The organism is Streptomyces sp. JH002, from assembly GCF_050916115.1.
GTDB lineage: Bacteria > Actinomycetota > Actinomycetes > Streptomycetales > Streptomycetaceae > Streptomyces > Streptomyces xiamenensis.
The window spans coordinates 2666037-2775226 of the sequence record NZ_CP087989.1; the positions used below are offsets into that span (position 1 = coordinate 2666037).

General features: G+C 72.7%; 113 protein-coding genes, 1 tRNA gene and 1 riboswitch (2 of these 115 cut by a window edge). Of the genes, 44 read left to right on the top strand and 70 right to left on the bottom strand.

The features are described 5' to 3' along the window. Positions 1–59: the 5' end (the start) of a MarR family transcriptional regulator gene (locus H7827_RS11930; RefSeq protein WP_200365358.1), read on the bottom strand. Its footprint begins 388 nt before the window's first position; 59 of the gene's 447 nt are visible here — the first part of the coding sequence; its start codon is at positions 57–59; the stop codon falls past the left edge of the window. Positions 60–209: 150 nt separating this feature from the next. Between H7827_RS11930 and H7827_RS11935 the strand changes: the two genes are divergently transcribed. The 4 genes from H7827_RS11935 (at position 210) to H7827_RS11950 (ending at position 4406) form a co-directional block, all read left to right on the top strand. Beyond that, on the top strand, positions 210–536 hold the full coding sequence (locus tag H7827_RS11935; RefSeq protein WP_386540147.1) for a hypothetical protein: 327 nt from the start codon (positions 210–212) through the stop codon (positions 534–536). Positions 537–552: 16 nt separating this feature from the next. Next, the gene (locus H7827_RS11940) at positions 553–867 is read left to right on the top strand and encodes a DUF2530 domain-containing protein (protein ID WP_030729401.1); all 315 of its coding nucleotides are present in this window, start codon (positions 553–555) and stop codon (positions 865–867) included. A 13-nt stretch (positions 868–880) separates the two neighbouring features. After that, positions 881–3382: an HAD-IC family P-type ATPase gene (locus H7827_RS11945; protein WP_432744825.1), complete on the top strand. Its 2502-nt coding sequence runs from the start codon at positions 881–883 to the stop codon at positions 3380–3382. A 187-nt stretch (positions 3383–3569) separates the two neighbouring features. Then, entirely contained in the window at positions 3570–4406 is an 837-nt protein-coding gene (locus H7827_RS11950) for an alpha/beta fold hydrolase (protein WP_432744827.1), read from the top strand. 23 nt (positions 4407–4429) lie between these two features. Here the strand turns inward: H7827_RS11950 and H7827_RS11955 are convergent, their stop codons facing one another. After that, the gene (locus H7827_RS11955; protein ID WP_432747979.1) at positions 4430–5251 is read right to left on the bottom strand and encodes a TSUP family transporter; all 822 of its coding nucleotides are present in this window, start codon (positions 5249–5251) and stop codon (positions 4430–4432) included. A 100-nt stretch (positions 5252–5351) separates the two neighbouring features. Here H7827_RS11955 and H7827_RS11960 point away from each other — a divergent pair, with 100 nt between their 5' ends. After that, complete coding sequence (locus tag H7827_RS11960) at positions 5352–6158, top strand: AraC family transcriptional regulator (protein ID WP_432744829.1); 807 nt, start codon at positions 5352–5354, stop codon at positions 6156–6158. A 43-nt stretch (positions 6159–6201) separates the two neighbouring features. Here H7827_RS11960 and H7827_RS11965 read toward each other — a convergent pair whose 3' ends face one another. The 3 genes from H7827_RS11965 to H7827_RS11975 form a co-directional block, all read right to left on the bottom strand. After that, on the bottom strand, positions 6202–7047 hold the full coding sequence (locus H7827_RS11965) for an endo alpha-1,4 polygalactosaminidase (RefSeq protein ID WP_432744833.1): 846 nt from the start codon (positions 7045–7047) through the stop codon (positions 6202–6204). A gap of 11 nt (positions 7048–7058) precedes the next feature. Beyond that, positions 7059–10223, bottom strand: coding sequence for a sacsin N-terminal ATP-binding-like domain-containing protein (locus H7827_RS11970; RefSeq protein ID WP_432744835.1), 3165 nt, complete (start codon positions 10221–10223; stop codon positions 7059–7061). 92 nt (positions 10224–10315) lie between these two features. Continuing rightward, positions 10316–11107, bottom strand: coding sequence for a DUF3027 domain-containing protein (locus H7827_RS11975; RefSeq protein WP_386540160.1), 792 nt, complete (start codon positions 11105–11107; stop codon positions 10316–10318). A gap of 225 nt (positions 11108–11332) precedes the next feature. Here H7827_RS11975 and H7827_RS11980 point away from each other — a divergent pair, with 225 nt between their 5' ends. From H7827_RS11980 to H7827_RS11995, 4 genes are read left to right on the top strand one after another with little or no spacing between them, the layout of a single operon-like run. Next, entirely contained in the window at positions 11333–12757 is a 1425-nt protein-coding gene (locus H7827_RS11980) for an MFS transporter (protein WP_386540162.1), read from the top strand. Between the two features lie 26 nt (positions 12758–12783). Beyond that, the gene (locus H7827_RS11985) at positions 12784–13368 is read left to right on the top strand and encodes a DUF2771 domain-containing protein (RefSeq protein WP_386540164.1); all 585 of its coding nucleotides are present in this window, start codon (positions 12784–12786) and stop codon (positions 13366–13368) included. Between the two features lie 7 nt (positions 13369–13375). Then, entirely contained in the window at positions 13376–14101 is a 726-nt protein-coding gene (locus H7827_RS11990) for a futalosine hydrolase (RefSeq protein WP_432744838.1), read from the top strand. Further along, complete coding sequence (locus H7827_RS11995; protein ID WP_432744840.1) at positions 14098–15018, top strand: 1,4-dihydroxy-6-naphthoate synthase; 921 nt, start codon at positions 14098–14100, stop codon at positions 15016–15018. The genes H7827_RS11990 and H7827_RS11995 overlap by 4 nt, the downstream gene beginning before the upstream one ends. Here the strand turns inward: H7827_RS11995 and H7827_RS12000 are convergent. Next, entirely contained in the window at positions 15003–15386 is a 384-nt protein-coding gene (locus H7827_RS12000) for a cold-shock protein (protein ID WP_030729435.1), read from the bottom strand. The two genes, H7827_RS11995 and H7827_RS12000, sit on opposite strands and share 16 nt — an antisense overlap. Before the next feature lie 214 nt (positions 15387–15600). Here H7827_RS12000 and H7827_RS12005 point away from each other — a divergent pair, with 214 nt between their 5' ends. After that, positions 15601–15888: a hypothetical protein gene (locus H7827_RS12005; protein ID WP_390125333.1), complete on the top strand. Its 288-nt coding sequence runs from the start codon at positions 15601–15603 to the stop codon at positions 15886–15888. Here H7827_RS12005 and H7827_RS12010 read toward each other — a convergent pair. Continuing rightward, positions 15870–16481 carry an HAD family hydrolase gene (locus H7827_RS12010; RefSeq protein WP_432744844.1) on the bottom strand — a complete coding sequence of 204 codons (612 nt, stop codon included), beginning with the start codon at positions 16479–16481 and terminating at the stop codon, positions 15870–15872. The two genes, H7827_RS12005 and H7827_RS12010, sit on opposite strands and share 19 nt — an antisense overlap. 61 nt (positions 16482–16542) lie before the next feature. On the opposite strand from H7827_RS12010, the gene H7827_RS12015 reads away from it, so the two are divergent. Continuing rightward, complete coding sequence (locus H7827_RS12015) at positions 16543–17871, top strand: Cmx/CmrA family chloramphenicol efflux MFS transporter (protein ID WP_432744847.1); 1329 nt, start codon at positions 16543–16545, stop codon at positions 17869–17871. Here the strand turns inward: H7827_RS12015 and H7827_RS12020 are convergent. Next, entirely contained in the window at positions 17832–18443 is a 612-nt protein-coding gene (locus H7827_RS12020; protein WP_432744850.1) for an HD domain-containing protein, read from the bottom strand. The genes H7827_RS12015 and H7827_RS12020 overlap by 40 nt on opposite strands. Before the next feature lie 99 nt (positions 18444–18542). Here H7827_RS12020 and H7827_RS12025 point away from each other — a divergent pair, with 99 nt between their 5' ends. From H7827_RS12025 to H7827_RS12040, 4 genes are all read left to right on the top strand, one after another. Then, entirely contained in the window at positions 18543–19334 is a 792-nt protein-coding gene (locus tag H7827_RS12025; RefSeq protein ID WP_432744853.1) for a copper homeostasis protein CutC, read from the top strand. A gap of 22 nt (positions 19335–19356) precedes the next feature. Beyond that, positions 19357–19524 (top strand): hypothetical protein, encoded by a 168-nt coding sequence (locus H7827_RS12030; RefSeq protein ID WP_158708002.1) that lies wholly within the window; start codon positions 19357–19359, stop codon positions 19522–19524. 77 nt (positions 19525–19601) lie between these two features. After that, entirely contained in the window at positions 19602–19874 is a 273-nt protein-coding gene (locus H7827_RS12035; protein ID WP_432744855.1) for a type II toxin-antitoxin system Phd/YefM family antitoxin, read from the top strand. Continuing rightward, entirely contained in the window at positions 19871–20140 is a 270-nt protein-coding gene (locus tag H7827_RS12040; protein WP_432744857.1) for a type II toxin-antitoxin system RelE family toxin, read from the top strand. The genes H7827_RS12035 and H7827_RS12040 overlap by 4 nt, the downstream gene beginning before the upstream one ends. Before the next feature lie 26 nt (positions 20141–20166). Here the strand turns inward: H7827_RS12040 and H7827_RS12045 are convergent, their stop codons facing one another. Then, positions 20167–20703 carry a helix-turn-helix domain-containing protein gene (locus H7827_RS12045; protein WP_199811781.1) on the bottom strand — a complete coding sequence of 179 codons (537 nt, stop codon included), beginning with the start codon at positions 20701–20703 and terminating at the stop codon, positions 20167–20169. An 89-nt stretch (positions 20704–20792) separates the two neighbouring features. Here H7827_RS12045 and H7827_RS12050 point away from each other — a divergent pair, with 89 nt between their 5' ends. Further along, positions 20793–21560: an AzlC family ABC transporter permease gene (locus H7827_RS12050; RefSeq protein WP_432744860.1), complete on the top strand. Its 768-nt coding sequence runs from the start codon at positions 20793–20795 to the stop codon at positions 21558–21560. Next, entirely contained in the window at positions 21557–21871 is a 315-nt protein-coding gene (locus H7827_RS12055) for an AzlD domain-containing protein (RefSeq protein ID WP_432744862.1), read from the top strand. The genes H7827_RS12050 and H7827_RS12055 overlap by 4 nt, the downstream gene beginning before the upstream one ends. A gap of 49 nt (positions 21872–21920) precedes the next feature. On the opposite strand, the gene H7827_RS12060 is transcribed toward H7827_RS12055, so the two are convergent. From H7827_RS12060 to H7827_RS12090, 7 genes are all read right to left on the bottom strand, one after another. Further along, positions 21921–22262 carry a hypothetical protein gene (locus tag H7827_RS12060; RefSeq protein WP_432744864.1) on the bottom strand — a complete coding sequence of 114 codons (342 nt, stop codon included), beginning with the start codon at positions 22260–22262 and terminating at the stop codon, positions 21921–21923. A 95-nt stretch (positions 22263–22357) separates the two neighbouring features. Next, positions 22358–24424, bottom strand: a complete 2067-nt coding sequence (locus H7827_RS12065; protein ID WP_200365402.1) for a HelD family protein — start codon at positions 24422–24424, stop codon at positions 22358–22360. Positions 24425–24833: 409 nt separating this feature from the next. Further along, the gene (locus H7827_RS12070; RefSeq protein ID WP_432744867.1) at positions 24834–26492 is read right to left on the bottom strand and encodes a DNA repair helicase XPB; all 1659 of its coding nucleotides are present in this window, start codon (positions 26490–26492) and stop codon (positions 24834–24836) included. A gap of 33 nt (positions 26493–26525) precedes the next feature. Continuing rightward, positions 26526–27455, bottom strand: a complete 930-nt coding sequence (locus tag H7827_RS12075) for an aminoglycoside phosphotransferase family protein (RefSeq protein ID WP_432744869.1) — start codon at positions 27453–27455, stop codon at positions 26526–26528. Between the two features lie 26 nt (positions 27456–27481). After that, positions 27482–28312 (bottom strand): M23 family metallopeptidase, encoded by an 831-nt coding sequence (locus tag H7827_RS12080; RefSeq protein WP_432744871.1) that lies wholly within the window; start codon positions 28310–28312, stop codon positions 27482–27484. Positions 28313–28457: 145 nt separating this feature from the next. Further along, the gene (locus H7827_RS12085) at positions 28458–28913 is read right to left on the bottom strand and encodes a nuclear transport factor 2 family protein (RefSeq protein ID WP_386539000.1); all 456 of its coding nucleotides are present in this window, start codon (positions 28911–28913) and stop codon (positions 28458–28460) included. A gap of 57 nt (positions 28914–28970) precedes the next feature. Next, positions 28971–31670: a helicase-associated domain-containing protein gene (locus tag H7827_RS12090; RefSeq protein ID WP_432744876.1), complete on the bottom strand. Its 2700-nt coding sequence runs from the start codon at positions 31668–31670 to the stop codon at positions 28971–28973. Between the two features lie 165 nt (positions 31671–31835). On the opposite strand from H7827_RS12090, the gene H7827_RS12095 reads away from it, so the two are divergent. Continuing rightward, entirely contained in the window at positions 31836–32678 is an 843-nt protein-coding gene (locus H7827_RS12095; protein WP_432744878.1) for a helix-turn-helix domain-containing protein, read from the top strand. Further along, a complete protein-coding gene (locus H7827_RS12100) occupies positions 32675–32917 on the top strand; it encodes a DUF397 domain-containing protein (RefSeq protein ID WP_432744881.1) in 243 nt (80 codons plus the stop codon). Before H7827_RS12095 ends, H7827_RS12100 begins: the two co-directional genes overlap by 4 nt. Here H7827_RS12100 and pstB (H7827_RS12105) read toward each other — a convergent pair. From pstB (H7827_RS12105) to pstB (H7827_RS12130), 6 genes are all read right to left on the bottom strand, one after another. Next, complete coding sequence (gene pstB, locus H7827_RS12105; RefSeq protein WP_200365417.1) at positions 32898–33671, bottom strand: phosphate ABC transporter ATP-binding protein PstB; 774 nt, start codon at positions 33669–33671, stop codon at positions 32898–32900. The two genes, H7827_RS12100 and pstB (H7827_RS12105), sit on opposite strands and share 20 nt — an antisense overlap. A gap of 29 nt (positions 33672–33700) precedes the next feature. Continuing rightward, a complete protein-coding gene (pstA, locus tag H7827_RS12110; protein WP_030729495.1) occupies positions 33701–34636 on the bottom strand; it encodes a phosphate ABC transporter permease PstA in 936 nt (311 codons plus the stop codon). Then, a complete protein-coding gene (gene pstC / locus H7827_RS12115; RefSeq protein WP_386538993.1) occupies positions 34633–35616 on the bottom strand; it encodes a phosphate ABC transporter permease subunit PstC in 984 nt (327 codons plus the stop codon). The genes pstA and pstC overlap by 4 nt, the downstream gene beginning before the upstream one ends. Positions 35617–35790: 174 nt before the next feature. Continuing rightward, positions 35791–36891, bottom strand: a complete 1101-nt coding sequence (pstS, locus tag H7827_RS12120; RefSeq protein WP_386538991.1) for a phosphate ABC transporter substrate-binding protein PstS — start codon at positions 36889–36891, stop codon at positions 35791–35793. A 168-nt stretch (positions 36892–37059) separates the two neighbouring features. Beyond that, positions 37060–37737 carry a response regulator transcription factor gene (locus H7827_RS12125; RefSeq protein WP_030729504.1) on the bottom strand — a complete coding sequence of 226 codons (678 nt, stop codon included), beginning with the start codon at positions 37735–37737 and terminating at the stop codon, positions 37060–37062. 58 nt (positions 37738–37795) lie between these two features. Then, a complete protein-coding gene (gene pstB / locus H7827_RS12130) occupies positions 37796–38572 on the bottom strand; it encodes a phosphate ABC transporter ATP-binding protein PstB (protein ID WP_107046973.1) in 777 nt (258 codons plus the stop codon). A 170-nt stretch (positions 38573–38742) separates the two neighbouring features. Here pstB (H7827_RS12130) and H7827_RS12135 point away from each other — a divergent pair, with 170 nt between their 5' ends. Further along, positions 38743–39786: a hypothetical protein gene (locus H7827_RS12135; protein ID WP_432744885.1), complete on the top strand. Its 1044-nt coding sequence runs from the start codon at positions 38743–38745 to the stop codon at positions 39784–39786. Positions 39787–39868: 82 nt separating this feature from the next. On the opposite strand, the gene H7827_RS12140 is transcribed toward H7827_RS12135, so the two are convergent. The 4 genes from H7827_RS12140 to H7827_RS12155 all read right to left on the bottom strand — a co-directional run bounded on the left by H7827_RS12140 (position 39869) and on the right by H7827_RS12155 (position 41186). Beyond that, positions 39869–40123: a type II toxin-antitoxin system RelE family toxin gene (locus H7827_RS12140; RefSeq protein ID WP_386538985.1), complete on the bottom strand. Its 255-nt coding sequence runs from the start codon at positions 40121–40123 to the stop codon at positions 39869–39871. Next, complete coding sequence (locus H7827_RS12145) at positions 40120–40434, bottom strand: hypothetical protein (RefSeq protein WP_148236119.1); 315 nt, start codon at positions 40432–40434, stop codon at positions 40120–40122. The genes H7827_RS12140 and H7827_RS12145 overlap by 4 nt, the downstream gene beginning before the upstream one ends. A 105-nt stretch (positions 40435–40539) precedes the next feature. Next, positions 40540–40809 (bottom strand): DUF4031 domain-containing protein, encoded by a 270-nt coding sequence (locus tag H7827_RS12150; protein ID WP_432744888.1) that lies wholly within the window; start codon positions 40807–40809, stop codon positions 40540–40542. Continuing rightward, positions 40806–41186 carry a hypothetical protein gene (locus tag H7827_RS12155; protein ID WP_200365432.1) on the bottom strand — a complete coding sequence of 127 codons (381 nt, stop codon included), beginning with the start codon at positions 41184–41186 and terminating at the stop codon, positions 40806–40808. Before H7827_RS12155 ends, H7827_RS12150 begins: the two co-directional genes overlap by 4 nt. 75 nt (positions 41187–41261) lie before the next feature. On the opposite strand from H7827_RS12155, the gene H7827_RS12160 reads away from it, so the two are divergent. Together H7827_RS12160 and murQ are read left to right on the top strand one after the other, a co-directional pair. After that, on the top strand, positions 41262–42212 hold the full coding sequence (locus H7827_RS12160; RefSeq protein ID WP_078635300.1) for a MurR/RpiR family transcriptional regulator: 951 nt from the start codon (positions 41262–41264) through the stop codon (positions 42210–42212). Positions 42213–42262: 50 nt separating this feature from the next. Further along, the gene (murQ, locus tag H7827_RS12165) at positions 42263–43201 is read left to right on the top strand and encodes an N-acetylmuramic acid 6-phosphate etherase (protein ID WP_432744891.1); all 939 of its coding nucleotides are present in this window, start codon (positions 42263–42265) and stop codon (positions 43199–43201) included. A gap of 86 nt (positions 43202–43287) precedes the next feature. On the opposite strand, the gene groL is transcribed toward murQ, so the two are convergent. The 4 genes from groL to thrC form a co-directional block, all read right to left on the bottom strand. Next, positions 43288–44913, bottom strand: a complete 1626-nt coding sequence (gene groL, locus H7827_RS12170; RefSeq protein WP_386538977.1) for a chaperonin GroEL — start codon at positions 44911–44913, stop codon at positions 43288–43290. Positions 44914–45267: 354 nt separating this feature from the next. Next, on the bottom strand, positions 45268–45471 hold the full coding sequence (locus H7827_RS12175; RefSeq protein WP_004986573.1) for a cold-shock protein: 204 nt from the start codon (positions 45469–45471) through the stop codon (positions 45268–45270). A gap of 422 nt (positions 45472–45893) precedes the next feature. Continuing rightward, a complete protein-coding gene (locus tag H7827_RS12180) occupies positions 45894–46172 on the bottom strand; it encodes a MoaD/ThiS family protein (protein WP_030729523.1) in 279 nt (92 codons plus the stop codon). Further along, entirely contained in the window at positions 46169–47467 is a 1299-nt protein-coding gene (gene thrC / locus H7827_RS12185) for a threonine synthase (protein ID WP_030729525.1), read from the bottom strand. The genes H7827_RS12180 and thrC overlap by 4 nt, the downstream gene beginning before the upstream one ends. Positions 47468–47483: 16 nt before the next feature. Next, positions 47484–47622: riboswitch (SAM riboswitch) on the bottom strand. Between the two features lie 246 nt (positions 47623–47868). On the opposite strand from thrC, the gene H7827_RS12190 reads away from it, so the two are divergent. After that, positions 47869–48837 (top strand): glucosyl-3-phosphoglycerate synthase, encoded by a 969-nt coding sequence (locus tag H7827_RS12190; RefSeq protein WP_386538973.1) that lies wholly within the window; start codon positions 47869–47871, stop codon positions 48835–48837. Positions 48838–48971: 134 nt separating this feature from the next. Next, complete coding sequence (locus H7827_RS12195) at positions 48972–50450, top strand: alpha,alpha-trehalose-phosphate synthase (UDP-forming) (RefSeq protein WP_432744901.1); 1479 nt, start codon at positions 48972–48974, stop codon at positions 50448–50450. A gap of 67 nt (positions 50451–50517) precedes the next feature. Here H7827_RS12195 and H7827_RS12200 read toward each other — a convergent pair whose 3' ends face one another. The 5 genes from H7827_RS12200 to H7827_RS12220 form a co-directional block, all read right to left on the bottom strand. Further along, on the bottom strand, positions 50518–51831 hold the full coding sequence (locus tag H7827_RS12200) for a serine hydrolase domain-containing protein (protein WP_432744903.1): 1314 nt from the start codon (positions 51829–51831) through the stop codon (positions 50518–50520). A 121-nt stretch (positions 51832–51952) separates the two neighbouring features. Continuing rightward, positions 51953–52816, bottom strand: coding sequence for a trehalose-phosphatase (gene otsB / locus H7827_RS12205; protein ID WP_386538968.1), 864 nt, complete (start codon positions 52814–52816; stop codon positions 51953–51955). A gap of 27 nt (positions 52817–52843) precedes the next feature. Beyond that, positions 52844–53062: a DUF3263 domain-containing protein gene (locus H7827_RS12210; protein WP_390125374.1), complete on the bottom strand. Its 219-nt coding sequence runs from the start codon at positions 53060–53062 to the stop codon at positions 52844–52846. A gap of 94 nt (positions 53063–53156) precedes the next feature. Continuing rightward, positions 53157–54437 carry an ABC transporter substrate-binding protein gene (locus tag H7827_RS12215; RefSeq protein WP_432744907.1) on the bottom strand — a complete coding sequence of 427 codons (1281 nt, stop codon included), beginning with the start codon at positions 54435–54437 and terminating at the stop codon, positions 53157–53159. 233 nt (positions 54438–54670) lie between these two features. Beyond that, positions 54671–55135, bottom strand: coding sequence for a hypothetical protein (locus H7827_RS12220; RefSeq protein ID WP_432744910.1), 465 nt, complete (start codon positions 55133–55135; stop codon positions 54671–54673). A 134-nt stretch (positions 55136–55269) separates the two neighbouring features. Between H7827_RS12220 and H7827_RS12225 the strand changes: the two genes are divergently transcribed. After that, positions 55270–56286, top strand: a complete 1017-nt coding sequence (locus H7827_RS12225; protein WP_432744912.1) for an ROK family protein — start codon at positions 55270–55272, stop codon at positions 56284–56286. Continuing rightward, a complete protein-coding gene (gene nagA, locus H7827_RS12230) occupies positions 56273–57442 on the top strand; it encodes an N-acetylglucosamine-6-phosphate deacetylase (protein WP_432744915.1) in 1170 nt (389 codons plus the stop codon). Before H7827_RS12225 ends, nagA begins: the two co-directional genes overlap by 14 nt. Before the next feature lie 81 nt (positions 57443–57523). On the opposite strand, the gene H7827_RS12235 is transcribed toward nagA, so the two are convergent. Beyond that, a complete protein-coding gene (locus H7827_RS12235; protein WP_386538959.1) occupies positions 57524–58489 on the bottom strand; it encodes a carbohydrate-binding protein in 966 nt (321 codons plus the stop codon). Positions 58490–58588: 99 nt separating this feature from the next. Next, positions 58589–60205 carry a diguanylate cyclase CdgB gene (gene cdgB, locus H7827_RS12240; RefSeq protein ID WP_432744918.1) on the bottom strand — a complete coding sequence of 539 codons (1617 nt, stop codon included), beginning with the start codon at positions 60203–60205 and terminating at the stop codon, positions 58589–58591. 286 nt (positions 60206–60491) lie between these two features. On the opposite strand from cdgB, the gene H7827_RS12245 reads away from it, so the two are divergent. Then, positions 60492–60992 carry a flavin reductase family protein gene (locus tag H7827_RS12245; protein ID WP_432744921.1) on the top strand — a complete coding sequence of 167 codons (501 nt, stop codon included), beginning with the start codon at positions 60492–60494 and terminating at the stop codon, positions 60990–60992. A 113-nt stretch (positions 60993–61105) separates the two neighbouring features. On the opposite strand, the gene arfB is transcribed toward H7827_RS12245, so the two are convergent. Then, on the bottom strand, positions 61106–61546 hold the full coding sequence (arfB, locus tag H7827_RS12250) for an alternative ribosome rescue aminoacyl-tRNA hydrolase ArfB (protein ID WP_432744924.1): 441 nt from the start codon (positions 61544–61546) through the stop codon (positions 61106–61108). Positions 61547–61708: 162 nt separating this feature from the next. Here arfB and H7827_RS12255 point away from each other — a divergent pair, with 162 nt between their 5' ends. After that, positions 61709–62284 (top strand): TerD family protein, encoded by a 576-nt coding sequence (locus tag H7827_RS12255; RefSeq protein WP_386538952.1) that lies wholly within the window; start codon positions 61709–61711, stop codon positions 62282–62284. A gap of 84 nt (positions 62285–62368) precedes the next feature. Here the strand turns inward: H7827_RS12255 and H7827_RS12260 are convergent, their stop codons facing one another. Together H7827_RS12260 and H7827_RS12265 are read right to left on the bottom strand one after the other, a co-directional pair. After that, complete coding sequence (locus H7827_RS12260) at positions 62369–63013, bottom strand: Uma2 family endonuclease (RefSeq protein ID WP_432744927.1); 645 nt, start codon at positions 63011–63013, stop codon at positions 62369–62371. Between the two features lie 88 nt (positions 63014–63101). Then, positions 63102–63674 (bottom strand): Uma2 family endonuclease, encoded by a 573-nt coding sequence (locus H7827_RS12265; protein WP_432744930.1) that lies wholly within the window; start codon positions 63672–63674, stop codon positions 63102–63104. A gap of 167 nt (positions 63675–63841) precedes the next feature. Here H7827_RS12265 and H7827_RS12270 point away from each other — a divergent pair, with 167 nt between their 5' ends. Further along, a complete protein-coding gene (locus H7827_RS12270; RefSeq protein WP_432744933.1) occupies positions 63842–64834 on the top strand; it encodes a zinc-binding dehydrogenase in 993 nt (330 codons plus the stop codon). Positions 64835–64891: 57 nt separating this feature from the next. On the opposite strand, the gene H7827_RS12275 is transcribed toward H7827_RS12270, so the two are convergent. Next, the gene (locus H7827_RS12275) at positions 64892–67054 is read right to left on the bottom strand and encodes an alpha-galactosidase (RefSeq protein ID WP_432744936.1); all 2163 of its coding nucleotides are present in this window, start codon (positions 67052–67054) and stop codon (positions 64892–64894) included. A gap of 70 nt (positions 67055–67124) precedes the next feature. Between H7827_RS12275 and H7827_RS12280 the strand changes: the two genes are divergently transcribed. Both H7827_RS12280 and H7827_RS12285 read left to right on the top strand, forming a co-directional pair. Next, positions 67125–67388, top strand: coding sequence for a hypothetical protein (locus H7827_RS12280; RefSeq protein ID WP_432744939.1), 264 nt, complete (start codon positions 67125–67127; stop codon positions 67386–67388). A 65-nt stretch (positions 67389–67453) separates the two neighbouring features. Then, positions 67454–68068, top strand: a complete 615-nt coding sequence (locus H7827_RS12285) for a flavin reductase family protein (protein WP_432744942.1) — start codon at positions 67454–67456, stop codon at positions 68066–68068. Between the two features lie 119 nt (positions 68069–68187). On the opposite strand, the gene H7827_RS12290 is transcribed toward H7827_RS12285, so the two are convergent. Together H7827_RS12290 and H7827_RS12295 are read right to left on the bottom strand one after the other, a co-directional pair. After that, positions 68188–68260 (bottom strand) — tRNA-Thr (locus H7827_RS12290). Positions 68261–68420: 160 nt separating this feature from the next. Beyond that, positions 68421–68927: an NlpC/P60 family protein gene (locus H7827_RS12295; RefSeq protein WP_432744945.1), complete on the bottom strand. Its 507-nt coding sequence runs from the start codon at positions 68925–68927 to the stop codon at positions 68421–68423. A gap of 154 nt (positions 68928–69081) precedes the next feature. Between H7827_RS12295 and H7827_RS12300 the strand changes: the two genes are divergently transcribed. The 6 genes from H7827_RS12300 to H7827_RS12325 all read left to right on the top strand — a co-directional run bounded on the left by H7827_RS12300 (position 69082) and on the right by H7827_RS12325 (position 74897). Beyond that, entirely contained in the window at positions 69082–69744 is a 663-nt protein-coding gene (locus tag H7827_RS12300; RefSeq protein ID WP_386540107.1) for a hypothetical protein, read from the top strand. A 16-nt stretch (positions 69745–69760) separates the two neighbouring features. Then, complete coding sequence (locus H7827_RS12305; RefSeq protein ID WP_432744948.1) at positions 69761–70813, top strand: hypothetical protein; 1053 nt, start codon at positions 69761–69763, stop codon at positions 70811–70813. Positions 70814–70970: 157 nt separating this feature from the next. Further along, positions 70971–72095 (top strand): ABC transporter ATP-binding protein, encoded by a 1125-nt coding sequence (locus H7827_RS12310; protein ID WP_030729590.1) that lies wholly within the window; start codon positions 70971–70973, stop codon positions 72093–72095. A gap of 201 nt (positions 72096–72296) precedes the next feature. Beyond that, entirely contained in the window at positions 72297–72731 is a 435-nt protein-coding gene (locus H7827_RS12315) for a hypothetical protein (protein WP_386540102.1), read from the top strand. Positions 72732–72793: 62 nt separating this feature from the next. Next, entirely contained in the window at positions 72794–73522 is a 729-nt protein-coding gene (locus H7827_RS12320; protein WP_030729595.1) for a nucleotidyltransferase family protein, read from the top strand. 103 nt (positions 73523–73625) lie between these two features. Beyond that, complete coding sequence (locus H7827_RS12325; protein WP_432744952.1) at positions 73626–74897, top strand: HEAT repeat domain-containing protein; 1272 nt, start codon at positions 73626–73628, stop codon at positions 74895–74897. A 165-nt stretch (positions 74898–75062) separates the two neighbouring features. Here the strand turns inward: H7827_RS12325 and H7827_RS12330 are convergent, their stop codons facing one another. Next, positions 75063–75698 (bottom strand): TetR/AcrR family transcriptional regulator, encoded by a 636-nt coding sequence (locus H7827_RS12330; protein WP_432744954.1) that lies wholly within the window; start codon positions 75696–75698, stop codon positions 75063–75065. A 65-nt stretch (positions 75699–75763) separates the two neighbouring features. Here H7827_RS12330 and H7827_RS12335 point away from each other — a divergent pair, with 65 nt between their 5' ends. Next, a complete protein-coding gene (locus tag H7827_RS12335; protein ID WP_432744956.1) occupies positions 75764–76636 on the top strand; it encodes a ketopantoate reductase family protein in 873 nt (290 codons plus the stop codon). 71 nt (positions 76637–76707) lie between these two features. Here the strand turns inward: H7827_RS12335 and H7827_RS12340 are convergent, their stop codons facing one another. The 10 genes from H7827_RS12340 to H7827_RS12385 form a co-directional block, all read right to left on the bottom strand. After that, on the bottom strand, positions 76708–78267 hold the full coding sequence (locus H7827_RS12340; RefSeq protein ID WP_432744958.1) for a VWA domain-containing protein: 1560 nt from the start codon (positions 78265–78267) through the stop codon (positions 76708–76710). Positions 78268–78336: 69 nt separating this feature from the next. Then, positions 78337–79560: an AAA family ATPase gene (locus tag H7827_RS12345; RefSeq protein WP_432744961.1), complete on the bottom strand. Its 1224-nt coding sequence runs from the start codon at positions 79558–79560 to the stop codon at positions 78337–78339. Between the two features lie 99 nt (positions 79561–79659). Continuing rightward, on the bottom strand, positions 79660–80655 hold the full coding sequence (locus H7827_RS12350) for an alpha/beta fold hydrolase (protein ID WP_432744963.1): 996 nt from the start codon (positions 80653–80655) through the stop codon (positions 79660–79662). A gap of 242 nt (positions 80656–80897) precedes the next feature. Further along, complete coding sequence (locus H7827_RS12355) at positions 80898–82433, bottom strand: DoxX family protein (RefSeq protein ID WP_432744969.1); 1536 nt, start codon at positions 82431–82433, stop codon at positions 80898–80900. A 148-nt stretch (positions 82434–82581) separates the two neighbouring features. Continuing rightward, the gene (rlmB, locus tag H7827_RS12360; protein WP_030729613.1) at positions 82582–83520 is read right to left on the bottom strand and encodes a 23S rRNA (guanosine(2251)-2'-O)-methyltransferase RlmB; all 939 of its coding nucleotides are present in this window, start codon (positions 83518–83520) and stop codon (positions 82582–82584) included. Positions 83521–83603: 83 nt separating this feature from the next. Next, a complete protein-coding gene (gene cysS / locus H7827_RS12365; protein WP_432744972.1) occupies positions 83604–84995 on the bottom strand; it encodes a cysteine--tRNA ligase in 1392 nt (463 codons plus the stop codon). Between the two features lie 100 nt (positions 84996–85095). Then, positions 85096–85500 (bottom strand): PPOX class F420-dependent oxidoreductase, encoded by a 405-nt coding sequence (locus H7827_RS12370; protein WP_030729619.1) that lies wholly within the window; start codon positions 85498–85500, stop codon positions 85096–85098. Between the two features lie 91 nt (positions 85501–85591). Next, a complete protein-coding gene (ispF, locus tag H7827_RS12375; protein WP_386540085.1) occupies positions 85592–86098 on the bottom strand; it encodes a 2-C-methyl-D-erythritol 2,4-cyclodiphosphate synthase in 507 nt (168 codons plus the stop codon). Beyond that, positions 86088–86855, bottom strand: a complete 768-nt coding sequence (gene ispD / locus H7827_RS12380) for a 2-C-methyl-D-erythritol 4-phosphate cytidylyltransferase (RefSeq protein WP_432744975.1) — start codon at positions 86853–86855, stop codon at positions 86088–86090. Before ispD ends, ispF begins: the two co-directional genes overlap by 11 nt. Before the next feature lie 273 nt (positions 86856–87128). Next, entirely contained in the window at positions 87129–87611 is a 483-nt protein-coding gene (locus H7827_RS12385; protein WP_030729628.1) for a CarD family transcriptional regulator, read from the bottom strand. Positions 87612–88105: 494 nt separating this feature from the next. On the opposite strand from H7827_RS12385, the gene H7827_RS12390 reads away from it, so the two are divergent. Beyond that, on the top strand, positions 88106–88828 hold the full coding sequence (locus H7827_RS12390) for a DUF461 domain-containing protein (protein ID WP_432744979.1): 723 nt from the start codon (positions 88106–88108) through the stop codon (positions 88826–88828). 86 nt (positions 88829–88914) lie between these two features. Here the strand turns inward: H7827_RS12390 and H7827_RS12395 are convergent, their stop codons facing one another. Both H7827_RS12395 and H7827_RS12400 read right to left on the bottom strand, forming a co-directional pair. Next, a complete protein-coding gene (locus H7827_RS12395) occupies positions 88915–89595 on the bottom strand; it encodes a response regulator transcription factor (protein ID WP_026047089.1) in 681 nt (226 codons plus the stop codon). Beyond that, the gene (locus H7827_RS12400) at positions 89592–90911 is read right to left on the bottom strand and encodes a sensor histidine kinase (RefSeq protein ID WP_030729633.1); all 1320 of its coding nucleotides are present in this window, start codon (positions 90909–90911) and stop codon (positions 89592–89594) included. Before H7827_RS12400 ends, H7827_RS12395 begins: the two co-directional genes overlap by 4 nt. 224 nt (positions 90912–91135) lie before the next feature. Here H7827_RS12400 and phoU point away from each other — a divergent pair, with 224 nt between their 5' ends. Continuing rightward, complete coding sequence (gene phoU, locus H7827_RS12405) at positions 91136–91813, top strand: phosphate signaling complex protein PhoU (RefSeq protein ID WP_030729634.1); 678 nt, start codon at positions 91136–91138, stop codon at positions 91811–91813. A gap of 585 nt (positions 91814–92398) precedes the next feature. Here the strand turns inward: phoU and H7827_RS12410 are convergent. Both H7827_RS12410 and H7827_RS12415 read right to left on the bottom strand, forming a co-directional pair. Then, the gene (locus H7827_RS12410; protein ID WP_432744982.1) at positions 92399–93751 is read right to left on the bottom strand and encodes a sensor histidine kinase; all 1353 of its coding nucleotides are present in this window, start codon (positions 93749–93751) and stop codon (positions 92399–92401) included. 55 nt (positions 93752–93806) lie between these two features. Beyond that, positions 93807–94565, bottom strand: coding sequence for a phosphoglyceromutase (locus tag H7827_RS12415; protein WP_432744984.1), 759 nt, complete (start codon positions 94563–94565; stop codon positions 93807–93809). A gap of 81 nt (positions 94566–94646) precedes the next feature. Between H7827_RS12415 and H7827_RS12420 the strand changes: the two genes are divergently transcribed. After that, the gene (locus tag H7827_RS12420) at positions 94647–97328 is read left to right on the top strand and encodes a SpoIIE family protein phosphatase (protein WP_432744987.1); all 2682 of its coding nucleotides are present in this window, start codon (positions 94647–94649) and stop codon (positions 97326–97328) included. A gap of 33 nt (positions 97329–97361) precedes the next feature. Beyond that, on the top strand, positions 97362–97751 hold the full coding sequence (locus H7827_RS12425; protein ID WP_432744989.1) for an RNA-binding S4 domain-containing protein: 390 nt from the start codon (positions 97362–97364) through the stop codon (positions 97749–97751). A 50-nt stretch (positions 97752–97801) separates the two neighbouring features. Here the strand turns inward: H7827_RS12425 and H7827_RS12430 are convergent, their stop codons facing one another. The 4 genes from H7827_RS12430 to H7827_RS12445 all read right to left on the bottom strand — a co-directional run bounded on the left by H7827_RS12430 (position 97802) and on the right by H7827_RS12445 (position 99706). Continuing rightward, the gene (locus H7827_RS12430; RefSeq protein WP_432744991.1) at positions 97802–98197 is read right to left on the bottom strand and encodes a nuclear transport factor 2 family protein; all 396 of its coding nucleotides are present in this window, start codon (positions 98195–98197) and stop codon (positions 97802–97804) included. Next, the gene (locus H7827_RS12435) at positions 98194–98523 is read right to left on the bottom strand and encodes a (4Fe-4S)-binding protein (RefSeq protein ID WP_432744994.1); all 330 of its coding nucleotides are present in this window, start codon (positions 98521–98523) and stop codon (positions 98194–98196) included. Before H7827_RS12435 ends, H7827_RS12430 begins: the two co-directional genes overlap by 4 nt. 32 nt (positions 98524–98555) lie before the next feature. Next, complete coding sequence (locus tag H7827_RS12440; RefSeq protein WP_200365508.1) at positions 98556–98864, bottom strand: GNAT family N-acetyltransferase; 309 nt, start codon at positions 98862–98864, stop codon at positions 98556–98558. 185 nt (positions 98865–99049) lie between these two features. Continuing rightward, entirely contained in the window at positions 99050–99706 is a 657-nt protein-coding gene (locus H7827_RS12445; protein ID WP_432744997.1) for a hydrolase, read from the bottom strand. A 318-nt stretch (positions 99707–100024) separates the two neighbouring features. Between H7827_RS12445 and H7827_RS12450 the strand changes: the two genes are divergently transcribed. After that, a complete protein-coding gene (locus tag H7827_RS12450; protein WP_386535764.1) occupies positions 100025–100489 on the top strand; it encodes a MarR family winged helix-turn-helix transcriptional regulator in 465 nt (154 codons plus the stop codon). Between the two features lie 73 nt (positions 100490–100562). On the opposite strand, the gene H7827_RS12455 is transcribed toward H7827_RS12450, so the two are convergent. From H7827_RS12455 to mshA, 6 genes are all read right to left on the bottom strand, one after another. Beyond that, the gene (locus H7827_RS12455; RefSeq protein ID WP_432745001.1) at positions 100563–101699 is read right to left on the bottom strand and encodes a methyltransferase domain-containing protein; all 1137 of its coding nucleotides are present in this window, start codon (positions 101697–101699) and stop codon (positions 100563–100565) included. After that, the gene (locus H7827_RS12460) at positions 101696–101830 is read right to left on the bottom strand and encodes a hypothetical protein (protein WP_432745003.1); all 135 of its coding nucleotides are present in this window, start codon (positions 101828–101830) and stop codon (positions 101696–101698) included. Before H7827_RS12460 ends, H7827_RS12455 begins: the two co-directional genes overlap by 4 nt. A gap of 108 nt (positions 101831–101938) precedes the next feature. Then, positions 101939–102787 carry a helix-turn-helix domain-containing protein gene (locus tag H7827_RS12465; protein WP_432745005.1) on the bottom strand — a complete coding sequence of 283 codons (849 nt, stop codon included), beginning with the start codon at positions 102785–102787 and terminating at the stop codon, positions 101939–101941. Then, positions 102784–103482 carry a DUF6879 family protein gene (locus H7827_RS12470; protein ID WP_432745007.1) on the bottom strand — a complete coding sequence of 233 codons (699 nt, stop codon included), beginning with the start codon at positions 103480–103482 and terminating at the stop codon, positions 102784–102786. The genes H7827_RS12465 and H7827_RS12470 overlap by 4 nt, the downstream gene beginning before the upstream one ends. 216 nt (positions 103483–103698) lie before the next feature. Next, entirely contained in the window at positions 103699–104190 is a 492-nt protein-coding gene (locus H7827_RS12475; RefSeq protein ID WP_432745009.1) for a YbjN domain-containing protein, read from the bottom strand. Then, a complete protein-coding gene (gene mshA / locus H7827_RS12480) occupies positions 104183–105439 on the bottom strand; it encodes a D-inositol-3-phosphate glycosyltransferase (protein WP_386535870.1) in 1257 nt (418 codons plus the stop codon). Before mshA ends, H7827_RS12475 begins: the two co-directional genes overlap by 8 nt. 139 nt (positions 105440–105578) lie before the next feature. Between mshA and H7827_RS12485 the strand changes: the two genes are divergently transcribed. Continuing rightward, entirely contained in the window at positions 105579–106376 is a 798-nt protein-coding gene (locus tag H7827_RS12485; RefSeq protein WP_432745011.1) for a class I SAM-dependent methyltransferase, read from the top strand. Positions 106377–106437: 61 nt separating this feature from the next. Here H7827_RS12485 and H7827_RS12490 read toward each other — a convergent pair whose 3' ends face one another. Then, the gene (locus tag H7827_RS12490; RefSeq protein WP_390123936.1) at positions 106438–106896 is read right to left on the bottom strand and encodes an NUDIX hydrolase; all 459 of its coding nucleotides are present in this window, start codon (positions 106894–106896) and stop codon (positions 106438–106440) included. Further along, positions 106841–109190 carry the 3' portion of an RNA degradosome polyphosphate kinase gene (locus H7827_RS12495; RefSeq protein WP_432745013.1) on the bottom strand. 50 nt of this gene lie beyond the right edge of the window, so only the last 2350 of its 2400 coding nucleotides appear in the window; its start codon lies beyond the right edge, outside the window; it ends in the stop codon at positions 106841–106843. The genes H7827_RS12490 and H7827_RS12495 overlap by 56 nt, the downstream gene beginning before the upstream one ends.

Genomic DNA, 109190 nt, shown 5'->3' on the forward strand with positions numbered 1-109190 from the left:
CGCAGGGTGTTGACCGCTTCGGCATCGTCGGCGCGGGCGGCCGGCGTCACGTTGGGCATGTACACCACCATAGCTCATTAGCTTGCCTAACGAAATATACGCGCATGCCACGCCGCCGCGCACCAGGAACACCCCCCAAGACCACCCTTTCGAGTGACCCTGTGCGGAAAGCACTTGCGCGCCGCCGGGCGGCCGGGACCGTATTTCCCATGACATCCCCCACACCTGTCCCGGGAACCTCGTCCTCCGTCCTCAGCATCCGGATAGCGGACCCCCTGCTGGCCCAGCTCACCGCACACGCCGCCCGGCGCGGACTCCCCCTCCAGGACTACGTGCTGCGGATACTCGCCCGCGAGGACTTCGACGAACGGTTCCACTCCTCCGTCCAGCGCAGCGCCCTGCTCGCCCGGGGAGTGCCGACCGGACCGAGTCCGGGAGAGGGTCCACCGCACAGTCCCGGGGGGACCACCTCATCCCGCCGCGTCACCGCCCCCGGTTACGCTGAGCACCGCTACCTCGGGGACGGCACGGGATAGGACGGGAAGGCACGGAATGCGGCTGGGCGATTGGACCGACGGCAAACGGGTGGCACCGGAGCCGTTGGAGGGCAATGTAGTGGCGACCATCACGGTCGGCACCCTCATCTGGGGCGCCCTCTTCGTGGTCCAGGTCCCCTTCTACAGCTGGTTCAGCGACCACGATCACACGTGGTGGGTGTGGACCTGCCTGGCCGGAACCGGTCTGGGACTGCTGGGTCTGTGGATCGTACGGAGGCGCGAAGCCGCCCTGTACGCTGCCCGGAACAGCGGCCGGGACGCGCACGGACCGTCCGCCGATGGCGGGCCCAGTGAGCAGCCCGCCCCTTAGAGGGACGGAAGCCATGAGTCAAGGGGCAGGCGGGGGCCGTACTCCCGTCACGCGTATCGCGGACGACCAGCCGGGTGGGGGGCCAGGAGGCACGGACCGGCACACCGGTCTGAGCAGCGCCGAGGTCGCCGAGCGGGTCGCGCGCGGCGAGGTCAACGACGTACCGGTCAGGGCGTCACGATCCGTCGGCGAGATCATCCGCGGCAATGTATTCACACTCTTCAACGCCATCATGGGCGTGCTGTTCGCCGTCATCCTGGTGGTCGGACCGCTCAAGGACGGCCTGTTCGGCGGCGTCGTCCTCTTCAACGCGCTGATCGGCATCATCCAGGAGCTGCGCGCCAAGAAGACGCTCGACAGCCTGGCGGTCATCGGAGAGTCCCGGCCCACCGTCCGGCGCGACGGCGCGGCCAAGGAGGTCGCCAACGCCGAGATCGTGCTGGGCGACCTCATCGAGCTCGGCCCCGGCGACAAGGTCGTGGTCGACGGTGTGGTCACCGAGTCGGACGGTCTGGAGATCGACGAGTCGCTGCTGACCGGCGAGGCCGACCCGGTGGTCAAGCAGCCGGGCGACGCCGTGATGTCCGGCAGCTTCGTGGTGGCCGGCGGCGGCGCGTTCACCGCCACCAAGGTGGGACGGGAGGCGTACGCGGCCCAGCTCGCCGAGGAGGCGTCCCGCTTCACGCTGGTCAACTCCGAGCTGCGCAACGGCATCGCCAAGATCCTCAAGTTCTGCATCATGCTGATGATCCCGGCCTCCATCGGCCTGATGATCAGCCAGCTGCTGGTGGAGCGGGCCGACACCTTCGAGGCGATCCGCCGCACCGTGGCCGGCATCGTGGTGATGGTGCCCGAGGGCCTGGTGCTGATCACCTCCGTCGCCTTCGCGATCGGCGTGATCCGGCTGGGCCGCAAACAGTGCTTGGTGCAGGAACTGCCCGCCATCGAGGGCCTGGCCCGCGTCGATGTGGTGTGCCTGGACAAGACCGGCACCCTCACCGAGGGCGGCATGGACGTCACCGACCTGCGGGTGCTGGACGGCGGCCGGGACGAGACCTACGTACGCGGCGTGCTGGCCACGCTCGGCGGCAGCGACCCGCGCCCGAACGCCTCGCTCGCCGCGATCATCGACGCCTACCCGGCGGACAGCGCCGGGGACGGCTGGCGGCACGGCGAGACGCTGCCCTTCTCCTCCGCCCGCAAGTACAGCGGCGCGGAGCTGACCGAGCCGGACGGCGCGCGCCACACCTGGCTGCTGGGCGCCCCCGACGTCCTGCTGCCCCCCGGCGACCCGCAGCTGGCCGCCGTCGACGAGCTGAACACCCAGGGTCTGCGGGTGCTGCTGCTGGCCCGCGCCGAGGGCCGGCTGGAGGACGTGCGGGCCTCGGCGGCACCGGAGTCGCTGACCCCGGCCGCGCTGGTGATCCTGGAGCAGCGGCTGCGCCGCGAGGCCCCCGACACCCTGCGGTACTTCGCCGAACAGGGCGTGGACGCCAAGGTCATCTCCGGGGACAACGCCGTGTCGGTGGGCGCGGTCGCCGGAAAGCTGGGGCTGCCCGGCGCGGACGCCCCGGTGGACGCCCGGCAGCTGCCGCAGGGGCGGGAGCAGATGGCGGAGGCCGTCGAGAGCGGCGCCGTCTTCGGCCGGGTCTCCCCGCAGCAGAAGCGGGAGATGGTCGGCGCGCTCCAGTCCAAGGGCCACAACGTGGCGATGACGGGCGACGGCGTGAACGACGTGCTCGCCCTGAAGGACGCCGACATCGGTGTCTCGATGGGCTCGGGCTCGGAGGCCACCCGCGCGGTCGCGCAGATCGTGCTGCTGAACAACAGCTTCGCGACGCTGCCGGACGTGGTGGCCGAGGGCCGGAGGGTCATCGGCAACATCGAGCGGGTCGCGAACCTCTTCCTGACGAAGACGGTCTACTCGGTGTTCATGGCGTTCGCGGTGATCGCGGCGCAGGTGCCGTACCCGTTCCTGCCGCGTCACTCCACGCTGCTGTCGGCGCTGACCATCGGCATCCCGGCGTTCTTCCTGGCGCTGGCGCCGAACAAGGAGCGGGCCCGCCCGTACTTCGTGCGCAGGGTGCTCAGACTGGCCGTCCCCTTCGGTCTGCTGGCCGGTGCCGCCACCTTCGGTTCGTATCTGCTGGCCAGGGCCCACTACGGGGCCACGGAGGCGACCCGTGAGGCGGAGACCACGGCGGCGACGCTGACGCTGTTCCTGATCGCGCTGTGGGTGCTGACGATCATCGCCCGGCCGCTCACCTGGTGGCGGGCCGGCCTGATCGTCACGATGGGCACCGGCTTCCTGCTGGCGATCAGCATCCCGTTCGCCCAGGACTTCTTCGAGCTGCAACTGGTCGGCGCGCGGATGCCACTGACGGCCGTGGGCATGGCGGTGGCGGCCGGTGTGCTGCTGGAGGTGGCGGCGCGGATCGCCCCGAAGACGGTCCCGGACCTGCCGAAGTCGATGATGGAGGAGGAGAAGGAGCGGGAGACCCAGCCGGCCGGCTGAGCCTACGTATCCCTTCCCTCTCCGCACTCCCCCAGGCCCCCGCCGGCAGCACGCCGGCGGGGGCCTCCTCGTGGGCGGGGCGGGCCCGCCCCGCCCACGAGGGAGCGTGCGGACCGATGAGTTCCGCGCCCCGTCACGGTCCACCCTCCGGCGGCACGTGCCGTCACGACCAGGGGAGTTGAGGAACGTGTCCGAGACGAGTGAGAACACGGCCGGTACGGAATCGGCCGTTGTCTCGGCCGACGGCACCACGATCGCGTTCCGGCGCTCCGGCAGCGGACCGGCGGTGATCCTGGTGGCCTCGGCGCTGGCCGACCGGTCCGACGGCGCCAAGCTCGCCGGGCTGCTGGCCCGGCACTTCACCGTCATCAACTACGACCGCAGGGGCCGCGGGGCGAGCGGTGACGGCGCGCGGTACGCGGTCGAGCGCGAGATCGAGGACATCGCGGCGCTGCTGGAGCACTGCGGCGGGTCGGCCTCGGTGTTCGGCAGTTCCTCCGGCGCGGTGCTCGCCCTGCGCGCCGCGGCGGCCGGTCTCGACATCCCCCGGCTGGCTCTCTACGAGCCGCCGTTCGCGGTCGACGGCGACGCCTTCGGCCCGCCGGCGGACTTCGCCGGGCGGATCGACGCGCTGCTCGCCGAGGACCGGCGCGGGGACGCGGTGAAGCTCTTCATGACCAAGGCCCAGGGGATGCCGGGGCTCCTCGTCGCCTCGATGCGGCTGATGCCCGGCGTGTGGTCCGGCCTGAAGGCGCTCGCTCCCACCCTGCCGTACGACATCGCCGTGATGGGCGACACCCAGCGGGGCGAGCCGCTGAAGGCCGATGAGTGGTCGTCGGTGGCCTCCCGGACCCTGGTGCTCACGGGCGGCAAGAGCCCCGAGGGTTTCCACCAAGCCGCGCGGGCGCTCACCGAGGTGCTGCCCCACGCCGAGCACCGCACGCTCGACGGCCTCAACCACGGGGCGGTGGTCATGGCGCCCAAGAAGCTCGCGCCGAGCCTCGTCCCGTTCCTGGCCGGCTGACCCCGCCGGGGCGGGCCCAGCGGCTACCCGGCGAACGCCATCGCGGCCGTCATCACGCACAGCAGGGCCAGGTACGCCCAGGCGTGGACGCGGTCGTGGATACGGGGCGGGCGGCGGCGCAGCAGGGCGATGACCGGGAGCGCGCCGAGCAGCAGGGCCCCGGCGGCGCGCAGGTCGACGAGGCCCACCAGCTGGGCGTGCGCCTGCGCGGCGGCGCTGTCCACGGTGCCGCCCAGCGAGACGGCGGTGGCCGGCAGCGTCACCACGAGGGTGAGCGGGTTGGCCAGCACGGTGGCCAGCCGCATCGGGTGTCCGGCCCGCCGCATCGCGGGGACGGTCAGCACGCTGCCGCCCACGCCGAGGAAGGCCGCCACGGCGCCGATCGGCAGGCCGAGGGCGGCGGGCAGCGGGCCACGGGCGGGCGTGGCGGTGTTCGCCAGAGGTCGGGGGCGGGGATGGGGGTTCGGGCGCAGGAAGCCGGGGCGCAGCGCCAGGTCGGCGATGGTGAGGGCGAGGTAGCCGAGGAAGGCCCAGCGCACCGGCCCGGCCGGGGCGTACCGCACGGCGAACGCGCCGGCCGCCGCCCCGGCCGCCAGCAGTGCCAGCAGCGGTCCGCCGCCGCGCAGCGCGGCCAGGGTGCGGCGCGGGGTGACGGCGGTCGCGAACCCGGCGTTCACCAGCATCACCAGGGCGGAGGTGGCCACCGCCACCCGCATCGCGTCCGGTCCGAGGGCGGCGTTGGCCCACACCACCACCGGGACGGCGACGAAGCCGCCGCCGAAGCCGAACAGTGCCGTCGTCACGCCGGTGAGCAGCCCGATGCCGAGCAGAGCCATGAAGTCCACGCGGAACAGCCCATCAAGAGGGCGGTGCGTCTCGCATGCGATGGTCGGCACTATTCCTTCGCGTCCCGGCCAGCTGCGTCCACGTCCTAGGGTGGCCCGGGTGAGGAACATCGCGCTGGCCGACGTCGACCACCTGGACCGGGACGTCCTGCCGATCGGCACCGACTATCCGCCCGGGCACGTCCTGGACTGGCACGAGCACCGGCGGGCGCAGTTCCTGTACGGCGCCACCGGGGTCATGATCGTGGACACCGCCGAGGGCACCTGGACCGTGCCGCCGCAGCGCGCCGTCCTGATCCCGGCTGCCACCCGGCACCGGGTGCGGATGCTCGGGGTGAGCACCGGGAGCCTGTACGTCGAACCGCGCGCCGTCCCCTGGTGGCCCGCGGCCTGCCGGGTGGTGGACGTGCCGCCGCTGCTGCGCGAACTGCTGCTGACCGCCACCGGGTTTCCCGCCGACTACGACCGCTCGGGGCGGGCGGGGTGCGTGATCGCACTGCTGCTGCACGAGATCGCGGCGCTGCGCCCGCTCCCGTTCCAGGTGCGGATCCCGTCCTGCGCCGCGCTGGCGGCGCTGTGCCGGGCGTATCTGGCCGCTCCTGACACCGGCGTCAGCAACGCGGAGTGGGCGGCACGGGCGGCGATGAGCGAACGGGCCCTCACCCGCCGGTTCCGGGCCGAGACCGGCGACAGCCCGGCCGTGTGGCGGACCCGCGCGCGGATGCTGACAGCGGTGCCGCTGCTGGCCACCGCCTCGGTCACCGAGGTCGCGGGGCGGCTCGGCTACGCCACCCCCGCCGCGTTCACGGCGGCCTTCACCCGTACCTTCGGCGTCCCGCCGTCCCGCTTCGCGGCGGAACGGGCGCCGTACGGCGGACCGAACGGCGCTGCCCCGCCGTACGGGTGACCGTTACGGCGGGGCAGCGGTGGAGCGGCCGGGCGGGCCCGGCTCAGCAGGTGGCGCGCCAGGCGTCCAGGTCCCAGTTCTTCTGGAGGGAGCTGAAGCCCAGCGGCTGGGTGACCGGGCAGAACTCCTCGGTCGTCATCTCGTACTCGACGTGGAAGACCGCCTTGCCCGCCTCGATGAACGGGCTGACCTTGCCGCACTCCCTGTAGTACGCGCACTCCTCGTTGACGGCGAAGTCGAACGCGTCCACCAGCTCGGGGACCATGTCCACGCCGTTCTTCAGGCCGACCGACAGGCCCCGCTCATGGGCCAGCTCGGAGATCATCAGGTTGTACGCGATCTGGTCCTCCTTCGTGAGCGGGAAGCCGGGGTTGTTGATGTAGCCGTCCATGTTGTCCGGCTCGATCGCGTCGAAGCCCTTGTCCGCGCACATGTCGAAGCGGGCGGCCATCAGCGGGCGCAGCGTGTCCAGCTGACGGATGTCCAGCCACTGCTCGCCCTCCCACTCGTCCAGCGGGTTGCCGATCACGCTGTCGGGGAAGTCGCCGGCGTCGGGGCGCCAGTCCTCCCAGGAGCCCACGCTGATGTAACAGATGACCTTGCGGCCCTCGCTGTGCAGCGTGTCGACGACGGCGGCCGCGTTGTCGAAACCGTCGATGTCGTAGACGGGCACATCCACCGAGGTGTCCACGGTGCCGATCAGCTGCCACTGCCAGTCGGTGCCCGGCTCCGGGGTCCAGAACTCCCGCTCCGCCGCCGTGTCCTGCGAGGCCGTGGGCTCGCCCGCCCGGTTCTCCCGGTCCTCGTTGGCGTTCGCCGCCGAGCAGGCGCTCAGGGTCAGCAGCGTGGCGGCCGAGGCGGCCAGCACGGTCAGGGGCTTGCGGGACATCCATCGGCGCATCAGTCGAACCACCTCGCGGTCGCCAGTTCCTCGGAACGTGTGGGGTCTTCGAGCAGTGCCGCCAGCTCGAAGCGTCGTTGCCACTGGCCGGTGGCCCAGGAGAGACCGGCCGCCAGACCCTCGACGGTGGAGGCGTGGACCCGCGGGTCCGCCCCGTCCGCCGGGTGGCGCCAGGTCACTTCCGTGCCATCGATCATCAGTTCATTGTGTTCGACGTAGGTGCGGGGTGTCCCGGCCCCCAGAAGAGTTCGCGCCACCTCGGGCACCTCCCGCTCCACCCCGCCCTCCGGAGGCTCCGCGGGCAGCACCGCGCTCAACGCGGGCACATCGAGCACCGCCGCCAGCGCCGCCGCCCCGGCCGGCGGGACCGGAAGCAGGGCCCGTCCGGTCGCCAGCGGCAGCAGATCGGGCGCGTCCGCCACCACCGCGTCGGCGGCGTGCACCACTTGTGGTACGTCGTCCACCACCGCCCGCAGTTCCTCGGGCAGCGTCACCTCGTCCGGATCCAGCTCCGCCAGCAGCGCGTACAGCCGCACCAGCCGGGCGGCGGTGACCGTACGCTCCGGGTCGGCGAGCCGGGCCAGCAGCTCGGCCGCGCCACCCGGCTCGGCCAGCAGGGCGCGCGCCGTCGTCCGCACCCCGAGCGCGCGCAGGATCTCCTCGTCCACATCCGCCACCCGGGCCTCCTCGTAGAGGCCGGCCAGCAGCGGATCGGCGTCGGCGGCCCGCAGACCCGCCGGGCGGCGGCCCTCCAGCACCGGGGCGCCGCGCAGCCACCAGGCGGTGTACGGGCGGGCGGTGGTCACCGTGCCGTCCGGCAGCCGGATCTGCACCGGCGCCGTCAGCGCCTCCCGCCACGGGTGCCGCGCCAGCAGCGACAGCGCCTGCGGCCAGCACGCCTCGTCGATCAGCTCCAGGTCGCGGATCGCCACCAGCTCCAGCGCCACCGGCGGCAGATCCGTGTGCGGCAGCGCGTCCAGCAGGTCCTCGCACCACACGTCGACCGCGTCGAGCACTCCCGCGTCGTCCGGCTCGGGGAAGTCGGTGTCGCGCGGCTCCAGCTCATCCGGGTCCAGGACCACATCGGTGGCCCGTACCAGCGCGAACGTCGCCTGCACGCCCACCGCGGTCAGCGGCTGCTCACCCCAGCGGGCCGCCAGCTCGGCGTCGCAGGCGGCCAGCTCACCGGGGCGGATCAGCCGCTGGAACGGGCTGTCCGGGTAGACCAGCTCCCCGGCCGGGGCCAGCTCGCCGTCCTCGTCGCGCAGCGCCAGCGCGGCCAGCCACGGCTCGTCACCCGGCGCGAGATCGGCGTCGCGCACCAGCGACAGCACCAGCTCCGCCAGTTCGGTGGCGGGCAGCGCGTCCTCGTGCCACAGGTCGAAGTCGGCGGAGGCCGCCACCGCGCCGCGCACCTGCGGGGTGCTCAGCACGGCGCGCGGGGTCGCCGGGTTGGCGCCGAGCTTCTCCAGCAGCGGATGCGCGGCGTCCGGATGCGTGATCTTCAGCCCGAGCCGGCCCAGACCGGCAGCCTCGGTGCCGGGCACCGGCAGCAGGACCCGGCGCGGCCCGATCGTCGTCCGCCCGTCGGCCAGCGGCACCGGCAGCCCGGACAGCAGCTCCGGATCCACCCCGGAGAGCGAGTCGTACAGCCGCCACCACCAGGCGGCGGGCCGCTCGACACCGGCCAGCCGGTCGATCATCTCCCCCAGCGGGACCCGGCTCACCTCCAGGATGCGCAGCTCGGCGCGGCGCTCGTGCCCGGCCGGCAGCAGGGTCGGGAACAGCTCGGCGAGCACGGCGACGGTCTCCGCGCCGGCCCGCTCCAGCAGTTCGGCCTGGTCCGGACGGAGCGCCTGGGGCGTCTCGGTGCCGTCCTCGCCCGTCTCCGGCGGCGCGGCCAGCGGCAGGAACGCGGTCCCCGGCAGCCGCTCCAGCAGCAGCGCGCGCAGCGCCCCGTCGATCTCGCCGCGGGCCAGCGGCCCGGGGACGAGGTCCAGGATGCCGGCGGTCACCGGACGCCAGTCGGCCAGCAGCGACGCGTACAGGTCGGCCGCCTCGTGCAGCAGATGCTCCGTCAGCGGCCCCGGCGCCACATGACGGCGGGTCGGCTCCAGCGGGAAGGTGGCGATGAGCAGCGCCGGCAGTCCCAGCGCCTCATCGGTGGGGGTCGGCGCGTGCAGCACCGGCGGGCTGGTGGGCGGCACCGGCGCGCCCTCGGCGTCCACCGGGACGGCCCAGGTCACCGCCCAGCGCGGCCGGCGGCGCTCCTCGACGGGCCGGTCGGCCAGCAGTTCGGGGGCGGCCTCGCCCTCGGCGGTGGCCACCCGCCAGCGGGTGGAGCGCACGGCGCTGCCCGCCGGGCCCGGCTCCTCGGTGATCTGGGTGTACGGGCCGAACGTGCGGTGGGTGAGGCTGCGGGTGCCGCCGGGCGTCTCCACGATGACCTCGGTCAGCCCCGGCAGCGCCAGCAGCAGCGTGTCGTCCACGGCGTCCAGCAGCCGGGTGACCAGGTCCTCGGCGGCGGCGTCGCGCAGTGGCAGCACCACGGCGGTGTCGTACCCCTCGGGCACCACGGCCGGCGGATCGTCGGGGGCCTGCGGGAACGGCAGCCGCAGCAGCGGTACGGCGTGCCGCCCGCCCGCCCGGTGCTCAAGCTCCGCGATCAGCTCCGGGTTGTCGCCGGCGGTCTCCCGGGCGAGCGCGGTGGAGTCGGCGAGCGACCAGCGCACCCCGCCCGTGGAACTGACGATCGCGGGATCGTCGCTGACCGCCAGCACGGCGGCGAAGCCGACCCCGAACCGGCCCACGGTCGCGGCGGCGCCCCCGCCCTCGCCCGGTCCTTCGCCGTCCCGTTTGGCGGAGGCGCGCAGCGTGGACAGGGAGGCGACCCCGGCCGCGTCCAGCGGGTCACCGGTGTTGGCCGCGACCAGCACCCCGTCGCGCAGGCCCAGCCGCAGCCGCCCCGGCGCGCCGGAACGGGCGGCGGCGTCGGCGGCGTTCTGCGCCAGCTCGACCACCACCCGGTCGCGGTAGCCGCCGCGGGCGAGGTCCTCCTCGGCGTTGGCGTCCTCCCGGAACCGCGCCGGGGACGCGCTCCAGGCGTTCAGGACGGTCTGCCGCAGCCGTCCGGTGTCGAACGGGTCGTCGTGGGTCACGGTCACGGGAGCGACAGTACCCGTGCGCACCGACACGCCGGGCCGGGAGGCCGTGACCCGGCCCCGTAACGGCCCCCGGCACCGGCCCCGTTACGGGTTCACAGCGGGTCGGCCGTCATGTGGTCGATGACCGGCTGGGGCGCGGGCGGCGGGGTGGGGACCACGGCCGCCTCCGAGTGGGCGCCGCAGCCGTAGGACAGCGCCACCACATGGCCGTCCGCCGGGGAGAACTCATTGCCGCACACACCGAAGGAGCGGCGCAGCGAGCCCGCCACCGGCACCAGGAAGCCACAGGTCACACAGGACGCGGGGGCCGCCTGCGCCATGGGGGTGCGCGGCCCGTAGTGCTCCTCCCAGCGCTCGGCCGCCTCGTCCAGGCCCAGCCGCGACATCACCCGGGGCCGGGCCATGCCCAGTTCGCGGGCGACGGCGGCGATGCTGGCACGTTCCGGCAGCGCCTCGCCCTCCGCGGGCGCCTCGGCCCGCTCCAGTTCCTCCAGTTCCTCGACCGGCTCCGGCGCGTACCCGGGCTCCAGGCGCGGGTCGTCCGCCTCGGACGGCAGCAGATCGCCGGGCCCCAGGTCGCCCGGGCGCAGCCGCTCGCTCCAGGGCACCCACTCGGGCGCCAGCAGCGAGGAGGGGCCCGGGGTCAGCACGACCTCGTCCACGGTGACGTTCTTCGCCCGCGAGGCGCGGGCCACCGTCACCGACCAGCGCCAGCCCCGGTACCCGGGGTCCTGGCTCTCGAAGAGATGGGTGACGAGGCGGTCGCCTTCCGCGACCGCCCCCAGATAGGGTCCGAGCGGCTGCGGACGAGCCGCCTCCGCCGCCGCGTCGCGGGCCAGTTCCACAGCCTCCGCGCACAGCCGGTCGGGGGTACGGCTTCGCATCCCGGCACTCACAAGAATCGACCCTCCTACGCCGTTGATCGGTGCGGGCGCCTGAAGGCGGACGGAGCTGACGGAGCGGGCCCGGAACGGAGGTCCGGCCGCTGCGACGTCGTACTGTTCGAGACTAGGCGCACCGTCTGACCACGCTACCGCACGGGTTACACCCGGGGCGCGTGGGCCGCGAGCCTGGGTGCGCGGGACGGCTCAGGACGTAGGCTGCTGCCCGTGGCTGCTGCCCGCACCTCGGACGCGTCGGATGCCAGGAACGAGACCGGATCCGGCCCGGGTCGTCTCACCCGAGCCGGCCGGGCCATCGGGCGTGCCCTGCGCAGACCACCGACGGCGCTGGGGCGCCGGGTCAGGAAGGCCACCCACGCGCAGGGCGCGGGCGAATCCGGTCTGGGCAAGCTGATCGAACTGCACGCCGTGCACTCGGCGGGCGACATGCTCATCACGATGTCGCTGGCCTCCACGATCTTCTTCTCCGTCCCCACCGGCGAGGCCCGGGGCCGGGTGGCGCTGTACCTGGCCGTCACCATGGCGCCGTTCGTCCTGCTGGCCCCCGTGATCGGCCCGCTGCTGGACCGGATCCCGCACGGCCGGCGGGCGGCGATGGCCGGGGCGCTTTTGGTGCGCGGGATGCTCGCGCTGGTGATCGCCAGCGCCGTGGCCTCGGGGGCGAGCCTGGAGCTGTACCCGGCGGCGCTGGGCGTGATGGTGGCGTCCAAGGCGTACAACATCGTGCGGGCCGCCGTCGTGCCACGGCTGCTGCCCGGCCAGATCTCGCTGGTGAAGGCGAACGCCCGGATCACGCTGACCGGGCTGATCTCGGCCGGGGTGGCGGCACCGGTGGGGCTGGGGCTCAACGCGCTGGGCGAGAAATGGCCGCTGTACGCGGCGTTCCTGATCACGGTGGCGGGCGCGGTGATGTCCTTCCGGCTGCCGCACAAGGTGGACCTGGCGCGCGGCGAGCGCGAGGTGCACCTGGCGGAGCTGACCCGCTCGCGCGCCGAACGGGCGGAGCGCACGAAGGAGACCGGGCGCGGGACGCGGCTGCTGGGCGCGGGGATGGACACCCCGGTGCTGAAGGCGCTGGTGGCGAACTCCTCGCTGCGCTGCCTGACCGGCTTCCTGCTGTTCTTCCTGGCGTTCCTGCTGCGCGAGCACGGCCTTTCCGGACTGTCGCCCGCCGTGTCGCTGAGCATCGTGGGGGTGGCGGCCGGTCTGGGCAACGGTCTGGGCAATGTGCTGGGCTCCTGGCTGCGGGACCGGGCGCCCGAGGCGATCCTGCTGATGATGATGGTGCTGGCGCTGGCCTCGACGGTGGCGGCGGTGGTGGCGTACGGGCTGGCGACGGTGACGGCGGTGAGCGCCGTGGCAGGAATCTGCCAGGCGATGGGCAAGTTGTCGCTGGACGCGATCATTCAGCGCGATGTCCCGGAAGTGGTGCGCACCTCCACATTCGCCCGTTCCGAGACGATGGTGCAGATGGCGTGGGTGATCGGCGGCGCCATCGCGATGGCCCTGCCGCTCAACGGCACCCTGGGGATGGCGGTCGCGGCGGTCCTGGTGGTGGCCGGGGCGGTGCCCACCATGGGCAGCCTGCTGGCGACCGCGCGGCGCGGCTCCCCGCACCCGCGCGTGAGGTGAGCGGGGCTGCCCGGTAATCTGCCCGCATGACTGCGATCTCCAGGAGCCGGGGCCGACGGGCCATTCGTACCGCTGCCGCCGTCGGCGCCGTGTCGCTGGGCCTCGTCGTCCTGTCGGCCTGTGAGAAGCCGACGCCCAACGCGCACTTCACGCTCAACACGAACACCACCTCCCCCGAGGCGGACGCCGACTGCTACGGCCACGGCGAGACGCTGGGCGCGGAGCAGGCGCAGAAGTGCCTGACGGCCGCCACGGACGTACCGGTCTTCGACTACAACACCGGCGACGCGTTCCGGATCGGCGTGGACCCGAAGGTCGCCGACTCGGGCTGGCTGCTGTTCGTCAACGACCAGCCGATCGAGTACCAGCGCTACACCAGCACCTACCGCACGCTCTCCGGCGACCTGCTGTGGTCGCTGTCGCAGAACGCGATGCAGCAGTCCGGCGACGGCACGCTGCGGGTGTCGGTCGCCGAGGTGACCGAGGACTTCAGCCTGGAGAAGCTGACCGCCATCGCCCAGGCCGAGGGCCAGGAAGCGGTGCAGGCCGCCCTGTACGACAGCGTCAAGGGCGTGTGGAACGCCCAGCTGAGCCCCGACAGCGAGGGCTGAGCCGGCCGTGGGCCGCGTCCTGGTGGTGACGGCCGTGGCCGCCGAGCGGGACGCGGTGCTGCGGGCGGTGGGCGCCGACGGTGCCGGTGATGCCGATGCCGGCGCGGGCGCCGGGCGGTACGCGGTGCTGGCCGCCGGCGCGGGTCCGGCCGCGGCCGCCGCCGCGACGGCCTTCGCGCTCGCCGGTTCCGGCCCCGCCCCGTTCGACCTGGTGATCTCGGCCGGCATCGGCGGCGGCATCGCGCCGCACGCCGGGATCGGCGACGCGGTGGTGGCCTCAACGCTCGTCGCCGCCGACCTGGGTGCGCAGACCCCGGGCGAGGGCCCGGAGGGCTTCACCGACCTGGGCGCCCTGGGATTCGGCATCGCCGCGTACCCGGCGGACCCCGGCCTCTCCCCGGCCGTGGCCGCGGCGCTGGGCGCCGTGCACGCCCCGGTGCTCACCGTCTCCACCGCGACCGGCACGGCGGCCCGCGCCGCCGAACTGGTCCGGCGCCATCCGGGGGCCGCCGCCGAGGCGATGGAGGGGTTCGGGGTGGCCGAGGCCGCCGCCCGGGCCGGCGTACCGGTGCTGGAGATCCGTACCGTCTCGAACGCCGTGGGCCCGCGCGACCGCGCCGCCTGGCGGATCGGGGAGGCGCTGACCGCGCTCACCGAGGCGTTTGCCAGGATGGTCCCCGTCCTGGAGGACGGCCTCGGGGCACCGACGGCAGAACGGAGCACCGCACCATGACGGACACCGGTACGCCCACCGGAACGCTGACGCTCCGCCACTCCCCCTGCCCCAACGACACCTTCGTCTTCCACGCCTGGTCGCACGGCCTGGTCGCGGGCGCGCCGCCGGTGAGCGTGGACTTCGCCGACATCGACATCACCAACGGCCTGGCCGAGCGCGGCGAGGGCGAGCTGCTGAAGGTCTCCTACGCCGTCCTGCCCTGGGTGCTGGAGGAGTACGCGCTGCTGTCCTGCGGTGGGGCGCTGGGCCGTGGCTGCGGTCCGCTGGTGCTCACCCGCGAGCCCGGCGCGTCGCTGGTCGGCAAGACCGTGGCCGTCCCGAGCGAGCGGTCCACCGCGTATCTGCTCTTCCGGCTGTGGGCGGCGGAGAGCGTGCCGGCGCCCGGCATCGGCGAGATCCGGGTGCTGCCCTTCCACGAGATCATGCCGGCGGTCCGCGACGGGGTGGTGGACGCGGGCCTGGTCATCCACGAGGCGCGGTTCACGTACCAGGGGTACGGGCTGCACAAGCTCGCCGACATGGGCGAGTTCTGGGAGTCCACCACCGGGCACCCGATCCCGCTGGGCGCGATCATCGGCAAGCGGTCCCTGGGCACCGAGCGGCTGACGGCGATCAGCGACGCCATCCGCGCCTCGGTGCGGCAGGCGTGGGCGGACCCGGCGGCGTCCCGGGAGTACGTCCTGGCGCACGCCCAGGAGATGGACCCGGCCGTGGCGGACCAGCACATCGGGCTGTACGTGAACGACTTCACGGCGGAGCTGGGCGACTCCGGCCACGCGGCGGTACGGGAGCTGCTGACCAGGGCCGCGGGCCAGGGCCTGGTGCCGCCGGTGGCCGGGGAACTGCTGCTGCCCCCGGAGGCCACCGCGGCGGCATCCGCCCAAGCGGCGGCGACGGGTCAGACGTCGAGCTGATCGGCGACCGCGCGCAGCATGCCCGCGATCTTCCGGCCGCTGTCCTTGTCCGGGTACCGGCCGCGCTCCAGTTGCTGGGTGACGTTCTCCAGGAGGGTGGTCAGGTCCTGCACGATCGAGGCCAGCTCATCGGGCTTGCGGCGCTGCTGCGCGGCGAGCGAGGGCACCGGGTCCAGGACGACCACCGACAGCGCCTGGTCACCGCGCTGGCCGGCGACGACGCCGAACTCGACGCGCTGGCCGGGCTTGAGGCTGTCGACGCCACTGGGCAGGGCGGAGGAATGGACGAAGACGTCAGCGCCGTCGTCGCGGGAGAGGAAGCCGAAGCCCTTCTCGCTGTTGAACCACTTGACCTTGCCGGTAGGCACGTGTCCTCGTCCTCGCACTCGTCCGCAGGAACCATCACAAGAGCAATACACAACGCGGCGGGCCCACAAGGACCCGCTGTTCCAAGGCTAATCGCCGAAGCGCCCCTGGCAAGAGGCCACCGACCCACGTCCCGGATCCCATGCTCCCACCCTTCACGATCAAGGTGAATGGCTTTTCTTGCCAGAAGGCGGGGTCACACTTCACTCTTGAGGGGTGAGCGGCTCCAATGACAACACCCTCGATCGTGGGGATCTGCTGGTACGGATCGGCGGCGTGATCTTCGCCGTGGGCGCGGTCGCGACCCTGATCACCTTCATTCCCCTCTTCGCCGGAACAGAACCCTTCCCCACGGCCGCGTACGCGGTGTCGATGCTGATGGGCCTAGGATTCGCCGTCGCCGCCTGCGGGCTGCTGCGCTCGGTGGCCCAGCAGCGCCGCAGGGACCGGGCGACGGCCGCCGCCGTGCAACCGGTGGCGGCCGCTCAGTCGGTCGCGCCGTAGCCCTCCAGCCAGCCGGGGAAGTGCGTCAGGTCCGGCAGCACGGTGCCGGCCCCGGCCTCGGTCAGCGCCGCCGCGTCGTAGGGGCCGGTGGCCACCGCGACCGAGTGCGCCCCGGCCGCCGCGGCGCCCCGTACGTCCCCGATGTGATCGCCGACGTACACCGTGGCGCCGTGCTCGCGCAGCGCGGTCGCCTTCTCCTCGGCCCACAGCGAGCCGATGAGCGCGTCCGCGCGCAGCCCGAGCCGGTCCAGGTGGAGCTCCGCGTTGGGCTGGTACTTGGCGGTGACCACGATCGCCCGGCCGCCGCGCGCGTGCACGGCGGCGATGGCCTCGGCCGCGCCGGGCATGGCGGGGGTGCCGGGGATCGCGTACTCGGGGTACATGGCGCGGTAGCGGTCGGCCATCTCCGGGATGTGCCCGGCGGGGAACCAGTACGCCAGTTCCTCCTCCAGCGGCGGCCCGAGCCGGGTGACGGCGAGCGCCGCGTCGATGGCGACGCCGGTCTCGGCCGACAGCTTCTCGTAGGTGGCGCGGATCCCGGGCCGCGAGTCGATGAGCGTCATGTCGAGGTCGAATCCAACGGTCAGTGCCATGCGCCCAGTGTGCGGGAACGGGCCGCCGCGCGGCGTGGCCCGGATCACTGCGGGCCCAGGAATGCGTACGGCGACGGCGACTGTTGGCCCTCCCGTGCCTGAATCCACTGACGCCGCCCCGGCCTCCGTCCCGGCGACCCCGCCGGCCTCCCGTACCCGGCTGCCCACCGCCGTCCTCATCCTGGGGGTGGCGGTCTTCGCCCTCGGCACCTCGGAGTTCATGCTCTCCGGGCTGCTGCCCGAGGTGGCCGACGACCTGGAGGTGTCCATCCCGACGGCCGGGCTGCTGATCTCGGCGTTCGCGATCGGGATGGTGGTCGGCGCGCCGGTGCTCGCGGTGGCGACGCAGCGGCTGCCGCGCCGGGTGACGCTGATCGGGCTGCTGGCGGCGTTCGGCGTCGGCCATGTGGTGGGGGCGCTCGCGGACGGGTACGCGCTGCTGTTCGCCTCCCGGGTGGTGAGCGCGCTGGCCTGCGCCGGTTTCTGGGCGGTGGGCGCGGCCGTGGCGATCTCGCTGGTGCCGGTGGACGCCAGGGCCCGGGCCATGGCGGTGATGATCGGCGGCCTGAGCATCGCCAACATCGCGGGGGTGCCCGGCGGGGCGTTCCTGGGCCAGCACCTGGGCTGGCGGTCCTCGTTCTGGGCGGTGACCCTCATGACGGCGGTCGCGCTGGTGGGTGTCGTGCTCTTCGTCCCCAGGGACCGCGAGACGGCGGACGGCGAGGCCCCGGCACGCCCCCGGCTCCGCGAGGAACTGCGCGTCTACCGGGACGGCGCGGTGCTGCTGGCGATGGCGACCACGGTGCTGTTCGCCGCCGGAACGTTCTGCCTCTTCTCCTACCTCGCGCCGCTGCTGACCGATGTGACCGGCCTCAGCGAGTCCTGGGTCCCGGGCGTCCTGGTGCTGTACGGCGCGGGCGCGCTGGGCGGCACGATCGTCGGCGGGCGGGTCGCGGACGCGCACATGTTCGGCACCCTGTACGCGGGCCTGGGCGGCGCCGCGACGGTACTGGCCGTGCTGGCGCTGACCGCCCAGTTCCCGGTGGCGGCGGTGCTGCTGGCCGGACTGCTGGGCTTCGCCTCGTTCCTGTGCGCCCCGGCCCTGAACGCCCGGATCTTCAACGTGACCGAGGGCGCCCCCACCCTGGCCGGCGCGACCGCCACCTCGTCGTTCAACCTGGGCAACACGCTGGGCCCGTGGGTGGGCGGCCTGGTCATCAACGCCGGGTTCGGCTACACGTGGACCGCGTGGGTGGGCGCGCTGATCGCCCTCGGCGGGCTCGGACTGGCCTTCGCGCAGTCCCGGCTGTCGGTGCGGCGCTCGCGGGTGGTGGCCGGCGGTACGGCGGGTCAGCCGGTGAGCAGCGCGAGCTCCGCCGCGACGTTGTAGCGGGCGGTGGCCTCCCAGTGGGCCGCGCCGTGCGGGGTGTGGAAGAGACGCGGCAGCGCGAGCAGCCGGCGCAGCACATCGGCGCGGCCGGTGCGGAAGGCGGCGTCCGGCACGAAGCCGTACTCCTGGCGGACCTCGGCGGCGTAGGCGGCGTACCGGGCCGGTGAGCCGGCCAGCACCCCGAGGTCGGCGTCGCACAGCGCCGCGCCGTTGGTGTCCCCGGGGCCGGCGTCGTGGGTGGCGGTGAGCCGTACCAGCCGGGCGACCTCGGCGCCGCACCCGCCCGGCGGCAGCCGGTCCTCGGCGAGTTCGGCGCTCTCCTCCTCGTTGGTCGCGGCCTCGCGCGGGTCGTAGACGGCGTCGTGGAACCAGGCGGCGAGCCGTACCGCGTCCGGGTCGGCCGCGTACCGCTGGACGTCCAGTTCCTCCAGGCGGTCCAGCACGTCCCGCAGATGGCCGACCGTGTGATACCTGCGGTGCGGCTCCCGCCAGCGCCCCAGCAACTCCTGGGCCAGGGCGGGCGGCCCCGGGAACCGTACGATCAGCGCGCTGTCGTCCTCATGACCACTCACCCCGGCATTGTGCACGCAAACCGGCCGCCGTTCACGGCCCCGCCGTCTTCGCCCGCGTCCGGCCGCATCACGGCGCCCCCGCCGGGGAAGGGCTCAGCCATGTCTGTCACCCGGCCGCTCCTCGAAGTCATCGCCCTCACCGCACAGGACGCCCGCGCCGCGTGGGAGGGCGGGGCGGATCGCATCGAGCTGGTGACCGGCATGGAGTACGACGGGCTGACCCCCGACGCGGCGACGGTCGCCGCCGTCCTGGCCGCGACGGCGCTGCCGGTACGGGTGATGCTGCGCTCCGGGGCCGGGTTCGGCGCGGCCGGGACGGAGCGGCTGGGCGAGGCGGCCCGGACGCTGCGGGCGGCCGGGGCGCGGGAGTTCGTCCTCGGCTTCCTGGACGGGGGCGGGGCGGTGGACCTGACCGCCGTACGCGCCCTGACGCGGGAGCTGGGAGGCGCGCCCTGGACGTTCCACCGGGCGCTGGACCACAGCGCCGACCGCCTCGCGGCGCGGGCCGCGCTGCGCGGGCTGCCGGGCCTGGACACGGTGCTGACGGCCGGCGCGGCAGGCGGGGTGACGGACGGTTTGCCGGTGCTGTGCGCGGAGGCCGCGGCAGCGGGCGGCGGGCCCCGGCTGATGGCGGGCGGCGGGCTGCGGCTCGGCCACCTCCCGGCGCTGCGGGCAGCCGGGGTGGACGCCTTCCACATCGGCGGCGCGGCGCGTGAGGGCGGCAGTTGGGCGGCCCCGGTGTCGGCGGCGGCGGTCCGGACCTGGCGGCGGGCCCTGGACGAGGCGGCGGACGGGGCGGGGACGGCGAACGCGGCGGACGGGGCGGACGGGGCGGACGGGGCGGACGGGGCGGGGACGAACGGAGCGAACGCGGCGATGTACGGCCGCTGATCACCCGCCTACACTCGGGCCCATGTCCGTACTCGAACACATCGGCGCCTGGGGCCTGCTCGCGGGCGGCACGATGCTGCTGGTGGCCACCGTCATGAACCGCACCGCCCGGCGCGGCCCCAAGATCAAGCAGGGCGGCATCGCGGTGGCCGCGATGGCCATCGGCGCGCTGGTGCTGCTCAACGGCTGACGGCGGCCTGCGCCCGCCGGTGGGCCGGGCGCATCGGGGTCCCTTGTGTACACACGTTGATGCGTACATTGGGTCGCGTGAATGATGCGGTCAGTGTCCCTGAGGCCAGGGCCCAACTCGCCACGCTCATCAACCGGGCCGAGGCCGGGGACGCCACCGTGATCACCAGGAACGGCGCTCCGGTGGCGGCACTGGTGCCGATCCACGAGTACGAGGCGCTGGAAGACGCCGCGGACGCATTGCTGGCCCGTGAGGCGGTGGCACATCTCGGGGACGAGACGGTCAGCATGGGCGAACTGCTGGCTGACCTCTTCGGCGAGGAAGGCGGCAAGGGAACCGCAACGGCATGACGTACGCGTTCCGCTTCACCACCGCGGCGCACAGACAGTTGCGCGGCATCGACCAGCCCACCGCGATGCGCATTCTGGCCGCCCTTACCGCGCTGGGGGACGACCCCTACAGCCAGGATGCCGACATCAAGAAGCTGAGCGGCCACGAAGGGCTCTACCGTCTTCGGGTCGGCGCCTATCGCGTTGCCTACAGCGTCGACAACGGAGAGCTGGTCATTCCCGTCGTCAAGGTCGGCAATCGTCGCGAGGTATGTCGCGGGCTGTAGCCGATTCGGCCGGGCGATTCAGTCGCTCAGATGTGTTCCATCACCATCACGGCCGAGGTGTCCGGGGCCAGGGCGCGGAAGGTGTGGGGGGCGTCGCCCGGGTAGGAGATGTAGTCCCCTGGGTGCAGTTCCTCGGGGGCGTCGGCGGGGCCGATCAGGGCGTGCCCGGTGGCCAGGACGGCGTGTTCGACCGTGCCCGGCATGTGCGGGTCCGAGATCCGGGGCTCGCCCGGCTCGATGAGGATCCGGTAGATGTCCCGGCGCGCGCCGGGCGGGCAGGTGGCCAGGACGACCGCCGTGTAGTCGGCGTGTTCGGAGCGGGTCGCCGGGCCCTCGCCGGCCCGGATGACCCGGGTGACGGGGCGGGGCGGGTCCACGAGGTGGCTGAACGGGACGCCGAGCGCCACCCCCAGCGCCCACAGCGTCTCCACGCTGGGATTTCCGGTGCCGTTCTCCAGCTGGGACAGGGTCGACTTGGCGATCCCGGCGCGCCGGGCGACCTCGGTCAGGGACAGGCCGGTCCGGTTCCGCTCGCGGCGGATCGAGGCCGCGATGGTGCCGATGAGGTCCACTGACGGCTCCTTGTCGTTCGGTGGGCGCTACCGGCTGTTCGCCTTGACGAACGGCCTCCTGTGCGTTCACTCTACTGGACATGCTTTCGATATGGCGAACGCTCGATCGCGACAGCCAACGGGCCATCGTGCTGATCTCCGTCGCCTACTCCCTCATCGGCGCCTCCTTCGGCGCCATCGCGGTCTCCGGCGGGCTCCCCCTGTGGGTGCCCGTCGTCATGTCCCTGTTCGTGTTCGCGGGCGCCTCCCAGTTCGTGACCGTGGGGGTGATCTTCGCGGGCGGCGGAGCGGTGGCCGCCGTCCTGGCGGGCCTGGTGCTCAACGCACGGCTGCTGCCGTTCGGCTTCGCCGTGGCCGGCTCGTTCGGCTCCCGCTGGTGGAGCCGGCTCATCGGCGCGCACACCCTCACCGACGCCTCGGTCGGCTTCGTCCTGCGGCACCAGGACCCGGCCCTGCGCCGGGCCGCCTTCTGGGCCGGCAACATCGCCACCTTCCTCGTGTGGAACGCCGCCACCGTCCTGGGCGCGCTGGCCGGCGACATCCTCGGCGACACCGACGCGCTGGGCCTGGACGCGGCCCTGCCCGCCATCCTGCTCTCGCTGGTGCTGCCCTCCCTCACCGGACGCGGCGACGGGCAGCGCGCCCGCCGCCGGGCCGCGCTGGTGGGCGCCGTACTCGCCGTCGCCACCACCCCGCTGCTGCCGACCGGAGTGCCGGTGCTACTCGCGCTCGCCGCGCTCCCCCTCACCCTGCTCCGCGCCACCCCGCCGCCGAAGGCACCACCCGGGCCACCTGCCCCGGCGGCACCGCCCGCACCGCCCGCACCGCCCGCATCGGAGACACCGTGACGCTGCCGCTGACCGCCATCGCCGTCCTGGCCGGCGGCACCCTCGCCTTCCGGCTCGCGGGCCCGCTGCTGCACGACCGCCTCGCTCTGGGCGACCGCACCCGCGCCCTGCTCACCGACGCCGCGACCCTGCTGCTCATCGCACTGGTGGCCACCGCCGCGCTCACCGAGGGCCAGGGCGCGGCCGGCTGGTCACGCCCCGCCGGGGTCCTGGTCGCCGCCGTGCTGGCCGTACGCCGCGCCCCGCTGCCCGTGGTCGTCCTCGCGGCGGTCACCACCACGGCCGTCCTGCGGCTGTGCGGGGTGCCCTGAGCCACGGGACCGTACGGAGAACCCCCGTCCGCGCCGGCCCGGCGCCCCCTCAGCCGGCCCCCGGCCCGGGGTGGCCGAGCCGCTTCCGGGCCCGCCACGCCGCACGGACCTCCCCGTACACCGCGCCGCCCACCAGCACATTCATCGCCTGGGCGGCCACCATGGCCGGGACCACGAACCCGTCCGGGCGGCCGTTCTCCCAGAACAGGTTCCCCACGACCGTGATCAGGGCGAACGAGGGCATGGCGGACACAAGGAGCGGCAACCCCGCGGCCGGCCCGCTGTCCCCGGCATCGCCCAGCACGGGCAGCCAGACCAGCACCATCACCACCGCCAGCCCGGCCGTCACCGGGTTGGCCACCCGCCCCACCCGCTCCCGTGCCTCCGGCATTCCGTCTCCCCCGTCGTCTCCGCGCGTTCGGGTATCGGACGCGCGTACCGAGCAGCTGGTTCACCCCGCCCCGGGGTCACCCGGGCCCCGGGGGGTCAGCCCGCGGCCAACTCCCCCGGCAGCGGCGTCGCGTGCACCACCGTCAGCCCCGACACCGCACGGGTCAGCGCCACGTACAGCCGCCGCAGCCCGGTCCGTTCGTCCGGCTCGCCGTCCACGACCGCCGCCGGCTCGTCCAGCACCACGTAGTCGTACTCCAGGCCCTTGGCCAGCGACGCGGGCACCAGCGTCAGCCGCGCCGACTCCGATGTCTCCTGCCCCGGCGTGAGATGGGCGAGCCCGGCCGCCGTCAGCGCGGCCGACAGCACCGGGACGCGCGCGTCCGCCGCGATCAGGCCCACCGAGCCCTCCCGCTCCAGCGCCTCCCGGCACGCCGCCACCGCCGCCCCGTCCAGTTCCTCCACCGGCACCTCGCGCAGGACCAGCGAGCCCTCCGAGTCCCGGATGGAGGTCGCCTCCGACAGCTCGGGCGCGATCGCCGGCAGCAGCCGCGACGCGTACGCGATCACCTTGCGCGGCACCCGGAACCCCTGCGTCAGCTCCTCCACCACCGCCTCCGGCTTGCCCAGATGCGCCAGCGCCTCCTCCCACCCCGAGGTCGCCCACGGCGTGGTGCCCTGCGCGATGTCGCCCAGTACCGTCACCGAACCCGTGCTGCACCGGCGCCCCACCGCCCGGTACTGCATCGGCGACAGGTCCTGCGCCTCGTCGAGCACCACATGCCCCAGCGACCCGGTCCGCTCGATCAGGTCGCGCGCCTCGTCGATCAGGACCGCGTCGGCCGGTGACCAGCGCGCCGACTTCACCCCGCGCGCCGGGCGTTCCCACAGCAGATGCTTCTGCTCCTCCTCGTCCAGAATCCCCTCGGCCGCCCGGGCCAGGAACTCCGCGTCCGACAGCAGCCGCAGCACCAGCTTCACGGGGTCGACCAGCGGCCACACCTCCTTGACCACGGCCTTCACGGCGGGGTTACGGGCCACCGCGTTCTGCACCCGGTCATCCGGCGCCTCCCCGGCCGCCTCCATTTGGACCAGCACGGCGTGCGCGATCCGCTGCGGCAGCGCGTCGCGGGCCGCCCCGTACCGGATGTCGCGGGCCAGCAGCTCCGTCACGATCGCGGCGATCTCGTCCACCGGCACCCGCCAGCGCCGCGAGCCGCGCACCACCACCACGCCCTCGGCCGGGGTGGTGCGCACCCCGGAACGCACGGCGCGGCGCAGCACCTCCGCCATCCGGGCGTCGCCCTTGAGGCGGGCCGTGCCGGAGGGGTCGGTGCCCCGGATCTCGATGCCGCCGCCGGCCACCAGGTCATCGACCGTCGCCTGCTTGACCTCCAGCTCGCCGAGCGCCGGCAGCACCTGCTCGATGTAGCGCAGGAAGGACCGGTTCGGTCCGATCACCAGGGTGCCGCTGCGGGCGAGCCGGTCGCGGTAGGCGTACAGCAGGTACGCGACCCGGTGCAGGCCGACCGCCGTCTTCCCGGTGCCCGGCGCCCCCTGCACACACACCGAGCCGCTCAGCCCGGCCCGGACGATCTCGTCCTGCTCGGGCTGGATGGTGGCCACGATGTCCCGCATCGGGCCCACGCGCGGCTTCTCGATCTCGCGCTGGAGCAGCGCCGAGGAGCGCTCGGCCTCCGCCGGGTCGGTGAGGTGCTCGTCCTCGTAGGCGGTCAGCTCGCCGCCGTCGTAGCCGAAGCGGCGGCGCAGCGCGACGTCCTGCGGGTCCTTCTTCGAGGCGCCGTAGTAGGGGCGGGAGGCGGGGGCCCGCCAGTCGATGACCATGGGGTCGCCGTGCGCGTCGTGCACGTGCCGGCGGCCGATGTAGAAGCGGCGGCCGGTCTCGTCGTCCGCCTCGCCCAGGTCGTGCTCGTAGTCGACGCGGCCGAAGAACAGCGGGGTGTGGGCCAGGTCTGCCAGGGACTTGATGCGCTGGGCGAGCTCGGAGGCGAGCACCTCGGCGTTGACCCAGTTCGCGGTGACATCGCTGATGTCCAGGCCCTCCGCCTCGGCGCGCATGGTGCGCAGCGCCGCGCGGGAGGCCGCGAGGTGGGCGCGCTCCGCGTCCAGGGGGGTGGAGGGGGACGGCTGGTCCGCGGGCATGGCGAAGCCTCCGGGGCGAAAGTGACGAGAAAGGGGGTGCCGGCCGGTTACCGTGCGGCCGGCTCCACTCCCGACCGGGAGGGAGGCAGACGCAGCACCTTAGGCGCGGCCCGCTGCGAACGCAAACCCTTTCTCCGGGGCCCGTGGCACCCCTGAGGCACCCCTTAAGGGGACACAGTCGGACATTAGGTCGAAAGACCGATGACGTACCCCTGTGACCGGGAGCACGCTGGAGGCATGAGTACCACGACGGTTCACGGAACCCACGGGGCCTCCGCCACCGGGCCCCTGCCACACCCCAGGCACCGGCTGGGGAACGCGCTGCGCGCCACCCGGGTGTGGCTGGGCTCGGCGTTCGAGGTGGTGCTGCTGGGCCGCGTCGACACGGACGCGGGCGTTGCCGGACCGCTCAGGCACCATCCGGCTCAGGGGATTCCCGCAGCTCGCCGGCGTCCATGATCCGGTAGGCGTAGCCCTGCTCGGCGAGGAAGCGCTGCCGGTGGGCGGCGAAGTCCTGGTCGATGGTGTCCCGGGCGACCACCGAGTAGAAGCGGGCCTCGTGCCCGTCCGCCTTGGGGCGCAGCACCCGGCCCAGCCGCTGGGCCTCCTCCTGGCGCGACCCGAAGGTCCCGGACACCTGGATGGCGACCGTGGCCTCCGGCAGGTCGATGGAGAAGTTCGCGACCTTGGAGACCACCAGCACGCTCAGCTCGCCCTCCCGGAACGCCTGGAAGAGCTTCTCGCGCTGCGCGTTGCTGGTCTCCCCCTTGATCACCGGGGCGCCGAGCGACTCGCCCAGCTCGTCCAGCTGATCGATGTACTGGCCGATGACGAGGGTCTGCTGCCCCGCGTGCTTGCGCACCAGGGCCTCGGTGACGCGGCGCTTGGAGTCGGTGGTGGCGCAGAAACGGTACTTCTCCTCGGCCTCCGCCATCGCGTACGCCAGCCGCTCCGACTCGGTCAGATCGACCCGTACCTCCACGCAGTCCGCCGGCGCGATGTACCCCTGCGCCTCGATCTCCTTCCACGGCGCGTCGAAGCGCTTCGGGCCGATCAGCGAGAACACGTCCGACTCGCGCCCGTCCTCGCGCACCAGCGTCGCCGTCAGCCCCAGCCGCCGGCGCGCCTGGAGGTCGGCGGTGAACTTGAAGACCGGCGCCGGCAGCAGATGCACCTCGTCGTAGACGACCAGGCCCCAGTCCCGGGAGTCGAACAGCTCCAGATGCGGGTACACGCCCTTCCGCTTCACCGTCAGCACCTGGTACGTGGCGATGGTGACCGGCCGGATCTCCTTGCGGGTGCCGCTGTACTCGCCGATCTCCTCCTCGGTCAGGCTGGTCCGGCGCATCAGCTCGGACTTCCACTGCCGCGCCGAGACGGTGTTCGTCACCAGGATCAGCGTGGTGGACTTGGCGGTCGCCATCGCGCCCGCCCCCACCAGCGTCTTCCCGGCGCCACAGGGCAGCACGACCACCCCGGAACCACCGTGCCAGAACCCGTCCACCGCCTGCCGCTGGTACGGGCGCAGACTCCAGCCGTCCTCCGCCAGCTCGATGGGGTGCGCCTCACCGTCCACGTACCCGGCCAGGTCCTCGGCCGGCCAGCCCAGCTTGAGCAGCGCCTGCTTGATCTGGCCGCGCTCGGAGGGGTGCACGGCCACCTGATCGGCGTCGATCCGCTCCCCGACCAGCGGCTTGATGCGCTTGGAACGGAGGATCTCCTCCAGCACCGGCCGGTCGGTGCTCTGCAGGACCAGACCGTGCGCCGGGTGCTTGACGAGGCTGAGCCGCCCGTAGCGCGCCATGGTCTCCGCCACGTCGACCAGCAGCGACTGCGGCACCGGGTAGCGCGAGTGCGTCACCAGGGCGTCGACGACCTGCTCGGCGTCGTGCCCCGCGGCCCGCGCGTTCCACAGCCCCAGCGGGGTCACCCGGTAGGTGTGGATGTGCTCCGGGGCCCGCTCCAGCTCGGCGAAGGGCGCGATGGCCCGCCGGCACTCCTCGGCCCGCTCGTGATCCACTTCGAGCAGGAGCGTCTTGTCGCTTTGCACAATGAGCGGCCCTGACACGCGCTGTACCTCCGTCTCCCCCGGGTATCTCCCCTAGGCCAAGCTTCCAGTGTGCCGCAGCGCCTCGTACATCAGGATGTGATCCGGGGGCGCGGCCCTCGTTCCGGCCTCCGCCGCCCACAGGCCGTTCTGCAGGATGCGGGCCAGGGTCCAGGCGCGGGCCCGGGGGCGCTCCTGGGAGGTGACCTCCGTCATCAGGTCGAACCGGCGGCGGACGGCGCGGGCCGGGTCGGGCGCGGCCTCGATCTCCGCGAAACGGTTGAACAGGGCGGGCAGGAGTTCGAAGCCCGGGTCGCCGATCAGCGGCTTGGGGTCGATCGCCAGCCAGGGCTCGCGCTCCCCCGCCAGCACGTTCGCGTAGTGCAGGTCCCAGTGCAGCAGCGCCCCGCCCGGCTCCGGCAGCACCTCGCGCAGGGCGGCGGCGCAGTCGGTGTACAGGGCGCGGTGGCCGGGGTCGGGGAACGCCGCGATCGCCGCCGGGGCGCGCTCCAGCATCCGGGCGCCGATGTCGGCCAGGGTGCGCAGGCCGGGCGGCGGCGGTGCGGTGACCAGGCGGGCCAGCAGCAGGGACAGCGTCTCCAGGGCGGCGGGGAGGTCCGGCACGTCGGCCAGGGAGCGCGGGGCGAGCCGCTCCAGCAGCAGGGAGCCGCTCGCCGCGTCGTGCGCCAGCAGCCGGACGGCGCCGTTCCCCTCCCAGGCGGCCAGGGCGAGGGACTCGCCCACCGTCTCCTCGTCCACCATCTGGAGCTTCAACGCCGCCGGCGTGCCGTCGGCGGCGCGGACCACCGGCAGCACCAGCGCGCACACGCCGTGCGCCGGCGGCCCGTCCGGGCGCAGGTCCCAGCGCTCCAGCAGGCCGGCGGCCAGGCGGGGCAGGGCGGCGATCCACTCCAGACCCCGCTCGCCGTGGTACTGCCGGTAGGAGTCCGTCAGGGGCCGCGGTACGTCGATCGGCGTGCGCATGCCGTCACCCTAGGGCCGCTCCGTCCTCAGCAGTCGGGGATCACGTTGCCGCTGTTGTCCCGGGCCTCGTCGTTGCCCCAGCGGGAGAGGTAGTAGGCCGGTACGTACGCGCCGCGCCCGTTGCCGCCCGGGTGGGTCCGGTCGAGGTCGGTGCGCAGCCACCAGTGGTTGTGGCCGTACACGCCGTCGTAGCGGGCGCCCCACACCTTGCAGTACACGTAGTGGGTGCCCTGGAGCAGCACGCCCTGCGGGGAGGCGGTGTTCGGCGCGGCGTAGCCCTGGGTCTGGGCGAAGGTGTCGACCCAGTAGCGGCCCCCGCCGCCGCAGCCGTTGTCGCTGGTCAGGTACCGCTGGTGGTAGGACCCGGGGTAGGGCAGGGCCGTCCCGTTGATGCGGATGTCCTGGCCGACGCCGTTCAGCAGCTGCTCGTAGTGGATGTGGGCGCCGGAGGAGTTGCCGGTGGAGCCGGTGGTGCCGATCTGCTGGCCCTGGGCAACGGCGGCGCCGTGGGGCACGGAGTACACGGCGAGGTGGAAGTAGTACGTGCGCCAGCCCCCGCCGTGGTCGATGACGATGTAGTTGCCGGCGCCGCCGGCCTGGCTGTGCCGGGTGGCGGTGCCGGCGGCGGAGGCGAGGACCGGCGCGCCCGCGGTGGCCCCGCCGTCGGTGCGCACGAAGTCCAGGGCGCGCCGTACCTCGGCGGAGTGGTGGCTGTACGTCCAGGTCTGGCCGCAGCCGAAGGGTGCCTTGAAGGTGGGCGCGGCGGCCGTGGCGGGGTCGGCGCCGGCCGTGCCGGGCAGCAGCATCGAGACGATGAGTGCCGCGAGCGCGAGCAGGGCGATGCGGAGGGAACGCACGGGTGGTCCTCCCGAGGTCGGTCCGTGGGTGCGGGGGTTCGGACCGGATGTCCCCGGTGGCCGCGCGCCGTACGCGCCGCCCGCTGGCAGCAAGCGGACAGGCGCCTGAGGGTTACGGGCGGCAGTGCTGACGGTGGGGCGGCTGTCAGGGCAGGACGGGGGGCTCGCCCGTGGTCCACACCGCCTCGATGGACATCCGCCGGAACCGCCAGCCCTCCGGTTCGGTGTGGACCAGCTCGGCGCGGCACCGGCCGCCGACGGTGAAGACGCCGCGCGCCGGGTCGTGGTGGATGTGGGTCATGAGGGCGTTCCAGGCGGCGGTGGCCCGTCCTGTCGCCGGGTCGGTGTCGGTGAGGACGTCGGCGCTCAGGTGGTGGGTGCGCGCGAAGCGGCGCAGCGCCTGTTCGGTCTGCCGGGTCACCGCCGGGTGCCCGCGCGTGCGGCCGACCGGGAAGAGGGCCTCGACGTCGTCGGTGTGGAAGGGCCTGGCCCACTCCCCGGCCTCGTCGAAGTCGCGCTCGTCCAGGGCCCGGAAGTAGCGGCTGATGAGGGTGGCGATGGCGGCGGTGTCGTCGGCCGTCCGGCCGCTCTGCGTGGTCATGGCACCACCCTCATACTTCAACGTCGCTTGAAGTCAACTGCCGCACGGCAGCCCCGGCTAACCCTCGGGCAGTTCCGCCGTCCCGGTGATGCGGTGCAGCGGATAGGTGCGGACCTCCTCGGCCGTGTGGTCGAACGCCGTCACGAAGCCGCCCTCCACCCGGACCGGGGCGAGGATCCGCTGCCCCGCGATGCCGTCCGCGCCGACGTAGCCGATCCGTACCAGCGCGCCGGTGAGCGCCGCCGCCTGCAGGACGGCCAGGGTGTCGGCGGGAGAGGTACGCGGCAGCGCACCGAACGGGGCCGGTACCGCCGTCCGCCCGCCGGCCGGGGCGCCGGACGCCGTCGCCCTCGGGCTCCCGCCGCTGTCGTCGCCCGCCCGGATGGCGCGGACGGCCGCCGTCAGCAGCCGCTCGTCGGCGGCCGGCGGGCCGTCCGGCACGGGCTCGGGCGCGGTGCGCGGCGGGGTGCGGTGGCTGGTCGCCGCCGCCGTCAGCACGGCGCCCTCCGCGGACTCGGCGGCGGGCGCGAAGCCCAGTTCGCGCAGGCGGGCCAGCAGGATCTCGGGCGACGTGCCGGAGATCAGCACGGTGGGGGCGATGCGGCGCAGCCGCAGCGTCTCGGTGCGGCGGTCGGCGAGCACCTGGGTGAGCAGCGCCTCGTCCTCGCAGCGCAGATACCCGGCCGCCACCCCGACGCGCAGCCGGCCGTGCCGCCGGGCCACGTCGTCGATGAGGTAGCTGAGGGGCTGCGGCACGGGGGTGCGGGAGTGTGCGGCGAGGAAGTCGTGGAGCGCGGCGGGCGACCAGCCGGAGTCCAGGGCGCGGCGTACGGAGTCGGGGGTGAACCGGTAGACGGTGGCCCCGCCCTTGGACTCGATGTCGGCGGCCAGCGCCATGGTCGCGGCGGGCTCGCGCAGCAGCGGGCCCGGGGCGACGGCGGTCAGATCGGCCTGGAGGAGGAAGTGGTCCAGCGGTTCGGGCAGCAGCGGGCCGAGCAGCCGGGCCGCCTCCAGGACGGTGGGCTCGGCGGCCCTGCCGAGCCAGCCGCCGGTGGACGGGGCGGGCGGGGCGAACGCCTCCGCCGGGCCGGGCACCGGGACGCCGGCGCTGTCCACCCCGGCACCGGGGCCGGTCGCGGAGGCCGGGAAGGTGTCGGTGCCCGGGGCTTCGCCGGTGGCGGCACCGGCGTCCGCTCTTCCCCCGCCCACCGCGTCATCGGTGTCGGCGGCGTCAGCGGCGTCCGGGGTGATGTCCGCGTCCGCCTCCGCCTCCGGCGCGCTCGCGGTTCCGTCCGCCGTTCCGGCCGGCCCGAGCAGGGCGCGGCCGAAGGAGGTCAGGGCGCCCCTGCCGGTGACGCCCAGCAGTTCGGCCTCCGCCAGCGCCGCCTCGCACAGCGCGTCGCGGACCTCGGCCGGCATCCGGCGCGGCAGCTCCCAGCCGATGTGGTCACGAATCGCCGACGGTTCGGGGGCGGTGCCCGGCTCCACCGCGGCCAGCAGTTCGACCACCCGGCGGCGCAGCTCCGCCGCCGGGCCGCGGTCCAGGCCGGGGCCGAGCGCGGACAGCGGGCGGCCCTTGCCGTCCCGGCCGCCGACCAGGCCGGGGACGCGGGTGCCGGCCAGCCAGACCGCCGCCAGCCGCGCCCAGCGCAGCTGCCCCGGCTCGCTCGACCACACGTCGTACGAGGGGGTCGGCGCGTACCGTTCGTCCGCCTCGCCGTCCCCGGCCACCAGACCCGCCCCGTAGGCCAGTTCGGCCCAGAACGCGGCCTGCGGCTCGGGGATGTCCAGCGCCACCGCCGTGCGCTTCAGGTCCCGTACGCCGACCCCGCCGGTGCGCAGCACGGCGGGCGGGTCGGCGGACCAGCCGTTCAGCAGTTCGTCGATCAGCGCCACCGCGCCCTGTGCCGCGCCCGCGCCCGCCGCGTCCACCGTGTCCGGTGTGTACTGTCCACGCGCCGTCACCCGGGGCGGCTGGGGACGCAGTTCGCGGTGGGCCCGGCCGCCGCGCAGCCGCAGCGCCACCTCGCGCGGCAGGACGACGGTGCCCGGCTGGTGCGGCAGCAGCAGCCCGCGGTCCAGCAGCCAGCGCAGCTGCGGCCCGGGCCGGGCCGAGACCTCGCCGTACGGCGGGCCCCACGCCAGCCGGTCCAGCGCCGTCAGCGCGCCGTCCGGGGCCTCTTCCAGCAGCCGGGCGAAGCGCTGCTCGTCCCCGAACAGCTCGGTGAGCGCGTTGACCGCGCTCACCGCGTCGCCGGTGCCCGGCAGCCCGGCCCCGGTCAGAAGTTCCTGCACCCGGCGCGGCGAGATCCCGGCGCACGCCTCGGCCACGGTCGGGCCCAGCCCGGTGGTGCCCGGCCGGGCGGCGGTCGGGGCCAGCACCTCCTGCGCGGTGCGCACCAGCCGGGGCTCCCGCTCCGCGCCCCACAGCAGGGCGCGCCCGCGCAGCGCCGCCAGCGCGCGCGGCAGCTCCCGCTCCCCGCCCGGCAGCAGCCCGGCGAGCGTGTCGTACGGGCAGGGCTGCGGGGCGATCGCGAGGGCCTCGGCGACCTGGAGGGTGAAGACGTCCAGCCGGTCCAGGGCGCGGACCACCGAGGCCCGGGTGCCCGCCCTCGTGGCCAGCTGCGAGATGTCCCCGGGCAGCGGGGAGAGCAGATCGGTGCGGGCCCGCAACAGCCCGCTCAGCTGCTCGTCGCTGCGCGCCCGCAGTTCCTCGGCCAGGGTGCGCGGACCGCGCGAACGCTGCTCAGTGGTCATCCAGCCCACGGTACCGGTCCCACCCCTCCACGGACAGGAAACAACCACCAATCACCTCATAGCCCACCGGGATACCTGTACCCCTGTGCATGCAAGTGGACTCGGGGAGTAATGGGACGGCAAACTCAGGCCAGCGCCAGCGATCAACAGGACCGGAGAACCACCATGCCGCCGAGGGAGCGTCCTACCGCCCGGCAAGCCCGCCTGGGAGCAGAACTGCGCAAGCTGCGCGAACGCGCCGGCCGCACCGCGCGCGAGACCGCCGCCATGCTCGGGACCGACCAGGGCAAGATCAGCCACATCGAGTCGGGCCGGATCGGCGTCAGCGAGCAGCGCATCCGCAGACTCGCCGACTACTACGGCTGCGCCGACACGCCGCTGCTCGACGCCCTGTCGGCGATCGCCGCGGAGCACCGCGGGCAGCACTGGTGGGACGAGTACCGCGGCGTGCTGCCACCCCGCTTCCTCGACCTCGCGGAGCTGGAGTTCCACAGCTCCCGGATGCGCATCCTGCACACCGTCAACGTCCCCGGGCTGCTCCAGACCGAGGAGTACATCCGCGCCGTCAACGGCAGCAACCCGGCCGACGACGTGGAGCCGTACGTCGAGTACCGGCTGCGCCGCCAGTCCGTCCTGCACGGCTCCGACCCGCCCCCGTTCGACGTCGTGCTGCACGAGGCGGCGCTGCGCATGCGGTTCGGCGGCCGGCAGGTGGTGCGCGCCCAGCTGGAGCATCTGATGAAGTCGTCCGAACTCCCGCACATCACCCTGCGGGTGATCCCGTTCACCAATGAACGCTTCTACGAGGCCACCCAGCCGCTGCTGTACGCGCACGGGGTGGTCCCGCAGCTGGACACGGTCCAGATGGACACCCCGATCGGCGGCATCCTGCTCACCGCTGACGACCAGCTGGAGGGGTACCGGGAGTTCTTCGACGGTGTCCACGACTTCACCCTCAGCCCGGGCGAGTCGCGTTCGCTGATCCATCACATCGCGCGGGAGCTATGACCACACGCTGGCAGAAGTCCTCGTTCTCGTCGGGGAACGGCGGTGAGAACTGCGTCGAACTCGCCCGCCTCCCCGGCGGGCGGGTCCTGCTGCGCGAGAGCACCCGGCCCGGGACCGTCCTGGACGGTTCCCGGGCCCGTGGCGCGGCGTTACTCGCCGCCGTGAAGCAGGAACGATTCACCCCGCTGCCGCGACCGCGTCCCCGGCGGTCGCCCCCGCTCAGCCGAACCGGCCACTGATGTAGTCCTCGGTCCGGGTGCTGCCCGGATTGTTGAAGATCTTCTCCGTGGTGTCGTACTCCACCAGCGCGCCCGTGCGCATCCCCTGCTCGTCGTCGATGTCGACGCTGAAGAACGCCGTCATCTCCGACACCCGCGCCGCCTGCTGCATGTTGTGCGTGACGATCACGATGCTGTACGAGCTCTCCAGCTCCCGGATCAGGTCCTCGATCTTGAGCGTGGCGATCGGGTCCAGCGCCGAGCACGGCTCGTCCATCAGCAGCACGTCCGGCTGCACGGCGATCGCCCGCGCGATGCACAGCCGCTGCTGCTGGCCGCCCGACAGCGCCGTCCCCGGGTCGCCGAGCTTGTCCTTCACCTCGTCCCACAGCGCCACCGAACGCAGCGACTCCTCGACCAGCTGGTCCAGATCGCCCTTGAAGCCGTTCAGCCGCGGCCCGAACGCCACGTTCTCGTAGATGGACTTGGGGAACGGGTTCGGCCGCTGGAACACCATGCCGATCCGGCGCCGCACCTCCGCCGCGTCCACCTCGGGCCCGTAGATGTCCTCGCCGTTGTAGATGATCTTCCCGCTGACGGTGGCGTCCATCAGGTCGTTCATCCGGTTCAGGCAGCGCAGCACCGTGGACTTGCCGCAGCCCGAGGGGCCGATCAGCGCGGTGACCTTGTTGCGCGGTATCTCCAGGCTGATGTCCTTGACGGCCGTGAAGGCCCCGTAGGAGACCCCCAGCCCCTGTATGTCGAACACCGACATGACTGCTCCCTTCCCCCTTCTGTCTCGCGTCACTTGAGCTTGTTGGCCTTCGAACCCAGCCAGCGGGCCAGCACCACCAGCAGCAGGACCAGCAGGAACAGCGACAGCGCGCCGCCCCACGCCCGCTCGATGCCGGCCTCGAACTGCTGCCGCGCGCCCCGGTAGATCTGCAGCGGCACCGCGCCCTGCGCGCCCTCGAAGTAGCTGCTCACCAGGTACTGGGAGCCGAGGATGGTCATGATCAGCGGCGCGGTCTCACCGGCGCCGCGGGCCACCGCCAGCATCGAGCCGGTGGCAAGACCCGGCGCGGCGGCCGGCAGCACGGTGGTGAGGACCGTACGGGACTTGCTGGCGCCCAGCGCGTACGAGGCGTTGCGCCACTCGTCCGGGACGAGCTTGAGCATCTCCTCCGAGGAACGCGCCACGATCGGCAGCATGATGATCGCGATGGCGACCGAACCGGCGAAGGCGTTGAAGCCCTGGCCGAGCCCGCCGGTGGAGGAGACCAGGAAGCCGTAGACGAACAGACCGACGAAGATCGAGGGGATACCGGTCATCACGTCGGTGAAGAACCGGATCAGGTCGGACAGCCGCCGCCCGGCGCGCGTCTCGCGGCCGTACTCGACGACGTAGATCGCGGTGGCCAGACCCAGCGGGACGGACATGAGGATCGCGCCGCCCATGACGTACGCGGTGCCCACGAAGCCGGCCCGGTAGCCGCCCTCCTGGCGGTAGCTGGGCTCGTCGGTGGTGAAGAAGTCCCAGTGGATGGCGCCGATGCCGCGCCGGGTCACCTCGATGATGATGAGAATCAGCGGGACGACGGCGATCGCCATGGCGGCCGTGAGGACCCCGGTGGCGAAACGGTTCTTCACGCCCCGGGCGTTCGCGTTGCCCTGCTTCACCAGCAGGCTGCGGTGGCCGGTGGACGTGGTCTTCGCGGTGGTGGTGTCGGTGGTGCTCATACGGCGGCGTCCCCCGAGACTCGGCCGATCCGCCACACCAGCAGTCGGGCCCCGATGTTGATGATCATGGTGAACAGGAACAGCACCACGCCGATCGCCATGAGCGCCTTGGTGGTCTCCGGCGTCGCCTCCCCGAACCGGGCGGCGATGTGCGCGGCCATCGAGTCACCGGCGGACAGCAGCGAGCCGTCCCAGTTCTTGGTGGAGCCGATCAGCATCATCACGGCCACCGTCTCGCCGACCGCGCGGCCCAGGCCCAGCATGCTGGCGGCCACGATCCCGGAGAAGCTGGAGGGCAGCACCACCTTGCGCATCACCTCGAAGCGGGTGGCCCCGAGCGCGTACGCGGCGTGCTGCTGGTCGACCGGGTTCACGGCGATGACCTCGCGGACGATCGCGGTGATGATCGGCAGGATCATGATGGCCAGCACGATGCCGGCGGCCAGATAGCTGGAGCCGAACACCGGCCCCTCGAAGGGCTTCCAGCCGGCGATGTTCAGCCAGCCGAGCGTGGACTCCAGCCACTCCAGGAACGGGCGCAGCACATTCGGCAGCAGCCAGAAGAAGCCCCACATGCCGAAGATGATGCTGGGCACGGCGGCCAGCATCTCCACGGAGTACGACAGCGGGTTGCGCAGCCGCTTGGGCGCCAGCTGGTTGATGTAGAAGGCGACGCACAGGGCCAGCGGCAGGGCGATCACGATGGCGATCAGCGCGGTGACCATGGTGCCGTAGATGAACGGCCAGGCCCCGTACGTACCGGTGAAGTCGCTGTCGGTGCGGCTGGATCCGGCCAGCCACTGGTCACCGGTCAGAAAGTCGAAGAAACCGGTGTACTGGAAGATGGGCCAGGCGTCGTTGGTCGTTCTGATGACCATCCCGGCGAGGATGACGAAGACGCTGGCGCCGGCGAGGGTCACGAACCAGCGGAACGCCGGGTCGGCTATCCGCTTTCGTTGACGGGACAGTGTGGCCGACATCGTTGCTGCTGCTCCTGTCTGCTGCCACGGGGCACAAGGGGGACGTGGACGGGTACCGGGCGGACGGATACCGGGCGGGGGTACACGCGCGGGTACGGGGAAGGCCCGGGGCGGATGGCTACCGCCCCGGGCGGCGGGGGGACTGGGGGGACGGACGACCCGAGGTCAGCGGGCTCAGCCCTGGCTGTTGATCAGGTCGATCTGCGCCTGCACCCGCTCCTTGAGGTCGGCACCCAGCGGGGCGTAGCCCAGCTCCAGGGCGAGCGCGTCCGCGTCCTCGGTCAGCGTCCAGGACCAGAAGTCCTTGATGATGTCGGCCGTGGCGTCGTCGTAGCCGCAGGTGTAGGCCAGGATGAAGTTGGTACCCGCGATCGGGTAACCCTCGCCGCCCACACCGTTGATGGTGAACTGGAAGGTGTCCGGGATCTCGGCCTCCTCGGAGGCGGCCGTGGTGGCCTCCAGGGTCGGCGCGATGGCCTCACCGTCGGCGTTGACCACCTTGGCGGTGGGCAGGCCCAGCTCCAGCGCGTAGGACTGGTTCACGTAGCCGATGCCGCCGGGGTTCTGCGAGATCTGCTGCGAGACACCCTCGTTGCCCTCGCCGCCGATGGTGTCACCGGACCACTCGATCTCCTTGCCCTCGCCGTAGGTGTCCGCCCAGGCGGGGACCTCGGTGTTGAGGTAGTGGGAGAAGACGAAGGTGGTGCCGGAGGAGTCGGAGCGGTGGACCGGCAGGATGTCCTGGTCCGGGAGGTCGAAGTCCGGGTTCAGGTCGGCGATCGCCGGGTCGTTGAAGTTGGTGATCTCGCGGTCGTAGATCGAGGCGATCACCTCGGGGCTGAGCACCAGACCGTCGAGGGCCGGGTCGTTGAAGGCGATGGCCACCGAGCCGAAGACCACGGGGAACTGCACGGCCGGGCAGCCGCGGGCGGCCTCGGCGTCGGCGAGCGCCTCGTCGCTCAGGTACTCCTCGGAGGAGCCGAAGTCGATGGACTGCCCGATGAACTGCTCGACACCGGTACCCGAGCCGACGCTCTGGTAGTTGACGGTGACACCGGACTTGTCGCCCTGGTAGGCGGCTATCCAGTCCTGGAAGACGGTGGCGGGGAACGACGCGCCGGCGCCGGTCACCGTGCCGGACAGCGACGAGCCGCCCTCGGTCCCCTTGCCGTCGCCACCCTTGTCACCGTTGTTGTCGTCGCCGCCGCCGCACGCGGTCAGGGCCAGGGCGGACACCGCGACGATCGCGGCGGTCTTGGCGCGCCAGTTGCGCATGCCATTGCTCCTTTGACTTTGAATGTCTCGAGGAGAACGTAGGAGCGTGCGGCGAAGGCGTGCGGTCCGGAAGGTGAACAGAAAGATAGGTTCGGCGGAACCGGCAGTTTCACAAACAGAGCCGAAATCGTTAAGAAAGGCGTCACCTGGGCGAGCGGTGCCCGCCCGTTACGCGAACTGCCCCGGCGGCACCAGGCGGTAGCCGACACCGCGCACCGTCTGGATTATCTCCGGGTGGTGCGGATCGTCGCCGAGCCGCTCCCGCAGCCGCCGAATGTGAACGGTGATCGTATTCGACCTGCTGGCTCCGTCGCCCCACAGTTCGGCGCGGATACGGTCCCGGGTGATGACCTTCTCGGCGTGCAGCATCAGCAGATGCAGCAGCTGGAACTCGCGCAGCGGCAGCCGCGCGGTGACCACCCCGTGCACGCGCACCTCGTACGTCCCCGGGTCCAGCGTGAGCGGCCCGCACACCAGCGGCTGGTCCCAGCCGCCGCGGTGACCGCGGTCGGACAGGCTCAGCAACTGGGCCACCTCGCGCGGCCGGTAGGGGCGCGCCACGCAGGCGCTGGCCCCCGCAGCCAGGGCGGGTCCGACCTGGTCGGTGTCCTCGGGGCTGACCCCGAGCACGACCGGGATGGACAGCCGGCGGCGCACCATCCTGGTGACGGTGGCGCCGTCGATCAGCGGCAGCCCGGCGGAGACGAGCAGCACGTCGGGGCGGCGCAGGCCGGCCTCCAGCAGTGCCGCCGCGCCGTCGGCGCAGTGCACGACGGAGACCTGATACTTCGCCAGCTGGGCGGTGAGACCCTGCCTGATCCGCTCGTCGGAATCCGCCAGCAGCACCAGCGGATTGACACCGAGCGAAATCCCCGGGGCGGAATCATCCTCGTCCGGCGGGAGATTATCCGAACCGGCCGGAGATGTAATCCTCGGTACGCTGGTCAGCGGGCCGGTTGAAGATTTTCTCGGTCGCGTCGTACTCAACCAGGCGCCCATGGCGTACCCCCTCGCTGTCGGTGTCGGCAGTGAAGAAAGCGGTGCGGTCGGAGACCCGGGCTGCCTGCTGCATGTTGTGCGTGACGATCACCAGCGTGAATTCGTCCGCGAGTTTCTGCATCAGGTCCTCGATCTTCGCCGTGGCGATGGGATCGAGCGCCGAGCAGGGCTCGTCCATCAGCACCACATCGGGCTGGACCGCGACCGCCCGGGCTATGCACAGTCGCTGCTGCTGGCCCCCGGAGAGCGCGTGCCCGCTGCTGGACAGCTTGTCCTTGACCTCGTCCCACAGGGCGGCGCTGGTGAGCGCGGCCTCGACCCGGTCGTCCATCTCCTTGCGCGTCACCCGGGCGGGGCCGAAGCGCAGGCCGTAGGCGACGTTGTCGTAGATCGACTTGGGGAAGGGGTTCGGCTTCTGGAACACCATCCCGATCCGCCGCCTGACCTCGATGGAGTCGACGTCGTCGGCGTAGAGATCGCTGCCGCGGTAGGCGACCTTGCCGGAGACGGCGGCGCCCGGCACCAGGTCGTTCATCCGGTTCAGGCAGCGCAGCACGGTGGACTTGCCGCAGCCCGAGGGGCCGATGAGCGCGGTGATCTCCCGTTCGTGGATGTCCATGGAGACATCGCGGACGGCGCGGTGCGCACCGTAGGAGACGTTCACCCCGCCCAACTCGAACACAACGGGGGCGCCCTCGGTGGGGCGGCGCCCGCCGTGGGGGGATAGGGGTGTCGCAAGACCTGTCGCCATGGTTCACATGTAACGAGGCGTGGGTAGCCGATTGCGGGGTGTCCGGTGAACCCTTGATGAACAGCGGCGAAGGCATAGGTGCTGCCGCTACCATCGGGCGCGTGGGGATCGAAGGCGAACAGCTGGTACTCGACTATCTGAGCAAGGTGGGCGACCTGGCCCACACCACCAGCATGTCGGCGGCCGAACGCGCCGCGCTGGTGGGGCGGTTGCGGAACGAGATCGGACAACAGCGGTCCCGGGTGGACGGCGAGGAGAGCCGCTCGGACATCAAGAAGATCCTGCGCGGCATGGGTCGCCCCGAGGACGTCGTGGCGAACGCGTCGGGCGGCGGGACGGTGACCGCCCCCGTACCGGCGCAGGCCGCGGCACCGGCTCCGGCGCCCTCGGCACCGGCCGCGCCCACGGAGCCGGCCCGGACGCAGCGGGCCCCGCTCTTCTCCTTCCGCAAGCCCAGGCCCGCCGCCCCGGCCGCCGATCCGGAACCGGCGCCCCAGGCCCCCGAGGCGGCGGCCGCGGTGCCGGAGGAGGACCTGCCCGACCTGACGGAGCAGCCCAAACCCCCGGAGCTGTACTGGCCGGACGGCCAGATCGGCGGGTTCGTCGGCGGCATCGAGGTGCCCGAGATGCTGCGGCCCCCGGTGGAGGAGCGCAAGGATCTGAAGCCCGCCGCTCCGGCCCCCCTCGCTCCGGCGGTGGAGGCCGCGCCGCCCGCGGCGGAGGCGGCCCCGGCCGCCGAGCCCGCAGCCCCGCCCCCGCCCACGGGCTGGCGCCGGGCGAACGCGGCGATCCGTGGCACCAACCGCCACATGGGCGGCCCGATCGAGCTGATCGGCGCCCTGCTGCTGGTGGCCGGCGCGGTCCTGACCGAGATCGCCCCGCTCGCGATCGGCTGGCTGCTGGCGTACTGGTCGCCCAGGCTCTCCCGGCGTGAGGCCCAGTGGGCGACGTTCGGCGGCCCGGGACTGGTCTTCGGCGGGTACCTGGTCTGGCTGTTCGGCCGTGTCAACGCGTACTGGGGCGAGCCTTTGGTCGACACCACGGCCGGCGATCAGCTCTCGGAGACCTGGCCGCTGCTCCTGCGCCTGTCGGCGGTGGCCTCGGCGGCCATCCTGGTGTGGCGCGCCCGCCGGCCCCGCCCGTAGGGGGTGGGGCCCGGGGACGGGTGCCGGGCGCGAGCGGAGCACACAGGTCTCCGCCACCAATCGGCGGAGTGGGCCGGTACCGCTACGGCCGGTTCGCGTGACCCACGTGCTCGACCAAGAGGACGACGGGCTTGTGCTGCTTGACCACGTAGATCACCCGGTAGAAGCCGATCCGGATGCGGAACCGGTCGGATCCCATGGCGAACGCCCCGTCCGGGCGGGGATTTCCGGGCAGCAGGTTGACACTGTCGAGGAGCTGCTGCACCCCTGCGGGGTCCGTTTTGAACCGGTCGGAGAGATAGCGGCGCGCGGCGGGCTCAAAATCGATCCGGCTCACGCCGCCCCCAGCTCCGCGATCAGCTGCTTCATCGACACCGCGTTGTCCACTCCGCGCACCCGGTCCAGCTCACTCTGGAGAAGGGACCGCTCCTCCCGGATGTCCTCGATCTTCTCGGGGTCGACCAGGACCGCGAGAATCCGGCCGTCCCGGGTGAGGGCCACACCGTCATCCCCGAAAGCACCGTCGGCCACTCGCTGCAGCAGTTCGGGCAACTGATCGCGCGCGTCCTCGACATCGATCGCCGCCCAGGGCCCCAGCTGTGTCACTCCCGCGATCGGGGGCACGCCTTCACCTCGCCGCACACTCATGCCAGGAAGCCTACCCATCCGGGGGTGTTCACCCGGATCAACCGATCCGCCGCTTTCACCTTCCACACGCCCGCCCGCTCGGCGCAGGCTCGCCGGGCCACGGAGTCAGGCGGACGGGCGGCGCTTCCGGCGCCGCAGGCCGGCGGTGCGCAGGTGGTGGACCAGGGTTTTGCTGCCGACCTCCACCGCGCCGAGGCGCACGGCCTCGGCGTAGCTGTCGGACGGGATGTCGTAGTGGTCGCCGTCGAACGCCCTGGGCGGCGCGCCCAGGCGCGCGGCGAAGGCGTGGAGTTCGTCGTACGAGACGTCGCTGATCAGGTGCGACCACATCCGGCCGTGGCCGGGCCAGTTGGGCGGATCGATGTAGAGCGTCACGCGGAGTCCGCTTCCCCCGCCGTGTCCAGGCCACCGAGCGGGGCGACCGTACGGCCGGTGGCGCCGCACACCCAGTGCGGGTCCTCGGACAGTTCCGGCTCCAGGTCGAGGGCGTGGTGGTCCTCGCAGAACGGGCACACCGGCCAGCGTCCCGCCGCCCCGTGCGCGTCCAGCAGGGCGTCCTGGACGTCCTGGGCGAGCAGCCCGGGGAGGTACATGGCGCCCTCGGGCCACTGTTCGCACCACCACCGGCGGTGCTCCATCGCCTTCTCCAGGGCGGACACCTCGGCGGGCCCGGCGGCGTCGCAGGCCGCCAGGTCGGCCAGGACCAGCGCGCGGCCCCGGTGAATGGCCCCTTCCGGCGTCTCGTGGTTCATACGCACTATTGGAGCACCCCGAAGGCTTGACGCGACAACTCCTACGAAAATATGTTTCACCCTGTGAGGAATGCGATGAAGGAAAATTTCGTCCGCCGTCCCGGTCGGCCGCGTCCCGTCGCCGTCGCCCCACCACGCCCCGCTCCCCCGGAGCCGGCCGCGCTGGCCGCCAAGGTCCGCACCATGACCCCCTCCATGACGCGCTCCATGCAGCGTGTCGCCGAAACCGTCGCCTCCGACCCGGCCGGCTGCGCCGCCCTCACCGTCACCGGCCTCGCCGAACGCACGGGTACCTCCGAGGCCACCGTGGTCCGTACCGCCCGGATGCTCGGCTACCCCGGCTACCGCGACCTGCGCCTGGCCCTGGCCGGCCTGGCCGCCCAGCAGGCGTCCGGCGCCGCGCCCGCCGTCACCGCCGACATCTCGGTGGACGACCCGCTCAGCGACGTGGTCGCCAAGCTCACCCAGGACGAGCGGCAGACCCTCACCGACACGGCCGGCGCCCTGGACCTCGCCCAGCTCGAAGCCGTCGTCACCGCGCTGGCCGCCGCCCGCCGCGTGGATGTGTACGGCATCGGCGCCTCCTCCCTCGTCGCCCAGGACCTGGCACAGAAACTCCTGCGCATCGGCCTGGTCGCCCACGCCCACGCCGACCCGCATCTGGCGGTCACGGGGGCCGTCCAGCTGCGCGCCGGCGATGTCGCGGTCGCCATCACCCACTCGGGGCGCACCGTGGACGTCATCGAACCGCTCCAGGCGGCCTTCGACCACGGCGCCACCACCGTCGCCATCACCGGCCGCCCGGACGGTGAGGTCACCCAGTACGCGGACCATGTGCTGACCACCTCCACCGGGCGGGAGAGCGAACTGCGCCCGGCGGCGATGTCCAGCCGCACCAGCCAGCTGCTGGTGGTCGACTGCCTGTTCGTCGGCGTGGCGCAGCGTACGTACGAGACCGCCGCGCCCGCGCTGCACGCGAGCTACGAGGCGCTGGCGCACCGCCACTCGCCGGCCCGCGACCGCTGACCCCGCACCCGGGACACCGCCGTCCCCCGTACCAAGAGAGCCGCACCTCCATGTCCCTCAGTCCTTTTGGTGAGCTGCGCACCGAACTCGACGGCCTGACCACCGAGGCCCACCGCACGGATCTCGCCGAGATCGACCGGCGCTCCACGCTCGACATCGCCCGCACCATGAACCGCGAGGACGCCGGGGTGCCCGGCGCCGTCGCCGCCGAACTGCCGAAGATCTCCGCCGCCATCGACGCCGCGGCCGAACGGCTGGCGCGCGGCGGGCGGCTGATGTACCTGGGCGCCGGAACCGCCGGCCGGCTCGGGGTACTGGACGCCAGTGAGTGTCCGCCGACGTTCAACACCGATCCCTCGCAGGTGGTCGGGATGATCGCCGGCGGCCCGAGCGCGATGGTGACGGCGGTGGAGGGCGCCGAGGACAGCAAGGCGCTGGCCGCCGAGGACCTGCGGCGGCGCGGTGTCACGGCCGACGACGTGGTGGTCGGCATCTCGGCGTCCGGCCGCACCCCGTACGCGGTGGGCGCCGTGGAGTACGCGCGGGCCCAGGGGGCGCTGACCATCGGCCTGTCGTGCAACGCCCGGTCGCCGCTGGCGGCGGCCGCCGAACACGGCATCGAGGTCGTGGTGGGCCCCGAGCTGATCTCGGGATCGACCCGGCTGAAGGCGGGCACGGCACAGAAGCTGGTGCTGAACATGATCTCGACCATCAGCATGATCCGGCTCGGCAAGACCTACGGCAATCTGATGGTGGACGTCCGCGCCTCCAACGAGAAGCTGCGGGCCCGCTCGCGCCGCATCGTGCACCTGGCCACCGGGGCCCCGGACCCGGTGATCGAGTCGGCGCTGCGGGCGACCGACGGCGAGGTGAAGAACGCCATCCTCACCATCCTCGGCAAGGTGGACGCGCCCACGGCCGGGCGGCTGCTGACGGAGTCCCACGGCCACCTGCGGGCGGCCCTGACGGCGGCGTCGGCCGGGAGCTGACGCCCGAGGGCGGCACCCGGGACCTGGTGGTCCCCGGTGCCGCCCTCGTCGCTACGGCAGGCTGGGCCGGTCGGCCCGGGCAGGACTCAGAAGTCCATGCCGCCCATGCCACCGGTCGGGTCGCCGGCCGGAGCCGCCGACTTCTCCGGCTTGTCCGCGATGACGGCCTCGGTGGTGAGGAACAGCGCCGCGATGGAGGCGGCGTTCTGCAGCGCGGAACGGGTGACCTTGGTGGGGTCGGGGATCCCGGCGGCCAGCAGGTCGACGTACTCGCCGGTCGCGGCGTTCAGGCCGTGACCCTGCGGCAGGTTGCGGACCTTCTCGACCACGACGCCGCCCTCAAGGCCGGCGTTGACCGCGATCTGCTTCAGCGGGGCCTCCAGGGCGAGCTTGACGGCGGCGGCACCGGTCGCCTCGTCACCCTCCAGGTCCAGCTTGTCCAGCGCGGAGGCGGCCTGGAGCAGGGCCACGCCACCGCCGGCGACGATGCCCTCCTCGACGGCGGCCTTCGCGTTGCGCACCGCGTCCTCGATGCGGTGCTTGCGCTCCTTCAGCTCCACCTCGGTGGCGGCACCGGCCTTGATGACGGCCACGCCGCCGGCCAGCTTCGCGAGGCGCTCCTGGAGCTTCTCGCGGTCGTAGTCCGAGTCGGAGTTCTCGATCTCGGCACGGATCTGGTTGACGCGGCCCTGGACCTGGTCGCTGTCACCGGCACCGTCGACGATGGTGGTCTCGTCCTTGGTGATGACGACCTTGCGCGCACGGCCCAGCAGGTCGAGGCCCGCGGTCTCCAGCTTGAGGCCGACCTCCTCGGAGATGACCTGGCCACCGGTGAGGATGGCGATGTCGGTCAGCATGGCCTTGCGGCGGTCACCGAAGCCGGGCGCCTTGACGGCGACGGACTTGAAGGTGCCACGGATCTTGTTGACGACCAGCGTGGACAGGGCCTCGCCCTCGACGTCCTCGGCGATGATCAGCAGCGGCTTGCCGGCCTGCATGACCTTCTCCAGCAGCGGAAGGAGGTCCTTCACGTTGCCGATCTTCGAGTTGACGATGAGGATGTAGGGGTCCTCGAGCTCGGCCTCCATCCGCTCCATGTCGGTGGCGAAGTAGGCGGAGATGTAGCCCTTGTCGAAGCGCATGCCCTCGGTGAGCTCAAGCTCGAGCCCGAAGGTCTGCGACTCCTCGACGGTGATGACGCCTTCCTTGCCGACCTTGTCCATGGCCTCGGCGATCAGCTCACCGATCTGGGTGTCGCCGGCGGAGATGGAGGCGGTGGAGGCGATCTGCTCCTTGGTCTCGACCTCCTTGGCCTGGCCGAGCAGCGCCTCGGAGACCTTCTCGACGGCGGCCTCGATGCCCCGCTTCAGGGCCATCGGGTTGGCGCCGGCGGCGACGTTGCGCAGCCCTTCGCGGACCAGGGCCTGAGCCAGCACGGTGGCGGTGGTCGTACCGTCACCCGCGACGTCGTCGGTCTTCTTGGCGACCTCCTTGACCAGCTCGGCGCCGATCTTCTCGTAGGAGTCCTCCAGCTCGATCTCCTTGGCGATCGAGACACCGTCGTTGGTGATGGTGGGGGCGCCCCACTTCTTCTCCAGAACGACGTTGCGGCCCTTGGGACCGAGCGTGACCTTGACGGCGTCGGCGAGCTGGTTCATCCCGCGCTCAAGGCCGCGCCGCGCCTCCTCGTTGAACGCGATGATCTTGGCCATGTGAAGGGGTCCTCCCATATACAGGGGTGGATGCTCCAGGACCGCGCCGGCGCCCGCGACGGACGGCCGTACGCCCTGCGGTTCCTTGCCCCGCCTGGCTCACGACCTCACCGAACCGGTCTCTGCTGTCACTCTCACCCTCAGAGTGCTAACGCCATGATTAGCACTCTCACCCCGAGAGTGCAAGCGGTTCGCCCGCAGGGCGTCGTCGAGGGGTGACGGGCAGACACCAGCCCCCCTCACGTTGTCGCAGGTGAGATGGGGGGCGCACGCGCCGGGGCCCGCATCCCCGCGCTGGTGTGCGCTGGATGCGGGCCCCGGTTCGCCGGCTGCGGTGGTAGTACGGTCGGCGGTTCAGGCGGTCACCCGGACCATGTCGGCCTGAGGACCCTTCTGTCCCTGCGAGATCTCGAACTCGACCCGCTGCCCCTCTTCCAGGGTGCGGTATCCGTCCATCTGAATCGCGCTGTAGTGGACGAACACGTCCGCACCACCGTCTACCGCGATGAAGCCGTATCCCTTCTCCGCGTTGAACCACTTGACGGTGCCCTGAGCCATTCCAAACTCCCCATGTTGCTGGCCCTTTCACGGAACCGCACTTCGCGGGCCCGGGTCAGACCGGAACGCGTCGACCGCCGCTGAATGTATCTGGACGGACGCCCTGTGCAACAGGCCATTGAGCGGAGAATTATTGGAGCGCCCAAACGGGCAAATTGCGCAAAACAGAGGAAAGATGAATGTTTCTCGCGCGCCTTATTGCGCAGATCCGGCAATTGGTGCAGTGAATTGCCGCGCGTTTCCGCCGAGAAGTGTCGTGAATTCATATGCGGTCGGCATCGGACGGGCCGGCCCCGCGCGGGACTCACTCTATCGCCCCGGAAACGCCCAACCGCCCCGAAGCGGACAGCTTCGGGGCGGCTGTTGAAGATGTGATCAAGTGTAGACCTGACCGTGCGGGGCCAGGCCGGGCCGACCGGTCGTCAGCAGCCCCCGGCCACCGCCGGGATGATGGAGACGCCCGCTCCGTCCGGGGTCGGGGTGTCCAGGCCCTCGGCGAAGCGCACGTCGTCGTCATTGACGTAGACATTCACGAAACGGCGCAGCTTGCCCTGGTCGTCGAGCACCCGGGCGGCGATTCCCTGGTGGTTCTTCTCCAGGTCGGCGAGGACGTCGCGCAGCGTTCCGCCGTCGGCGGTCACCTCGGAACGTCCGCCGGTGTAGGTGCGCAGGATGGTCGGGATTCGGACAGTCACACTCATGCGAGGCCGGCCTCTCGGAAAGCGTCCAGATTCGGACGGATGATGGCGGTGGGACCGGTGGTCGCCGCCACCGCGTCCAGGGTCTTCAGGCCGTCGCCGGTATTCAGTACGACCGTCGTCAGTTCCGGGTCCAGCTGCCCGGTCTCGATCAGCTTGCGGGTGACGCCCACCGTCACCCCGCCCGCCGTTTCGGCGAAAATGCCCTCGGTGCGGGCGAGCAGCTTGATGGCGTCCACGATCTGCGCGTCGTTCACGTCCTCGACCGCGCCACCGGTGCGGCGGGCGATGTCCAGGACGTAGGGGCCGTCGGCCGGATTGCCGATCGCCAGGGACTTGGCGATGGTGTCCGGCTTCACCGGCCGCACCACGTCGTGCCCAGCCTTGAACGCCTGGGAGACCGGCGAGCAGCCCTCGGCCTGGGCACCGAAGATCTTGTAGGGCCGGTCCTCGACCAGACCGGTCGCGATCAGCTCCTTGAGCCCCTTGTCGATCTTGGTGAGCTGGGATCCGGAGGCGATCGGGATCACCAGCTGGTCGGGGATGCGCCAGCCCAGCTGTTCGGCGATCTCGAAGGCCAGGGTCTTGGAGCCCTCGCCGTAGTAGGGGCGCAGATTGACGTTGACGAATCCCCAGCCCTCACCGGCGGGGTCGCCGATCAGCTCGCTGCAGAAACGGTTCACGTCGTCGTAGGTGCCCTCGATGCCCACCAGCTCGCCGCCGTAGACGGCGGCCATCACGATCTTGCCCTGCTCGAGGTCGTGCGGGATGAACACGCAGGAGCGGAATCCGGCCCTGGCCGCCGCGGCGCCGACCGCGCCCGCCAGGTTGCCGGTGGAGGAGCAGGACAGCGTGGTGAAGCCGAAGGCGCGGGCCGCCTCCACGGCGTTGGCGACCACCCGGTCCTTGAAGGAGTGGGTGGGATTGCCCGAGTCGTCCTTCACGTACAGCTCGCCGCCGTGACCCAGCGCGGCGGCCAGCCGGTCGGCCTTGACCAGGGGGGTGTCGCCGGGGTTCAGATTGGGCTTGGAGGCGACATCGGCCGGCACCGGCAGCAGCGGGGCGTAGCGCCAGATGCTGTGCGGTCCGGCCTCGATGGCGGCCCGTAGCGCTTCGGGGTCACCGGTGGGCAGATCGTACGCGATTTCGAGAGGACCGAAACATGCCTCGCAGGCGAAGATCGGGCTGAGAGGGAAACGCTCCCCGCACTCCCGACAGGAGAGCGCGACGGCGGGCCCGAGATCGACGGCGGAGCCGCCGGGGGGCGTGGTGGAGGTGTGCGAGGTGAGCACAGGCATGGGTACGAGGCCCTTCTCCTCATCTTCCCCGTGACGGATTTCGCCACAGGACGGAATTGGCACCTTCCCCACCGGGAGCCTCGCATCGTCACGAGACCGGCGGAAGGGTTGCCGGGGCTTCAACGGGCCGTTCCCTCTGCCCCTCTGGATGAGCTGTATTCAGTTGACCGCGCAGCGTCTCCGATATGCGGAGGACACCTGCACTGCCCGAGACTGTAACGGACGCCCCGGACAATGGCTCGTGCCGTCCGATCCGCGAGACGAACAGGAGACAGACATATTCCCGCCCGAACTGGGCACCACCGATGAGGGCCATAACCGCCCATTGCTGACAGATCCCACAGACAAGACTTACCTGACCTACCCGACTTATATGGTCGAAGCGAACAGGAGCGACATTCGTGCTGGAAGAGGCTGAGGAGTGGCTGAGCCGCCGGTCCTGGACTGCCGCTGACCGCTCGCTGCGACGGTTGCTGGACGCGAAAGCCGCGGCCGGCCCGGCGGGCAGCGTCAGTGTCGTGCTTCCCGCGCTGAACGAGGAAGCGACCGTCGGCACCATCGTGGAAGCGCTGCGCCGCGACCTGATGGAAACCGTGCCCCTGATCGACGAGCTGATGGTGGTGGACTCCGGATCCACCGACCGCACCGGAGAGGTCGCCGCCGCGGCGGGCGCCAAGGTCGTCCACCGCGACGAGATCCTGCCCAGAATGCCCACCGTCCCCGGCAAGGGGGAGGTGCTGTGGCGCTCCCTCATGGCCACCAGCGGCGAGATCATCTGTTATGTCGACGCCGACCTGCGGGAGTTCGACTCCTGCTTCGTCTCCGGCATCCTCGGGCCACTGCTCACCGAGCCCGATGTGCACCTGGTCAAGGCCATGTACGACCGCCCGCTGGGCGACGCCCCCTCCGGCGCCCACCAGGGCGGCCGGGTCACCGAGCTGGTGGCCCGCCCGCTGCTCAACCTGCACTGGCCGCAACTGGCCGGTGTCGTCCAGCCGCTGGGCGGCGAGTACGCGGCGCGGCGCTCCCTGCTGGAGCAACTGCCCTTCCCCGTCGGGTACGGCGTCGAACTCGGCCTGCTCGTCGACACCCTGCACCTGGCCGGACTGGACGCGGTCGGCCAGGTGGATGTCGGGGTGCGCAAGCACCGTCACCAGGACGGCCAGGCCCTGGGCCGGATGGCGGCCGCGATCATGCGCACCGCGCAGAGCCGGCTGCCGGGCAACGGACCCGTTCCCGTGCAGCAGGGCATGATGCAGTTCGAACGGCTGGCGGAGGGCGGCTTCTCACCGCTGACCCACACCATCCACACCGAGGAACGCCCCCCGATGTCCACCATCCCCGAGTACGCCGCCCGCCAGGCGGCGTAGCCCGAGCTTTCCGGCCGGCCCCGGCCCGTGCCGCACCCCCTCACCGGGGTGCGGCACCCGGGAGGCGGGGACGGGACACGCCAGGGTGACCGGACGCACGTTTGTACCCGGCCACGGGTGGCTAGGGTCGGGACATGGGCGTTGCAGAGGTCTCCGAGGCTCCTCCGGTCCTGGTCGCGTCCAATCGCGGCCCCGTCAGCTACACGCTCGCGGACGACGGCACGCTCACCGCCCGGCGCGGCGGCGGCGGGATGGTCTCCGGCCTTTCCGCCCTGGGCTCGGCGGCCGGCACCTGGGTGTGCGCGGCGCTGGGCCCCGGCGACCGCGAGGCCGCCGCCCGCGCGGGCACCGGCACCCTGGAGACGGCCGACACCGGAGGCCAGTCCGTACGGATGCTGGACATCCCCCCGGACATCTTCGACGCCGCGTACAACGGCATCGCCAACTCCGTGCTGTGGTTCGTCCATCACCTGCTGTACCAGACGCCGCTGGAGCCGGTGTACGACAGCGCCTTCGAGAGCCAGTGGGCCGGCTACGAGAGCTACAACGCCGCCTTCGCGGACGCGCTGGCCGCCGAGGCCGCCCGGGGTGCGGAGGTGCTGGTCCAGGACTACCACCTGGCCCTCGTCCCCGCCCTGCTGCGCGAGCGCCGCCCCGATCTGCGGATCGGACACTTCTCGCACACCCCCTGGGCTCCCCCGGACCTCTACCGGGTGCTGCCCGACGCCGTCGCCCGCCAGGTGCTGCGGGGCATCCTCGGCGCGGACCGCGCCGCGTTCCTGACCCGGCGCTGGGCGCGGGCCTTCGCCGACTGCTGCGCCGACCTGCTCGGCGCCCGGGTACGGGAGGTGCCCGAGGGCACGGCCGGGACGGACGCGTTCACCGTCACCCTCGACGGCCGCACCACCCGGCTCGGTGTCCACGGCCTGGGCGCGGACGGCGACTTCCTGCGCGAGCGCGCCCACCGCCCCGACGCGGACGAACGGCTGGCCGCGCTGCGCGCCCAGGTCGGCGACCGCAGGACCATCGTGCGCGTCGACCGCACCGAACTCTCCAAGAACATCGTCCGCGGGCTGCTGGCCTACCGCCGGCTGCTCACCGAACATCCGCAGTGGCAGGGGCGGGTGGTGCACGTCGCCTTCGCGTACCCCTCCCGGCAGGACCTGGAGATCTACCGCGCGTACACCGCCGAGGTGTCCCGGGTCGCCGAGGGCATCAACGCCGAGTTCGCCCGGGACGACTGGACGCCCGTGGTGCTGCACGTGAAGGACGACTTCGCCCGCTCGCTGGCCGCCTACCGGATGGCGGACGTGGCGCTGGTCAACCCGATCCGCGACGGCATGAACCTGGTCGCCAAGGAGATCCCGCTGATCTCCGAACAGGGCTGCGCCCTGGTCCTGTCCCGCGAGGCCGGCGCCGCCGCCGAACTCGGGGACGACGCCCTGCTCGTCAACCCCTACGACATCGCCGGCACGGCCGAGGCGCTGCACCGGGCCCTGACGATGCCCGCGGACGAACGCCGGGCGCGGGCCGGGCGGCTCGCCGAGGCCGCGACCGCGCTGACCCCCCGCGACTGGTTCCTCGCCCAGGTCGAGGCCCTGCGCGGCAGCTGAGCGAGCGGACGGACCGTGCACCGGCGGTCCGGGCGGCGGGCGTTCGCGCCCGCCGCCCCCGGCCGGGTCAACGGCCCCCGCACACCGCCCGGTCCACCAGGCCGATGCCCGCCCGGAACTGTTCCTGGGCCTTGTCCTGGTCGTCCAGCCACAGGGTGTACGCGGCGGCCGCCGCCGAGTACCGGCCGTCGGCGCTCACCCCGGTCTCCGAGACCGTGCCGAACGACGTACCCCCGTGGAACCACAGGCCGCCGTCCGCGCAGCGCTGCGGTGAGGCGCCCTCCACCGGGCGCCACGCGATGCCCAGGCCGTACCCGCCGCCCGGCGCGAAGTCCTCGGCGGGCACGGTCTCCTTCATCAGCTCCAGCGTCGCCGGCTCCAGGAGTTCGCCGCCCAGCAGGCCCCGCAGGAACGTGTTCATGTCCCGTGTGGTGCTGATGATCGCGCCGTCCGCGCCGGCGTCGGCCATGAGCGAGGTGTCGGTCAGCTCCTGGCGGCCCGGGAACTGCATGTACCCGGTGGCCGTGGGCCGCGGGACATACGCGGACGTCCCCGGGGTGAGGGTGTGCGCCAGGCCCAGCGGCTCGATGATCCGTTCGTGCACCTCGTGCTCCCACGGGTGTCCGGTCACCTTCTCGATGATCATCCCGGCCAGGATGTAGTTGGTGTTGGAGTACGCCCACCGGGTCTCGCCCTGCGGGTCCGCGGCGTCCGGCAGCCAGCCGGGGGCCTCCGTCATCGCCAGCGCCACCTTCTCCGCGTTGTCCGAGGTGCTGAACCGGGTCTCGCGGTAGTTCTCGGGCGTGAACGCGTCCAGGTCGGACAGGAAGAGGATGTCCGTGTAGTTGGGGAGACCGCTGGTGTGCCGCAGCAGGTTGGTGACGGTGATCCGGCCGCCGTCGTTGCCGTTGCCGGTGACCACGCCGGGCAAAAGCTCCTCCACGGTGTCCTCCAGCGCCAGCCGGCCCTCCTCCACCAGTTGGAGCGCCACCACCGCGGTGAAGGTCTTGGTGTCGGAGCCGATCCGGTAGTACGCGTCCTCGGGCACCTCGCCCCGCCGCTCCAGGTCATCGACCCCGGCCCGCGCGGTGCTCCGCCGGCCGTCCGCGTCCACCCTCTCCGCCGTGACCCCGGTGGCCCCGGCCGTCACCACGGCCTGCGTGTCCCGCTGCAACTGGCGCGCGACCCGGTCCCCGTGTCCCGCACCGCCGGACTCGGCGGCGCCGGCCACCGCCGCGCCGCCGCCCGGAGCCAGCAGGGCCACCGCGGCGATCGCCCCCAGGCCGGTGGCGGCGAGCCCCGCCCTGGTCCACGCCGTACGCCGCGCCGCCCCGCCGTTCCTCCTGCCGCCGCCGCTCTCCCCGTCGCGCACCGCACCCATCTCCCGACTCCGTTCTGTGAAGGCCAGTGCACTATAAGCTACCGAGCGTCACTGACAACCACGAGCCGGAGAGCCCCCCGACCGGGGGTGGGGCCAGCCCCACCCCGCGGCTGACCCGGCGTCAGCCGATCGACCGCGCGAGGGCGGACAGCAGCGCGGCGACCCCGCCCGGGCCGTCCACCGTCAGGTCCGTGACCGCCGCCAGTTCGGCCACCTCCGTGCTGCCGCTGCACACCCGGACCCCCGGAACGCCGTCCTCGCGCAGCTTCGCCACCGCGTCGAACGCCGCCAGGTCTCCGAGATCGTCGCCCCCGTACAGCACCGCGGAGGCGCCCTTCTCGCGCGCCAGGGCGGTCAGCGCCGCGCCCTTGTCCATGCCGGGCGGCCGGACCTCCAGTACGAACCGCCCCGGCTCCAGCGCCAGGCCGAGCCGGGCCGCCAGTTCGGTCAGCGGTTCGCGCAGCGCGGCGAACACCCCGGCCGCGTCGGGTGCCGTGCGGGTGTGCACCGCCAGCGCGTTGCCCTTGTCCTCCAGGAGAACGCCGGGCCCGGCCCGCTCCACCAGCGCGGCCAGTTCGGTACGGGCGGCCGCGATGCCCGGGTGCGGCGGCGGCCTGTGCAGTGCGCCGCTCGCCGCGTCCCACCGCTCCGCGCCGTAGGCGCCCAGCACGGTCAGCCCCGCCAGCTCCGGGTGCCCGGCGAAGCCCCCGAGCCGTACCGCCACCTCGGCCGGGCGGCCGGTGATGATCGCCAGCACCCCGATCCGGGGCGCGAGGCGGGCGAGGGCGGGCAGCGCGTCCGGGTGCGCGTACGCCCGCTCCGGGTCGTTCACGATCGGGGCCAGGGTGCCGTCGAAGTCCAGCGCCACCAGCGCCCGCTCGGGGCGCGCGATCAGCGCCGCGAGCCCCTCCCGGCCGGCCTCGGTCACCGGCTCCGGGAGAGAGGGAGGGGAAGGGGATCCAGAAGGTACGGGAGGAGTGCCCATGCCGGTGACCCTACCCAGCGGGTGCGGCTATCTTCCCGCGCGCCGCACATCCCGCCTCCGCCGCAGCCGGTTGATCGTCACCGGGTCGTGGGCCAGCGCCCGCTCGTCGTCCAGCAGCGCGTTGAGCAGCTGGTAGTACCGGGTCGGCGAGATGCCCAGCCGCTCCCTGATCGCCCGCTCCTTGGTGCCGGAGCCCGCCCAGCCCTGCCGTTCGACCGCCAGCACCGCCAGCTCCCGCTCGGACAGCCCGCCGGCGGCAGCCGCGTCCGCGTTCGCGTCCGCGCCCCCGTCCGTACCCCGTTCACTACTCACCCGGGCATTTTATCCCCTTATGGACGCCCTACGACGTCGGCTGCTCCCCCAGGTCGGCCGCCTCCGCCTGCTCCTGGAGATCCGCGAGAATCCCCGGCACATTGCTGCCCGGCTCCAGTGTCGCCCCGATCCCCTGCGCGACCAGCGTCGAGACCCGCGACCACGACACCTTGCCGACCGGGAAGAACGTCGCGGTCGGCAGCGCGTCGAGGAACGGCGTCAGCCGCTCGCCCTGCCGCCCCTCCTCCTGGTCCTGCATCGCCTGCGAGGCCGGCGTCGTCACCGGCAGCAGCTCCCAGCGCTCGGCGAAGGTGTTGACGTTCTCGGCCGTGAAGACGTACTTCAGGAAGGTCCCGATCGCCTCCCGGTGCCCCCGCTGGTTGAACGCCATCAGCCACGACGCCTCCCCCAGCGTGGAGGTCGACGGCGCCGCGAACCCGGGCAGGTCGGCCGTCCCGTAGGACACCCCGCCCCGGTCGGACTGCCGCATCAGCACCGGGTCGGCGAACAGCATGCCCACCGTGCCCTCCGCGAAGGCGCTGTACGCCTGCTGCCGGCTCATGGAGCCCGGGGGCCGGTCACCGGTCAGCCCCGGAGTCACCAGTTCGTCGCGCAGCCAGTTGAACGTGCTCGCGTTCATCGGCGAATTGAGCGTGTAGCCGCCGGTGTTGTCGGTTAGGCCACCACCACCGGCGAGCATCCACATGAGCGCCTCGCCCGCCGCGTCGTCATGCCCGAACGGCAGGGCGAACGGCACCTCGACCCCCGTCGTGCGCAGCGCCGTGGCCGCCTCCAGCAGTTCCTCCCAGGTCTCCGGCGGCACGTCCGGGTCGAGACCGGCGTCCTCGAACAGATCCTTGTTGTAGAACAGCCGGCCTATCCGTGCCGCGAACGGCATGCCGTACTGCACCCGCCGCATCTCGCCCGCGATCGCCAGCGAGGGGATGAAGTCCGCGAGCTGGGATATCGGCAGCAGTTCGTCCGCCTGGTACAACTCGCCCGCCGACGCGAAATCCGCGAAGGCGCCGATCTGGGCGATATCGGGGGCGTCTCCCTCGGCCACCATACGGGCGACCTCGGCGTTCGCGTCCTGCCAGCGCAACGTGGTCACATCGATGATGATCTCCGGGTGCTCCAGCCGGAAATCCGCGACCAATTCGTTCCAGTAGCGCTGCGTGCTGCCGGTGTCGGACGCCTCCCCGGCCTCGGCCGCCACCAGCTTCAGCACGGTCTCCGAGCTGCCGCCGGAATCATCGCCCCCGCACGCGGTCGCCGAAAGGCCGACGGCCCCGGTCAGACCGGCCGTCATTCCCAAGAACTTCCGACGTCGCACGTTCACAACCCCTTTGTCCAGAACATCATTTCTGCCCCGAGCGCGCCCGCCGAGAGCCGCGCGCGATGAAGGAGAGTCTGCCTTGCGGCGTCGTGATCACGACCGTAACCATCGGTATCGCTTTCACAACAGCTATGCGCCCGGGGAGGTTTGACAGACGTACCGGACGGGCAGAGAGCCCCGGCGGAACGGCTGACGATCCGTTCCCGTCAGTGGCCCGCCGACCGGCACAGGTCGAGCACACCCGGGTCGATCATGTCCTTCCCCAGTTCACAGGCCTGCGCCCACGACGAGGGGACGCCACCGGCGCCGTCGGGCAGTTCCGGAACCAGCCCGGCCCCCGGGCGGGGCGCGGTGGCCGCCGCCTCCGCCGCCGACGGCGCGGCCGCCGGAGCGGGCGTGGCCCCCGCACCACCCGGGGCCTGCGGCCCGGGATCGGGAACGGGACGTGGCCGCGGTTCACCCGCGGGCTCGGACGGGTTGTCCCGGTCGGCGGTTTGCTCCCCCGCCTCCCGCCGCGCAGTCTCCTCGCCCCCGGCGCCGTCCGCGCCCCCGTCCGCCTCCGTCACCCCGGTGACCTCGGCGGCGTCACCACCCCCGGGGTGCACCGACACACACCCCGCACAGCCCAGACCGGCCAGACAACCCAGCAGTACCGCGATGCTCCGTTTCATGTCCTCCCCAACGCCCCGCGCCCGCACGACAGGACGGCCGACCTGCCCCGTATCACCCTGCGGGAGCAATCCGTTCGCCCTCAGGGGGGACAGGTGGACTAGACCTCTTGGCGCCGCCGGGTGAGACTGGGCGCGTGACCAGTGATCACGACGACGGGTACGTCCTCGCCCTCGATGTCGGCGGGACGGGCCTCAAAGGCGCCCTGATAGGCCCCGATCGACGACACGTCCGGTACCAGGAACGCCGCCCCACGCGGCGCGCGGCCGGCCCCGACGCCGTCGTCGAGGGCGTACTCGGCTTCGCCCACGAGCTGTACGAGACCGGCCGCGACCGCTACGGCGCACCCCCGCTCGCCGCCGGAGTGATCTTCCCCGGCATCGTGGACGAGGAGCGCGGCACCGCCGTGTACGCCGCCAACCTGGGCTGGCGCGACGTACCACTGCGCCGCCTGCTGAGCGAACGGCTGCACGGCACCGACGTACGGGTGGGCCACGACGTGCGCGCCGGCGGGCTCGCCGAGGCCCGCCTGGGAGCCGGGGCGCGGGCCGCCGGCGGACGGTTCTTCTTCGTCTCGCTCGGCACCGGCATCGCCTGCGCCATCAGCACCGGTGACGGCCGGATGGAGACCGGCGCGCACGGCGGCGCCGGCGAACTCGGCCACATCGTCGTACGGCCCGGCGGCGAGAAGTGCGGCTGCGGACAGTACGGCTGCCTGGAGACCCTGGCCTCCGCCGCGGCCGTCACCCGTGCCTGGGCCCTCGCCTGCGGTGACCCCACCGCCACCGCGGCCGACGCCGCCCGCGCCGTCGACGCCGGCGACCCGGCCGCCCTCGCCGTGTGGGACACCGCCGTCGACGCGCTCGCCGACGGACTGCTCACCGGCATCAGCCTGCTCGACCCCGAACTGGTCATCATCGGCGGCGGACTCGGCGAAGCCGGCGAGACCCTGCTCACCCCCCTGCGCGCCGCGCTGACCCGCAAGGCGACCTTCCAGCGGCTGCCGGACCTGGTCCCGGCCGCCCTCGGGGACGCCGCGGGCAGCCTGGGCGCGGGCCTGCTCGCCTGGGACGCCGTCACCGCCGCCGGCACCCCCGCCGGCGCAGGCGCCCTCCCCCACGCCCCGAAAGGCCGCAGCCATGACCGCCACTGACGCCCGTGCCCGTACCGTGCTCGCCGGCGCCCACGTCGTACGCCCCGGCGGCGTCGACGAGGGCGGCCGGGTGACCGTCGAGGGCTCCCGTATCGCCGCCACCGCCGACGACCGCGACGGCGTCGCCGGGCACGCCACGGAGACCCACGACCTCACCGGCCACTGGATCGTGCCCGGCTTCGTCGACATCCACGTGCACGGCGGCGGCGGCGCCTCCTTCTCGGCCGGCACCGCCGAGGAGGCCCTGACCGCCATCGACACCCACCGGCGGCACGGCACCACCACGATGCTCGCCTCCACCGTCACCGGCACCCTCGACGACCTGTCCCGCCAGGCCGGCGCCCTGTCCGAACTCGTCGAACAGGGCGACCTCGCCGGCCTGCACTTCGAGGGCCCCTTCATCTCCCCCGGCCGCTGCGGCGCCCACGACCCCGACCTGCTGCGCGCCCCCGAACCGGACGCCGTCCGCCGCCTGCTGGACGCCGCGCGCGGCACCGCCCGGATGATGACCATCGCCCCGGAACTGCCCGGCGGCATCGAGGCCGTACGGCTGCTCGCCGAACGCGGCGCCATCGCCGCCATCGGCCACACCGACGCCACGTACGAGACCACCCGCGCCGCCATCGAGGCGGGCGCCCGGGCCGCCACCCACCTCTTCAACGCCATGCCGCCCCTGGGCCACCGCGCGCCGGGGCCGGTCGCGGCGCTGCTGGAGGACGAACGGATCACCGTCGAGCTGGTCAACGACGGCACCCATCTGCACCCCTCCGTGCTCCGCCTCGCGCTGCGCGCGGCCGGCCCGGACCGGGTGGCGTTCATCACGGACGCGATGGGCGCGGCCGGCATGGGGGACGGCAGCTACCCGCTGGGCCCGCTGCGGGTGGAGGTGACCGACGGGGTGGCCCGGCTGCCGGACGGCACGATCGCGGGCTCGACCCTGACCCTGGACCACGCCCTGCACCGGGCGGTCACGGTGGACGGCCGCCCGGTCGACGACGCGGTCCGCGCCCTGTCCACGACCCCGGCGCGGCTGCTGGGCATCGCGGACCGGACGGGCTCCATCGAGGAGGGCAAGGACGCGGACCTGGTGGTCCTGGACGCGGACTTCACGGTGGTGGGCGTGATGCGCCGAGGTGAATGGCTGGTGAAGCCGTGAAGGAAAGAAATAAGGCCGCCCAGAGGTGGGGGTGGCGGCCGTGCGGCGGGTGCGCGCGAAGCGGGGAGGACGCGACGGGCGTCAGTTCTTGACCTGCTCGTCGGTGATCCACAGCGTGTCGATATACACATCGCACTTGTCGCCGGTGGTGCAGCCGATGTGGAAGGTGTTCTCCCCCGGCTCCAGGTTCACCAGTTTCCAGGTGCGTGTCCACCGCTCGTCCAGGCCCGCCGAGTCATCGATGTAGGGGCCGTTGTAGTCCTCCGCCGAGATCTTGTCCTCGCGGATCTCGGAGTTGACCGCGAAGCTCAGCGACTGGTCGCCCTTCACGGTGTAGCCCATGTTGAAGTAGTACTGCCCCGGCTCGCCCTGGAAGTCGATGGTCCAGGTGATCGTCGCGTTGTGGTTGTTCATGCCGCCGACGTACGCGCCGGAGTCGGTGCGGGCCTTGGGGATGTTGGACTCCAGGCCGGCGCCGCTGGAGAGCGTGATCTGCGACTGGTCGGTGAGGTCCGCCGTCGGCAGCGCCCCGTCCGGGTCGCCGTCCTCGTCCTCGTTCTCGTCGCCCGGGTCCTCGTCGTCCGGGTTGAGGTCGTCGTCGTTGTTGTCGCCGGTCGGGTCTACCGGCTGGTCGCTGCCCTGGCCCTGGTCGTCCTGGTCGCCGCCGCTGCTGAAGATGATCGCCGCGCCGACACCGACCACGACCGCCGCGACCACCGCGATGGCGCCGATCAGCAGCCCGTTGCGCCTGGGCGGTCCCTGGTCACCGCGACCGCGCCCGCGACCGCCGTGGCCGCCGCCACCGTACGAGCCGCCGGCCTGGGTCTCGGGCGCCGCGTAGTGGGCGTCCTGCTGGCCGTGGCCGTTGCCCTGGCCGCGCTGTCCGGCGAAGGTCCGCTCCCCGACCGGGCGGACCTGGTGGTACGACGGGGGCGGCTGCGGCGCCGGCGACTGCCCGGCTCCCTGACCGCCCTCGGGCCGATAGAGGTACCCGAAGGGGTCGTCACCCTGCTCAGGCGTACCTCTGCCCTGGCTCCCCGCACTCATCGACCGCGCTCCTTACCCTTACCTGTCACTGCTGTGCCCCGCCCTGGTACATACGGGCGCGAGCCTACCCCGTTCGGGGGACAGCGCCGCCTGATCGGTTCAGCCCGCCCGGCGGCGTCCCTGTGACCTCGATCGCTTCTCCACGTACATCCGCTGGTCGGCGGACTCCAAGATCTCCGCCGTGGTCATGCCGCACGCGGCCCAGCCGATGCCGAAGCTGGCGCCGACCCGCACCGGGCGGCCCTCCACCCGGATCGGCGGAATGATCGCGTTGCGCAGCCGCACGGCGAGGTCCGAGGCGTCGGCCGTGCCCAGCCCCTCGGCCAGGACGACGAACTCGTCACCGCCGAGCCTGGCCACCGTGTCGTTGTCCCGCACGCCGCGCTCCAGCCGCCTGGCGACCTCCACCAGGACGGCGTCGCCGCAGACGTGCCCGAAACGGTCGTTGATGGACTTGAAGCCGTCCAGGTCGCAGAAGAGCACCGCGAGGCCCTTGCCGTCCCCGTCGGCGGCCTCCGGCGACCTGATGTGCTCGTGGTGGTCGTACCCGGCCCGCAGCGGCCCCTTGCCGCCGCTGTCGAAGGCGTCGGCGGCGGCCTCCGCCGGGGTGGCGGCCCGGCCGTGCCGGGCCCGGCGCGGGGTCTGCTCGCATATCCGGTCGCCGAGCCGGGCCCGCAGCTCGGCGCTGTTGGGCAGCCCGGTGAGGGAGTCGTGGCTGGCGCGGTGGGCGAGGGCCAGCTCGTGCCGTTTGCGTTCCTCGATGTCCTCCACATGGGTGAGGAGCATCCGGGCGCCCTCGGCCGCGTCGGCGACGACCGAGTTGCGCAGGCTCACCCACACGTAGCTGCCGTCGCGGCGCGCGAGGCGCAGTTCGGCGCGCCCGCCCTCGGCCGAGGTGCGCAGCAGGACGCCGGTGTCCTCGGGGTGGACGAGGTCGGCGAAGCCGTAGCGGCGCAGGACGGCCGCCGAGCGGCCCAGCAGCCGGCACAGGGCGTCGTTGACGCGCAGCAGCCGGCCGTGCTCCTCGCCGCCGACCTCGGCTATGGCCATGCCGCTGGGCGCGTACTCGAAGGCCTGCCGGAAGCTCTCCTCGCTGGCGCGCAGGGCCTGCTGCTCGCGTTCGAGCCGGACCAGGGCGCGCTGCATATTCCCACGCAGACGCGCGTTGCTGAGGGCGATGGCGGCCTGCGTGGCGTACATCTGGAGCGCCTCGCAGCCCCAGGGTCCGGGGCGGCGGCCGTTGCGCGGTTTGTCGACGGTGAGGACGGCGAGCAGCTCGCCGTCGGGTGCGTGCATGGGGGCGAAGAGGCGGTCCATGGGATGCCACTCGTCCGGGTAACGGGGCGCGGGTCCTGTGATGTGCCACTGGGGGACGTCGTCGTGGTCGAGGACCCAGCCCTCGGTGTACGGGATGAAGCGCAGTTCCCCCCAGCGCTCGCCCATGGTGAGGCGGCGTTCCCAGGCTTCGCGGGAGCCGGAGCGGCCGGCGACCTCCGCTTCGACGGTCTCGTTCCCGGCGACGGCGGCGACGAGAAGGTCGCCGTCAGGTCTGACGTAGTTGACCGCCGCCAGTTCGAAGCCGACGGCCTCGACGACTCCGTTGGCGATGGTCTGCAAGGTGTCGGCCACACTGCGGGCGGTGCTGAGCTTCGCGAGGACGCGGTGCAGCTCTCGCAGCGAGGCGAGTCGAACGTATGGCTCCGTCTCCGTTTCCATCACTCCCCCGAACGACCCGAATGCACGTGCAGATACACAGGCCACTGAATCACAGGGAGCTGCCCACTAGGTACACAGGGTCAGCGATAAGTCGCCTGCTGTGATTCAAGTCACACTGCGGTAGGGCTCGGTCGCACGATGTAGGACGCGGGGTCACCCGTTTTGGTTCTCGGGTCCGATACCGCTGCGCGACGTGCGCCATTAGCGTGGCGGCGTGCGCCTCCCCACTGAGTCACCCCAGATACCGGTCCCGGCACCCGAGCCGCTCGTCCCGCATCCTGAAGGGGTGAGCGAGGACGAGTTCAGGGGCGCGATGGCCAGGCTCGCCGCAGGCGTGGTCCTGGTGACCGCCCACGACGAGGAGGACGGGCCGCACGGCGCGCCCGCCGGGATGACCGCCACCGCCTTCATGTCTGTCTCCCTGGACCCGCCACTGGTGCTGGTGAGTGTACGGACCGGTTCACGGATCGACGAACTGCTGGAACGTCAGCCCCTGTGGGCGGCCTCGCTCCTCGCCGAGGGCGAACGCGCCATCGCCGGCCGGTTCGCGATGAAGGGGCGGCTGAGCGACAAACTGCTGTTCCAGGAAGTCCCGCACGCACTGGGCCGGAACACCGGGGCGCCGCTGCTGACCGGCGCGCTGGCCACGGTGGAGTGCCGTACCGAACAGCGCGTGGCGGCCGGGGACCACACGCTGGTGGTGGCCCGGGTGCTGTCCGTCGGGCTGCCGGCGGTGGAGGGCGGGCCGCTCACCTACTACAAGGGGCGCTACCGCCACCTCGCCTGAACGGGCGGGGCCGCGCGGCCGGGCCCGACCCGGGTCCTGGTCCTTTCGACCCAGGGCGCCCCCGCACGGGCCCCTGGCCCCGGCCGATCCCGCCCGTCGCCCCCCGACCTCCGTCAGTCCCAGCCCTCGCGCCCGGAACGCCCCCGCTTCACGCCCCCGCGCTGCTTCTTCTCGCGCAGCCGCCGCTCGTTGATCCCCTTCGGGACCCTGGTCGCCCGGCGCGGCGCGCGCGGCGGAGCCGTCACCTCGGCGAGCAGCCCCGCCATCCGCAGCGCGGCGGTCTGCCGGTTGCGCCACTGCGAACGGTGCTCGGAGGCCCGTACGACCAGCAGCCGCCCGTCCGTCAGCCGCCCGCGCGCCACCAGCTCGCGCAGCGCCCGCTCCTTCCACACCGGCGGCAGCGACTCGGTGGCCGCCAGGTCGAAGGAGAGCTCCACCTGGGAGTCGGTGGTGTTGACGTGCTGACCGCCGGGCCCCGAGGATCGGGAGAAACGCCAACGCAGCTCGGCCTCGGGCAGGAGGACCGCACCTCGGATGACATAGGGACCGGACATGTGTCCATGGTCCTACGCGCCCCCGGGCGCGCGCATCCCACTTTCGGGACGCTGTGGGGCGTGATGGAACCTGAGGGCCCCCTGTCGTCGTTGAAGGGGTGCGCGGGTGTGTACCCGCAATCGGGCAACCGATCAACCAAGCTGGATTAAAGGGGATTCTCCATGGGTGTGAGCCTGACCAAGGGCGGCAATGTCTCGCTGACCAAGGAGGCTCCGGGCCTGACGGCGGTCACGATCGGCCTCGGCTGGGACGTCCGTACCACCACGGGCGCCGACTTCGACCTCGACGCGAGCGCCCTGGCGGTGAACGCCGCGGGCAAGATCGTCTCCGACCAGCACTTCATCTTCTACAACAACCTGGTCTCGCCCGACGGTGCCATCCAGCACACCGGTGACAACACCACCGGCGACGGCGACGGCGACGACGAGACGATCAACATCAACCTGGGCTCCCTGGGCGCCGATGTCGACAAGGTCGTCTTCCCCGTGTCCATCCACGACGCCGACAACCGCGGCCAGAACTTCGGCCAGGTGCGGAACGCGTACATCCGCGTCCTCAACCAGGCCGGCGGCAGCGAGATCGCCCGCTACGACCTGACCGAGGACGCCTCGACCGAGACCGCCATGGTCTTCGGCGAGCTGTACCGCAACGGCGCCGAGTGGAAGTTCCGCGCGGTCGGCCAGGGCTACGCCTCCGGCCTGGCGGGCATCGCCCAGGACTTCGGCGTCAACGTCTGAGCCACTGGCGCCAGGGAATTGCGGCCCTCGCACACGTGACGTGATGCGAGGGCCGCCACTCCGTGAGCGAATTCAGATCGAGCGTCAGTCACCGTATTCGCTGATGTCCAGTGCGAATCCGAGCGGCTCGGGAAGCACGATCCGCTCCGAGAGCCCCACTGCCTGCTGGTGGCGGTACTCCTCCCCAGCAGGGTCGCTGAACAGTGTGGCCGTCGATTCCTTGCGGTCCACCAGCAGGTAGTGGGGGATCCCGGCCAGGGCGTACCCACGCAGCTTCTTCCCCCGGTCGTTGTCTACGGTGGACACCGAGGTGATCTCACCGACCAGGACCGCCGGTTCGGGATCGTGATAGAGCTCGGGCGCCATAAAGCTTCCGCGCACTGCCACCACCAGATCCGGAACCACCTTGCTGGTCAGGGTGTGGGAGGGCAACAGCAATCCGATTCCGGTGTAGGTACGCAGCGACTCTTCAGTACTGCGCCGGGCCACCTGAGTGACCATCTCTGCCAGCATCGCCTCATGTGGGCCGTTCGCCGGTGGCACGACGTGGATATCCCCTTCGATCAGTTCCACGCGCCAGCCCTCGGGGGCGGTCGCGTTCAGTTCGTCGAAGGTGGACTCCACTACCGCGTACATCTTCTCGGCATCGGAGAGCTGCTTCCAGGACTTCCGGGGCTCGTCGCTCTGATCACGGGTGCGGTGATCACGCTCGGGAAGAGTCACGGTCATGGCGTACCTCCTTCTTACCGAACGCAACCCTGCCAGCGTAAAACTGCCCACCGACAGCCGTGACGGGACCGACCACCCGAAGGTGTGATCACCAGGTGTTCGGTTTGACCGGGGCCGGGAAGACGGCGGTGTCGAGGGAGACGTTCAACGGGGCGGGGAGGGTGAGGCGCTCACCGAAGGGGACCGAGTTCTTCTGGATGTAGCGGGCCCCCGAGGGCCGCGTGAACAGCATCGTGGAACGGTAGTGACGGTCCACCAGAAGGTAGGCGGGAAAGCCCGCCCGGGCGTAGGAGCGGACCTTCTCCACCCGGTCCACATTGCCGGTCGCCTTCATCGTCACCTCCGCCACCAGCAGCGGCAGCGCCCGCGCCCCGCCCTCTGCGTCCGCAGGCATCAGCACCACGTCCGGCAGCACCCGCCCCGGCATCTCCTCGTCCGCCAGCTCCAGCACCGGCACCGGGCCCACCCCCGAACGCACCGTCACGTCCGGCCGCTGGGCCCCGAGCTGGGCCGCCAGCGAGGCCACGATCTCCGCGTGCCCGGCGTCCTCCTGCGGGGTCACCCGCACATGGCCGTCCACCAGCTCCACCCGCCACCCGCGGGGGGCCACCTCGGCCATCGCCGCGTATCCGTCCAGGGCCGTCGCCGTTCCCACGTTCATGCCCCCGACCCTCCCAGCGCGGCCCGGCGCGCCGACAGGGCGCCCCGGCGATGATCACCCGAAGGTGTGAGCCTTGACCTCAAGTCCCCTTGAAGTTGCACGGTTGGGGCGTTCGCGGCACCGCCCCGGCCGCCGCGCGCCGCCCTCCGGGAAGGACAGCCCCGCCCATGCACGCCATCCAGCTCCACGCCTACGGCCCGCCCGAGAACCTGCGCCACGAGGAAGTCCCCGACCCCCGACCCGCCCCCGGCCAGGTCCGTATCGCCGTCGCCGCCGCCGGCGTCCACCTCGTCGACACCGTCCTCCGCTCCGCACCCGTCCCCGGCTGGCCCGAGCCCGCCTTCCCCACCATCCCCGGCCGGGAGGTCGCCGGCACCGTGGACGCCGTCGGCGAGGATGTCGACCCCTCCTGGATCGGCCGCCGCGTCGCCGCCCACCTGGGCATGGTCCCCGGCGGCTACGCCGAACTCGCCGTCACCACCCCCGACCGCCTCCACCCGCTCCCCGACAGCCTCCCCGCCGACCGGGCCGTCGCCATGATGGGCACCGGCCGGATGACCATGGGCATCCTCCGCTTCACCACCATCGGCCCCGAGGACACCGTGCTCGTCCTCGCCGCGGCCGGCGGCATCGGCACGCTGCTCGTCCAGTACGCCAAGCACCGCGGCGCCACCGTCATCGGCGCGGCCGGCGGCCCGGCGAAGGCGGAGACCGTCGCCTCCCTCGGCGCGGACCTGGCCCTCGACTACAACCAGCCCGACTGGGCCGACCGGATCCGCACGGCCTACGGCGAACGCCCCCTCACCCGCGTCCTGGAAGGGGTGGGCGGTCCGTACGCCCGCACCGCCTTCCCGCTCCTCGCCCCGGGCGGCGCGCACCTCTCGTACGGCTACGCCTCCGGCGCCGGGGACCTGCTGATCGTCCCGGAGGAGGAACAGCGGCGGCTCGGCATCACCTCCGAGGGCACCCTGGGCCCCGCGCTCGCCGCGAAGATCGGCGGCATGGAGAACATCCGCGTCCTGGAGGAGGAGTCGATGCGCCACGTCACCGAGGGCATCCTCACCCCCCTGGTGCAGAGCTACCCGCTCGCGGAGGCCGCCCGCGCCCACCACGACCTGGAGACCCGGGCCACCACCGGCAAGGTCGTCCTCATCCCGTAGCCCAGCCGCCGCCGGGTGGCCGCCCGCCCGGCCACCCGGCGGCCCCCGGCCGCCGCGCTAGGCCACCCGCACCGCCTCCAGCAGCACCAGCCGCTCCGGATGCAGCGTCGGCGGCTGCACCCCCACGGTGTCCAGCACCCGGCCCGGCAGCGTCACTCCGTCCTCGTCGCCCCACCAGGGCAGCGTCAGCCACGACGACACCCCGGCCGCGTCCCCCGGCGCCAGCGGCGTCACCCGGTACTCCCCCGCCGGGTCCAGCCCCGGCAGCCGTACCCGACCCACCGGCGACTGCACGCTCGTCGCCGTCTGCACCAGCGCGAACACCGCCCGCGCGGCGTCCGGCGCCACCACCCCGTGCACCCACAGCGCCGGATCCGGGTGGTCGCCGCGCACCACGTCACCGCCGTGCAGCAGGGGGCGCAGCCGCTTGTACAGCGTGATCCACTCCGCCAGCTCGGCCCGGTCCGCCCCGCTCGCCCCCGTCAGATCCCATTCGATCCCGAAGTGCCCGAACAGCGCGGTGCCCGCCCGAAAGTCGAGCCGGTGCTCCCGCCCCGTCGTGTGGGCGCGGGGGGACCCCACGTGCGATCCCATCAGCTCGGGCGGCAGCAGCAGCCCCGTCCAGCGCTGGATGGACTGCCGCTCCAGCGCGTCGATGCAGTCGCTCGTCCACACCCGGTCGGTGCGCTCCAGAATCCCCAGATCGACCCGGCCGCCGCCCGAGGAACACGACTCGATCTCCAGGCCGGGATGCCGGGCCCGCAGCTCGTCCAGCAGCCGGTAGGTGGCCAGCGTCTGCTCGCGCACCCCCGCCCGGCCGCCGGCGGCGCTGTGCCCGGCCTCGATCAGGTCGCGGTTGTGGTCCCACTTCAGGTACGTCAGCGCGTACTCGTCCACCAGCGCGTCCAGCCGCCCCAGGATGTACGCGTACGCCTGCGGGTGCCCCAGGTCCAGGACCTGCTGGTGCCGCGAGGGCGGCGGCAGCCGGTCGCCGGTGGCCAGGATCCACTCGGGGTGCTCACGCGCCAGGTCGGAGTCCGGGTTGACCATCTCCGGCTCGACCCACAGGCCGAACTCCATGCCGAGCCCGCGCACGTGCTCCGCCAGCGGGTGCAGCCCCTGCGGCCACACCTCCTCGTCCACGTACCAGTCGCCCAGACCCGCGTGGTCGTCGCGCCGCCCCCGGAACCACCCGTCGTCCAGCACGAACCGCTCCACCCCGACCGAGGCCCCCACCTCCGCCAGCTCCTTCAGCCGGGCCAGGTCGTGGTCGAAGTACACCGCCTCCCACACGTTCAGCGTGACCGGCCGGTTGTCGGTACGGGGGTGGCTCGCGCGCCCGCGCAGATAGCGGTGGAAGCGGCCCGCCAGCTCGTCGAGCCCGGAACCGCCGTAACTCCCGTACACCCACGGGGTCACGTACTCCTCGCCCGCCGCGCCCAGCGTCACCTCGCCCGCCAGCAGCAGTTCGCCGCCGCCCAGCAGCGAGACGCCGTGGCTGGTGCGCTCGGCGAGCGAGCGCTGGTTGCCGCTCCACGCCACGTGCAGCCCCCACACCTCCCCGGAGCGGAATCCGAAGGCGTCCGTCCCGGCCACGTGCACGGTCGCCGCGTCGGTACCGGTGCGGCCCCGGCGGTTCTCCCGCAGATGGGTACCGAGCGTGAACGCGTGCCGCTGCGGGCTGCGCTCGCGCAGATGCCGGCCGGTGAGGGTGAGCACCTCGGTGGCCCGGTCGGGGACGGGGAGGGTGAGCAGGACGCCGGAGAGGGTGTACGGGGCCCGGCCGGCGGCGGAGGGCAGGCTGGTCACGGTGGCCCGCTGCCGTACCAGGCCGGACTCCGTCAGCTCGACCTCAAGACGCAGCCCGAGCCCGGCGTGCGCGTCCTCGGCGTCGACGGTGAGGGACCGCTCGCCGGGGTGGAGCGCGGTGACGGCGAAGGCGGTGGAGAAGTCCGCCCCGGCCCGGTGCCCGGTCAGCCCGGGGGTACCGAGCCAGCCGGCCGACTGCTCGGGAAGCAGGCTCACCGGGACCGTCTCGTCGGTGCTGTTGGGGGCGACCGGCGGCACCGAGGCCCGTACGAGCGCGGCCAGCGCGGCGGCGGACAGTTCGCCCAGATCGGCGCCCCAGTGCACGGCGCGCGGCAGCCCGGTGCCCGTGCAGTTCAGCACGAGGCTGACCCCGGCGGCCCGAAGATGAACAATGGTCCCGTCGTGTCGCATCTGCGGCCTCTGCTTGATTGATCGAACATGTTGAGTCGTGTGCGATATTTCTACCTGGAGGGCAGCCTCGATGACCACCCCGTACGCCTCCGAGTCCCGCACCAACCCGGAACGCTGCAACTGGTGCGAGGGTGAGGGCGTCCGCCCCTACACCTGGGCCTACGTCCCGGGCAACGACCCCTTCCGCTTCCGGGACGCCGTCACCCATACCCGCATGGGCAACTGCCGCAACTGCCGGGGAACGGGTATCTACCACGCACGCCGGGATCCGACGATCCCGGCCGAGGACGGCACGGGCCCCGGTCCTGGCTCCGGCTCCGGCGATGACGACTGACGCCCGCGGCGGCGGCCTCCTCGCTTCGGCACGCACCGAAGGAACCCGTTCCTAGGCTCCGGACCATGCATCACATCGCCATCGAGCCGTCCATCCTCTACTTCGGCACCCCCGTGGTGCTCCTCAGTACCGAGAACCAGGACGGCACCTTCAACCTGGCGCCCATCTCATCGGCCTGGGCCCTCGGGCAGACCGTCGTCCTGGGCCTGGGACGCGACGGTCAGACGGCGCACAACCTCACCCACCGCCCCGACCTGGTGATCAACCTCCCGGCCCCGGACCAGTGGCCCGCGGTCGAACGCCTGGCGCCCCTGACCGGCCGCCATCCGGTCCCCGCCACCAAGGCCGAGGGCTGCCGCCACGAGCCGGACAAGTTCGGGGCCGCCGGGCTCCACCCGACGCCGTCGCACACCGTCCGGCCGCCCCGCGTCAGCGAGTGCCCCCTGCACCTGGAGGCGAGAGCGGCCCGGGTGCGCCCGGACGCCGAGGGCGACTTCCTGATCGTCGAGGCCCACGTCCGCAAGGTCCACGCCGACCCCCGCCTGACCGTCCCCGGCACGGACCACATCAGCCCGGCCGCCTGGAGCCCGCTCCTCTACAACTTCCGCCACTACTACGGCCTGGGGCCCGAACTCGGGCGCTCGTACCGGGCGGCGGCCCCCACGGCGGCGGGGCGGTAGCGGCGGCCGGGAAGCCCACGGGGCCACGCGATGGCGGATCTTGGAGCACGACGGGGGCCAACCCCCGGCCCGGACAACGCGCAGGCCCCCCGGACGCGTCCGGGGGGCCTGCCCCTGAGAGCCGCCTGTCGGATTCGAACCGACGACCTTCGCTTTACAAGAGCGGTGCTCTACCAGCTGAGCTAAGGCGGCGCCGCCCCGGGCAACTTCCGGGGCGCGCACAGCCTACCTCGCTTCCCTGACCACCGGGCAGCGGCAAGGGGACTGCCCCACCGGGGCGGCCTCGTGGGGTGGGCGGCAGGAAGGTCCGGAGGCCGCCGGCCCCGTCGCGGACCGGACCCGGTACGTCGCCTCAGGTGCCGGAACCGAAGCGGGTGGCCTGGTCGTCGCGGGCGGCGGCCGGGGCGTCGGTGGTCCACCGCCTGGGGCGGGAGCCGCGCAGGAAGCGCTCGGCCGGGGCCCAGCCGGCCCCGCGCAACAGGTCCCAGCCGGGCGGCGGGGTCAGGTCCTCCAGGTGCTCGGCGGGGTCGATGCGCACGCGGTCCCAGGCGTGGATGACGCGGCCGTCGCCGAGGGCGATGCCGACGTGGCCCCAGTTGCGGCGGGCGCCGAGGAGTTCGCCGACGCTGTCGTAGAAGACGAAGGCGCCGCGCGGCGGGGGCCCGGTGCGGGTGGCGGCCTCGTACAGCACGGCGGATTCGTGGGCGGTGTCGCCGCCGAAGAGTTCGAGCCCGTTGGCGCGTTCGTAGGCGTCCTCGACGAAGGCGAGGCAGCGCGTGGCGTAGGCCGTGGAGCCGAGGTGGCCCTCGGCCCAGGCGATGGCGTGGTCGGCGAGGCGGCTCAGGTCGTCTTCGTCCATCCGCCGATGCTGGCGGCCCGCCCGCCCGGCGCGCCACAGGTTTTCCGCCCCGGCCGTCGCGCGGCCGCACGGCGGAGGGCGCGGTGGTCCCGTCGTTTCGCTCCGCACTATGCGAACATGTGTTCGAGGCGATCGAAACGTACGGAGTGTGCCCATGACTCAGCCCAGTTGCTACCTCGTGGAGTTCTCGGTCGGTCCGGGCGGCGCCCGCAAGGGGGACATCTACGCCGCCGGGACCCTGGCCAGTGCACGGGAGGCGTTCGAGGAGACGGACCACCTCGACCCGTATCTCCTGCTCTGGTACGGCGCCTGCCTGCGGCTGTGGGTCGTACGGCACGGCACCGTCGTGGGCGGCATCGACCTGCTGCCGTACGTGCGCAGCACCGACCCGGCGTACGACGCCACCGTGCGCGACCTGATGCTCGGCAAGGACGCGTGGGTCGGCGCGGTGATCGCGGACGTCGACGAGGTCCTCACCGAACACGGCTGGGACATGCTCGGCGCGCTCCCGCTCCTGGACCACCTCTTCACCCTGCGCCGGCGCGGCGGCCCAGCGGCCGTCGCCGAGGAGCGGCGCGCCATCGCCGCCGCCGAGAACGGGAACCTGCCGCTGCCGCCGGACGGCCGGCCGGTGGCCGGGCTGTGGCTGGACTGGGCGGCGCTCGCCCGCGACGTACCGGCCCTGGACGGACCGGTGCTGACCGAAGGTCCGGTCACCGTCACCCTCGGCCGGACCGTCCCCCGCGACCCCGACAGCTATCTGGTCGTCGGCTCCGAGAACGAACTCTTCGCCGGGGGCAACAATCTGGAGCGCTAGCCGCGATGATGGCCGCATGGATGGCGACCGTGACGGCGACGGCGGAGCGGCGGACCGGGCCCGGCTCGACGAGGACATCACGGCACTCGGCGAACTCCTCGGCGAGCACCCGTTCTCCCCGGGCCGGCCCGGCGCCACGGCGGCGATGGCGGACGACTTCGCCCAGGCGCTGGACGCGTACGACACCGCGCGCCGGTCGGCGGACCGCGATCAGCGGCTCGCACGGCGCACGGTGGAGGACGGCCGGTACGCGCTGGCCCGGCTGGACGCCCGGATGGCGGGGGATCCGCTGCCGCACCGGCTGCCGCTGTGCTTCTTCGACGCCCGGCACGGCCGCGCGGAACGCCAGGTCTCCTGGCGGCCGGACGGGGGCGCGAGGCGGCGGATAGCGGTCTGCGCCGCCGACGCCGTACGGCTGGCCGACGGCGAGCGCCCGCTCTCCGCACCGGCACCCGCGTCGGACCCTGCCTCCGCCGCGCCCCGCACCGTCCCCACCGCCCGGGGCGCCGCCCTGCCGCTCGCCCCCGGGGAACGCGGGAGGCTGCGCGACCGCTACAGCAAGGAACAACTGGCGTGGCGCGTCGGACCGGCCGGGTACGCGGTGTACGCCCTGCTGCTGGTCCTGCTCGGCGCCCCGGACCTGGCCCTGATGGGCGTCTATGTGACGGTCGTGGCGGGCACCGTGACCGGCCTGGGCGCGGCGGGCACCTGGCTGACGGGGCGCGCGCTGTGGAACATCGTCCGGCGCGGCGGCCGGGTGACGGCCGGCTATCTGCGCACCGAGCCGCCGGGCCCCGGGCGCAGCCGGTGGGGGCATGTCTACGGGTACACGGATCCGGCCGGGAAGGAATGGACGTACCGGCGCGACGCCGAGGACAGCACGGTACGGCCGCTCGCGGAGCGGGCGCTGTGGCTCGCCCCCGGCTCGCCGAAGGGCCTGTACGCCCATGTGTACCCGTACTGGGGTGTGGCCGCCCTGCTGCTGAGCGCGCCGGCCTTTCTCGCCGGATGCGCGGCCCTGCTCATCGTCTGTCCGGGTTTTCTGCTCCGCGCACTGTTCTTCTCCTGAGTACGCCCGGACGCGTCGCACTTTTTCCCACAGGACTCGTGACAAATGATGTCCCTTCGAGTTAGGTTCGCCATGCGTTCACCAGGGACGGTGGACGTGGCGCCTTCCTACTCGGATCGTCCGGCACGTTCCTGCCGGTAGAAGGAGAGAACAGAACATGGCTTCGGTTACGTACGACAAGGCGACCCGGATTTATCCGGGCGGGGAGAAGCCCGCCGTCGACGCGCTGGACATCGAGATCGCGGACGGTGAGTTCCTCGTTCTCGTCGGCCCGTCCGGCTGTGGCAAGTCCACCTCCCTGCGGATGCTGGCCGGCCTCGAGGACGTCAACGGCGGTGCCATCCGCATCGGCGACCGCGACGTCACCCACCTGCCGCCGAAGGACCGGGACATCGCGATGGTGTTCCAGAACTACGCGCTGTACCCCCACATGACCGTCGCGCAGAACATGGGCTTCGCGCTCAAGATCGCCGGCGTCAACAAGGTGGACATCCGCACCAAGGTCGAGGAAGCCGCCAAGATCCTCGACCTCACCGAGTACCTGGAGCGCAAGCCGAAGGCGCTCTCCGGTGGTCAGCGCCAGCGTGTGGCGATGGGCCGCGCCATCGTGCGTGAGCCGCAGGTCTTCCTCATGGACGAGCCGCTGTCGAACCTCGACGCCAAGCTCCGCGTCCAGACCCGTACCCAGATCGCGAGCCTGCAGCGCCGCCTGGGCGTCACCACGGTGTACGTCACCCACGACCAGGTCGAGGCCCTGACCATGGGCGACCGGGTCGCCGTCCTCAAGGACGGGCTGCTCCAGCAGGTCGACTCGCCGCGCAACATGTACGACAAGCCGGCCAACCTCTTCGTCGCGGGCTTCATCGGCTCCCCCGCCATGAACCTGGTCGAGGTGCCGATCACCGACGGCGGCGTGAAGTTCGGCAACAGCGTCGTCCCGGTCGAGCGTGCCGCGCTCACCGAGGCGCAGAAGCAGGGCGACACCCGCGTGGTCGTCGGCTGCCGCCCCGAGCACTTCGACATCGTCAACGGCAACGGCGGCGGCCTGGAGAAGGCCGACGCGGACAAGGAAGCCGGTCTGGCCGTCACCGTCAACGTCGTCGAGGAGCTCGGCGCCGACGGTTACGTCTACGGCACCGCCGAGGTCGGCGGCGAGACCAAGGACCTGGTGATCCGGGTCGGCGGCCGCGAGATCCCGGAGAAGGGCGCCAAGCTGCACGTCGTGCCCCGCCCGGGCGAGACCCACGTCTTCGCGGTCAGCAGCGGGGCGCGTCTCACCTGATATTCCCCCCTTTCGTGGCCATGGGGCCGCGCATTCCGTACCCGGTACGGATGCGCGGCCCTTTGCGCGTCAAGGAGAAATTCGAAAACGGAAAAACACGGTCACTCTTGAGAGTGACCAGCTGCCATCAAACCGCTACTCCTCGCTACGATCGCATGGCCCGTTCAATCCATCCGTCGACTCGCGAGGAAGACACCACCAGTGAATCTGGCTGTTCGCCGCATCGGCAGAAGTCTCGCCATTGTCCTTCCCGTTGTCCTGGTGCTCTCCGGAACCCTGGCCATCACCAAGGTGCCGTGGGCCTCCACCCCGTCCGAGGCGCTGCTGCTGCCCGCCTCCGCCGAGGCCGACGCCAGGACCTCGCCGGACGCAGCGCCCCAGGACGTGACAGCCCCGGAGGCCGTGCTCCAGGAGCAGCTGATCACCACCCTGCGCCAGGAGGACCCAGGCGTCGCGCTCACCGCCCTCCAGGAGGCCGTCGACCGCGAGCCGACCCTCGCCGAGCACTGCATGGACATCGCCCGCGCGCTGGGCCGGGCCGCGGTGGAGAAGTACGGCAGCGCGCTGCGTGCCCAGCAGCACGCCCGCCCGGTGTGCGACACGTCGTTCGCCACCGGTGTCATGGAGTTCAGCTGAGGAGACGCCCCGGTTCCAGGACGCCCGGAGCGGTGCGCGAGGCATCCCGTAGGCTGCGGAGCATGACTGTTGCCCCGCAGCCCACGCAGGCGGTGGTCCTGGCCGGCGGCCAGGGATCCCGGCTGCGGCCCTATACCGACGACCGGCCCAAGGCGATGGTGGAGATCCCCGGTACGGGGGTGCCGATCATCGGGCACCAGCTGAGCTGGCTCGCCGCCGAGGGCGTCACCGACGCCGTCATCTCCTGCGGCCATCTCGCCGAGGTGCTCCAGGAATGGCTGGAGAAGGCGGATCTCCCGCTGCGGGTCTCCACGGTCGTGGAGACCGAACCCCTGGGCCGCGGCGGCGGGCTGAAGTACGCGGCGACCGCGCTGCCCCGCCCCGAGGAGGCGTGGTACGCGACCAACGGGGACATCTGGACCAGCTTCTCGCTGCGCGACATGGCCGCCTTCCACGCGGAGCGGGACGCGACGGCGACGCTGGCGCTGGCCAGGCCGCGCATCCCGTGGGGGGTGGTGGAGACCGACGAGTTCGGGCACGTCCTGGACTTCATCGAGGCCCCGCCCTCCCCGTACCTGGTCAACGCGGGCATCTATGTCTTCGCCCCCGAGTTCACGGCGCTGCTGCCGGACCGGGGCGACCACGAGCGCACCACCTTCCCGCGGCTGGCCCGCGCGCGGCGATTGGCGGGCTTCGACCTGCCGCAGGGCACGTTCTGGCGGGCGATCGACACCGTGAAGGACCTGCGGGAGGCCGCCCGCGAACTGGACGCCCGCGAGGGGCGCGGCTGACGGACGCGGCGTGGAACGGGACCGGTCGGCGCACGGCCCACGGCCGGTCTCCCGCCTGTGCGGCCCGCCGTCGTTGTCAGACCCGGCTGGCACGCTGGCAACCATGCTGGAACGACTGGACGAGACCGGCTGGGGCCGGCTCACGCACGCGTACGGATACGCCGGTGATGTGCCGGGGCAGCTCCGGTCACTGTCCTCCGCCGAGCCCGAGGAGCGGCAAGCGGCGCTGAGCGCGCTGTACGGGAACATCTTCCACCAGGGCACCCGGTACGAGGCCAGCGTGCCCGCCGTGCCGTTCCTGCTGGCGCTGGCCACCGATCCGGGCACGCCCGAACGCGACGGTGTGCTGTGGCTGCTGGCGGCGCTGGCCATCGGGTACGACGACCCGTTCGTCCCGGAGGGCTTCCCGGTGGCCGAGCTGCGGCGGGCCGCGCGCGGCGGCGCGGAACTGGCGGCGACGGCCCACGCGTTCGAGCTGGCCGACCGCCCGCGGGAGGGCGGGGACGAGGGCTGGGAGGACGACGGTCCGGCCCGGTACTTCTACGAGGCGTCCCTGTCGGAGGCCGACCAGAACCGGCTCGGCGCCCACGTGGCGCTGGCGGCCTACGACGCGGTACGGGCCGGGCTGCCGGCCGTCCGTGAGCTGACGGCGGAGCACGAGCCGCCGGAGATACGCCGGGCCGCCGCTTATCTGCTGGCCTGGTTCCCCGAGGACGCGGCGCAGTCCGTCCCCGTACTGATCGCGGCGGCGGCCGGGAAGGACGGCCCCACGGCCGCGATCGCCCTCACCGGGCTCGGGCTGCTCGGCGCCCCGTACGACGCGGCGGTGGCAGGGGCGCTGGAGTCCGCCCTCTCCGGGGACGCACCGGAGGTGGTGCGGTGGGGTGCCGCGACGGCGCTGGCCCGGCTGCGCGGGCCGGCCGCCGGGGAGCGGGCGATCGGCGAACTGAGGGCCTGGCTCGCCCGGGACGGCGGCGGGTACGGCGGCCGGCACCCCGACATACCGTTCCTCGACGGGAACGTACGCGGGTACGCCGCCCAGTCCCTGCGCGCGCTCGGCGATCCCGCCACGGACGCGGCCACCTTCGACGGGCTGCTCGGCCAACTGCCGCGCCTGTCCGGCCCACCGATCCTGCCCGTACTGGACGCGGCGCTGGCCCTGGCCTTCCCCGACGGAGCGATACGCCCGGGCACACCGGCCGGTGAGCTGACGGACCGGCAGCGGCGGCTGGCCGGGCTGCTGGCCGACAACCCGGGCTGCTGGCGCACGGAGAACCGCCAGTTCGGCAACGTCGGCCACCTGATCGCCTGCTACGGACTGCCCGGCCGGCCGGACCGGCTGGCCGGCTACCTCGCCCGCGAAGAGGCCGCCTGACGGCCCGCCGGGCGCTTCCGGACGGTACGGGGTTCATCGGTCGCGCCGGCCGTCTGTCGTCGACGGTCCTCCGACGACGGGGCGGCGGACGGTCTTTGGAGCGCGGCGCTCGCACCCGGCCCGCCGTCGCCGCGACGCGTCACACGCCGGTAGGACACATCCGGCTTATCGCCCGGCCCGGGTGGGAGGCGCGCTCAGTGCCGCCGTCAGGAACGTGATCGCCCAGCGCCGGGCCTCCTCGCCCGCCGGCTCCGCCGGGCAGGCGGGGGTGGGCCGGTTGTAGACCTCGACGCGGTCCACGGCCGTCACGGCGAAGATCCCCCGGATCCGGAAGAACAGCTCCTGCGGGGCCAGGCCGGGCAGGGCGCGCGCGAAAGCCGCCAGGTAACGCTCGCCGACCATGTTCTCGTCCGGCCCGGTCCAGCTGCGCGCCTCCTCGGCCGGGTCGCTGAGGATCGTCACGATCAGCCGGGACGTCCGCGCTCCGCTCTCATCGCCGGCGGGCATCTCGTCGAAGAGCGGCCCCGCGAACACCTCGACCAGTTCGGCGACCGACGGGTCCGGGGTCCGGGCGAGTAGTGCGTCGAGCCCGGCGCTCTGGGCGGCGATGATGGGCGCGGTCACGCGGCGGGCGACCTCGGCCAGGAGTTCCGCCTTCGAGCCGAAGTGATAGCCGACGGCGGCCAGGTTCGCCCCGGCGAGGTCGGTGATCGCGCGGACCGAGGTGCCGCGGTAGCCGTGCTCGGCGAAGAGGCGTTCGGCCGCGTCGAGGATCTTGGTCCGGGTATCGGGTGGCGCCATGTACCGTACTCTACAGACGTTCGATTTAAACGAACGTTTGACTCAATGGTGTGGGAGAGGTTGCCATGAAACTGCTCGTGTACGGCGCCGGGGTCTGCGGCAGCCTGTTCGCCGCCCGCCTGCATGAGGCCGGGCTCGATGTCTCGCTCCTCGCCCGGGGCGAGCGTCTGGCCTCCCTGCGCCGGCACGGCGTGCAGCTCGCCGAGGCGGACAGCCCCGCCGTCAGGCGGGTACCCGTACCGGTGGTCGAGCACCCGGCCGGTGCGTACGACCTGACCGCCGTCATCGTCCGCGCCCATCAGGTTGACGCGGTGCTGGAGTCACTCGCCGGCCTCGAGGGCGACGTGCTGTTCCTGCACAACTGGGCGGGTGGCGCGGAGCCGCTGGGCGCGGCGATCGGCCACGAGCGCGTACTGCTCGGCTTCCCGGCAATGGGCGGCACGATGGACGGCGACATCGTCCGCTATCGCGCGACCACCTTCCTGACCAGCCGGGTCCCGATGCCGATCGGCGAACCCGACGGCCGGACCACCCCGCGACTGGAACGGATCGTCCGGGAGTTCCGCACCGCCGGGATCAAGGCCAAGGCCGAGCCGCGGATGGATGCCTGGCTCACGACACACGCCGCGTTCGAAGTACCCCTCGGGCAGGCGGCGCACGCGGCGGGCGGCCCGGTGGCGCTGGCCGAGGATCCCGAGGCGATCCGCGGCATGCTCCGCCTCATACGGCAGAACCTGGCGGCCCTGCCGACCCCGCCGGTCCCCCGCGCGTTCGCCGCACTGCGAACCCTGCCGGAAGGGCTGCTCGTGGCCCTGGTGCGGCGCTTCCTGCGCAGCCCGGCGGCCGTGCACAGCGGGCTGAGCGACGTCTCCCCCACGACGGCGGCCGAACTCGAACGGCAGGTGGCACAGATGCGGGCCCGGGCCAAGGCCGGGTAAGCGGCGGCCGTGGCCCCCCGGCCGCGCCGCGGCCGCGTGCGCGGCGCCTCCGCCGGCTCATCGCCCCCGGGTCAGATCACCCGGAACAGGTCGGCCGCGCCTTGGACTTCGGTCAGGTCCTCGATGGAACGGAGGTTGTCGCACAGGGCTTCCAGGACCGAGCCGGATCCGGCCGCGCGCGGGGCGCCGACGGCCACGCCGAAGAGCCGGAAGCCCAGGCGCTGTTTGGCCTCGTTCCAGCCGCGCGTCCACTCCTCGGTGACGCCGCACTCGTCGTCGGTGATCAGGACGATGTCGCCGCGCGAGCGGGCCGCGTCGTTGAACTCCTCCTCCAGCAGTCCGCCGGCCCTGGTCAGCGGCGCCTGGTAGCTCGTGCCGCCGCCGAGGAAGCTCTCCGCGAAGTCCAAGGTCCGGTCGAGCCCGGCGGGTTCGCCCGCCGGGAAGCGGAAGACCCGGAGCCGGTCGGCCGAGGAGAACAGGATGCCGACGAAGTCCCGCCCGGCACGGCGGGCCTGGTCCAGCAGGGCCAGGGCACACGCCTTGGACCACGCCTCACGGGTGACACCGCCCGGCCCCGCCACGTACATGGAGTGCGAGGTGTCCACACAGGCGATGATCGCGCCGCGCCCGGTGGTCCGCTCCCCCCGGCTGTCGTAGAGCATCAGTTCCCCGGCAGCGTAGCGGGCGGCGAACGCCGCACGCAGTCCGGGCAGGCCGAGGTTGGCCAGCTCGGAGGGGATGACCCGGGACAGATCATCGCCGAGGGTGACCCCGATCAGTTCGCCGGTTGCCTTCTCCACCTTCCGGGCCCGCTCCCCGGCGGCCATCTGCCGGAAGCGCCCGATCAGCTCGGCCCACTGGGCGAGCCGTCCGGTGCGCAGCCGCTCGGCGAGCCGGGCCCGCCGCTCGAAGGGCATCCGCTCCAGCTCGCCCGCGCCGACTCCCCAGGCGCGCATCAGCGCGGCCTCCTCCCGTACGGCCCGGGCCGCCCGGGCCGACGCGGCGCGGGCGGCGGCCCGGACACCGGGGGAGGCCGTGGCGAGCGCCTGCGCGGCGGCGTCCCGCGCCGCCTCGGCGGCCCGGCGTGCCGCTCCCGGGTCCCGCTCGGGCGCGGCGCCCGGCTCAGCGCCCTCGTCCGACTCGTCCGACTCGTCCGGTCCCGCCGCCTCGTCGGCGGCCGACGCCTGAGCCGCGTCCTCGGCGTTCTGCCGGGCCCGCTCCGCCTGTTCCGCCCGCCCTTGCGCCTCGCGGGCGCCCTCCAGCATCCCGCGCAACGCGGCGCCCTGGGCGAGCACCGCCATGGCGGCGGCGTACGGGTCCCCCGCCGTCTCCCGGTGCAGTTCGGCGAAGCCGGGCGATTCCAGCAGCCCCGCGACGATCTCGTGGTTGACCAGCCGGGTGGGGTCCATCTCTACACCCGCGCGCAGCTTCGGCCGGACGTTGTACGCGGCCAGGAAGACATCCGTCAGCAGGTCGGCGGCGCCGTCGTGGCGCGCGCCCAGTTCCCCGGCCAGCTCACGCAGCCCGGCCGACTGCTCGTAGGTGTCGCGCCAGGTGATCCGGTCGAACCGGTCCGCGATCACGGCGGCGGACGCGAGAGCGTCCGGCCGCCCGCCCGGCGTCCCGACCACGTTGCCACCCCCTGGTGTCCGTGTGTTTCCGGCGGCGGGAACGCCACCGCCCGCCCCCGGCCCGTGCTGCTACGCCCGCGAGGACGACAGCTGGGCCTGCACCATGCTCGCGTCCATGCCGAGCGCCTCGGTCAGCACCCGGGCGCGCACCGCACGCTGCCGGCCGGTGACGCGGTCGATGGCGGCGGTGGAACGGCCCGCGCCCGCCGCCTCGGCGCGCAGTTCCGCCAGCCGCTTCCCCGCCATCGCCAGCTTGTTGTGGGCCTTCTTGATGACCCATTCGCTCAGCGCCTCCCGGGACTGCCCGGCCATCGCGTCGAGCTGGGCCTCCAACTCCTCGATGGCGTCGGCCAGGTCGAGCGCCTCCTTGGCGTCCGGGTTGACCAGGTGCAGCACTTCGCGTTCGACCGCCGGGCGCTGGGCGGGCGAGTCCCACAGCACATGCGTCAGCACCGACAGATCGGTCTCGGCCACCGCCGGGCGCCCGTCCAGGTACGCGGACGCCTGGAGCAGGCCCACCGCCTGCCGCCAGCGCCGGTCGGAGGCGATGAGTTCCCTGCGGCGCAGGGCGGCCCGCAGCGTGCACACCGCGTCCACGATCGCGTCGGGGACCTCCACGGTCGGCACGCCCCCGGTCACCGCCTGCCGCAGCGCGTCCAGCGTGACCGTGGTGCGTTCCGGCGGGGCCGGGCGGTGGACGGCGGAGCGCACGAGCGCGGCGAAGTTGGAGGGGTCCTCCAGGTAGCCGACCTCGATCCGTACCAGCAGCCGGTCGTAGATGGCGGCCGAATCCTCGCCGTCCGGCAGCTCGTTGCTCGCCGTGATGGCCCCGATGAGGGGGCAGCGGATCGGCTCGCCGCCGCTCTCGGGGTGGTAGATCCGCTCGTTGAGGTAGCCGAGCGTCTCGTTCAGCGCGGCCGTCGAGCACTTGAAGATCTCGTCGATGAACGCGACGTGCGCGGTGGTGGCCCGCCCGTCGTACACCTGCCGGTACTCGCCCCTGGCCAGCGCCGCGACATCGATGGGGCCGAACATCCGGGTCGGGGCGGTGAACTTCGACAGCAGGATCTCCCAGTAGGCCGCCCCCTCGAACCGGCCCGTCAGTTCCCTGGCCAGCTCGGACTTGGCCGTCCCCGGCGGGCCGAGCACCAGCGAGTGCTGCCCGGCCAGCAGGGTGACCAGCAGCGTGCGCACCACGTCGTCCCGCTCGTAGAACCGGTCCGACAACTCGCCGCTGATCGCCCGCAGCCGCCGGGCCGTCTCCTGCGCGTCGTACGTCTCCTGCGCGACCATGCCACTCCTCACCCGCGGGCCGCGATGCCCCCACCGATCACCGGTCGCGTCTCAACATACGCTCCCGCCGGGCGGGTCGGACCGTGGGCTGGACTCCCGTTAGCCCGGGACGGGGGCGACCGTACGCAGCCAGTCCACCAGCAATCCGCTGACGCGCTCGGGCTGTTCCTGCTGCACCCAGTGACCGGTGTCCGGCAGCAGATGGGAGGAGACCAGGCCGGGCAGGGTGGTGGGGAAGGCGTCGATGGCGTCGGAGAGCCAGGTGGTGGACGCGTCCGCCGCGCCGCCGATGAACAGCGACGGCTGGGTGATCGGCATTCCGCGCCAGGCGGCCAGGTCCTCCCAGTCGCGGTCCATGTTGCGGTAGCGGTTGAGCGCCCCGGTGAACCCGGTGCGCTCGAACTCGCCCGCGAAGACGTCGAGATCGGCCTCGCTCAGCCACGCGGGCAGCGGTCCGGCCGGGAACCGGTCGGCCATCCGCGCGCCGGGCGGCACGAAGAACAGTCCGCCGTGGTTCTCCTCCCCGCTCAGCCCGGTGTACGCACCGGCCAGCCAGGCCCGGACGTCCGGTTCGATCTCCGCCTCCGCCCGCCCGGGACGCTGGAAGTAGCTGACGTAGAACTCCTCCTCGCCGCCCATCGACGCGAACACCTCGCTGGGGCGCGGCCCGCCGTGCGGGCTGTACGCCACGCTGAGCATGCCGACGGCGGTGAACACGTCGGGGCGCAGCAGCGCCGAGTCGGCGGCGATCCGCGACCCCCAGTCGTGGCCGACGATGACGGCGGTGCGCTCGCCGAGCGCGGCCACCACCCCGGTGTTGTCGGCGACATGGGCGAGCATGCGGTACGCGTCCACCCCGGCGGGCGCGGAGGAACGGCCGTAGCCCCGTACGTCGATGGCGACCGCCCGGTATCCGGCGTCGGCGAGCGCGGGCAGCTGGTGGCGCCAGGAGTACCAGGACTCGGGGAAGCCGTGCACCAGCAGGACCAGCGGGCCGCTGCCCTGCTCCACGCAGTGGATCCGGCCGCCGGGGACTTCCAGGACGCGGTGCACCGGGTGGTGAACGGTGGGGTGAACGGGCTGCTGCTCGGGCATGGGTGGTGGCCTCCTGCGTACCGGCGACGACGACGTGCGCGCGTCCATGTGCGTCCGTGGACACGGTGCACCGGATGTGGTCCTCATCCTGCGACGGCCGGGGCCGCCGCCCAAGAGGGCTTGCCGTTCCGGCAAACGCCACGGCCCCCGCGGCGCGAAGGACGCGCCGCGGGGGCCGGGTGATCGGCATGCCCGGTGTTCGGGCGGGTCAGAGGGTCAGCCGCCGCTGCCCAGGACACCACCTAACCGAGCAGCCCTCCGATCGGATCCAGGCTGCTGCGATTGCCATCACCCCCCTCATCGGCCGGACCGTTGTCCGACTCGGCCGATGGTTCACCGCCGTCGCCACCCGGGGTCGGGATCTGCTCGGGGGTGTTGTTCTGGGCGGGCGGCGCGGCCGGCGGGGCGGCCGGCTGCTGCGGGGCGGGGACCGTCTGCTCGCTGCGCGGCTGGTCCTCGTCCGCAGTCTCCTGCGGCTCCTCGGCCGACTCCCCGGGGGCCGGGGCGTCCTCGCCCGGCGCCGTGGACGTCTCCTCGTCGCCGCCGACGCCCGCGCTCGGCTCGGTCTCCCCCGCCGTCTCCTCGCCCGCCTCCTCGGCCTCCTCCTCGATGTCGAGGGGCTGGCCCGGCAGGTGGTTGCGCGGCGGCTCGCCCGGCTCGGGCAGGCGCGCGATCTGCGAGGACCGCACCGCGCCGCCCAGCATCGAACCGATCAGCAGCGCGAGACCGACCAGCACGGTGGCCAGCACCGCGCCGCGCCGCAGCACCCTGCGCCGCAGTTCGCTCAGCGGGGCGCGCGGGCCCAGCGTGCGCCACGCCTCGCCGGCCAGCCGCGCGTCCAGCGAGTACACGGGGGCGCCCGCGATGATCAGCGGGCTCCAGGCGGCCAGCAGGATGAGGTCGGGGGCGTCGTAGACGGGGCCGCTGCGCCAGGCGACGGTCACCAGCAGCGCCAGCGACAGGGCCGCGCCGAAGGCCGCCGCGCAGCGCTGCCACAGACCGAAGATCGTCAGGACGCCGACCACGATCTGGATGAAGGCGACCGTGAGCCCGGCGGCCACCGGGTGGTTGAGCGCCCAGCTGTGCAGGGGCGCGGCCACCGCCCACGGCTCCAGGGAGCCGAGCCAGGTGACCATCGAGCCGCGCTCGCCGCCGTCGAAGTACACCGGGTCGGTGATCTTGCCCATCCCGGCCGAGATGGCCAGGAAGCCCAGCAGGAAGCGCAGCGGCAGCAGCACCACGCCCAGGTCCAGCCGGCGGTCGGGCTTGTACGCCTGCCGGTTGTCGGCTCCGCGTCCGACCGTGACCGCCCTGTCGTCCTGCCCCGCCGCGCCCGGGCCGCTGCCCGCGGCACCCGCACCGGCGCCGAACGCCTGCGGCTCCCTGACCGGCGGCAGCAGCCGGGTGTCCTCGGCGGTCCGGCGGGGCACCGGCACCGCGCCGAGCACGGCGGGTTCCAGCCGGGGCAGCACCTGGGTGGAGACCCCGTCCGGCTCCGGCCGCAGCGCCGTGCGCGCGGGCGCGGCGCGAACGGCGGTCGCCAGCAGCGCGCTCATGTCCGGGCCCCCCGCCCCGCCCGCTCCGGCCAGCACGACGGGGCGGCGCCCGCCCAGCGGGTGCGAGACCGGGAGATCCACCCGGAAACTCGCGTGGTTCACGATGACTTGTGCGGGATCGCACGGCACCTTCACCGTGGAGAGCAGCGGTTGCTCCTCCTCGAAGAAACCGCGCGGCGTCCCCCCAGCGGGTGGGCGGTGTGTTCTGGTGTCCACACTCATCTAACCGAGTGACAGAGGTTTAAGACACTGCCTTGACCCGACGAAGTGTCCGCGACCCGTCAAGCACCCGCGGGACACCCCTCAAGTGCCCCGCCCGCAACGGGTGATGGGGGTGTCCGCGAGGTGTCCGTGAGGCGCCCGCGAGAGCTCAGCTCCGTGCGCGGGACGCCTCGTACAGCACGATCCCGGCCGCCACACCGGCGTTGAGCGACTCCGCGGTGCCGGGCATCGGAATCCGTACCCGTACGTCGCACACCTCGCTCACCAGCCGCGACATGCCCTTGCCCTCGCTGCCGATGACGATCACCACAGGACCGTCCAGCACATCGAGGTCGCCCAGCTCCGCCTCGCCGTCCGCCGCGAGGCCGACGACCTGGATGCCGGCCTTCTGGTACGCCTGGAGCGCCCGGGTCAGATTGGTGGCGCGGGCCACCGGCGTACGCGCCGCCGTGCCGGCCGACGTCTTCCACGCCCCGGCGCTCATCCCGGCCGCGCGCCGCTCCGGCACGACCACACCGTGCCCGCCGAACGCCGTCACCGAACGGACGACCGCGCCCAGGTTCCGCGGGTCGGTCACCCCGTCCAGCGCCACGATCAGCGGCTGCTCCCGGCGGTCGGCCGCGCCGGCCGGCAGGTCGTCCGGGTGCGCGTACTCGTACGCCGGCACCTGGAGCACCAGGCCCTGGTGGTTGAGCCCGTTCGTCATCCGGTCCAGCTCGGCGCGCGGCGCCTCCATCAGGTGGATGCCGCCGCGCTCCATGGCGGCCTTCACCGCGTCGGTGACGCGGTCGTCACTGTCGATGAACTGCTGCACGTACAGCGTGGTCGCGGGGACCCCGCCGAGCAGCGCCTCCAGCACCGGGTTGCGCCCCACCACCATCTCGGAGGAGGGGCGGCGCCTGGCCTGGGCCGGCTTGTTGGACTGCTTGCGGGCCTTGAGCTGCGCGGCGCGCTGCTTGGCGTGCCCCTTGCGCATCTCGGCGGGCGGGGTCGGGCCCTTGCCCTTCAGGGCGCGGCGGCGCTGGCCGCCGCTGCCGACCTGGGCGCCCTTCTTGTTGGACGTGCGGCGGTTGGGATTGCCTGCCATGGGTTACGTTTCCTCGAATACTGCGTGGTGGTCGGAGCCCCCGAGGGGTCTCGGAAGCCTGGACGGGCCGGGCGCCGGCGCGCTCAGCCCAGCTCCCACCGGGGTCCGTTGGGCGTGTCCTCGATGACGAGCCCGGCGGCGCCCAGCTCGTCGCGGATCGCGTCCGCGGTGCCGTAGTCCTTGCGTTCGCGCGCCGCCGTGCGCTGCGCGAGGACCAGCCGCACCAGCGAGTCGACGATGCCGGTCAGCTCCTCGCCCCGGTCGCCGCCGCCGTGCCACCCGGAATCCAGCGGATCCATGCCCAGCACACCCAGCATCGCACGGACCTGCCCGGCCAGCGAAGCCGCCGACTCCTTGTCACCCTCGGCCAGCGCCGCGTTGCCCTGCCGCACCGTGGTGTGCACGGCGGCCATGGCCTGCGGCACGCCCAGGTCCTCGTCCATCGCGGCGGCGAACTCCGCCGGTACGGCCGCGGCCGGGAGGACGTCGCCGGTCCGCTCGGTGGCGCGGTGCAGGAAGCCCTCGATCCGGGAGAAGGCGGCGTCCGCCTCCGCCAGCGCGGCCTCGCTGTACTCGATGGTCGAGCGGTAGTGCGGGGTGCCCAGGTAGTAGCGCAGCACGATGGGGCGCCAGCGCTTGAGCATCTGAGAGGCGAGCACCGAGTTGCCGAGCGATTTGCTCATCTTCTCGCCGCTCATCGTCACCCAGGCGTTGTGCACCCAGTATGCGGCGAACGCGTCGCCGAACGCCTGGGACTGGGCGATCTCGTTCTCGTGGTGCGGGAAGACCAGGTCGATGCCGCCGCCGTGGATGTCGAAGGCGGAGCCGAGGTACTTGTGCGCCATCGCCGAGCACTCCAGGTGCCAGCCGGGGCGGCCCGGGCCCCAGGGGCTCTCCCAGCTGGGCTCGCCGGGCTTGGCGGCCTTCCACATGGCGAAGTCGCGCGGGTCGCGCTTGCCGGTCTCGCCCTCGCCCGAGGGCTGGAGCAGCTGGTCGAGGTCCTGGTTGGAGAGCCCGAGGTAGCCGGGGAAGCTGCGCACGTCGAAGTAGACGTTGCCGTCCGCCGCGTAGGCGTGGCCCTTGGCGATCAGCACCCGCATCATCTCGGTCATCTCCGGGATGTGGCCGGTGGCGCGCGGCTCGTAGGTGGGCGGCAGGCAGCCCAGCGCGTCGTAGGCGTCGTTGAACGCGCGCTCGTTGGCGTAGCCGATGGCCCACCACGGCACACCCGTGTCGGCGCTCTTGGCGATGATCTTGTCGTCGATGTCCGTCACATTGCGGACGAAGGTGACGTCGTAGCCGCGGTGGGCGAACCAGCGGCGCATGATGTCGAAGTTGAGGCCCGAGCGGATGTGCCCGATGTGCGGTGCCGCCTGCACGGTGGCGCCACACAGGTAGATCGAGACGCACCCGGGGACGAGCGGGGTGAATTCACGGATCTGCCGGGTGTCGGTGTCGTACAGGCGAAGAGTCACGCGTCCAGAGTAGTAGGCGCGTGGCACGCCCCGCGCCGGTCGGCGCGGGGCGAGGGGGGATCGTTACGGGGCGGTGGCGGGCCCGGGGCCCGCGCCCCGCTCAGACCCGGCCGACGACCTTGCGGGCGGCCACCCGGACCACCACGCGCTCGGCGTCATCGGCCGAGGAGGGGTTGAACTCGGCGTACGGCTTGCCGGTGTACTTCTGGGAGAGCTGGTCGATCAGCTCCTGGCCGCCCTCGGTGGTGAGGGTGGCGGTGCCCCGGATCTCGGCGTACGTGTACGGGTTGTCGAACGGCTGCACCTGGACCGTGACCCGGGGGTCGCGCCGCAGGTTCTTCTCCTTCTGCCGTCCGACGGTGGTGGAGATCAGGACGTCGTCGCCGTCCCGGGCGACCCACACCGGCGACAACTGGGGGCTGCCGTCGGGCTGGATGGTGGCGATGGTGACGAACACCGGGCCGTCGAGGATTTCCTTGAGCTTGTCGGAGAGTTCCGCTGACACGCTGGCTCCTTTGCCTGATACGGGAGTTACTGGGAGACAGAACAGTTCAAGCAGCGTCCACCGTAGTCCCGGACGGGGCCGGGAGAGGGCATCAGCGGGTGAAGAGCAGCGCCGTGGCGATCGCCGCCAGGCCCTCGGCGCGCCCGGTGAGGCCGAGCCCGTCCGTGGTCGTCCCGGAGACGGACACCGGCGCTCCGATGGCGTCCGACAGCGCGCGCTGTGCCTCCGCGCGCCGGGTGCCGATCTTGGGCCGGACGCCGATCACCTGGACGGCGACATTGCCGATGGTGAAGCCCTCGGCGCGGACGATGCGGGCCGCCTCGCCCAGCAGCCGCACCCCGGAGGCGCCGGCCCACTCGGGACGGCCGGTGCCGAAGTGCGCGCCGAGGTCCCCGACGCCGGCGGCGGAGAACAGCGCGTCGCAGGCGGCGTGCGCGGCGACGTCACCGTCCGAGTCGCCGGCCAGACCCGCGCCGGCGCCGGGCCAGTGCAGCCCGGCGCACCACAGCTCGCGACCCTCCTCGAAGGGGTGCACATCGGTGCCGATGCCGACCCGCGGCAGGAGCGCCGCCGCGGGCCGGGGGAGGTCAGTAGCCATCGGTGATCCTTCTGCGGGCGAGCACGGCCTCGGCGAGGACGAGATCGAGCGGACGGGTGACCTTGAACGCCTCCTCGTGCCCGGGGACCAGCACCACCGGCAGGCCGAGGCGCTCGACCATCCCGGCGTCGTCGCTGGCGCCCTCGGCTCCCCCGAGCCCGGCGAACCGCTCGTGGGCGTCCAGCAGCGCGTCGGGGGCGAAGCCCTGCGGGGTCTGGACGGCGCGCAGCAGCGCACGGTCCGGGGTGCCGGTGACCGGCTCGGGGACACCTCCCCCGGGCCCGGGGGCGGCGATCTGCTTGATGGTGTCGGTGACCGGCAGTGCGGGCACCACGGCGGGGGCCCCGGCGCGGACGGCGGCGGCGACCGCCTCCACGGTGTCCACCGGGACCAGCGGGCGGGCGGCGTCGTGGACCAGCACCACATCGGCGTCGGCGGGCAGCGCGGCGAGGCCGAGCCGTACCGACTCCTGGCGGGTCTCCCCGCCGGGCACCACCTGGACGTGGACGGGGCGCGGGGGCGGATGCTCGTCGAGCAGGGCGCGTACGCCCTCGGCGCCATCGGAGGGGGCCACCACGATCACGGTGGCCACGGAGCGGGCGGCGGCCATGGCGCGCACGGCGTGCACGAGGATCGGCACCCCGTTCAGCAGGCGCAGGGCCTTGGGAATCCCGGGCCCGAGCCGTACGCCTCGGCCTGCCGCGGGGATGATGACGGCCGTGTGGGGGACGCCGGGGACAGGGGCGATGTCTGACATTGGCACCGTGAGAGGTTTGTTTCCAGGGTGGGAGTGGGTATGGCCACAGCGTGCCGGGCATGACCCGATCGGCCCCTTCCGTGACATGCCGGTCGAGTCAGTGGCAGGCCCGGCACACCGCTTGGGGAACGATCCGTACATGCCGCAGCGCCCGTTGGGCAGGGCGACTGCCTTCGGGCGCTGGGGCAAGCGAGCCCTTGTTTCCGGGCCGGCCGGAGAGATCCGTGATATCCGGCGGTCCGAGAATTCAGGGGGTACGGCCTGGGGTGACGGTCAGGACGCGAGGACCTCGTCGAGCAGGCTTTCGGCCTTGTCCTCGTTGGTGCTCTCGGCGAGCGCGAGCTCGCTGACGAGGATCTGCCGGGCCTTGGCCAGCATGCGCTTCTCACCGGCGGAGAGTCCGCGCTCACGCTCACGACGCCACAGGTCACGTACGACCTCGGCGACCTTGATGACGTCACCGGAGGCGAGTTTCTCCAGATTCGCCTTGTAGCGGCGGGACCAGTTGGTGGGTTCTTCGGCATACGGCGCACGCAGCACCTCGAAGACCCGGTCCAGACCTTCCTGCCCCACGACATCGCGCACGCCGACGAGTTCGGCATTGTCCGCCGGTACGCGCACTTCGAGGTCGCCCTGGGCGACCTTCAGAACCAAGTAGAGCTTGTCCACGCCTTTAATCTGGCGCGTTTCGATAGCCTCGATCAACGCGGCCCCGTGATGGGGATAGACCACGGTGTCGCCAACCTTGAACGTCATGTGACAGGTACCCCTTCCGTGGCTTTCCAGGGTAACACGGCCCAGCACCCTTCTGAATGACGTTTTCGCAGGTCAGGCCATATCTCGGGGGTTGACAAGCGCGGCTTCGGCATGCTTCGGGAGGTGCGCTGGGGCGGGTATCCGCAGGTGGGAGCGGGGTTTCGCGCCCCTTGAACAATGCGCCCCGATACGGAAAGAACTTCGCGAAGACCCGGAAAGGTGTCCGTTTTGTCACAGTTGGAAGAAAGCGTTCGGGCACAGTCTCGTGCGTCGAAGAATTGATCAGCACATTCTCCCGTAACACTCCCGTGATCCCCCTTCACATTCATACCTGGATCATGACCGGATTCACTCCCGCAGGTGGTCACGGCCCATGGGCGGGGCGGGTGAGGGCGGCGGGAGAGGGGTCGGTAGGCTTGGGCCGCTGATTTCGATCAACCGGACCGGGCGACCTGGCCGGTCCGCCGAGGTTCGTCCGAGGAGATGCCGCCGCCGTGAGCAGCAGCCTTCGACGCGGCGCCGTCGCCGCCGTCTTCGCGTTTTCGACCGTCCTGGCGCTCAGCGCCTGTGGGGCGGGCTTCGAGGCGGAGACACAGAAGATCAAGCCCGACAACGCAGCCGCGCAGGTCGACGCCATCAAGGTCCAGAACGTCAATGTGATCCTGCCCGACGGGACCGATGGCCCGGCCGGCATCAGCGCGCGGATCTTCAACGAGAGCACCACCGAGCAGGTGCTGGAGTCCATCACCCTGCCCGGCTCGGGCGTGGTGGTCGAGCTGACCCCCGCCGGGAACGAGAGCCAGGTCGTGGTTCCGGCGCGCGGCTCCGTCGCGCTGGGCGGCGAGGGCAACCCCTCGGCGTTCATCGCCGACCCGGCCGCCGCGCAGATCGCGCTGGGCAACGCCCAGCAGCTGGTCTTCCTGCTGAGCGAGACCGGGGCGATCGAGCTGGCCGCCACCGTGGTGCCGGCCTCCGAGAACTGGACCTACTACGCGGACTGGGGCCCGACCCCGCCGGCCGTCCCGGCGGACGAGGAGGGCGAAGCCGAAGGCGACGCCGACTCCGACGCCGACACGGAGCAGACCGATGAGGGCGCGACGGACGGCACCGAGGGCGACGCGGCCGACGCGGGGGCCGAGGGTGACACCGGCACCGACGCGGGCGCCCCGGGCTCCGGCGTCGAGAACGAGGACGGCGCCGGCCTCACCACCCCGTAGCCGGCCTGCACGCACACACGGCGGCGGGGCGCCCCCGGATGGGGCGCCCCGCCGCCGTGTGTATGCGCGTCGTACGACGCCGCCGCCTACGGCTCGAACTTGTAGCCCAGGCCGCGCACCGTCACCAGATAGCGCGGGGCGCCCGGGTCCGGCTCGATCTTCGCCCGCAGCCGCTTGACGTGCACGTCCAGCGTCTTGGTGTCCCCGACGTAGTCGGCGCCCCAGACACGGTCGATCAGCTGCATCCGGGTGAGCACCCGCCCGGCGTTGCGCAGCAGCATCGCCAGCAGGTCGAACTCCTTGAGCGGGAGATCCACCTTGCGGCCGTCGACCGTCACCACGTGGCGGTCGACATCCATCCGGACCGGGCCCGCCTCCAGGGCGGCCGGGCTCTCCTCCTCCGACTCGCCGCGCCGGCGCAGCACCGCGCGGATGCGCGCCACCAGCTCGCGCGAGGAGAACGGCTTGGTGACGTAGTCATCGGCTCCTATTTCGAGGCCGACGACCTTGTCGATCTCGCTGTCCTTGGCGGTCACCATGATCACCGGGACATTGGAGCGGCCGCGCAGCTGGCGGCAGACCTCCGTGCCGGGCAGCCCCGGCAGCATGAGGTCGAGCAGGACCAGGTCGGCGCCGTTGCGCTCGAACTCATCCAGCCCATCGGGGCCCGTGGCCGCGGTGGCGACCTCGAAGCCTTCCTTGCGGAGCATGTACGACAAGGCGTCGCTGAACGACTCCTCGTCCTCGACGACGAGCACTCGGGTCACGGGAGTGCCTCCCGGGCAGGATCGTTGGTGCGGGTGGCCGCCGGCTCGCCTTCCGCCGCGGGAGCGGGGAACTCTGCCGGTTCGTGCAGACTGCCGGACAGTCCGCCGGCGCCCTCGCGGGCGGCCGTACGGGCCTGCTGGCGTTCTTGTGCGCTGCCCGGTTCGGGCAGCCGCAGGGTGAAGGTGGAGCCCTGTCCTTCAGCGCTCCACACCAGGACCTCCCCGCCGTGCGAGGCGGCCACGTGTTTGACGATCGAGAGCCCCAGGCCGGTACCCCCGGTGGCGCGGGAGCGGGCCGGGTCCACCCGGTAGAAGCGTTCGAAGACGCGCTCCTTGTCGCTGTCGGGGATGCCGATGCCCTGGTCGGTCACGGAGATCTCGATCAGATCCCCCTGCCGGGTCCGGTTGCGGGCACCGGCGATGGCGACCCGGGTGTGAGGCGGGCTGTAGTTGACGGCGTTCTCGACGAGGTTGCCGAGCGCGGCGGCCAGCTTGCCACGGTTGCCCCAGACCGCGAGCCCGGCGGTGCCGCCGGAGGCCATGGTGATCCACTTGTTGCCGGCCTGCTGGCGGCAGCGGTCCATGGCCTCGGTGACCAGTTCGTCGACGGGCACCAGCTCGGCGTGGGTGAGCGGGTCGTCGTCCTGCACCCGGGAGAGGTCGATGAGCTCCTGGACGAGGTTGGTGAGCCGGGTGGCCTCGTGCTGCATCCGGCCCGCGAAGCGGGTGACCGCCTCGGGGTCGTCGGCGGCGTCGAGGACGGCCTCGGAGAGCAGGGACAGCGCGCCGGCCGGGGTCTTCAGCTCGTGGCTGACGTTGGCGACGAAGTCGCGGCGCACCGCCTCGATGCGGCGGGCCTCGGTGAGGTCCTCGACCAGCAGCAGCACCAGGCGGGAGCCCAGCGGCGCGGAGCGGGCGGAGACCGCGAGCACGTCGGTACGGCCCAGGCCCTTGCCCGCGCGCTGCGGCAGGTCCAGCTCGGCCTGCCGGATCTCGCCGTCCCTGCGGGTCTGCCGGGCCATCGCGAGCATGGGCTCCACGGTGAGCCGGCCGCCGCGCACCAGCCCCAGCGCGTACGCGGCGGAGCTGGCCTTGAGGACGGCGTCGGACTCGTCCAGGACGACCGCGGAGGAGCGCAGGACGGACAGCACCGTGTCCACGCCCGGTGGCAGGGTGGCGGCGTCGGGAGCGGGGTGGGCACCGCGGGGTGGGCGCGTACGCTCGCGCTCACTGATGCGGAAGGCCAGCATGGCGATGACGCCGGTGCTGAGCCCGGCGATCGCGGCCACTGCGGCCACCGCCGCGTTCACGTCCATATCCTCAGGTTATGCGGGGCTTGACCGTGAACCACAGGCATGGATGAAGATGCTCGTCGGCAGTCCCGCGAGTGTTCACCTTCGTGACAGCTCGGGTTCACTCTGCGGGGCGGGATCCGCCGTCTTGCGGGCGGAGTGTGGCAAGGCAGGACAACAGGCAGCAGCTAGGTACGTACACCCGTACACGACGGCTCGGGCTTCCGTCCGAGGGAGGACGATCACTCATGCGTGACGCTTATCACGAGGAACTGGACGCGATCAGTGACACGCTGGTCGAAATGGCGCGGCTGGTGGGCTCGGCCATCGGGCGGGCCACCACGGCGATGCTGGACGCCGATCTGAAGCTCGCCGAGAGCGTGATCGACGCGGACGACCGCATCGACGACATGCAGCGGGACCTGGAGAACGGCGCGATCGCGCTGCTGGCGCGGCAGCAGCCGGTGGCCACGGATCTGCGGATCGTGGTGACCTCGCTGCGGATGAGCGCGGACCTGGAGCGGTGCGGGGACCTCGCAGAGCACGTGGCGAAGGTGGCCAGGCTGCGGTTCCCCGACTCGGCGGTGCCGCGGGATCTGACGGCGACCATCCTGGAGATGGGCCAGCTCGCGCAGCGGCTGATGGCGAAGGCGACCGAGGTGCTGATCACCAAGGACGTCGAGCTGGCGATGCAGCTGGAGCAGGACGACGACGAGATGGACACCCTGCACCGGACGCTGTTCCGGCACCTGATGGACGACCGCTGGCAGCACGGGGTGGAGACGGCGGTGGATGTGACGCTGCTGGGCCGCTACTACGAGCGGTTCGCCGATCACGCGGTGTCGATCGCGCGGCGTGTGGTGTATCTGGTGACGGGTGAGCACGCGGACGAGTTCGCGCCGGAGCCGGAGCCCGAGACGGCCTGAGCCCGGCAGGGCGCGGCCGGGCACGGCAGGGCGCGGCCGGGCACGGCAGGGCGCGGCCGGGCCCGGCAGGGCGCGGCCGGGCACGGCAGGGCGCGAGGCCGTGAGGGGCGGGCGGGGGCGCTCCCGATTGCGCCCCTGTGCGCCCCGTTGACGGGCGGGCGGCGGCGGGTTTCCCATGGAGGGGCACGGGTGTGTGTGGAGGAATTCTGCTGCCCAGGAGGCATCTCATGGCGAACCGTCCCGCGACTGCCCCGACAACCGCCGCCTGTTCGTGCGGCTCCGGCTGCTCCTGCGGCTGCCAGAACGGCGGCTCCTGCAAGTGCGGGGGCTGCTGACGGCGCTGCCGCGCAGCTGAGCGGCGGCCCGGCCGCCGCGCCGGCACCGATGACCCCGGCGCGGGGCCCGGTCTCCTCCGGGCTCCGCGCCGGGGTCATGCCATGCCCGGGCCCCGGCGGGGGCCGGGGCGGGCAAAGCCCCCGGCCGGGGGCGTACGCGGCCGGCTGCCGCCGTCCGGGGCCCGTGCGGTGACGGATTACGTCGTCCACCGCACGGATCCGACCCCGGCGGCCCGCCGGGCGGGCTCGGCTACGCCGCCGGCCAGGGGAGCTTGGCGACCAGTTCGAATGCCCCGTTCGTGGCGCCGTGCAGCAGGCTGCCGCCGTCCAGGGCGATGCGCTCCTCCAGGCCGGCCAGCCCGGCGCCCGCGCCGGGGATGTGTTCGCGCCCGGCCCCGGCGGTCACCGGCAGCGGGTTGCGGATCCGTACGGTCAGGCCCTGGCCCGCGGCGCCGACCAGGGTCACCGTGATCAGCGCGCCCGGCGCGTGCTTGCGGGCGTTGGTGAGCCCTTCCTGCACCACCCGGTAGACGGTGCGCTGCGCCTGGTCGCGCAGGGCATCGGTGGCGCCCTCCGCGTACTTCTGGTCCAGGACGACGCGCTGTCCCGCCCGGGTGGCCTCGGCGACCAGTTCGCCGATCTCGGCGATCCGCGGTTGCGGCCGTCCGCCGCCCGCCTCGGTGAGCGCGCCGGGCGCGGTGCCGCGCAGCACCGTCAGCACCTCGCGCAGTTCCTCCAGGGCCTGGTGGGCGTTGTCGCGGATGACCTGGGCGCTCTCGCCCACCTCGGCGTCGCTGAGCGGTTTGGCGTGCGCCCCGGCGGCGCCCGAGGTGCGGTACGCGAGCGCCCCGGCGTGCACGGACAGCAGGGAGATGCGGTGGGCCAGCACGTCGTGCATCTCGCGGGCGATGGCCTCGCGCTCGGCGCGGCGGGCGTCGGCCATCCGGCGGGCGTGTTCGGCACGTTCGCGCCCCGCGTCCTGGCGCAGGCGCACGACCAGTTGGCGGCGGGCGCGGGTGGCGACGCCCCAGGCGAAGAACGTGAGCAGGTAGGCGACGCTGAAGAAGATGTCGCCCCAGCCGCTGTTGTCCTCGGGGAGGGAGCAGAAGATGAAGTAGGGGATGGCGACGGCGATGTTGGCGGCGAGCAGGGCGAGCGCGCGCCGGGTCGGCAGGCGCAGCGCCGTGCTGAGCATGACGACGCCCAGGGCGCCGAAGGCACTGGCCGAGACCGCCCCGACCGGGACCACGAGGAGCGCGACGGCGAGCGGGTGGCGGCGGCGGACCCACAGGGCGCCGCAGGCGAGCAGCCCGAGCGGCGCGTCGATGGCCCGGATCCACTCCGGGGTGTGTTCGAGGGTGGGCAGCACCACGAAGACCATCAGCGCCCACATGCCGAGCGACCAGCCGAAGAGGGTGAGGTCCACGGCCCAGTCGCGCGGGGTGCGGCGCGGGGGCCGGGGCTGCGGGAGGCGCACGGCACCGCCCGGTGCGCCGGGAGCCGCGGCGGCGAGATCGGCCGGCTCGGTCAGCAGATCGCCGGGGAGCAGCCAGCGCTGCGGCCGGGTGAACCGGCCGCTGACGCCGGCCGCTGTCTCGGTCATGTCATCGAGCGTAGGCGACCGGCGGCGCGGGCCACCCCCCATTCGTACAAATGTGCTACTTCTTCCCCTGGTTCTTCACTGCCTCGATGGCGGCGCGCGCGGCCTCCGGGTCGAGGTAGGTGCCGCCGGGGTTCAGCGGGCGGAAGTCGGCGTCCAGCTCGTACAGCAGCGGGATGCCGGTGGGGATGTTCAGGCCGACGATCTCGGAGTCCGAGATGCCGTCGAGGTGCTTGACCAGCGCGCGCAGGCTGTTGCCGTGCGCGGTGACCAGCACGGTGCGGCCGGCGGCGAGGTCGGGGACGATGCCGTCGTACCAGTACGGCAGCATCCGCTCGACGACGTCCTTGAGGCACTCGGTCTGCGGGCGCACGTCGGAGGGGATGTGCGCGTAGCGCGGGTCGTCGGCCTGCGACCACTCGGCGTCGGCGGCGAGCACCGGGGGCGGGGTGTCGTACGAGCGGCGCCACTGGGTGAACTGCTCCTCGCCGAACTCCGCGAGGGTGGCGGCCTTGTCCTTGCCCTGGAGCGCGCCGTAGTGCCGCTCGTTGAGCCGCCAGGAACGGGTGACCGGGACCCAGACGCGGTCGGCGGCGTCCAGGGCGAGGTTCGCGGTGCGGATGGCCCGCTTGAGCAGGGAGGTGTGCAGGATGTCGGGGAGCAGCCCGGCGTCCTTCAGCAGCTCGCCGCCACGGACCGCCTCCTTCTCGCCCTTCTCGGTGAGGTTGACGTCCACCCAGCCGGTGAACAGGTTCTTGGCGTTCCAGTCGCTCTCGCCGTGGCGGAGCAGGATCAGCTTGTACGGTGCGTCGGCCATGCCCCGAGCGTAGACGGCCCCGGGGCGGGGGCCGTTTGTGGGGTTACCTGCTTCTGCCTCATATTGGTGCAAAGTGGAGGAATGACGGCATTCTCCCGGGACCGGGGCGCGGGCGGCGGCGGACGGCTGGCAGCGGTGCGCTCCGCGCTGGGTGTCCGCAGCATCGTCGGGCAGATGTTCGCCCTCCAGGTGGTGACCGTCCTGCTGCTGGTGGCCGCCGCGGCCATCACCATCTACGTCCAGATGGACCGCAACCAGCGCACGGCCGCGTACAACCGCACCCTCGCCGTCGCCACCACCTTCGCCAACTCACCCGGCATCGTGGAGGCCGTGCGCTCCCCCGATCCCACCGCCGTACTCCAGCCGCACACCGAAGCGGTCCGGAAGGCGGCCCGGGTGGGCGGCGTGGTGGTCACCGACACGGCCGGCATCCGCCTCACCCATCCCAGGCCCGCGGAGATCGGCAAGCCCTTCATCGGGGACGTACGGTCCGCGCTGGACGGCCACACCGTTCAGGAGTCGCTCAACGCGGCCATCGGCCCCGCCGTGCAGAGCGTGGTCCCCATCCGGGACGACACCGGCACCGTGGTCGGCGCCGTCGGGGTCGCCATCCTGCTCGACGAGATCACCATCAACTTCTCCGCCCGGGTGCCGCTGATCCTGGGCGCGCTGGGCGCCCTGCTGCTCACCCTGGCCGGCACCGCGCTCATCAGCCGGCGCCTGCTGAAGCAGACCCGCGGCCTGGGGCCCTCCGAGATCACCCGGTTGTACGAGAACCACGACGCCGTTCTGCGCTCCGTGCGGGAAGGCGTCGTCATCCTCGACGGCGACCAGCGGCTGCTGCTGGCCAACGAGGAGGCCAGCCGGCTGCTCGACCTGCCCGAGAACGCCCAGGGCCGCCCCGTCGGCGACCTCGGCCTCGCCCCCGCCACCGCGGAACTGCTGGCCTCCGGGCACGAGACCACCGACGAGGTGCACCGCTTCGGCGGCCGGCTGCTGGCCGTCAATCACCGCCCGATGGACCTGCACGGCGGCCCGCCGGGATCCGTCACCACCCTGCGGGACTCCACCGAGCTGAGCGTGGTGGCGGGACGCGCCGAGGCGGCCCAGCGCAGACTGCGGCTGCTGTACGAGGCCAGCGTGCGGATCGGCACCACGCTGGAGGTGGTGCGCACCGCCGAGGAACTGACCGAGGTCGGGGTCCCGGAGTTCGCCGACTACATCACCGTCGACCTGGTGGACGAGGTGACGCGCGGCGCCGAACCCGTCGCCAGCGGCACCCGGATGCGGCGCACCGCCACCCGCGCCGTACGGGAGGACCACCCGCTGTACGGGAGCGGCGGCGTCACCCTGGACACCACCTCCCCCGAGGTACGCGGCCTGCTGATGGGACACGCGCGGGCCGAACGCGACCTGCGCGGCACCACCTGGTGGCGGGCCGCCGACCCCGAGCACGCGCGGGCACTGCTCGACTTCGGCATCCACTCGCTGATCTCCACGCCGCTGCACGCCCGCGGCGTGGTGCTGGGCGTGGTCAACTTCTGGCGGGCGGACGCCTCCCCCCCTTTCTCCGAGGAGGACCTGTCGCTCGCCGAGGAACTGGCGGCCCGTACGGCGGTGTGCGTGGACAACGCCCGCCGCTTCACCCGCGAGCACACCATGGCCGTCACCCTGCAGCGCAGCCTGCTGCCCAGCGGGCTGCCCCGGCAGAACGCCCTGGAGGCCGCCACCCGCTATCTGCCCGCGCAGTCGGGGGTGGGCGGCGACTGGTTCGACGTCATCCCGCTGTCGGGTACGCGCGTCGCGCTGGTCGTGGGCGACGTGGTGGGGCACGGGCTGCACGCGGCGGCCACCATGGGACGGCTGCGGACGGCGGTGCACAACTTCTCGGCGCTCGACCTCACCCCGGACGAACTGCTGGGCCGCCTGGACGAACTGGCCTCCCGCGTCGACGCCGACGAGACGACCGAGGCCGGCGGCGGCGCCATCGCCGGCGCCACCTGCCTGTACGCGATCTACGACCCGGTGGACGGCGGCTGCGAGATGGCGCGGGCCGGTCATCTGCCGCCCGCGCTGGTGCTGCCCGACGGCACCGTCAGCTTCGCGGACCTGCCGGCCGCGCCGCCGCTGGGCGTGGGCGGCGTCCCGTTCGAGACGACGCGGGTGGAACTGCCCGAGGGCAGCCGGATCGTGCTGTACACGGACGGGCTGGTGGAGAGCCGCACCCGGGACATCGACGAGGGCCTGGACCGCCTGCGGGAGGCGCTCGCCGCGTCGGGCCCCGCCCCGGAACAGACCTGCGACACCGTCCTGGAGCGCCTGCTGCCCGCCCGCCCGGCGGACGACGTGGCCCTGCTCGTCGCCCGTACCCGCATGCTGCGCGACGACCAGGTGGCCAGCTGGGACGTGGCCGCCGACCCGACCGCGGTGGCCCCGCTGCGGGCAGCCGTCACCCGGCAGCTGGCGGACTGGCGCCTCGGTGACGCGGCGTTCATCACGGAGCTGATCCTGAGCGAGCTGATCACCAACGCCATCCGGTACGCCGCCGGGCCCATCGGCGTCCGGCTGCTCCGCGACCGGTCGCTGATCTGCGAGGTCTCCGACGGCAGCAGCACCTCACCGCACCTGCGGAACGCCACGGACACCGACGAGGGCGGCCGGGGCCTGTTCCTGGTCTCGCAGTACGCCGACCGCTGGGGCACCCGGTACACGCCCGAGGGCAAGGTCATCTGGGCGGAGCAGCGGCTGCCGGAAACCACGTGAGCCGGGCGGCGGGACGGCGTTAGGCTCGCTGTCATGGAGACGCAGGGCGGCGCGGGCGGCACGGTGAGAGTGGACGTGTGGATCTGGTCGGTCCGCCTGGCCAAGACCCGCTCCACGGCGGCGGCGGCCTGCAAGGCCGGCCACGTCCGGATCAACGGCGACCGCGCGAAGCCGGCCCAGCCGGTGAAGCCGGGCGACGAGGTCCGGCTGCGGCAGGACGGCCGGGAGCGGATCGTGAAGGTCACCCAGCTCATCCGCAAGCGGGTCGGTGCGCCGGTGGCCGTGCAGTGCTACGTGGACAACAGCCCGCCGCCCCCGCCGCGCGAGGCGGTGGCCCCGGCGGGCATCAGGGACCGCGGCGCGGGCCGCCCGACCAAGCGCGACCGCCGGGAGATGGACCGGCTGCGCGGGGCGGGTTCCTGAGGGCACGGCCCCGGCTCCGGCTCCGGGGACGCGGATGAGCCTCCCCGGTGTCAGACCATCGGATGGCCGCTGACGGTCTCCCCGGACGGGACGAGTTCCTGAACGACGTCCCAGTGCTCGACGATCCGGCCGTTGTCGAGCCGGAAGATGTCGACGATGACGACGGGGTCCGGCGCCCAGCCGTGGACGACGCTGTGGGTGAAGACGAGGTCGCCCTGCGCGGCGGTCCGCTGCGGCTCCCACGCGAAACCCTCCAGGCCGGGCACCACGGCGCGCAGCGTGTCCAGACCGCCGGCCATCCGGGGGCTGTGCTGCACGTAGGGCTCGGCCCAGTACCGGTCGAGCGCGGTCAGGTCCTTCTCCCCGAAGAGTTCCCGCATGGCGGTCAGCACGATGCCGGTGTTGCGCCGGGCCTGGTCCGCCGCGGTGTTCTCGGCCATGGTCATGCCTTTTCTCCGGTTCCGGGGAGGTGGTCAGGCGTGCCGCCGCCGCTGGTGCCGTGGGCGTGCCGCGTGATCGGTGCGGGCCCGCCCGGAGTCTCCTCCACGCCGTCCACCCACGCGTACTGCAACGCGCCCGAGGGGCAGCGCCGCACCACTTCGGCCACGCGCCCGGCCTCGGCGCCGTCGGGCCGGATCCACGGGCGCCGGGCGGTGTCGAAGACCTCCGGCAGGCCGCGGACGCACTCGGCGGCGTGCCGGCAGCGCGCGGCCTCGAAGGTCACGGTGATCGACCGGCCCTCGTACGTCTTCTTCTCGGTGCTGCTACTCATCACGGCCTCCGTCACCGCTCTGCCCGGACGGTTCAGTCGCTGACCGTGCTGCGGGACTGGTACAGCAGATCCTGGTACTCGGGGTGCCGGGCGATCCACCCCGCGAAGAACGGACAGGTGGCCAGCACCCGCAGCTTCGCGGCGCGCGCCTCGTCGAGGGCGGTGCGGGCCAGGGCCGACCCGATCCCCCTGCCCTCGTACTCCGGCGGAACCTCGGTGTGCACGAAGGCGATGAGCTCCGTCGTCCGGATGTACGCCGCGACGCCCGCGATCCCCGTGTCCCCGTCGAGCCGGGCCTCGTACCGGTTGGCCTCGGGTACGTCACGCACTTCCACGGTCATGTGTCCTCCATGATCCGCCGGGGCGGACGAACCCGGCGCGAGGGCCGGGACGTCCGCCACGACTGTTGATGCCCTCGTGCCGGATGTCCTGTGCGAGCGTGGCAGACCGGCCGCCGCCCGCCGGGGATCCGGTGGGCGACAGGCCGTGCCACGGTCCGCGGGACACGCCGGCGCGGCCGGCCGGGTCAGCCGGCGTTGCGGCCCTGCCCGGCGAGAAGCTGAGTCTCCCAGGCGTAGGCCACACCGGTGGCACCGGCGTGTGCCAGCATGACCTCGACGAGACCCGGAAGGGTCTTCTCGCGGGCGTAGTCACGCTGCCACTCGCTCATCACCGCCATCCAGGTGATCGGGACGACGCCCGCCTGGGCCATGCGCCGCACGGCCATGTCGTGGGTCTCCTTCGAGGCGCCGCCCGAGGCGTCGGTGACGGCGAAGACCTCGAAGCCCTCGCCCGCCGCCTGGATGGCGGGCATCGCCAGGCAGACCTCCGTCCACAGACCGGCGAGGATCAGCTTCTTGCGCCCGGTCGCCTTGACGGCGTCCACGACGCGCTCGTCCTCCCAGGTGTTGACCCACGTCCTGTTGATCGGCCGCTGCTCCGGGAACACATCCTGCAGATCCTGGAGGAGAAGGCCGCCGCGCTCCTCCAGCACGGTCGTCAGGATGGTGGGGACGTCGAACACCTTGGCGGCCTTGGCAAGACCGACGACGTTGTTCACGATCATCGTCGGCTCGTGGCTGTTCAGGTTGGCGAACTGGAACGGCTGGTGGTCGATCAGCACGAGGACGCTCTCCTCGGGCGTCAGCAGCGCGTCGAGTCCGGCCTTGTTCTGGGTGCTCATGGGATTCCCTCTCTGGGGCTTCGCTTCCGAGGCCGCGGGCGGTGCGCCGGCGTCCGGGGTCCGCCGTGAACGCGTACGGGCCCACCCCGACCGGCGGCGAACCCTCACCCTCTGGTTGACGTGTCACCTACGTTAGAGCGCTGTGATTGACGCGTCAACTAGTTCCCCGGGGCGATGCCTTGGCGTGCGCGGCGAGCGGGGCGGCGGCGCCCCGAAGCCGTCACCCGGGCACACCCCGCGCACCGGGCCGGGAACGAACCGGAATCGGCCACGTCCACGGGATGGATCAGCGATCGGTGATGTCACTACGCTCACTCCATGAACGCAACGCCTCGCTGGCTGACCTCGGAGCAGAAGGCTGCCTGGGACGCCTTTATCCGCATGCACGAAAAGCTCATCGGAAGGCTCTCCCGCCGGGTCCAGGAGGACTCCGGCATGTCCCCCTCCGACTACATCGTGCTGGCCAAACTCACCGAGGCCGGCGAGCGGATGCGCTTCATGGACCTGGCCAAGCTGGTGGAGTGGGAGAAGAGCCGCATGTCCCACCAGATCACCCGCATGGCGAAGCGCGGACTGGTGGCCAAGGAAGAGTGCCCCGACGACGGGCGCGGAGCGTTCATCGTCGCCACCCCGGCCGGCCACCGGGCGATCGAGGAGGCCGCGCCCACGCACGTCGCCCACGTCCGCCGGCTGTTCATCGAGGCCCTCACCCAGGAAGAACTCGACACGCTCGCCCGGATCTCGAAGCGCGTCCTCACCCACATGGAGAAGCAGCCGGACTGACCGGCCGGGAACGCCGGCGGCGCGGCGGCCGGGTACCGGCACCCGTGGCCCCCGGCGGTCGCGGCCCCCCGGTTCAGCCGGCCGGCCGCAGGAGAACCCGGCCCGGGTCGCGCAGCCACACGCGTTGCTCGTCGGGCGTGACGGTCATGCCGAACTCCTCCGTCCGCGGGCGGCCCCGTTCCCGCCACCAGGCGAGAAACCGGGCGGCCTCCGCCACCAGATCACGCGGCCCGTAGCGCCGGCAGGCATCGCGCCTGACCCACAGCCAGGACGTGTCGTCCCCGGACAGCAGGAGAACCCCGTCGCCCTGAATCCGCGCGGAGAAGCCCGGCGCCCGCACGGCGAGTGCGAAAAGCGCGTGGGCCGAGCCGAGGTCCAGCAGCCCCGCGTCGCCCTCGATCTTCTCCGAGTCCTTCCAGGTGGCCTCCCAGAGTGACCCGATGTCGGGGTGCGTCATGCGCTGGCCGCGCACCGGCATGAACGACTCCCGGCCCTGGAAACGCCCACGGGCCGTGCCGTCGTCGCCCATCCGGAGCCGGATCAGCCCGAAGCCGTCGGCGCAGGGATACCAGGGGATGACCAGCACGCCGCCCGGCGCCACCTGGCGCAGCCAGGCCGGAGGCACCCGGCGCACGGAGGCCGTGGCGATCAGCCGGTCGTACGGCGCCCGGTCCTGGTGGCCCACCTCGCCGTCCCCGCAGACCACCAGCGGGCGGTGACCGGCCGAGGCGAGTCGCTCGGCGGCGAGCTCCGCGAGCAGCGGGTCGATCTCGACCGTGACGACGCGTTCGGCACCCACGCGTTCACACAGCAGCGCCGCGTTGTACCCGGTGCCGCTGCCGATTTCGAGAACGGAGTGGCCGGGCCGGAGGTCCAGAGCGGCCAGCATGTTGAGCACCACGTCGGCGGAACTCATCGAACTCGTGGCACCGATCCCCGCGCCGTCCGCCACCGGGGCGCCGTCGTCGATCTGCGTGATCAGCGCCGCACCGGGGCGGTAGACCAGTTCGGCCCAGCCTTCGGGGTCCTCGCGGCGGTTCAGCGGACGCCAGCCGCCGTCGGACCAGCGCCACACGGTGTGCGGCGCGAACTTCTCCCGTGGGACGCGGCCGAACACCAGCCGCAGCCACTCCGCGCGGAAGCAGCCGTCCCGGTCCAGCGACTCGGTGAGCCGCCGTCGGAAGACCTCGGTTCCGGGCGCGGTGCTCACTTCTTGCCGCCGTCCTTCTTGTGCGTCCCGCCGCCGGGCTTGAAGACATCCGGGGGCACCTGGTGGTCCCCCGTCCCGGAGGGCCCCTGCGGCTTCTGCTCCTCCGGCGTCGGCTTGTCGTGCTTGCCCATGGCGCACATCCCTTCATCCGGTCACGTACGGCGCCGGATTGACTGCCGTACGTGACGATGCTTGCGCAGGGGAGAAGGGGACGTCCAGGAAAAATTTCTGAAGATTTCTCAGACCCAGGCTTCGGCGGCGGTGATGAGGAGCCGGCGGGCCTCGGCGTCGTACAGCGCACTGGCCGCGAGTGCGTCGAACACCTTCCGGTACAGCGCCACTTCCTCCGGAAGCCCCAACCGCAGCTCCGCGCTGGCGATCTCCACGGTGACAAGCCGGTCGTCGAAGACGCAGAAATTGTGGGAGGGCGACGCGGGCAGCCGCCTGTGCAACGGGACGATGCCCAGCTTGAGTCCGGGAAGAGTGGTCGCCGAAACCAGCCGGTCGATCTGGGCCCGCATCACCGGGGCTGAGGCCATTCCGTAGTGGAGGGCCGATTCGGAGAGCACGATGTGCCGCTGCCGGCGACCCGGCTCGTAGAGCACCTTCTGCCGCTCCAGCCGGGCGGCTACCGCCTCTTCGACATCGGACGGTCCGCCGATGATCCGAGACGCTTCCTGGAAACGGGTCTCCGCGTACTCCGCGGTTTGCAGCAGCCCCGGAATCCAGCACGTCTCGAAAGTGCGAATGATGCGGGCCGCCGCCTCGGCCTCTCCCCAGGCGCGCTGCACGGCGGAGTGTCCCTGTCGCGCTTGGCTGCGCCAGTCCGCGTAGCGGCGGTTGAGGTCCCGCAGCAGGATCAACAGCTCTTCGGCCGCTTCCGGTTCGCCGCAAGCGGCCGACCACTCCCGGATATCGCCGTCGGTCGGCGACTGCCGGCCGAGCTGAATCTTGGAAATCTTGCTGGGCGGCCAGCCGAGCCGCCCAGCAAGGGTGCGGCCGTCCATGCCGGCCGCCTCCCTGAGGGCACGCAGACGTCCACCAAGCTCCTGCCTGGCTTCGTGTACGCCTCTGGGTGCCGAACTCAACGCGGGGGATGCTCCTTCACGAACTTCTCGTATGCGGTGGCGTGCTGGAAGGCAACGTCAAGCCACCGTGCATGTTCGATCACGACCGCCGGATCGGTGATGACCTCGGTGCGCACCCTTCGTCCTACCTCGTTGAAGTGCAGCACAACCACAGTATGCGAGTCGAACAGCCAGAAGTCGCGGCTGGGCAGCCCCACCCGGTCGGCCGTGGCCCGGTCCAGGTAGCGGATGTCCTCCTTGCCTTCCTGAATGTTGCACCGCGTGAGATCGAGTTCCCACCGCAGATAATCCGTCAGCTGCTCCGGGACCACCCGCACCCGGGCTACGGTCTTCCCCTGATCCGCGTGGCCGCGCATCAGATCGGTCCACGGCTTCATCCACTCCCAGTCGCTCTCCCCGCCGGCCAGGAACCGGTCGAAATGCTCCCGCTCGTAGGAAACGTCGTAGTGGGTCTGGGTCTCCAGCCGACGAGCCGAGTGCTTGAAGTCGGTGAAAAGCGCGTCCCACTCCTCCTGCGTCTGAAGGTCGTACGACGCGGGCGTCTGCTTCTTCGGGGCGAAGCGCTCCAGCAATTCCCGGGGGACCTCTACGAGTTCCTCGTTCTCGGCCACATTGCGCGCGTCCCGGTACGCCTGATCGGCGTGGTCGATCTTCCAGCCCTGGATGACGACCGTGTCCCTGTCGGTCTCATACACGGCGGGACACTCACCGGACTGACTTGTCGTGCCGCTGAACGTCAGCCTCACTGCGTTCTCCCTAGCGTGAGAAATTTCTCTGAGTTTCTTCCCTGCCCTTACGGCCCTTACCCTGGCACGCCACCCACCCCCGCCACCACGGCGCGCAGGGGGCGCAAACAGCAGCGCCCGGAGTCAACTCCGGGCGCTGGTACGGGGGAACGAGCTTCTCGGGGGTCAGTCCGGGGGGAAGAGGTGGGAGAACGCCGCCAGGTTGTGGGTGGGTTCGCCGCGCGAGACGCGCCAGGCGTGTTCCTTGCGGATGGCCGTCGCGAAGCCCATCTCCAGCAGGGTGTTGAACGCGCCGTCCGCCGTCTCCAGGACCACCCCCAGCAGGCGGTCCAGCTCCGCCGGGGACGCCGCCGACAGGGGCAGGCGGCCGGCCAGGTAGATGTCGCCGTGGGCGTCCAGGGCGTACGCCACCCCGTACAGCCGGGCGTTGCGCTCCAGCAGCCAGCGGTGGACCGCCTCGTGGTTCTCGTCCGGCCGGCGGATGACGAACGCGTTCACCGACAGCGCGTGCCGGCCCAGCCGCAGCGAACAGGTGGTCGCCAGCTTGCGGGTGCCCGGCAGCGTAACCACATAGTGGCCGGGGTCCGGGCGTTCCCACTCCACGCCCAGGTCCTTCAGCGTGTCCTCGACGGTCGTCGCGGTGGTGTCCTCAGCCATGCGCCGATCGTAGGGCGAAGCGGTGCGACTCCGTCGCCTCCCGGTACACGGAGACGGTGCCCGCCGCCGTCGCCGCCCAGCCGAAGCGGCAGGCGTGCAGCGCCGCCGCCTGGCCCAGGCGGGCCGACAGCGACGCGTCGGCCGCGAACCTGCCCAGCGCGTCCGCGTAGTGCACCGGGTCGTGGTCCTCGATCAGGAAGCCGGTCGCCTGGTCCCGCACGACCACCGGCAGCCCGCCCACCGCGGCCGCGATCACGGGGGTGCCGCACGCCTGGGCCTCCGCCGCCACCAGGCCGAAGGACTCGCTGTACGAGGGCATCACCAGCACGCTCGCCGCGCGGTACCAGTCCGCCAGCCGCTCCTGCCCCACCGGCGGGTGGAAGCGGACCAGCCCGGACAGGCCCAGCCGTTCCGCGAGCTTCTGGAGCCGCTCGGGGCGGGCCAGGCCGGTGCCCGAGGGGCCGCCCACGATGGGGACGACCATGCGGCCCGGTTCGGCGAGCGACGGGTCGCGGTCCAGCAGGTCCCGCACCGCGTGCAGCAGCAGATCGGGGGCCTTGAGCGGCTGGATGCGCCCCACGAACAGCGGGATCAGCGCGTCCTGCGGCAGCCCGAGGCGGGCCCGCGCCGCCGCTCGCCCGTCCGCCGGGCGGAAGACGTCCAGGTTGACGCCGGGGTGCACCACCGCCGTACGCATCGGGTCGGCCTCGTAGTGCCGCACCAGTTCGGCGGCCTCCTCGGCCGTGTTGGCGATCAGCCGGTCCGCCGCCCGCACGATCTGGGTCTCGCCGATCACCCGGGCCGCCGGCTCCGGGCTGTCCCCGGCCGCCAGCGCCGCGTTCTTCACCTTGGCCATGGTGTGCATCGCGTGCACCAGCGGCACGCCCCAGCGCTCCGCGACCAGCCAGCCCACCTGCCCCGACAGCCAGTAGTGCGAGTGCACCAGGTCGAAGTACCCGGGCCGCTCCCCCGCCCAGATCTGGGTCACGCCGTGCGTGAACGCGCACATCTGGGCCGGTAGCTCCTCCTTGCTCAGCCCCTCGTACGGGCCGGCGTCCACGTGGCGTACCAGCACCCCGGGCGCCAGCTCCACCGTCGGCGGCAGCCCGCCCTGGGCCGCCCGCGTGAAGATCTCCACCTCCGTGCCGAGCGCCGCGAGCTGTCTGGACAGTTCGACGATGTAGACGTTCATGCCGCCCGCGTCGCCGGTGCCCGGCTGATGCAGCGGAGAGGTGTGAACGCTCAGCATCGCCACCCGGCGCGGTCGGTGCCCCACTGCGTCTCCTGACGGGCCGAGAGCGGAAAACGGACGTCTCCCCCACACCAGTGTGCCCAACGGTCCGGGGACGGCACGCGCCGGGTGGCGCCCGAAAAGTAGACTCGCCGGCATGCCTGAGGGGACGGTCACCCGGGGAACGACCAACCCCAATCGTTTGCGGCGCATGGACCGCTGGATCGCCCATGCGCACGGCACCGCCCTGCGCCGCGCCCACCACCCGCCGCTGGCCGTGGATCTGGGGTACGGGGCGGCGCCCTGGACGGCCGTCGAACTGCTGGGGCGGCTGCGCCGGGTACGGCCCGACGCCCGGGTGGCGGGGGTGGAGATCGACCCGGAGCGGGTCGCGGCGGCGCTGCCGTACGAACGGGACGGGCTCTCCTTCGTCCGCGGCGGGTTCGAGATGCCGCTGCCCGGCGGGGAACGGCCGCTGCTGATCCGGGCCGCGAACGTGCTGCGGCAGTATCCCGAGGACGCGGTCGCCGGGGTGTGGGAGCGGCTGTGCGGGCGGCTGGCGCCGGGCGGGCTGCTGGTGGAGGGCACCTGCGACGAGCCGGGGCGGCGGCACGTGTGGGTGGCGCTGGGGCCGGACGGGCCGCGCACGGTCACCTTCGCCGCCCGGCTGGCGGATCTCGGCACCCCCTCCGACCTGGCCGAGCGGCTGCCCAAGGTGCTCATCCACCGCAATGTGCCGGGCGAACGCGTGCACCGGTTCCTGGTCGACTTCGACCGCGCCTGGGCCGCCGCCGCCCCGTACGCGCCGCTCGGCGCCCGGCAGCGCTGGGTCACGGCCGTACGTGCCCTGGCCGCCGCCGGCTGGCCGCTGGCCGATGACGTACGGCGCTGGCGGCAGGGCGAGGTCACGGTGCGCTGGGCGGCGCTGGCGCCCGGGGGTGCCGGCTCCGGCTGAGCCGGGTGGTCCGGTCCGGGGTCAGGTCCGAACCGGCGGGCGCGGGCCCGGGACGGCCCCGCTACAGGGCGTCCAGCGCCGCCGCCAGCAGCGGCCGGTCCTGTGCGTGTGTCAGCTGGGTGAGGGCCTGCTCGGGCGGCAGCCACAGCAGCCGGTCCACCTCGTCGTTGGGCGAGAACCGGCCGCCGACCGCCTCACCGGCCCAGTAGTGGACCTCTTTGGGCCGCCCGCGCACCACGTAGCGGGCGGTGGGCAGCGGGGCGCCGAGCACGCAGATCATGCCGGTCTCCTCCAGCACCTCGCGCAGCGCCGCGTCCTCCGGCTCCTCCCCCGGGTGCAGCTTGCCCTTGGGGTGCGACCAGTCGTCGTAGCGGGGGCGGTGCACCAGCGCCACCTCCACCTCGCCCGACGGGCCCGCCGCGTACCGCCACAGCACGCAGCCGGCCGCCCGGACCGTCTCCTCCTCAGCCGTTCGTTCCACGGCGTCTCCTTCGTGCCTCGATCTGCATCTCCTGCACATTGCGCAGCTGCCGGCCGTCCGTGCCGGTCCAGTGCCGGGTCCACGCCCCGTCCGGGCCCAGGTGCCAGGACGCGGTGGTGTCGGCGGTGCCGGCCGCCAGCAGCCGGGTCAGGGTGGAGCGGTGCGCCGGGTCGGTGACCCGGACCAGGACCTCGATGCGGCGGTCCAGGTTGCGGTGCATCAGGTCGGCGCTGCCCAGCCACACCTCGCTGTCGCCGCCCGCCGCGAACGCGTACACCCGCGAGTGCTCCAGGAAGCGCCCCAGCACGCTGCGCACCCGGATGGTCTCGGACATGCCGGGCACCCCGGGGCGCAGGGCGCAGATGCCGCGCACCCATATGTCGACCGGGACGCCCTCCTGCGAGGCGCGGTAGAGGGCGTCGATCACCGCCTCGTCGACGATGGCGTTGGTCTTGATGCGGATCGACGCCGGACGGCCCGCCCGGTGGTGCGCTATCTCCCGGCCGATCCTGGCCAGCAGCCCGTCGCGCAGCGAGCGCGGGGCGACCAGCAGCCGGCGGTAGGTCTCGCGGCGCGAGTAGCCGGAGAGCCGGTTGAACAGGTCGGACAGGTCCGCGCCCACCTCGGCGTCGGCGGTGAGCAGTCCCAGGTCCTCGTAGAGCCGGGCCGTCTTGGGGTGGTAGTTGCCGGTGCCGACGTGGGCGTAGCGGCGCAGCGTCTCGCCCTCCTGGCGGACCACCAGGGACAGCTTGCAGTGCGTCTTGAGCCCCACCAGCCCGTACACGACGTGGCAGCCGGCCTCCTCCAGCTTGCGCGCCCACTTGATGTTGGCGTGCTCGTCGAAGCGGGCCTTGATCTCCACCAGCACCAGCACCTGCTTGCCGGACTCGGCGGCGTCGATGAGGGCGTCCACGATCGGGGAGTCGCCCGAGGTGCGGTACAGGGTCTGCTTGATGGCCAGGACGTCCGGGTCGGCTGCGGCCTGTTCCAGGAAGGTCTGGACGGAGGTGGAGAAGGAGTCGTACGGGTGGTGCAGCAGCACGTCGCGTTCGCGCAGCACGCCGAAGATGTCGGGGGCGGACGCCGATTCGACCTCGGCGAGTTCGCGGTGGGTGCCGGCCACGAACTTGGGGTACTTCAGCTCGGGGCGTTCCAGGGAGGCGATGTCGCCGAGCCCGGTGAGGTCCAGCGGCCCCGGCAGGGTGTAGACCTCCTCGTCCCGTATCTTCAGCTCGCGCACCAGCAGCCGCAGTACGCCGGGGTCGATGGACTCCTCGGCCTCCAGGCGGACGGGCGGGCCGAAGCGGCGGCGCAGCAGCTCCTTCTCCAGGGCCTGGAGGAGGTTCTCGGTGTCGTCCTCCTCGACCTCCAGGTCCTCGTTGCGGGTGACCCGGAAGACGTGGTGGGCGAGCACCTCCATGCCGGGGAAGAGTTCCTCCAGGTGGGCGGCGATCACGTCCTCGACGGGGACGAAGCGCTGCGGCGAGGCTTCGAGGAAACGATCCAGCAGCGGCGGGACCTTGACCCGGGCGAAGTGCTTGTGGCCGGTGGCGGGGTTGCGCACCTCGACGGCCAGGTTCAGGGACAGGCCGGAGATGTACGGGAAGGGGTGGGCCGGGTCGACGGCGAGCGGGGTGAGGACGGGGAAGATCCGCTGCCGGAAGAGGGTGAACAGCCGGGTCTGCTCGGTCTCGGTCAGGTCGGGCCAGCGCAGCAGATGGATGCCCTCGGCGCCCAGCGCGGGGGCGACGGAGCGCTGGTAGCAGGCGGCCTGGCGGACCATGAGTTCGTGCGAGCGGGTCCAGATGTCCTCCAGCACCTCGCGCGGCAGCTGGCCGGTGAGGGAGCGGGTGGCGACGCCGGTGGCGATGCGCCGCTTGAGGCCGGCGACGCGCACCATGAAGAACTCGTCGAGGTTGCTGGCGAAGATGCTGAGGAAGTTGGCGCGCTCCAGCAGCGGGGTGGCGGGGTCCTCGGCCAGTTCGAGGACGCGTTCGTTGAAGGCCAGCCAGCTGCGTTCGCGGTCCAGGAAGCGGTGTTCGGGCAGCGGGGCACCGGCCGGGTCGGGCATGGTGGTGGCCGCCGCGGGGGCGTGCGCGACCGGTTCGGGCGCCGGGTCGGGTACGGCCACGGTCACCGGGTGGGCGGCGGTGGACGGGGGCGGCACCGTACGGTCCCGGTCATCGCCGGGCCGCGGGCCGTCCTCCGGCCCCCCGGAGCCGGGTTCCGCGACGGGCCCGGGTTCCGGACCCGGTTCCGCCGCCGCGCCCGGCTCGGCCCTCCGGTCCGGCTCCGGCGCGCCCTTGTTCCGTGACACCGCCGCGGCCTTCGCC

What these genes read in the sequence shown, in the direction of transcription:
- H7827_RS12200 (WP_432744903.1), bottom strand. Translation starts at nt 51,831, where the DNA reads ATGGGTGCGGTGCGCGACGGGGAGAGCGGCGGCGGCAGGAGGAACGGC.
- pstS (WP_386538991.1), bottom strand. Translation starts at nt 36,891, where the DNA reads ATGCGCAACTGGCGCGCCAAGACCGCCGCGATCGTCGCGGTGTCCGCC.
- H7827_RS12420 (WP_432744987.1), top strand. Translation starts at nt 94,647, where the DNA reads ATGACGGCATTCTCCCGGGACCGGGGCGCGGGCGGCGGCGGACGGCTG.
- H7827_RS12265 (WP_432744930.1), bottom strand. Translation starts at nt 63,674, where the DNA reads ATGAACGTGGGAACGGCGACGGCCCTGGACGGATACGCGGCGATGGCC.
- nagA (WP_432744915.1), top strand. Translation starts at nt 56,273, where the DNA reads ATGACCGCCACTGACGCCCGTGCCCGTACCGTGCTCGCCGGCGCCCAC.
- H7827_RS12485 (WP_432745011.1), top strand. Translation starts at nt 105,579, where the DNA reads ATGCCTGAGGGGACGGTCACCCGGGGAACGACCAACCCCAATCGTTTG.
- H7827_RS12430 (WP_432744991.1), bottom strand. Translation starts at nt 98,197, where the DNA reads ATGACCATGGCCGAGAACACCGCGGCGGACCAGGCCCGGCGCAACACC.
- H7827_RS12160 (WP_078635300.1), top strand. Translation starts at nt 41,262, where the DNA reads ATGAAGGAAAATTTCGTCCGCCGTCCCGGTCGGCCGCGTCCCGTCGCC.
- H7827_RS12075 (WP_432744869.1), bottom strand. Translation starts at nt 27,455, where the DNA reads ATGCGCACGCCGATCGACGTACCGCGGCCCCTGACGGACTCCTACCGG.
- H7827_RS12275 (WP_432744936.1), bottom strand. Translation starts at nt 67,054, where the DNA reads ATGCGACACGACGGGACCATTGTTCATCTTCGGGCCGCCGGGGTCAGC.
- H7827_RS12095 (WP_432744878.1), top strand. Translation starts at nt 31,836, where the DNA reads ATGCCGCCGAGGGAGCGTCCTACCGCCCGGCAAGCCCGCCTGGGAGCA.
- H7827_RS12440 (WP_200365508.1), bottom strand. Translation starts at nt 98,864, where the DNA reads ATGACCGTGGAAGTGCGTGACGTACCCGAGGCCAACCGGTACGAGGCC.
- H7827_RS12325 (WP_432744952.1), top strand. Translation starts at nt 73,626, where the DNA reads ATGCTGGAACGACTGGACGAGACCGGCTGGGGCCGGCTCACGCACGCG.
- H7827_RS12350 (WP_432744963.1), bottom strand. Translation starts at nt 80,655, where the DNA reads ATGCCCGAGCAGCAGCCCGTTCACCCCACCGTTCACCACCCGGTGCAC.
- H7827_RS11940 (WP_030729401.1), top strand. Translation starts at nt 553, where the DNA reads ATGCGGCTGGGCGATTGGACCGACGGCAAACGGGTGGCACCGGAGCCG.
- H7827_RS12010 (WP_432744844.1), bottom strand. Translation starts at nt 16,481, where the DNA reads ATGGCACTGACCGTTGGATTCGACCTCGACATGACGCTCATCGACTCG.
- H7827_RS12025 (WP_432744853.1), top strand. Translation starts at nt 18,543, where the DNA reads ATGTCTGTCACCCGGCCGCTCCTCGAAGTCATCGCCCTCACCGCACAG.
- H7827_RS11975 (WP_386540160.1), bottom strand. Translation starts at nt 11,107, where the DNA reads ATGCGAAGCCGTACCCCCGACCGGCTGTGCGCGGAGGCTGTGGAACTG.
- H7827_RS12065 (WP_200365402.1), bottom strand. Translation starts at nt 24,424, where the DNA reads ATGCCCGCGGACCAGCCGTCCCCCTCCACCCCCCTGGACGCGGAGCGC.
- H7827_RS12460 (WP_432745003.1), bottom strand. Translation starts at nt 101,830, where the DNA reads ATGGGCAAGCACGACAAGCCGACGCCGGAGGAGCAGAAGCCGCAGGGG.
- mshA (WP_386535870.1), bottom strand. Translation starts at nt 105,439, where the DNA reads ATGCTGAGCGTTCACACCTCTCCGCTGCATCAGCCGGGCACCGGCGAC.
- H7827_RS12100 (WP_432744881.1), top strand. Translation starts at nt 32,675, where the DNA reads ATGACCACACGCTGGCAGAAGTCCTCGTTCTCGTCGGGGAACGGCGGT.
- H7827_RS12400 (WP_030729633.1), bottom strand. Translation starts at nt 90,911, where the DNA reads ATGGACGTGAACGCGGCGGTGGCCGCAGTGGCCGCGATCGCCGGGCTC.
- ispD (WP_432744975.1), bottom strand. Translation starts at nt 86,855, where the DNA reads ATGTCAGACATCGCCCCTGTCCCCGGCGTCCCCCACACGGCCGTCATC.
- H7827_RS12355 (WP_432744969.1), bottom strand. Translation starts at nt 82,433, where the DNA reads ATGAGTGTGGACACCAGAACACACCGCCCACCCGCTGGGGGGACGCCG.
- H7827_RS11935 (WP_386540147.1), top strand. Translation starts at nt 210, where the DNA reads ATGACATCCCCCACACCTGTCCCGGGAACCTCGTCCTCCGTCCTCAGC.
- H7827_RS11965 (WP_432744833.1), bottom strand. Translation starts at nt 7,047, where the DNA reads ATGTCCCGCAAGCCCCTGACCGTGCTGGCCGCCTCGGCCGCCACGCTG.
- H7827_RS12175 (WP_004986573.1), bottom strand. Translation starts at nt 45,471, where the DNA reads ATGGCTCAGGGCACCGTCAAGTGGTTCAACGCGGAGAAGGGATACGGC.
- H7827_RS12445 (WP_432744997.1), bottom strand. Translation starts at nt 99,706, where the DNA reads ATGAGCACCCAGAACAAGGCCGGACTCGACGCGCTGCTGACGCCCGAG.
- H7827_RS12145 (WP_148236119.1), bottom strand. Translation starts at nt 40,434, where the DNA reads ATGAGTGTGCGGCGAGGTGAAGGCGTGCCCCCGATCGCGGGAGTGACA.
- H7827_RS12285 (WP_432744942.1), top strand. Translation starts at nt 67,454, where the DNA reads ATGCATCACATCGCCATCGAGCCGTCCATCCTCTACTTCGGCACCCCC.
- H7827_RS12050 (WP_432744860.1), top strand. Translation starts at nt 20,793, where the DNA reads ATGCTTTCGATATGGCGAACGCTCGATCGCGACAGCCAACGGGCCATC.
- H7827_RS11945 (WP_432744825.1), top strand. Translation starts at nt 881, where the DNA reads ATGAGTCAAGGGGCAGGCGGGGGCCGTACTCCCGTCACGCGTATCGCG.
- groL (WP_386538977.1), bottom strand. Translation starts at nt 44,913, where the DNA reads ATGGCCAAGATCATCGCGTTCAACGAGGAGGCGCGGCGCGGCCTTGAG.
- H7827_RS12415 (WP_432744984.1), bottom strand. Translation starts at nt 94,565, where the DNA reads ATGGCCGACGCACCGTACAAGCTGATCCTGCTCCGCCACGGCGAGAGC.
- cdgB (WP_432744918.1), bottom strand. Translation starts at nt 60,205, where the DNA reads ATGGAAACGGAGACGGAGCCATACGTTCGACTCGCCTCGCTGCGAGAG.
- H7827_RS12345 (WP_432744961.1), bottom strand. Translation starts at nt 79,560, where the DNA reads ATGGTCGCGCAGGAGACGTACGACGCGCAGGAGACGGCCCGGCGGCTG.
- H7827_RS12155 (WP_200365432.1), bottom strand. Translation starts at nt 41,186, where the DNA reads ATGAACCACGAGACGCCGGAAGGGGCCATTCACCGGGGCCGCGCGCTG.
- H7827_RS12220 (WP_432744910.1), bottom strand. Translation starts at nt 55,135, where the DNA reads ATGAAACGGAGCATCGCGGTACTGCTGGGTTGTCTGGCCGGTCTGGGC.
- H7827_RS12040 (WP_432744857.1), top strand. Translation starts at nt 19,871, where the DNA reads ATGACGTACGCGTTCCGCTTCACCACCGCGGCGCACAGACAGTTGCGC.
- H7827_RS12260 (WP_432744927.1), bottom strand. Translation starts at nt 63,013, where the DNA reads ATGACCGTGACTCTTCCCGAGCGTGATCACCGCACCCGTGATCAGAGC.
- H7827_RS12195 (WP_432744901.1), top strand. Translation starts at nt 48,972, where the DNA reads ATGGGCGTTGCAGAGGTCTCCGAGGCTCCTCCGGTCCTGGTCGCGTCC.
- H7827_RS12270 (WP_432744933.1), top strand. Translation starts at nt 63,842, where the DNA reads ATGCACGCCATCCAGCTCCACGCCTACGGCCCGCCCGAGAACCTGCGC.
- H7827_RS12280 (WP_432744939.1), top strand. Translation starts at nt 67,125, where the DNA reads ATGACCACCCCGTACGCCTCCGAGTCCCGCACCAACCCGGAACGCTGC.
- H7827_RS12490 (WP_390123936.1), bottom strand. Translation starts at nt 106,896, where the DNA reads ATGTGCAGGAGATGCAGATCGAGGCACGAAGGAGACGCCGTGGAACGA.
- H7827_RS12305 (WP_432744948.1), top strand. Translation starts at nt 69,761, where the DNA reads ATGGATGGCGACCGTGACGGCGACGGCGGAGCGGCGGACCGGGCCCGG.
- H7827_RS12255 (WP_386538952.1), top strand. Translation starts at nt 61,709, where the DNA reads ATGGGTGTGAGCCTGACCAAGGGCGGCAATGTCTCGCTGACCAAGGAG.
- H7827_RS12300 (WP_386540107.1), top strand. Translation starts at nt 69,082, where the DNA reads ATGACTCAGCCCAGTTGCTACCTCGTGGAGTTCTCGGTCGGTCCGGGC.
- H7827_RS12060 (WP_432744864.1), bottom strand. Translation starts at nt 22,262, where the DNA reads ATGCCGGAGGCACGGGAGCGGGTGGGGCGGGTGGCCAACCCGGTGACG.
- H7827_RS12085 (WP_386539000.1), bottom strand. Translation starts at nt 28,913, where the DNA reads ATGACCACGCAGAGCGGCCGGACGGCCGACGACACCGCCGCCATCGCC.
- H7827_RS12330 (WP_432744954.1), bottom strand. Translation starts at nt 75,698, where the DNA reads ATGGCGCCACCCGATACCCGGACCAAGATCCTCGACGCGGCCGAACGC.
- H7827_RS12435 (WP_432744994.1), bottom strand. Translation starts at nt 98,523, where the DNA reads ATGAGTAGCAGCACCGAGAAGAAGACGTACGAGGGCCGGTCGATCACC.
- H7827_RS12335 (WP_432744956.1), top strand. Translation starts at nt 75,764, where the DNA reads ATGAAACTGCTCGTGTACGGCGCCGGGGTCTGCGGCAGCCTGTTCGCC.
- pstB (WP_200365417.1), bottom strand. Translation starts at nt 33,671, where the DNA reads ATGTCGGTGTTCGACATACAGGGGCTGGGGGTCTCCTACGGGGCCTTC.
- arfB (WP_432744924.1), bottom strand. Translation starts at nt 61,546, where the DNA reads ATGTCCGGTCCCTATGTCATCCGAGGTGCGGTCCTCCTGCCCGAGGCC.
- H7827_RS12015 (WP_432744847.1), top strand. Translation starts at nt 16,543, where the DNA reads ATGCGTACGGCGACGGCGACTGTTGGCCCTCCCGTGCCTGAATCCACT.
- H7827_RS12320 (WP_030729595.1), top strand. Translation starts at nt 72,794, where the DNA reads ATGACTGTTGCCCCGCAGCCCACGCAGGCGGTGGTCCTGGCCGGCGGC.
- H7827_RS12030 (WP_158708002.1), top strand. Translation starts at nt 19,357, where the DNA reads ATGTCCGTACTCGAACACATCGGCGCCTGGGGCCTGCTCGCGGGCGGC.
- thrC (WP_030729525.1), bottom strand. Translation starts at nt 47,467, where the DNA reads ATGCCTGTGCTCACCTCGCACACCTCCACCACGCCCCCCGGCGGCTCC.
- H7827_RS12295 (WP_432744945.1), bottom strand. Translation starts at nt 68,927, where the DNA reads ATGGACGAAGACGACCTGAGCCGCCTCGCCGACCACGCCATCGCCTGG.
- pstA (WP_030729495.1), bottom strand. Translation starts at nt 34,636, where the DNA reads ATGAGCACCACCGACACCACCACCGCGAAGACCACGTCCACCGGCCAC.
- H7827_RS12310 (WP_030729590.1), top strand. Translation starts at nt 70,971, where the DNA reads ATGGCTTCGGTTACGTACGACAAGGCGACCCGGATTTATCCGGGCGGG.
- H7827_RS12410 (WP_432744982.1), bottom strand. Translation starts at nt 93,751, where the DNA reads ATGACCGAGACAGCGGCCGGCGTCAGCGGCCGGTTCACCCGGCCGCAG.
- H7827_RS12180 (WP_030729523.1), bottom strand. Translation starts at nt 46,172, where the DNA reads ATGAGTGTGACTGTCCGAATCCCGACCATCCTGCGCACCTACACCGGC.
- ispF (WP_386540085.1), bottom strand. Translation starts at nt 86,098, where the DNA reads ATGGCTACTGACCTCCCCCGGCCCGCGGCGGCGCTCCTGCCGCGGGTC.
- H7827_RS12425 (WP_432744989.1), top strand. Translation starts at nt 97,362, where the DNA reads ATGGAGACGCAGGGCGGCGCGGGCGGCACGGTGAGAGTGGACGTGTGG.
- H7827_RS12475 (WP_432745009.1), bottom strand. Translation starts at nt 104,190, where the DNA reads ATGGCTGAGGACACCACCGCGACGACCGTCGAGGACACGCTGAAGGAC.
- H7827_RS12235 (WP_386538959.1), bottom strand. Translation starts at nt 58,489, where the DNA reads ATGAGTGCGGGGAGCCAGGGCAGAGGTACGCCTGAGCAGGGTGACGAC.
- H7827_RS12385 (WP_030729628.1), bottom strand. Translation starts at nt 87,611, where the DNA reads ATGACGTTCAAGGTTGGCGACACCGTGGTCTATCCCCATCACGGGGCC.
- H7827_RS12450 (WP_386535764.1), top strand. Translation starts at nt 100,025, where the DNA reads ATGAACGCAACGCCTCGCTGGCTGACCTCGGAGCAGAAGGCTGCCTGG.
- otsB (WP_386538968.1), bottom strand. Translation starts at nt 52,816, where the DNA reads ATGGGCACTCCTCCCGTACCTTCTGGATCCCCTTCCCCTCCCTCTCTC.
- murQ (WP_432744891.1), top strand. Translation starts at nt 42,263, where the DNA reads ATGTCCCTCAGTCCTTTTGGTGAGCTGCGCACCGAACTCGACGGCCTG.
- phoU (WP_030729634.1), top strand. Translation starts at nt 91,136, where the DNA reads ATGCGTGACGCTTATCACGAGGAACTGGACGCGATCAGTGACACGCTG.
- H7827_RS12215 (WP_432744907.1), bottom strand. Translation starts at nt 54,437, where the DNA reads ATGACGGCCGGTCTGACCGGGGCCGTCGGCCTTTCGGCGACCGCGTGC.
- pstC (WP_386538993.1), bottom strand. Translation starts at nt 35,616, where the DNA reads ATGTCGGCCACACTGTCCCGTCAACGAAAGCGGATAGCCGACCCGGCG.
- rlmB (WP_030729613.1), bottom strand. Translation starts at nt 83,520, where the DNA reads ATGGCAGGCAATCCCAACCGCCGCACGTCCAACAAGAAGGGCGCCCAG.
- H7827_RS11985 (WP_386540164.1), top strand. Translation starts at nt 12,784, where the DNA reads ATGACTGCGATCTCCAGGAGCCGGGGCCGACGGGCCATTCGTACCGCT.
- H7827_RS11995 (WP_432744840.1), top strand. Translation starts at nt 14,098, where the DNA reads ATGACGGACACCGGTACGCCCACCGGAACGCTGACGCTCCGCCACTCC.
- H7827_RS12090 (WP_432744876.1), bottom strand. Translation starts at nt 31,670, where the DNA reads ATGACCACTGAGCAGCGTTCGCGCGGTCCGCGCACCCTGGCCGAGGAA.